Here is a 115343-nt window from a genome sequence, read left to right as displayed (position 1 = left end):
CTGGGACCGAAGATTCTTCCACCCCCGCGAAAAACCGGGGATTTGATACTTCCAGCCCTGGCTGTTCCTGTACCTTTTTGCTTTTTGATCTTGCGGGTACTACCTACAATTTCTGCGCGCTCCTTGGTTTTGTGCGTCCCCTGACGCTGATGCGCCAGATACTGCTTAACATCCAGGTATATGGCGTGCTCGTTTGGCTCTATTTTGAAGACTGCATCCGAAAGCTCTGCTTTTCGGCCGGTCTCTTTTCCCTTAATGTCTAAAACTGATACCTTCATTACTTCTCAATGGTTATGTATGCGTTCTTATGACCGGGAACACATCCTTTAACAACTAAAAGATTCTTTTCAGGAACGACTTTCAATACCCGGAGGTTCTGAACGGTAACCCGCTCATTACCCATTTGCCCGGCCATCTTCATTCCTTTGAAAACGCGTGCGGGATACGACGCTGCTCCGATTGATCCGGGAGCCCTCAGGCGGTTGTGCTGCCCGTGGGTTGCCTGTCCGACACCGGCGAAACCGTGCCGCTTTACAACGCCCTGGAAGCCTTTTCCTTTGCTGGTGCCTATCACATCCACAAATTCCCCTTCCTTAAAAAGATCCACCCCAAGGATGTCTCCTAATTTGTACTCACCTTCAAAATCACGGAATTCGACAACTTTTTTCTTTGGAGAAGTGCCTGCTTTCTTAAAATGACCGTTTTCGGCCTTGTTTGCACGCTTTTCTGCCTTGTCATCGAAACCGAGTTGAAGGGCTTTATACCCGTCTACCTCTTCGGTTCTGACTTGGGTAACTATGCATGGCCCTGCTTCAATCACGGTACAGGGGATATTCTTCCCGTTCTCGTCAAAGATGCTGGTCATGCCTACTTTTCTTCCGATTAACCCAGACATACTATTTATTTAAATTAAAATTATAAGACTTCAGGTCTTGGATTCATTTGAACCGGACCCTACATCCCGTTAAACACAATTTTTAATCACAACTTTCCGACAAAAAAACAGGGCCAAAAATAATTCGACCCCGAATGTATTTTTGTTTCCGTTTTTCCCTTGCTTCAACGCTCAGGACATGTCAGGAAGGGCTGTGCCCTTCACGGCCTTTATCAGACCTTAATTTCAACCTCTACACCACTGGGCAGCTCTAATTTCATTAGCGCATCAATGGTTTTGGAGGAGGAGCTGTAAATATCCAGCAGTCGCTTATATGAACTCAGCTCGAATTGCTCCCTGGATTTTTTATTCACGTGGGGCGAACGCAACACGGTGAATATTTTTTTGTGCGTTGGCAGGGGAATAGGTCCCGTTACCACCGCTCCGGTAGTCTTTACCGTTTTTACAATCTTCTCCGCAGACTTATCTACCAGGTTGTGATCGTAAGACTTTAATTTGATTCTGATTTTCTGACTCATCACTCCTTAATTAAGCGGTTACACCTTTCACTGATTTGATCACTTCCTCTGCGATATTCGAAGGAGTTTCAGCATAGTGAGAGAACTCCATGGTCGAAGTGGCCCTTCCCGATGAAAGGGTACGCAACGAGGTTACATATCCGAACATTTCAGACAGCGGCACATCCGCTTTGATTACTTTAGAACCTGCGCGGTCAGACATATTGTTGACCTGGCCTCGGCGGCGGTTCAAATCCCCTACGATGTCCCCCATGTTCTCTTCCGGTGTCAACACCTCGAGTTTCATGATAGGCTCCATCAGTACGGCTTTGGCAGCCTTGGCAGCGGTTTTATATCCCAGCTTTGCAGCCAGTTCGAAAGACAGGGAATCTGAATCCACAGGGTGGAAAGAACCGTCTTTCAGGGTGACCTTCATACTATCCATCTCGAATCCGGCCAGAGGTCCATTTTTCATGGCTTCCTTAAATCCTTTTTCTACAGATGGGATATATTCCCTGGGAATGTTACCTCCCTTAATTTCATTTACGAATTCCAGTCCGGTAGTCTCTTCTCCTGCAGGCTCCATTACAAATACGATGTCTGCAAATTTACCACGACCACCCGTCTGCTTCTTGTACACCTCGCGATGGTTCGCAACAGCTGTTAGGGCTTCCTTGTATTCCACCTGGGGTTGTCCCTGGTTTACCTCTACTTTAAATTCGCGTCTGAGACGGTCTACAATGATATCCAGGTGCAACTCTCCCATTCCTGAGATAATGGTTTGCCCGCTGGCCTCATCCGTTTTAACCTGGAAGGTTGGATCTTCCTCTGCCAGTTTGGAGAGTGCCATCCCAAGCTTATCCACATCCGCCTTGGTTTTAGGCTCTACCGCGATCCCGATTACAGGATCAGGGAAATTCATGCTTTCCAGTACTATTGGATGCTTCTCATCCGAAAGCGTGTCCCCGGTTTTGATATCCTTAAATCCAACGGCTGCTCCAATGTCTCCGGCTGCAATAGATTCCACTGCATTTTGTTTGTTGGAGTGCATTTGGTAGATCCTGGAAATACGCTCTTTGTTTCCGGAACGGTTGTTCAGTACGTAAGAACCCGCATCCAGTTTTCCGGAATAGCAGCGGAAAAAGGCAAGGCGTCCAACAAAAGGATCGGTTGCGATCTTAAATGCCAGGGCCGAGAACGGCTCTTTTGTATCCGGCTTACGGGAAATTACCGCTCCGGTGTCCGGATTGGTGCCGGTGATCGCCTCCTTGTCCAGGGGAGAAGGAAGGTATCGGCAAACCGCATCCAGCAGGAACTGAACTCCTTTATTTTTGAATGAGGATCCACAAATCATCGGAATGATACTCATATCCATTACCGCAGCTCTTAAGGCAGCGTGGACTTCATCCTCAGTGATGGAATTCTCATCTTCGAAAAATTTCTCCATCAGGTTTTCGTCGTACTCGGCTACAGCCTCAATCAGCGCTGCCCGATACTCCTTAACCTCATCCTGCATCTCTGCAGGGATATCGACAACATCAAAAGTTGCCCCTAAATTATCTTCATGCCAGATAATCGCCCGGTTTTTAACCAGGTCAACCACCCCTTTGAAATCCGCCTCATCTCCAATAGGCAATACTATCGGAACGGCATTGGATTTCAGCATGTCTTTTACCTGCTGGCAAACGGCCAGGAAATTTGATCCCTGACGGTCCATTTTATTTACAAATCCCATTCTGGGAACTTTGTAGTTGTCAGCAAGCCTCCAGTTGGTTTCGGACTGTGGCTCTACCCCATCAACAGCGCTGAAAAGGAAAACCAATCCGTCCAGTACCCTTAGCGAACGGTTTACCTCAACGGTAAAATCTACGTGCCCGGGGGTGTCGATGATGTTAAAGTGATATGGTTTGGTATCGTCTATGGCCTGCCCGTTTTTGGTAGGGAAATTCCAGGTACAGGTGGTTGCAGCAGAGGTAATGGTAATCCCTCGCTCCTGCTCCTGCTCCATCCAGTCCATAGTAGCTGCCCCGTCGTGAACTTCACCGATTTTGTGGCTTACCCCGGTGTAGAAAAGGATTCGTTCCGTGGTAGTTGTTTTTCCCGCATCGATGTGTGCAGCAATACCTATATTTCGTGTGTATTTTAAATCTCTCGCCATTATATCTTAAAATCTAAAGTGAGAAAATGCTTTATTCGCCTCTGCCATTTTGTGCGTATCTACGCGCTTTTTAACAGCTGCTCCTTCTTCCTTAGCCGCAGCCAGGACTTCAGCAGCCAGTTTCTGGGCCATCGATTTCTCATTTCGCTTGCGCGAGAAGGAGATCAACCACTTCATTGCAGTGGAAATCTTACGGTCCGGACGAATTTGCATAGGAATCTGGAAGGTTGCCCCTCCTACCCTTCTTGATCGAACCTCTACGTGAGGCATGATATTGGAAAGGGCATCTTTCCATAATTCGAGGGAGGTTTTCTCCTCATCAGTCTTTTTAGCTTCTACAATATCCATGGCATCGTAAAAAATCTTAAATGCTACTGATTTTTTACCATCCCACATCATCATGTTTACAAAGCGCGTTACCAGCTGATCATTGAATCTTGGATCTGGCAACAAAGGTCTTTTCTTAGCCTGTCTTTTTCTCATTGCTACTGCTTAATGTGTGTCTAATTTTTGGGGCGTTTGGCACCGTACTTAGATCTGCGCTGCGTCCTTCCGGCTACCCCAGCGGTATCCAGCGCTCCGCGCACGATATGGTATCTAACACCCGGCAAATCTTTCACCCGTCCGCCTCTAACCAATACTATCGAGTGCTCCTGGAGGTTATGTCCTTCACCTGGGATATAAGCGTTTACTTCTTTCCCATTGGTCAGACGCACCCTGGCCACCTTCCGCATGGCGGAATTAGGTTTCTTAGGGGTGGTTGTATATACACGCGTACATACACCTCGTCTTTGTGGACACGAATCCAAAGCAGCCGATTTACTCTTCTTGGTAATTGTGGCCCTTCCTTTTCGTACTAATTGTGAAATTGTTGGCATATAAATAATAAATAAAAATCTACCCTCCTTAAAGGGCTGGCAAATGTAGTAATTATTCACTACAATTCAAATCCTGCCCGATTAATTTTCAAGATTTTTCAATTAAGACTCAGGGATGGACAGAAAGCCTGTTGGATTTTCTATTCAGCAGCCTTTTTCAGTGACGGGTAATTTCAATCTTAGGAGTATGTATTATACCTTAATTTATATAAACTGAGCGCCGCTATCTAAAATATTTATTTCAGACTTACAGGGCTGTTGCCTAAAAAAGAGTAAAAGCAGTATTGCAACCGAAGGAATTCGGAATATCCGCAAGCTTGCTACAGTGTATAAATCTGTTTGTGGACTACAGTTAGACCTGTAGCTTTAAATGGTCTGAAATTAGAAGATTAGCAACCAAAGCCTGCTTAAATATTAATCCCTTAATAATGGGGGGTTAAAAATGCAGACTTCAATGATTCTGATTATAACTTAAAGTTTTATTAAAATAAGTTTGGATTATTAACATGAAATTAAGATTTTCGCAGTTAGCTAATTCAAATAATTAAAAAATGAGAACAAAATTGAATGGAATCTTGACGCTGTTACTGGCGTTTGTTGTGCAGATTTCGTTTGCACAAGAAAAAACGATTTCAGGTACGGTTACAGACCAGGACGGTCTGCCCTTGCCTGGAGTTAACATTGTAGTTGAGGGAACCACCACTGGTACTCAAACCGATTTCGACGGAAACTACGCCATCCAGGCCAGTCCTGGACAGGTACTCCTCTATACCTATATAGGTCAGAGGGCAGTCCGAAGAACTGTTGGTGCGAGTAACACCATCAATGTACAGATGGAGGAGGACGCCCAAGCGCTTGAAGAAGTAATAGTAACAGCACAGGGTATTAAGCGAGAGAAGAAAGCCCTGGGTTATGCTGTTTCTTCGGTTGGGGCTGAACAATTGGAGCAACGTGCCGAGGGGGATGTTGCCCGGGTACTTTCAGGAAAAGCTTCCGGGGTAAACATTACTTCTGCCGGGGGTATGTCCGGATCTGGTACCAACATCACCGTAAGGGGTCTGAGTTCCTTTAGTGGAAGTAACCAGGCACTCTTTATTGTAGATGGTGTTCCATTCAGTAATGATACAAACGCTACGGGTAGCTTTATCAGCGGTAACACCGGATCTTCCCGTTTCCTGGATCTGGATCCTAACAACATCGCAAGTGTTGAGGTATTGAAAGGTCTGGCTGCTGCCACACTTTACGGTACGCAGGGTAAGAACGGGGTTATCCTCATTACTACCAAAGCAGGAGCTGCTTCAGGAGGTGCCAAGAAAACGGAGATCACTGTAAACCAGTCGTTCTTCACCAACGAAATGGCTTCCATCCCTGATTATCAGCAAAAATATGGTAACGGATTTGACCAGTCTTTCGGATGGTTCTTCTCTAACTGGGGACCCAGCTTCGACAGAGACGGTGTATCCGGATGGGGAGCGCAGTCAGCCATTGACGACAATGGAACCCTGGAACACCCTTACTCTACCACTGCTGTAGCCTCTACAAGGAATGCTTTCCCTGAATTACAGGGAGCTCGTTACCCATGGAGGCCATACAACTCTGTTGAGGAGTTCTTCCGACCTGGTTTTGTTACCAACACAAACGTAAACATTGCCGGAAGCACTCAGGATGGAAATACCAACTTTAACGTAAACATCGGTTATCTGGATGATCAGGGGTTTACCCCGGGTAACTCCCTGAACCGACTTAACGTTTCTGTGGGTGGTCGTTCTCAACTGAGCAACAAATTCTCCATTCAGGCAACTATGAACTATGCCCGGACAGATTACCGCACGCCTCCGATTGCCTCCTCAAGGGGTAACGGTACAGACGGTCTGTCTGTTTATGGTAACGTATTGTTTACACCTATCTCGGTTGACCTGATGGGTCTTCCTTTCGAAAATCCAGTAGACGGATCTTCAGTATACTACCGAAACGGTAACGACATCATCAACCCACGCTGGACTGCTAAAAACGTTACGTACCGGCAGCTTACCAACAGGGTTTACTGGAATGCACAATTAAATTACGAACTGAACGATAATCTTTCCCTGGGCTGGAGAACCGGTCTGGACTTCTATAACGAAAGAAACATCAACGGTTCCAATAAAGGTGGGGTGGAATTTACCCAGGCTATTTTCGGGTTCTACCAAACCTATGACAACAACAACACCATCTGGGAACACTTTGTATCCCTGAACGGAAACTACGATATTTCCGAAAAGTTGGGAATGAGTTTTGTTGCTGGGGTTACTTCCCGCCAGGATTTCTTTGACCAGCAAGGGGTAAGCAGTACAGGACAGATTGTATTTGGGGTGAAGCGTCACTTCAACTTCCTGAACCAGTCTCCTATACAGTTCTCGAGAAAGCGAAATATCAATGGTATCCTCGGACAGGCTACCCTGGATTATGACAACTTCCTCTTCCTGAACCTTTCAGCACGTACAGACTGGGTTTCCAACCTGACGACTGAAAACAACAGCAAGACCTATCCTGGGGTCAGTGTTTCCTTCCTGCCGATTGCGGCCTTTGACGGAACCTGGAATGATGCCCTGCGAATGAACTACCTGAAGCTGCGTGCCAGTTACGGTACTTCAGCCACCTTCCCTACAGGTTATCCTACTGTGAACGTGGTAGAGCAAAGCACACAGATCTTTACTGATCCGGGATCAGGAGCCTTGTTGACTACCAATCAGGTAGACAACTTCAGGGCCAACCCTGATCTTAAGCCTGAGCTTCTTGAAGAATATGAAGCAGGTATTGAAGCGCGCTTCTGGAATAACAGAGTTAACATTGATGCAACCTACTTCCAAAGGGTTACCAACGACCTGATCGTTACTGAGCCCCTTTCGCCTTCCACCGGGTTTAGCTTTACGCAAAACAACATCGGGGAAATCAAGAACGAAGGGTTTGAAGCTGACTTAGGAGTAGATATCATCCAGAGCGAAAATTTCAACTGGAACTCAAGGGTTAACTTCTTTACAAACAATGAGACTGTAACGGAGCAGGATCAGGATTTCATCGCCTACGCTGGTAGTTTGGCAGTTGGTGGTGGTCTCTTCAGAGGTTCCAACGCAGCCATCAAAGGAGAGTCCCTGGGTACCATAGTAGGTACGGCTATCGGACGTGATGATAACGGTAACTTCCTCATTAACGATGCTGGTAACTATGTAGTAGTAGAGCAGGATAATGACGGGAATGTTCCAATTGTTGGAGATGCGATCCCTGACTACACTATGAACTTTATTAACACCCTTCGCTACAAGAACTGGAATCTTGGGTTCCAGGTTAACCATGTGAAAGGTGGAGATATGCTTTCCAGTACTGTTGGAGTGCTGTTAGGAAGGGGTCTGATTGTTGAAACTCAGGACAGGGAGAACACTTACATCCTTCCAGGAGTTAAAGCAGATGGATCTCCTAACAATACACAGATCAACAACTCTACCTATTTCTTTAGCAACCTGCTCTTCGGACCAACTGAAACTCGTATTTACGACGCTTCTGTAATCCGCCTTCAGGAAGTATCTCTAGGGTATAGTTTCCCATCCAAGTGGTTAGACAAAACCCCACTGGGATCACTAACCATCACCGCTCAGGGCTTCAACCTTTGGTATGATGCCTACAACATGCCTGATGGTGCTAACTTTGATCCTAACGTACAGGGGGTAGGTATCGGTAACGGACGAGGCTTTGACTTTATCAACGGTCCAAGTTCTCGCAGATACGGAATCAGTGTAAAAGCATCCTTCTAATAAAAATTGTTAATGATATAGTTATTATGAAAAGTTTTCTAAAATATATTACGATTGTCTTTATCGCGGGAGGCTTATTTACTGCCTGCGAGACGACAGAACTGGACTTGAGAATAAGTCCTAACGACCTGGCTTCAGACCAGGCGGATCCCAACCTGTTGCTAACCTCCATTCAGCTGGCTTATGCCACTAACATGCAGGTACTGAGCGACCGGTCAGGGGAATTGGTTCGAATAGATTATATGTTCGGTCGGGATTATTTCAACAACTATCCCGGTTCTACCCTGAATGGGGTTTGGAGCCGAACTTACAGTAGTGGTGGTAATGGAGTTGGTGACTTCACCGGTGTTGGTATATTGACCAACCTCCAGACCCTGGAGTCCATCGATGAGGCATCAGATACGGATTATTCCTTCCATATCGGAGTTGCCAAAACACTCTACGCACACCAGCTAATGTTGTTGGTTGATTTCCTTGGAGAAGCTGCTTTTTCTGAAGCTGGTAATCCTGGAGAATTTCCTGCACCAAGCCTGGATGAAGGATCAAGCGTTTACGCTGCAGCCCTTAGCCTTTTAGATGAAGCTGCTACCGCTCTTAACGGAGCGGACAATTTAGGAGCTGCTGACATCTTTTACGCTGGGGATACTGAGAAATGGATTAAGTTGGTAAATACTATCCGCCTGAAGGCGTATTACACCACGAATAATACAGCGGCCTTTAACCAAGTTATTGCCGGTGGTAATTTCATCAGCGATAATGATGATGATTTCCAGGTGCAGTACGGAACAAGTGAATTACAGCCTGATGACAGGCACCCAGACTACGCTGCAGATTACACCCCTTCCGGGGCCAACATCTACCAGTCTAACTGGATGATGGAAACTATGCTGAATAACGACGATCCAAGAATTCGCTACTACTTCTACCGTCAGGTAGACGCTACTCCTGGTGCAGATGCACCTGCGAATGAAGAGGATCTGGCCTGTTCACTGGTGGTACCACCACAGCATTATCAGGATGGCGGTTTCACATACTGCAGTGTTCCTAACGGATACTGGGGTCGTTCTCACGGAAATGATGAAGGTACCCCTCCGGATAACTTTAAGCGCGCCGCGGTTGGAGTCTATCCTGCTGGAGGACGTTTCGACGACAATAGCTTTGACGGTGTAGGCCTTGGACTTGGAGGCGCTGGAGCTGGTATAGAGCCTATCATGCTGGCCTCTTATGTAGATTTCTGGAGAGGCGCCATGGCAGCAAGTGATGCCGAACGCGCAAACTTCCTGAGAGCAGGACTTGAAAAATCCATTGAGAAGGTTCAATCCTTCGGATCACTGGACGCGAATGCGGACCTTTCTTTTGAGCCGGACGCAGCAGCAGTTACTTCTTACATTGACGGAATAGTGGCTGATTTTAACGCGGCTACCGGTGATGACAAGGAAAACATCTATGCTGAGCAGTATTTCACCACTTTGTATGGAGGCTCAGTAGAAGCTTGGACCTATTACAGGAAAACAGGATACCCGAATACCTTGTTACCCAACTGGGAACCCAATCCGGGACCATTCCCGCTTACATTCCTGTATCCGCAAAATGAGGTGATCACCAATCCGGGGTTGACCCAAAAGCAGAGCCTTACTGAAGAACCATTTTGGTTTAATGCATCAGATCTCGGATCACCGTTATACTAGTAAAATAAAAAGATCATGACTATGAAACATTTTAAAAATAGAATTATAATGGCCTTAGTGGCTGGGTCGGCCCTTGTCTTTACCGCTTGTCAAGACGGTGACAAAGTGTTCGATGAGGTACAGGCTAATGTAGAACGTGGAGCCGTTTTGCGGACCGTGTCAATTCTCAATAATGAGATTGCCTTCAATTTGGAAACCGGTGAAATTGCAGATGATACTTTCTTTGGAGTAATCCTGGAGGAACAAGACCAGGAAGGCGGAGACCTTCTGGATTTTGTTGAAGTATACATCGGATACCGAGACAATACTGGAGGAGAAAGCACAGTTGCCGAGTCTTTAAACCAGACTATTCCGGCATCTGAGTTTACAATTGGAGAATTTGGTCTTCCCAGAGTAGAATACACAATAACCGGAGCCGAATTACTTGCTGCTACTGGTCTGTCTGGTTCAGACCTCGATGGTGGTGATCAATTTTCAATTCGTTTTGAAGTTGTCTTAACCGATGGCAGACGTTATTCTTTCGCGGACAATTCGGGAACCTTAACCGGATCCTTCTTTAGTTCGCCATTCTTATACACACCTAACGTTGTATGCTCTGTTGACCCAACTTTCTTTACAGGTCAATATACCATGGTGCAGTTGAGTGGTTCTTCTCCCTTTGGTATTGGCGATGGGTTTACCCAGACAGAACCTGTAACAGTTGTTGCCAACGGAGATACCAACAGGACCTTTGCCTTTGTTTACGATCCGGGAGGGTTCGGTTCTTCATACGAAATGTCAATTGACCTTGTATGTGGTGAGTTCCAGAATGTTGCTGGTAGAATTGCTGCCGGAGGCCTTGGTTGCGGTGATGGAAGCATCGGGCAAACAGGCTCTACAGTAGACATAACCACTTACGATCAGACAGCAGGAGATGCGTCCTTTACGATCACATTCTTTGATTTTGATCCATCCGGTGGATGTTCACCTCCACCTAATGAAGTTGTTGTAAGATTGGATAAAATCTAACAAAACGTCAATGGGGTTCAGGCCAAAGGCTTACCCTTGTTAATAGTAACAATCCGGCCCAAATATTTTGGGCCGGATTTTTGTGTTTTATACCGTATTATCCGCGGTCGCTTGCCACAACAAATTCATATCTTTGCAAAGTCAAAGCTTCTTCTATATGAGTTATAATAAAGCAAGCCTTTATCAAAATCCCGCACCAGCTCTGTGGACTTCAATTATCCTATTCCTGTTAATGTTTTTAGGGATTGGTTGTGATGACACCCAAAAAAACCCTGCCCCATCCGTAGAATTGACGTCTGAAAAATCTTCTGCTGTATTTGTTAAGGTTCCATCCGAAGAGAGTGGAATTAAATTCAATAACCTCATACGGGAAGATCTCTCTTCCCTGGAAAACCTCTTTAACTTTGATTACTTCTACAATGGAGCAGGTACCGGGGTGGCAGACCTCAATAACGATGGCCTTCTGGATATCTTCTTCTGTGGCAATCAGGTACCCAATAAACTTTATCTCAACAAAGGAAACCTCCAATTTGAAGACGTATCCGAAACGGCGGGTATCAATGAAGGAAAACAATGGGCTAACGGAGTTACCTTTCTGGACGTCAACTCAGATGGCTGGCTGGACATTTATGTATCCCAGGGTGGTCCCAAACAAAGGCTGTTCCGAAAGAACCTTTTATATGTAAACCAGCAGGACGGAACTTTTAAGGAAGCCGCCGAAGCCTATGGCCTGGCGGACATGGGTATCAGTACACAGTCTGCATTTTTTGATTTCGACCGGGACGGCGACCTGGATTGTATCGTCATGAATGAAAACGAATACTACGGGGTAGATCCGGTAAGCCTTAAGGCACTTCTTGACAAAAATCCGGAAGCCCCCTATTTTAACAGCTCTCATTTATACAGAAATGATGGCGGCACTTTTACAGATATCAGTAAAGAGGCCGGGATAGAGCGACCCATTTTCGGATTGGGCCTGAGCATTAGCGATATCAATACAGACGGCTGGCCGGATATTTATATCGCCAGTGATTACTACCTCCCCGATGCCCTCTTTATCAATCAGGGCAACGGTACTTTCAGGGATGAAATCAAGAATTACACACAGCAGGTCTCTTATTACGGGATGGGTGTAGACGTGGCGGACATCAATAACGATGCCCTGCAGGATATTTTTGTTCTGGATATGGCTTCCAGCGACCACTACCGCTCCAAGACCCTTATGGCCTCCATGAATACAAGCCGTTTTGACTACCTGGTCAATACCGCCGGTTACCATTACCAGTATATGTACAATTCCCTGCAACTAAACAATGGCAGCAACCATTTCAGCAACATCGCCCAGCTTACAGGTGTGGCCAATACAGATTGGAGCTGGTCTGTGCTGATGTCGGACTTTGACCTGGATGCGGATAAAGACATTTATGTTACCAATGGCTACAGGCGTTACGCCCTGGACAATGACTTACAACAGCGGGTCTTCCAGGCCAAACAACAATATAAAGGCAATGTCCCCCTGGCGGTAAAGGAAGAACTCTACCGCAGTATGCCTTCCGAAAAATTGCCCAACCTGCTATTCGAAAACCGCGGTTCCCTGGAATTTGTGGAAAACGGGAAGCAGTGGGGTCTGGGAGACCTGTCCTTCAGCAATGGGGCTGCCATGGGAGATCTGGACAATGATGGGGACATAGACCTGGTTGTGAATAATATGGATGAAAATGCCTTCATCTACAAAAACCACAGCAGGGAAAACGAAAAAGGGAACTATTTGAAGATTATCCCTGAAGGTCCGGTATCCGAAGGGCTCCCTAAAGTAACTATCTTTCAGCAGGGAACCCCACAATTTATTGAAGTCAGGAGGGTACGCGGCTATATGTCTGCCCATGAGCCCGTGGCCCATTTTGGGCTGGGCAAGGCTGAAGCAGCAGACAGTGTGATCGTGGAATGGGCCGGAGGCAAAACGAACCTAATTCAAAACGTCAAGGCAAACCAAACGGTCCGAGTGGCTTTTGCCGATGCTCAAAAAACGCAGGCAGGCAAGAAATCCGAATCGAATTACTTATTCGCATCACAGCCATCATCGGTAATGGGCTTGAAAGATGCACACCAGGAAAACCCCTATGATGACTTCGCCAAAGAAATCTTGCTGCCTTACAAACAGTCTACCTTTGGCCCCTATTTCTCCCAGGCAGATGTAAACGCAGACGGGCTAACAGACCTTTTTATGGGAGGGGCTTCCGGGCAGGCAGCCAGCCTGTATCTGGGAACAGCCAATGGTTTCCGGAAAACAGTCGTGCCTGCATTTGATGCCGACAAGGCCTATGAAGATATGGAATCCGTATTTTTTGACCTGGATTCCGATGGCGATCTGGATCTGTATGTGGTAAGCGGGGGCAACGAATTTGAACAGGGTTCTTCCCTCTACCAGGACCGGATTTATCTGAATGACGGAACAGGAATTTTCAAAAAGGCAGTAGATGTATTGCCATCAGCAGCTTCATTTAGCGGAAAAGCAGTCGCTGCATTCGATTTTGACCAGGATGGGGATACGGACCTGTTGGTAGGAAACCGAATCCTCGCCCAGAGTTATCCGCGTTCCGCCCCTTCCTTCCTCCTGGAAAATGAGGATGGAAAATTAAGGGATGTCACAGCTGAGAAAGCCCCGGGATTAGAGGATTTTGGAATAATCAATGATCTGTTTGTAACTGATTTTGACGGGGACGGCAGGAAAGATATTCTGGCTGCCGGGGAATGGACGGCAGTTGGCTTTTTTAAGAATACTCCCGATGGTTTACAGTTGCAGGATGCTGAATCCCATGGCGTATCCCAGAAAGGATGGTGGTATTCCATTACCCAGACAGACGCAAATGCAGACGGCAGGCCCGATTATATCCTGGGCAACGCGGGGCAAAATATCAAGTTCAGTGCATCCGAAGAAAAACCTTTTAAAGTCTTTGCAAATGACTTTGATAAAAACGGGACCAACGATATAGTCCTGAGCAAAAAATACCAGGGAGAATACGTGCCGGTACGCGGAAGAGAGTGCTCTTCCCAGCAAATGCCCTTTATAGCTGAAAAATTCCCCAGCTACTCCGAATTTGCGAGCGCCAGCCTTAAAGATGTCTACGGAAATGAACTGGAGGCCAGCTATGAAAAGGAAGTCAACACCCTTAGCTCCGTTTTGCTGATCAACCTCGGAAGTGGTCAGTTTGAGGTACGCAGTCTTCCTGTGGAAGCACAGATGATCCCAATATTTGCAGGAATTTCGAAAGACCTTAACGGGGACGGCTTTGAGGATCTTATTTTAGCCGGTAATATCTATGAGACCGAAGTGGAAACCCCCCGTCTGGATGCGCTCTCCGGAGCAGTATTACTCTCCAGGGGCGATGGGACGTATTATGCAGTCCCCAGAACAAAATCCGGCCTTTACATGACAGGGAATGTCAAATCCCTGATCTCACTTGAGAAAAAGGGTGGATTCTGGCTACTGGCCGGAGTGAATAGCGACCTTCCGCTACTTTACAAAGGGATGTTAAATTATTGGGAAGATTCATTCGTTTCCTCCAAATAATATGTATTTTTGGGCAAATTTTATAAAATGAATTTCAGATTTTTAACACTTACATTAAGCCTTTTAGTGACCGGACTGATTTCGGCACAATATTCCGGGCAAATTGCAACAAATATGTCTGCGGGAGGTGCTGCACAGGGGGCAACTGCAGGTTCCATAGCTACCTTATTGGGGCCGGTAAACGAAGCCCTGGAAAAAAGGTCCAAAGAATGGGAAGATTTTCAGGGATCCCCTTATGTTTCCAATGACTTTCAAAAAACCGAAGTCTACTACAAGGAAGAAAAAGTCGGTTCCATTTATTATCGGTATAATGCCCTTAACGAAGAAGTAGAAATTAAAGAAACTCCTCTGCAACCGGGAATCAGGGCTCTGGGCAGGGATAAAAATATCAGCCTGATGATACAGGGGAAGCCAATGAGCTTTAAGACCTTTATCGATGTCAATGGAAATACAATGAATGGCTACCTGACCCACCTGGTAGATGGCAAGACTTATGACCTTTACAAGCGCATACATGTGAAATTTACCGAAGGGTCTCCCGCTCAGAATTCCTTCGTAAAAGCAATTCCCAGCCGCTTTTCACAGTTTATTGAGTACTACGTGCAGAAAAAAGGGGTAAACCGTGTTGATGAACTGACACTGAAGAACCGCCAGCTTTATAAAATTGCAGGTGCCGAGGAAAAGGATAAGATCAAGACTTTTCTGAAAGATTACGATATTGACCTGAACGAAGAAAAGGATCTTATCAAGACCTTTGAATTCCTAAATCTCTAGTTCGGTAAATACTTTAAGAAGATTCACAAAACCATCCGCAGTGATGGTTTTGTTTCCTTTATACCTTATATAGATGACCTCAAAATTCTTAAAGCTTACGTTTTTATTTTCGGCCCTTTTGATAGCGGGATGCTCCACTGACGACTCCGGCAATTTAGAGCAACCTGAGGACCCTCCTATTGAGGATCCTGACAACCCGGATGCAGAGGATAACGAGATATACAAATTATATAACTCATAGGTAGCAGGGGCTGTTTCTACAGAACCATTTACTGAACCAGGGGGCAAGGTATGATCTTGCAGCTGTCATAAGGGATGGCAGTAAGAGTTAGCTGCAATTGGCTGCTAGTTGCTTTTCCAGCGGGTTTATTTTCGCTCATATAGGCGCCTTTTAAACCTGTAAATAACTTATATTCAACTTAGTTTCCCTATAAGTATAGTTTAACCAACAGACATAATTCTGTTATTTAATTGTTATCGGATATTACCCCATGGATAAAGAAAACATTGTATATGGCCTAAGGGCTGTTTTGGAAGCCATCGAGGCAGGAAAATCCATTGAGCGGGTGTTTATTCAACAAGGCCTGAAAGGAGACTTATCCAAAGAGTTGGAAAACAGCCTGAGGAAACACAATATCCGTGCATCCTATGTGCCGCAGGAACGCCTTTACAGGCTTACCAAAGAAAACCACCAGGGTGTGGTTGCCCAGATCTCTCCTGTTGCCTTTCAGGATTTTGAAGAACTGGTAAATAAAATCCTGCAAAAGACAGACAAACCACTATTCCTGTTGCTGGATCGGGTTTCCGACGTAAGAAACCTCGGGGCCATCATTCGGACGGCCTCCTGTACAGGGGTAGATGCCATTATCCTGCCCTCCCAGGAAACAGCACCCATTAGTGCCGACACCGTAAAGACTTCTGCCGGGGCCGCCTACAGCGTACCCCTGTGCAAGGTAACCCACCTTAAAGACGCCATATATTATTTGCAGGCCTCAGGTGTGCATGTGGTAGCAGCCACTGAAAAAGCCTCAGACCCAATTTATGACCTGGATTTGAAACAGCGCCCTGTAGCGCTTGTTATGGGATCAGAGGGAAAAGGGATACATCCCGGTATTTTAAAATTATGTGATCAGCAGGCAAAACTCCCGATTCTGGGTCCTATTCAATCCTTAAATGTCTCTGTGGCTTGTGGGGTATTCCTCTATGAAATCCTGCGACAGCGCACTTACTGACTATCTTTTTTTCCAGGGTCCTGTTCCCTGTATTCGTAGCGGATCCGGATTTGCTCCGGGCCATTTTCACCAGCCGTATCCGAAGGAGTTTCTATAAAGTTGCCTTCCGCGTCAAAATGTTTCATAAACGGGTCCTGATCTTCGTTGTAATCTTCCGATTCCCATGCGTATTTAACTGGTTTCGGCAGTGGTGCCCTCAGCATAAGGGCAAACAAAAATCCACTGATAAAACCACTGAGATGGCCTTCCCAGGAAATCCCCTCCTTAACCGGGAAAATATACCAGAGCATGCTGCCATAGATAAAAACCACTATCAGGGAAAGGGCTACCAGCCTGTAGTGCCGGGAAAAGATCCCTTTGAAAAAGATAAAGGTGGCCAGTAGATAAATAATCCCACTGGCACCGATATGGTAAGAAGGCCGGCCAATGGCCCAGGTAAGAAGGCCGGTAAGCAGGGTTCCCCAGATAAGGGTTTTCCATGCGATATCCCGGTAAAAGTACATCAGTGCGGAACTCAGTATGGCAAGGGGGATGGTATTATTGTACAAATGACTGAGCGATCCGTGGATCCAGGGAGACAAAACGATGCCCCTTAAGCCTGATAATCTTCTCGGATAGATCCCCAGATCATTCAGGTTCACCCGAAATTTCAGCTCCAGAAAGTAAACCGTCCATATCGTCAATACGAGCAGGAGCGGGAGCAGGAGCACCCGGTTACTGAATTTAAAGTGAGAGACTTCAGACATAGCTGCAAATTACATTATAATACGTTTTTCCTCCAAGGATTATTGTATCCTCCAAATGATCCATCGGCTGAATTATAGTATTTTTAAGGCATGAATGAACCGCTGGCAGAACGGGTGCGGCCCAAAACCCTGAGGGAATACATCAGTCAGTCCCACCTGGTGGGGCCCAAAGGCGCTATTACCCGCCAATTGGAGGGCGGGAACCTCGCTTCCATGATCCTCTGGGGGCCTCCGGGGACCGGGAAGACCACCCTGGCCCAGATTATTGCTGCGGAGAGTGAAAGGCCCTTTTATACGCTGAGCGCCATCAACAGCGGGGTGAAGGACATACGCGAAGTACTTGAGAAAGCCCGGAAGGGAGGGGGACTGTTTACCTCCAGGAACCCCATCCTGTTCATTGACGAAATACACCGGTTCAGTAAGTCTCAGCAAGATTCTCTGCTGGGGGCTGTTGAAAAAGGCTGGATAACGCTCATAGGAGCGACAACGGAAAACCCCAGTTTTGAAGTGATTCCGGCCCTGCTATCTCGTTGCCAGGTGTACACCCTGGAATCCTTTGGCAAAGAAGATCTGCTGAATTTGCTCAAACGGGCTATGGACCAGGACTCCTGGTTGCAATCCAAAAAAATCGAGCTGCAACAAACCAATGCTCTGCTACGCCTTTCCGGGGGAGACGGCCGGAAACTGCTCAATATCTTTGAACTGGTTGTGAGTGCCTCCAAAGGGGATTCCATTCTCATTACAGATGAGCTGGTTTCAGAAATGGTAAACCGCCAACCGCTGCGTTATGACAAGACCGGGGAACAACACTACGATATTATTTCGGCCTTTATTAAATCTATTCGGGGAAGCGATCCGAATGCGGCTGTATACTGGCTGGCCCGAATGGTAGAGGCCGGCGAGGATGTTAAATTTATTGCCAGGCGGATGATTATTGCCGCTTCGGAAGATATAGGCCTGGCCAACCCGACTGCCCTGGTCATGGCGACCAACACCTTCCAGGCCGTTCAGTTTATTGGCCTCCCTGAGGCCCGCATTATCCTGAGCCAGTGTGCCATTTATCTGGCTGGTTCCCCCAAAAGCAACAGTGCCTACATGGCCATTAAGAATGCCCAGCAGGAAGTTCGCCAAAGCGGCGATCTGGAAGTACCCATTCCCCTTCGAAATGCACCTACCCAACTGATGAAAGAGCTGGGGTATGGGGCAGAATACGCTTATGCGCATGACTACCCGGGAAATTTCGCGGCCATGGAATTCCTGCCGGAAGTTTTAAGCGGTACCAATTTCTATCAAAGCAGTGACAACAGGCGGGAGGAGGAGATCAAAGCCTTCTTAAAAGCACGCTGGAAGGAGAAATACGACTTCTAAAACCGTATCCTGAGTTCCTTTTTCTTTAATTCCCCGGCTTCATAATATTCATGCCACCAGTTGCCGTCTTTTTTATAGACCATTCCCTTGGGCTGATCATCTATAAAGACCATAAAGGTATCCGGGTTGGAAGATTTTAGCAGTTTCATACTGGTCTGGGCATCTCCGGTATCCAGTTTATATCCATTAGGGATAGGGACAGCCAACCAGGCATTATCAGTGATATTTTCTACTGCAATGTTTTTCTCTGGGGCATCCATTGGAGTCGCTTCTTTAATGGAGGGCGCGCCTTCAGACACAGCAGCGGGTGCAGCTGCCTGCTTTTCGACTTCCTCAGGCTGCTTCTGCGTCGCTTTTGGGGTATACTGGTAAGTCATTCCCCTGAAGGAAATAAAAGCTTCGTTAATGGCTTCTTTGTAGGCTTCGTTGAATTCCTTTAGCTTACTGCTGCCTTCAATACTTTCAAAAACAATATTTCCCCTGCAGTCTGTCAGGGAGAGTACAACTTTTGTGGCAAAGAGAGAGGAGTTGTCTATAAATCGGGTCATCAGGCCCTTGCAGCGATCTGCATACAGGTCTGCCGGTAGATTATTCTCATAGATGGGGTTGAATCCCGCTTCTGTGAAATAGTATTTGATCAGGGTGGACGTATTAAACTGGTTGCTCTGTTTAAAGCCGTCAAATTTAGTCGGAACGATGATATACTTGTAGGCATCCAGTTGAGCCCCGGCCTGAGTGATTTGTAATAGAGCAAAGGCCAGAAATAAAAGGGATCGGCACATCTTCATTATCGGTTCAATTAGCGTTCCAAGATAGAATATTTAATCCGATCTGAAAAGAGGCATAGTTTGTAGCAGCAATATTGCGGTAGGCCAGCAGGTTATCTGCCATCACATAAAAGTTGACAGGGCCTGCCTGCAGGTTTACACCCAAACCAAAGTTGGTCCGGGTGAATTTATCGGCAGTGTAGGTGGCCTTCATCCCCAGGATCCTGCCGAAGTTACGTTGATAAAAGACAGTCCAGGCGGTCTGCGGACCCCTCGGACGATTTATCGCATAAAGCTGTATTCCAACTGCATTGCGATAGCCGGCAAGCGGGCTGCGGCTGTTTACCCGATAGCTGCAGTCACAGGAGACTCCCGAAATGCCATCGCCCTCCCCGAAATTATACCGAAGCGAGCTATAGAGTTTAGTAGGCCTGAAACTGATATAGGAACGATTGTCTTCGTCAAAAGGAATCAGCCCCTCCACCTCATCTACCAGGTCCTGCCAAAAATCCCGGTTGGGATCGGACAGGGCATTCGGAAGGATTACCTCTACGCCTTCTACGGTGGCCTGTCCAGACAGGCTGAAATTTCGAACATCCCCACTGTGCATCATAAAGCCCAGGTCCAGCAAGCTAGCTGTCAGCTCCAGTTGTCCGTTTAAGGCATAGGTAAAGCCCAGGTCTACCCCCAGCCCTAAATCACCGCCGAAAAATCCTCTTTTAAGCAGGTGCTGCCGGATGGCCTGCACTTCATTCCCCCCATTGTCGGAAAGAGCCTGCCGGATACCTTCCAGCCCGGAAGTTTGCAGCAGCATATCGGCCCTCAGGGTATTGGCCAGCAAATTGTTCTGACCCGGTTGTGTTACAAAAAAACCACTGTTTCGGGTACTTTTAAAGCTGATGATTCCGGAATAGATCTTTGCCCGGACCCCCGCGGTCAATCGGTTATTAACCCGTCGGTTGATCCCGAAATGGAATACATTGAGCATCTCCCCCCTGGTTTTCAGGTGGCCGAGGTCAAAGCGCTGCCCCAGCCGGTCTGCATTGCCTTCCCAGGCCAGAATGGCCAGATCGCGGAACCAGTACCCTATTCCATCCCCTTCGTTGTAAATACCAAAAGAATAAAAGTCATCCGGCCGGTTGCGCGAGCGGAAACCCCCGCTAAGCAATTCCACCTGGTAGGTGCCGCTTAATTCGTCTCGCGTGCTCATCCCAAAGATGGCCCGGTCCCGGATTTTATCGTTTATATCCAGGCCGTCATCTGCAAAAATATCATTTACTGAAATCCCGCTACTCCCTGCCTGAAAGGATATACCCGATAGCATGGGAATACCTGCATACCAGTTATAAGCCGTCCGGGTGCCGGGATTGACCATTAATGCCTGAGGGATTTCCCTGAAATCATAAAGTATTTGCTTGTTCTGGGCCGTACCCCATCCCAGGCCAGTTAGGAAAGCCAGTAAACAGAGTATCCGCCTCATCCCTTGAGTTCGATCCTGAATTGGGCGCTGGAGCGAAAGATAAAGCGCGGTTGCGGTTCTGAAGAAGTGCTGCTGCTATCCCCGAGGTTTGTGGCCGTAAGCCGGAAAGCAGAGGTATTACGGATAATATCGATACTCCTCCCCCCCATTCCATAAGCTACTTCACGATTCAAAATGGCAGTGGGTGCAGGATCCAGGCTGAATAATTCAGTGTCCAGGACATTACCCCCCTCATCCAGGAATTCCACCTGTAATTCCAGGGGTTTGCTGGTAGTATTCTCAAGCTGATAGGTAATGGAGCCGTCCAGGAGGTTATCCGAAACAAAGCCTTCGGTGAAGGCGTCAAAATTAAAAGTTTCAACAATAAAATTTCCCCCGCTGGCCTGGTTGATTTCACTTTCCGGTGTCTCAACGTATAGCAGGCTCCCTTCCAGGGTTGGGGTTACCGAAATATCATCGTACTGGTCAAAATTCTGCTGCTCTGCACAGCCCAGGGAGACCAGCAATACCAGTGCGGTAAGTATGCGAAAGTTCTTTTTCATAACAAGCCCGTTTTACACTTCCCATGGCTGGGAAATAAGGGTTCATCCAGTGTTCAATAAAATAACTCTATAAATAGGTTTTTATTTCCTGAAGGTGATGAATTATAGGGCAATATTCGTGAAGGGGTTCGTTATGCACGTTAAAATGCAGCGCCTGCAACCCGGCCTTGCGGGAACCAATAATGTCTGCTTCCAGGCTGTCTCCTATCATCAGGGCCCTTTGTGCCGGAACCTCGGCTACTTCCAGGGCCATTTCAAATATTTTCGGATCTGGTTTTTTAACCCCCGCCCTTTCGGAATCAATCACCTCAATAAAGTAAGGTGTTAACCGGCTGTTTTCCAGCTTTCGGTGCTGCACCTCGCGAAAACCGTTTGTTATGATATGCAATCTGTATTTTCCCTTCAGGTATTCCAGGATTTCAATACTGTGGGGGATCAGATGGGTTTTAGAAGATAAATGCCGGATATACTCATCTGCCAGCAGAAGTATCTGCGTATCCGATATAGTATAATTTAGGCGGTCAAATACGGTTTTCAGCCGTTCGTACCGGAGGCGTTCCTTGTGTATCCGGCCTTCCCGGAACATTTTCCAGTACTGCAGATTCAGCGGGATGTAGACTTCAAGGAAATCGGGCAGCGCTACGCTCACCTGCTGCTCCCTGAATATTTGCTCATAGGTTAGAGCTGAATTCCTTTCAAAATCCCAGAGTGTATGATCCAGGTCAAAGAAAATGTCGGTTATGGGATGTTCAAGCATGATACTTTTTCAGAAGGGATTCGTAGAGTTCCAGCCAGTTGATCTTTTGCCTGCCCCCCAGCAATTCGTTGGAGAATACCGCAATAAACCGACCGTTGACCTTTTTAATTTCCAGGTAGAGCTTGTCGAGGTCTTCCCATAATTCTTCGGTTGAATCATATCGAAGCAGGGCGTAATCGTGCATTGCAAATGGGAAGATACGGATGGGCTGGGCAGACTCCATGGCGATGTCGTAAAAGAAAAACGGGGTGCAGGTTCCTGCCCGAAATCCAATTTCATGGGTGTACCCCATGGTGTAATCTTCAGTGAACTCTGCCTCTATCAGATGTCTGTAACTGTGGGGGATATCTACCCGGTTGTATCTTAAACGGGCGTACTTAACGGGTCGGTTCAGCACATTCGACAATCGTTTTTTCTCCTCTTTCAACACCTCGAGTTTCTCCGAAGCGGTGTAGGACGCTGCCAGGGATACGATGCTATAATCGGCTACGGATTTTATAAGGTACCTGAAATGATTGTTGTTCGTTGATACATTCTTATCATAGGTAGAATATTCGGCAAACTGAAAAAAGAACATGGCCTTTACCGGATACTTCTTATGCAGGGATATCAGGAAATCATAATTATTGTAAGGGTCACGGGATGGGTTAAACCATACCCTGATCCGTTCCCAGACCCTTTTTAGACGGAATTTCGACAGGTCCAGCATCATCCCTCCAAAGCTGCGCAGCACTCCCCTCCGGGCGTAGCAGTGCGAGGTGGTTACATCAATAATGGGGGTAAAGGAATAGGCTCCCGGGGCAGCTTCCAGATCCGGGAAACGCTGCTGCAACAATCCGAGCATCTTATAAGCCCAAAGGTCTACAATGGGCATTTTGAGAAAGTTGTGCTGGAAGGCCAGGCTCTCCCGGGGCGAAAATCTCCCGTGAATATCCTTAACGTGTGGAAGGTACTCCTCATACCGGCTAATCAGGAAAAAAGCAGCTGCGAATATATCAAAGGGAAGGTTACTCCGCTCATTTGTCCTGAAGTAGCAGGGCAGCTCATCCCATGTCTCAACCTGAATGGCCAGCTCGTCTATTCCCTGCTTAAAAAGCAATTCGTGGCTTCTGATGAAAAACTCGTTTTGCAGCGGCTGCCGTGTGTATGTAATCTTGGGGCCCTTATGCCTTATAAAATCCTCCACCGTACTGCTGTAACTGATCTCAATCCCCAGTATATGCACGAAAAGATGCCGGGTCACATATGTAAACCTTGGGGTAATCTCGTGGGTGTAAATCAGTAGCACTTGCGTTACCTTAAATGAGTTGATGATCTGCAAAGCTATAATATTCCGCCTCGCTAATCACTAAATGATCCAAAACCTTGAGGTCCATCAGGGCTGCCGCTTTGATTATCTTCTTGGTAATCTGAATATCAGCCTTGCTGGGCGCGGTTTTCCCCGATGGATGGTTATGCGCTAAAATAATACCTACAGCCCCCACCTCCAATGCATTCTTTAAAATTAATCGAACATCCACCAGTGTTGCTGTAAGCCCCCCCTTGCTTAATTGAAAGCGATGCATTACCCTGTTGGCGTTATTCAGGTACAAGATCCAGAATTCTTCATGCGACAGATCTGATAGAACTGGCTTCAGTTCTTCATAGGCATCCCGGCTCCCGCAAATGGTATTGCGCTGTTGAGCAGGTTCACGTGAGAGCCGCCTTGCAAATTCAACCAGCGCCAGGATACAGGCAGCCCTCGCCTGCCCTACTCCCTTTATCTGCATCAAGCGGGGGGCCGTTAGTTTTTCAAGGCCTTTAAAACCGTTCCGACTGCTCAGGAGGATTTGCCGGGCCAGGTCTATGGCATTGGCTTCCCTGGTACCGCTCCCCATGATAACGGCCAGCAACTCCGCATCGGAAAGGGAATTCCTGCCTTCCCTTAGCAGTCTCTCGCGCGGTCGCTCTGCGGCATCCCAATGACATATTGGGTTATATTTCATTTCTTTTTTCATGGGGAAAATAGAAACGATTTTTAATGAAATTCAACAGCAGCCTCCACTATTTATTGTAATTTTATAGAAACAGGTTATCGTGAAATCATTGCTGGAAACGGACGGGTACGAAGACATTAAGAGTCGCCTGAAAAAACTTCAACCCGAAAAGAAACCCCTTTGGGGAAAGATGGATGCGGCCCAGATGGTATGGCACTGCCAGATCCCGCTGCAAGTGGGTATAAAGAATAAGCTGCCAAAAAAGAAAGGCAACCTCCTGATGCGGCTGTTTTTCAAAAAAAGCCTATACAACGATAAGCCCTGGAGGAAAAACCTTCCCACCATTCCCAGCGCAAGAGCGACAGAATCAAAAGATTTTAATCAGGAGTACGGGAAGTTACTGGAACTTGTAGATACTTTTCACCACCTAAAATCTAGGGAAAGCTGGAATCCGCATCCGATGTTTGGCAGCCTTACTTCCGAACAATGGGGAAAGCTGGAGTACAAACACCTGGACCACCATCTGCGGCAATTCGATCTTTAAGTGGCAGAGCCCTTTAAAGTAGCGGTAGATCAGGGCAATTTATCCGCCAGGGCTTTCATGTCCAGCCCCCCATAATTTCCGCTACTCATAAAAAGGAGCACCGAATCTGCAAAGTCTTTCCCAAAAAGAAAAGTTTCCAGTTCCGGGCCGGAAGTGAAAATTTTTAAGCCCCTGTTTGAAAAAGCGCTTTTTATATCATCCGGAAGTACAGCAGGCAAACCTTTGATCTCCAAAGATTCCGGGACATAAAAGACAAGTGCCTCGTCCGCCGCATCAAGGCTTCCCCTGTACTCCTTTAAAAATGTGTGGTTCAGGCTGCTGTAGGTATGCAGTTCCAGACATGCGATGAGCTTTTTATCCGGAAATTGTTCCCTCACGGCACGCGTCGTTGCAGCTACCTTTGAAGGGGAATGCGCGAAATCCTTAAATGCAATACTGCTGTTCCCCTGCCCCAGCACTTCCAGTCTTTTGGACGCCCCTTTAAAAGAGGCAATAGCTTCATAAAATTCCAGTTCGTCCACCCCCATTTGCTGACAGATCCATTTGGCCCCTGCCAGGTTACTGAGGTTGTGTTTTCCAAAAATTTGCAACGGGAGCGGGCCTTCAGGGGTTTCCAGATAGGTTTTCCCGTCTTTTAAGGAGTATTGCGGGGTCTTGTAGGGGAATTTTCGGACCGCTGCCTGCAAAGATTCTACCATATCCCGCACTTCTGCATCCTCTTCATTATAGGTAATACTGCCCCCGGGCACAATAGCCTGCAGGAATCCCTCAAACTGCTCCCTGTAATTTTCAAATGTCGGGAATACATTAATGTGGTCCCAGGCAATTCCGCTAAGCAATGCAATATTGGGTTTATAGAGGTGGAATTTAGGCCTTGGATCAATTGGGGAGGAGAGGTATTCATCCCCTTCCAGCAGTATAAAATCATTTTCAGCTGTAAGATGCACCATGCGGTCGAACCCCTGTAATTGGGCCCCTACCATATAATCTACTTCCTTGTCCCAGTACTTCAGGACGTGCAATATCATGGAGGTTATCGTGGTTTTCCCATGGCTTCCCCCTATTACCACCCTTGTTTTGTGCTCCGATTGTTGGTATAAAAACTCCGGGTAAGAGAATACGGGCAATTCCAGTTCCTTTGCTTTCAACAATTCCGGGTTATCCGGTTTGGCGTGCATCCCCAGGATAATTGCATCCAACTCAGGAACAATTTTTTCAGGATACCAGCCAAAGGCCTCAGGGAGTAATCCCGCTTTTTGCAAACGGCTTTTGGAGGGTTCAAAAATAACGTCATCGCTTCCGCTTACCTGGTAACCCTTATCGTGCAATGCCAGAGCGAGGTTGTGCATGGTGCTTCCGCCTATGGCTATAAAATGTATGCGCATCTGAAATAAAACTTGACCGCAAAGATAATCATTGCCTCCTGCTTTCAGGTACAGCATTTATGACAGATTCACGCACTGCATTATTTCCCTTTAATACCTTACTTTTATTTCGATTAAACAAAAACTATAGATGGACTATTCAATAGCGCAAATTCCTGAAAGGGAAATTATCCCCGGATTCAGGGGTAAATTGATTCACGGCAGCGAAATGAGCCTGGTTTTCTGGGAGGTTGAAAAAGGTGCTGAAGTACCCGAACACCAGCACAAAAACGAACAGATCATGCACGTAATGGAAGGGCGTTTTGAGTTTACCTTATCCGGAAAATCGAAGGTTTACCAAAGTGGCGACCTTGTCCTGATCCCGCCTTTTGAACCCCATAGTGGAAAGGCACTTACGGCTTGCCGGATAATGGATGTTTTCAGCCCGGTACGAGAAGAATACAAATAAAAATACCCTCTCTAATGCAGATTTCACTAGATAACAAACATGCCCTGATCGGGGGAAGCAGCAGGGGAATCGGAAGGGCCATCGCATGTCAGTTGGCAGAAAGCGGGGCAGAAGTAACCGTTGTTGCCAGGAGTAAGGAGCAATTGGCGGCTCTTACCAATGAACTGGAAAACAAAACAGGGCGGAAGCACCACTTTCTGGCGCTGGATTATGCGGACCACAGCGGCTATGCAAAAGCTATTTCTGCTTACATTGAAAAGCGGCCCGTGGATATTCTGGTGAACAACACCCAGGGACCCGCGCCTGGAACAGGACTCGAAAAAGGGGTAGGAGATTATCAGGAGGCTTTTGACATTCTTTTTAAATCAGTAGTACACACCACCCTGGCTGCCCTCCCCATGATGCAAAAAAAAGGCTGGGGCCGGATAATCAATGTTGCATCAGTATCTGTAAAAGAGCCCCTGGGATACCTGGCCCTTTCAAATACAATCCGCGCTGCGGTTGTAAGTTGGGCCAAAACCCTGGCTGCCGATGTGGGCCCCTACGGAATAACCGTAAACTCAATCCTGACCGGTTACTTCGATACGGAACGCCTGCAGCAACTCAATGAGAAAAAAGCACAACAGATGGGGGTTGCTCCGGAAGAAGTGGTCTCCCGCATGGAACAGTTGGTTCCTTTACGCAGGCTGGGCCGGGCCGAAGAATACGGTTACCTGGTGGCATTTCTGGCCTCTGAGGCAGCGTCCTACCTCAGCGGAACAGCCATCCCTCTGGACGGAGGACTACTCCGCTCCTACTAGTCCACTGCATTTTGGAAGAAAATGATTAATTTAGGTATTGTAAACTCCTAAAAACCTGACCGATGAATTCAAAAGTATTTTTGGTGGTCCGCATCCTGCTGGGCCTTTTTGTCCTTGTATTCGGGCTGAATAAATTTTTCAGCTTTATCCCAATGGAAGCCCCCACAGGGGATGCCGGGGCCTACTTTGGGGCACTGGCAAGCACCAACACCCTCACCCTGGTTGCCCTGGTGGAAATTGTGGCGGGTCTCTCCCTGATTGTTAACAAATTCGGGGCGCTGATGAGCCTCATTCTGATGAGTGTGTCTATCAATGCCGTCCTCTTTCATGCCAACCTGGATCCTGGAGGGATTGCAGGTGCTATTGTTTTGTTAGTCCTGAACCTTATTGTCCTGTACGGGTATAGGGAAAGTTATAAGCCCTTGCTAAAGGGGTAAAGAACAATCAAGATGCCGCTTCCGCGGCATTTTTTTTATAAACTGAGGCGATCCCTGAAGGCGGAAGACTGTCTTCTGGAAACGGCTACTTCCGTTTGGTCCTTCAAACGCAATTTCAGTGTGCCATTAAACCAGGGAATCACTTCTTCTATATAGTTTACGTTTACTATTTGCTGCCGGTTTACACGGAAAAACACCGATTCCGGCAGCTTCTCTTCCACCTGGTTGAGAGATTTGTAAAGCAGGGGCTTCTGATCATCAAACCACACACGGGTATAATTGCCCACTATTTCAAACAATCGGATCTGCCCGATCCGCACCAGCCAGCATTGCTCGCCATCTTTGATAAAGATCTGACTGCTTTCGGTAAGGCTCTTTTCTGTTTTCGCTTTCTCTTTCGGGGCCTGCAGTAGTTGTTTGACTTTTTCCAGGGCAGCACCGAAACGATCCGGGTTAATGGGTTTCAGGAGATAATCCAGGGCATTGTATTCGAAAGACTTGATGGCATATTCATCGTAAGCCGTTGTAAAGATGACGATGGGGACTTCGTCCAGCATCTCCAGTAATTCAAAACCATCCTTTTCGGGCATGTTGATATCCAGGAACAAAAGATCCGGCTGTAATTCACCAATCATTTCAAAGGCACTGTCTGCATTTTCGGCCTCCCCAAGGACACTGATTTCCGGATAGGCCCTGATCAACTCGAGCAGTTCCTTGCGCGCCAGGCGTGAATCCTCTACAATAAGTGCCCTTATCTCCATTATTTTGGAATGTTTATCACTGCAACAACTTCCCCTTCCCGCTCATCAATCTTAAAATCTGCAGTATTCCCGAAAAGCAGTTTAAGCCGCTGCCGGATATTTTTTAGTCCCAGCTGCGTTGAACCGTTTGAAATCTTCAGGCTGCCGGTATTGCGCACTTCAATCCGCAGTGAATCGCTTAATTCATCGATATTAAGGGTGATGGTCCCCCCGGCCTTTAAGGTGGAGATTCCATGTTTTACGGCATTTTCCACCAGCAACTGCACAATCATGGGAGGAATTTGCCTGTCCAAAGTAGTTTGCTCAACCAGTTTGTTAAATTTCAGGCGGTCCTCCAGCTGAATTTTAGAAAGTTCTATATAATTATCGACCATTTCCAATTCTTCCCTGAGCGAAATGGCGTTTACGTTATTCATGCTGAGGGAGTAGCGAAGCATCTCCGAAAGTTTAGTGAGCATCTCCCGGGCTTTGGCAACGTCTTCCAGCATGAGCCCGCGTATATTGTTCAGGCTATTGAACATAAAATGCGGATTGATCTGTCCTTTAAGGGTGTTGAGTTGGGCCTGTTTCAGGCTGGCATTCAGTTCCAGCCGTTCCATCCGGTCTCTGTTGATCTTTAAAAGCAGCTTGATGACCAGATAACAAATGACCCATCCAGAAATGAGAAAAAGGGAATTGATTACAAGGAGCCAGGGGCTTTCAAAGGTTTTCAGGATTTCCACGTCCAGTTCGTTTAGTGCAGGACCGAATTTCACATATATATAGCCCAGGGCCAGGTTTAGCATACCAAAGATAGCTGAGGTAATTAATGTAGCTAATCCTATGCGTAGGACTTCCTTTAATCCAAAGTCATCATAATGAATCCTGGCCCGCAGATAATAGCGCAAAAGGGAAGTCGTGCCCACCCCGATAAGCGTACCGGTAACAACAGAAAAGATGATAAAGGCATTGGAAAGTTTCCCCAGGAAAAGTACGGAAAGAAGATTAATGGACCCCCAGCCCAGTAGCTGCAAACCCCAGAAAATACGGTTTCGATTCTTTTCTGTTATTTCCATTGGCTGCAAAAGTAAGTCTTTGACACCTTTTATATGTATGCCAGCCATAAGAACATCCTTCCGTAGAGATAAACAAGAAGGAGTGTAACAGATACCAATAAAACTTTCCTCAGGCCCCAACCGGGTTCAAGGGATATCTGTAAGATATTTTGAATAAGCCTCATTGAATTGTATGTTTTTACTATTCTCATATAAAACGTTTTATTAATTGAAGATAGTATACAAGCCCTGACCAACCAGATAACCTAAAACCGCTGAGATAGCTAAAACCCCCAGGGTAATTAAAACAAATCTCAATTGTAATTTTTGCATGATTATCTATTTAATGCTAAGCAGTTAATTCTAAAACAGCACAGTTAAAACCAGTGCGACTACAAATTTTATGATTACTAACATAATTTTCTATTTTAATGGTTCTGTTGATTGTATACCCCAAAAATACTGAGACAATTAGTCGATAAAAAGGTTTTTATGACCAATGGTCATATAGGCTTACTGAACGGTAGCGTAAGCCGGCCGAAATAAAAAAGGGAGCCCTCCGGCTCCCTTTTAAAGACTGTTGTCAGTTGAATTAACCCTTAATCGGGGTCGGTATTTCCTGCTGGCCCAGGTGTTTGGAGAAAAAGCCCATCATTGCTTTATACAGCTCTATGCGGTTCTCTTCTTTCCCAAAACCGTGGCCTTCATCGTATTTCACCATATAGGGAACATCTACTCCTTTAGCCCTGAGTGCCTGTACAATCTGATCCGATTCGTCAATATTGACCCTGGGATCGTTTGCCCCCTGCACTACAAAAAGCGGCTTTTCAATTTTATCTATCTGATATACCGGGGAGACTTCCTCCATAATGGCTTTTTCCTCAGGGATATCTTCATCATACCAGATCTCTTTGATGATCTTCAAATATGGTTTCCAGTAGGGCGGGATGGTCTTCATAAAGGTAAAAAGGTTGGAAACCCCAACGTAATCCACTCCACAGGCATACAGGTCCGGAGTTTTGGTAAGCCCCCTGAGCACCGCATATCCGCCATGACTTCCGCCGTAAATAGCAGCCTTATCCTTGTTTACCCAGCCCTCTTCAATCACATATTGAAGGCCATCTTCAACGTCATCCATGGCTTTGCGACCAATTTGCTTGAACCCGGATTCCAGGAATTCCTTTCCATAACCTCCGGATATACGAAAGTTGACCTGCAGGGTTGCATAGCCCCTGCTGGCGAATAATTGCGCTTCAGGATTGAAGCCCCAGGAATCCCGGATTCCCTGCGGACCCCCATGGGGGTTTACAATTACGGGAACTTTTTGTCCCTGCAAAGCGGCTTTGGGAAGCGTAATATATCCATGCAAGGTAAGCCCATCCCTACTCTTAAAAGTGATCGGGCGCATTTCGGCCATATCTTCCTCTTTCAGCTGTGGCATCAGGTTATAGAGTTCACTGATCTGGTCTGTTGCCACATCGTAGGAATAATAAGCGCCATACAATCGATCGCTCTGAACGAAAACCAGCAATCGGTCTTCCTCGTCGGTGGCATCCGCGATACTGTATTGTTTTCCCTTAAAAGCAGCACTGAGGCGTTTGTGCAGCTTTTTATACGTATCGCTTACAGGTACAATTTCATTTTTTTCTCCTTCATAGGTAAAGTAATCCAGTTCCCAGTTCCGCTTACGGGATGTCCCCATCCCGGAAACATCGTATTTCTTATTTGAGAACAGGGAGCGTATCTGTTCATTTTTCTTCAGGTCATACAGGATAATTTCAGCCTTGTCAGAATCCAGATTGGAAATCACATAGGCATCGTGCGGATAGTCCGTGGCATAATTAAATTCCAGGATGGCAAATGCATCTTTCCAGTTCAGGCTCTTTAATAACTTAAAAGCGTCAGAATCGGAGGCATAATAGATATCCTGTTCTACCCCGTCCCGAATCTTGGTGTAGCTTCTAAGCACCCCGTCCTTGTCAAAATTATATCCGGCAATAGGGTTAGCAGGGTCTTCGTTTGCAAAGAGCTGCTCAATGGCACCAGTATTGACGTTAACCCTGTAAGGTTCAAACACCTGCGGGTTGTTTTTATTAAGCGATATAATAATATGGTCCTTATCTTCCTTAACCAGCTCAAGTATACTGGCCTGTACGCCGTCAAAGGGTGTGAGATCTTTCAGGCCGGAACCATCAATATCTACAGCGTAGATGTGATAATTCTCATCGCCCCCATTGTCCATGGCATAGACAAGACGACTGTTATTTACCCAGCCGTAGCCACGAACCAGTTCCTCTTTTTCCTCAATAGCCCGGGTAACCTGCCCGCTACTGACTTCTTTTACCATTACATGCCTTTTCCCCTCAGCATCCTTTTCCCGGTATGAGAGGTATTTCCCGTCAGGGGAAAAACGAAAGGTTGAGGCTTTTGGCCTGGCAAAGTAGTCTTCAACCGAGTAACGGTAATCTCCGGTATCTTCTGCCATTAGTTTTTGCAGATCTTCCTCGGAACTCACAAGTTCCGGATTGCCCGGGATGCTTATCTCCGTTTTTTTGAGTTCCAGGGGCAGTTCCATACCGGCCTGATAAAAGGTTCCATTAAGTGTGCCCTCAGACACCATGCCTACATACTTAATCCCTGCGGCCCGCATTTCCAGGGTAAGCTGACCCGCTTCAAAGGCTACATTATCCATGGGGATTCCGGTTGCTCCCTGTGATGGGCTGTCCATTGTTGCAGTATAGCTGTCTGCCTCCTTAGTCAGATGGAAGACCAGTGGCAATTCCGTTCCCTGTACGTTAAGATTGCCTTTCCAGGCCCCGCTAAGGTCCTGGGCTATAAGGCTGGCTCCGGTAAAGAAAGTTACCGCCGCACAAAGAAAGAAAACATAGATTCGATTTTTGATTTTCATGTCTTTGTTGATTTTAGATTTATTGATTGTATATATATCAGTGTTGGAAACAAACAAATTGTTACAACCTGATAAGAACTAAAATAAGGATACAGTCCAATGTGACAATCCGAATTATGATAAGCGGTAAATCTGCGGCCTGAACGGTATTATTAGCTTTTTAAGGTATCAATTCCCGGGTGGAAAAGCAGAAAAAACTTTTTGGGAAATGTCATTGAAACGGGCCACACGGGCCTCTGGCTCGAGCGTATCGTCAATTTTTACACTACAGAAAGCCTGCCATATTAAAGCATCGCGCTGGCGGTCCAGCAAATCAAAAGTGATTTGATATTGCAGTGCGGGTCCTGAGACGGGAACCCCGATGGAAATTCCTCCTCCAACATTGCGTCCGCCGCCCCCCATGCCTATTCCTATATTGCTGGAAGGCGGGGACTCAACCAGGACACTGCTGATATTGATCAAAAAATCGGGCTCTTCCGAAAACTTAAAACCCTTCGAATTCAAGGCCTGGTTTGTAGCCTCAAGAAGCCGGCGCTCATCCAGTTCGCCAAGCCCGGAGTTCAGTTCCGGGTAAAAGCCAAAAGTGTTGTACCCCTCAAAGGAGATTTGCGGGTCGTAGTCGTAATTCACCCGAATACCCGCACAACCCGTAATCAGTAATAAAATCGTAATGGCGCAGAGCCGCTTCACAATAATTCTTTTATTAAAAATACGGATAAAGGAGAGGTTTTAAAAAAGTAGGGGCACTTATTCGTTTAACAGCTTCCATAGCTGATCCTTGAGCCGTTCAATACCCAGCCCCGAAACGGAAGAAATGAACATAAACGGAATGTCTGTTAGTTCCTCTTTAAGCAAAGTGTCCATCTCGGAAATCAATTCCTCGTCAAGCATATCGCATTTTGAAATTGCCAGCAAACGACGTTTATCGAGCAATTCGGGGTTGTACTTACGCAGTTCTTCCAGCAGTATGTTATATTCAGCGGAAATATCTGCAGAATCGGCCGGGACAAGGAATAAAAGGGTGGCATTGCGCTCTATATGCCTCAGAAAATAATGGCCCAGTCCCTTGCCCTCAGATGCCCCTTCAATTATTCCCGGGATATCTGCGATTACGAAACTTTGAAAATCCCTGTATTGAACGATCCCAAGATTGGGCTTCAGGGTGGTGAATTCATAATCGGCTATCTTGGGCTTTGCTGCCGTTAAGACGGATAAAAGGGTAGATTTTCCAGCGTTGGGAAAGCCTACCAGGCCCACGTCTGCCAAAACCTTCAGTTCCAGGATAATGTCTTTTTCCGCTCCCGTTATCCCGGGCTGTGCGTAACGGGGGGTCTGGTTGGTGGCAGATTTAAAATGCCAGTTGCCCCTGCCGCCCATTCCTCCCTGAACCAGGATTTCTTCCTGCCCGTCCTCGGTAATTTCACAGATGGTCTCTCCTGTAACGGTGTCCTTGGCAACCGTCCCCAGTGGGACTTCCAGATATACGTCTTCTCCGTCGGCTCCGGTACTGCGCTGTTTGCCGCCATGCTCCCCATGGCCGGCTTTAAAATGCCTTTTAAATTTGAAGTTCAGCAAGGTCCACAGGTTTTTGTTGCCCTTAAGGATCACATGCCCGCCGCGACCGCCGTCTCCTCCGTCAGGCCCGCCCTTGGCAACATATTTTTCCCGGCGTAAATGCGCAGAGCCCTTGCCCCCGTTTCCCGAACTGAGATGGACCTTAACATAGTCGACAAAATTTCCTTCTGTCATGGGTTAAAATTTTGGGCTTTGGATAATTCCGGAATATGCCTCAGAGTTGATCGATTACCGCGGACAGCCTTCGGGTAATTTCCTGTATCTCCCCAATACCATTTACACTGTGAAATTTACCCTGCTGCTGGTAGTATGCTTTCAGCGGGGCTGTTTTGGCATTGTATTCCTCAAAGCGGTTCCTTATTTTACCGGCATCCTGATCGTCTGCCCTTCCTGACACTTTTCCCCTTTCCAGCAAACGCTCAATCAGGACTTCGTCATCAGCCTCAAGTGCAATGGTTGCATCTATAGACATTTCCTTACTCTCCAGAAAATTGTCGAGCGCTTCTGCCTGAGCCGTGGTTCTTGGAAAGCCGTCAAAAATAAAACCGGAAGCCTCAGTTGCCTTTTCAACCTCGTCCTGCAGCATCCGTATGGTTACCTCATCCGGTACCAGATCGCCTTTATCCATGTAGGATTGAGCCAGCTTGCCCAATTCAGTTCCATTTTTGATGTTGTAACGAAACACATCCCCTGTGGAAATGTGCTTTAAGCCATAACGCTCCTTCAGAAAGGCAGCCTGGGTTCCTTTTCCGGCCCCAGGTTTTCCGAATAAGACTAAATTTATCATGGGTTGTTTCTTAAGTTGATATACGTTACGCAGGTTTCTGCCCTGTTCCCTGTAATCCAGACCATATCCTACAATAAATTTATCCGGGATTTCGATTCCGAAATAATCAATGGGGTACTCTCCATTATAAATCTCCGATTTGTAAAAAAGGGAGGCAATCTTAAAGTCTTTTACGTTCTTGTTGGCGAACATATGTACCAGTTCCTGTAGCGTCCTTCCGGTATCTACAATGTCTTCCAGGATAATCACATGCCGGCCTTCAACCTGCTCAGGCAGGTCCAGCAGGGTTTCTACTATCCCCGTTGAGGTGAGCCCCCGGTAGGAACTGAGCTTTACAAAAGATACCTCACAAGGATAAGGATAGCACTTGAGAAAGTCTGAGGCAAACATAAAGGCACCGTTCAGTACGCCAACGAAAATGGGAACTTCATCTTTATAATCCCTGGCGATATCATCTGCGATTTTTTGCACGGCCAGTAATATCTCCTTTTCAGAAAGGAAAGCCGTGAATTTTTTGCCGTGAAGGGTTACTGAATCTTTCATCCTCGCTCAAAACGCGAATATAGTGTTTTGATTTCTCTTTTTGAGCCGGCTTCCTGAGCTTTCTAAGAATTAAGCGTATTTTTGTCTGACCTGAGAAATAACACCAAAAAAAGAAAAGGACAGACAGCCATATGAGTTTTTTTTCGTCAGATTTTACGCTTGGAATACTCGGAGGAGGACAGCTGGGTAAAATGTTGTTGTACGAAACCCGTAAATGGGATATACAGACAAAGGTTATTGATCCTTCCCCTGCTGCTCCGGCCAGGCTGGCGGCCAATCGTTTTGAAACCGGGGATCTGATGGATTACGAGACGGTAATGGAATTTGGAAGGGATGTGGACCTTTTAACTATAGAAATTGAGAATGTAAATGTCCAGGCCCTGGAAGATTTGGCAGAGCAGGGCAAAAAGGTTTACCCATCGGCCAGGAGCCTTCGCATTATTCAGAACAAAGCCAGCCAGAAATTGTTCTACATAGACCATGGCATCCCTACAGCAGATTTCAGTCGCTTTGCTTATACCAGTGAGATCAGGGACAGCCTGGCCAACGGCGGGTTGTCTATGCCATTGGTTTGGAAAAGCGCCCAGTTCGGATACGATGGGCAGGGTGTGAAAGTTGTACGGACCCTGGATGACCTAAAAGGCCTGCCCAATGTGGAATGTATTGCCGAAACCCTGATCCCTTTTAAAAGGGAACTAGCGGTAATTGTTGCCCGAAGCGCGAATGGGGAAGTAAAGTCCTATCCGGTGGTTGAAATGGAATTTCACCCGGAAGCCAATCAGGTGGAGTATGTGCTTTGTCCTGCACGTATCCCGGATACTATTGCCCAAAAAGCAAGGGCTGTTGCCCTGAAAGTTTCAGATGAGCTCAAACACGTTGGCTTGCTTGCTGTGGAGCTTTTTCAAACACAGGATGATCAGATACTGGTTAACGAAGTGGCCCCAAGGCCCCACAACAGCGGCCATTATTCCATTGAAGGAAGTTATACCAACCAGTTCGAACAGCATCTGCGGGCCGTACTTGGCCTGCCCCTTGGGGAAACGGATAGCAAAGTTGCTGCAGTGATGGTAAACCTTGTGGGAGAAGAAGGATATAAGGGCGATGTAGAGTATGAAAACATTGATAAAATATTGGGACTAAAGGGAGTCACTCCCCATATTTATGGAAAAAGGGAGACCCGTCCTTTTCGCAAAATGGGCCATGTAACCATTGTGGATCCCTCCATTGAGGAGGCGCGAAAAACAGCCGCCTTGGTTAAAGAGCAGATTAAAGTAATTTCTAACACCCTGATTAATGAGTAAAGTAGCAATAATCATGGGAAGCACCAGTGACCTTCCCGTTATGCAGGAAGCCATTGACATCCTCAATACATTGGAAATCCAGACAGAAGTGGATATTGTCTCTGCCCACCGCACCCCGGAAAAGCTGGCGGACTTTGGACAAAATGCCCATAAAAGGGGGATTTCTGTAATCATTGCAGGCGCTGGTGGCGCCGCCCACCTCCCCGGAATGGTTGCCTCTTATTCCCCATTACCCGTAATAGGTGTGCCGGTCAAAAGCAGTAACTCCATAGACGGCTGGGATTCTGTACTTTCCATTTTGCAGATGCCCGGAGGAGTGCCTGTAGCAACTGTGGCCCTTAATGGGGCCAAAAATGCCGGCATCCTTGCGGCGCAAATCCTCGGAAGCGCAGACGATGAAATTCTGAATCGTATCCTGAAATACAAAGAATCCCTGAAAGACAAGGTGGAAAAAGGAGCCACTGAAGTACGCAACAAGTACAACCGTTAATACAGGGAAATCCAAAACAATCGATAACTTAAAAATTTTTCTGATCCATGAAGAATCCTTTGCTGGATGCATTCGACCTGAGCCCATTTTCCGCAATAAAAACCAGTGATTTCAAACCAGCTTTTGAGGCTGCCATTGAAACGGCCCGGCTGGAAATTGACGCAATCACCCAAAATCCGGAAGCACCTGCCTTTGAAAATACCGTTGCAGCCCTGGATTATTCGGGGTACCAACTGGATAGGATCAGCAGTATTTTCTACAATTTGAATTCGGCTGAAACCAATCCGGAAATCCAGGCCCTGGCACAGGAAATCTCCCCTATGCTATCGGAATTCAGCAATGACATCACGCTGAACCAGGAACTTTTCCAGCGTGTAAAGGCTGTTTATGACCAGAGAGCCAGCCTGGAGCTAAATCCGGAAGAACAGATGCTCCTGGATAAAAAATACAGGCATTTCCAGCGGAACGGGGCCCTTCTGGGAGAAGATGACAAAGCGGAATTGCGAAAGATAGATGCAGAACTCTCCAAACTGAAATTGACATTTGGCGAACACGTCCTGGAGGAAACCAATCGATTTGAATTACTACTTGAGGATGCAAAGGAGCTGGAAGGATTGCCCGAAGCCATCAGGGAGCAAGCAGCCGCACTGGCCAAGGAGCGCAATAAAAAGGGATGGGTATTTACCCTGGACTATCCCAGCTATATTCCTTTTATGAAATATTCCGCCAGGCGGGAACTCCGCAAAAAAATGGCGCTGGCCTTTGGCAGCAAAGGGTTTCATGGAGACCAGCTCGATAACCGGGAAATTGTATTGAAAATAGCCGGCCTTCGCCACCGGCGGGCAAAGCTGCTCGGTTTTGAAAGTCATGCCCACTTTGTGTTGGCGGAGCGCATGGCCAAATCCCCGGAAACGGTCCAGGATTTCCTTAAAGAGTTGCTGGAAAAAGCGCTGCCTGCCGCCAAGCGCGATTTGGCGGAACTTAAGGAATTTGCAGAGGAAACCGATGGCATATCCGAATTACAAAAATGGGACAACGCCTATTATTCAGAAAAATTAAAGCAGCAAAAGCACGCCCTCGATGACGAAATCTTGAAACCCTACTTTCCTCTGGAAAGTGTTTTGGAAGGTGTTTTTACGGTTGCCGGGAAACTGTTCGGGCTTCGCTTTCAGGAGGCCCGGGAAGTAGACAAATACCATAAAGAGGTTCGTGTTTTCAGGGTATTTGACCAGGAGAACAACTTTATTTCCCTTTTTTATGCAGATTTTCACCCCCGTCCGGGTAAGCGGGGCGGTGCCTGGATGACCTCATACAAACCCCAATTTTGCAGGAATGGAGCGGAAGAGCGGCCACATATCTCCATTGTGTGCAATTTTAGCAGGCCTAATGGGAATACCCCTTCCCTGCTCACCTTTAATGAGGTAACCACCTTATTTCACGAGTTTGGCCATGCTTTGCACGGCATGCTGGCCAATACAACCTATCCCGGTCTTTCGGGGACTTCCGTATACTGGGATTTTGTGGAACTTCCCAGTCAGATAATGGAAAATTGGTGTTACGAACCCGATGCCCTGAAACTCTTTGCCAAGCACTACCAATCCGGGGAGCTCATTCCCGATGCCCTGGTGGAAAAAATAAAAGCCAGTGCCAATTTCCAGGAAGGAATGGCCACGGTCCGGCAAATCAGTTTTGGGCTGCTGGATATGGCCTGGCATGGGTCCGACCCATCGGAGATTAGAGATGTAAAGCAATACGAACAAGCGGCATTCGGAAAAACCCAGCTTTTTCCAGACCACCCGGCTACCTGCATGAGCACGTCTTTCTCCCATATTTTCCAGGGGGGCTATTCTTCAGGCTACTACAGCTATAAATGGGCAGAGGTCCTCGATGCAGACGCCTTTGCATTGTTTAAGGAAAAAGGAATATTCAACGCTAAAATTGCATCCCTCTTCAGGGAACACATCCTGAGCCGGGGCGGAACAGAAGACCCTATGGAGTTGTACAAGCGCTTCAGGGGCAGGGAACCCGATATACAGGCATTACTGGAGAGGGCCGGCCTGCTGGAAACCCACTGAAATTTCTGAAGCGATATTAATTATTTTTTCGCAGCAGCGAAAGCTTCATAGCCTCCCGTAAGGTCGACCACCTTAAAACCCAGGGAGTCCAGGGCAGCTGCCGCACGGGCACTGCGTCCCCCTTTCTGGCAATACAGGTAGACTTTTTTGGAGGGATCCATCTCGGCCCAATGGTCTTTAAAATCAGCTGCCAGCCAATCGATATTGATGGCCCCTGGGAGATGGCCCTGTTCGAATTCCTCAGGAGTCCGGACATCCACAAGGACAGCGTTTGCTTCCATCTTATCAGAAGAGAATTCTGTTATGGGCATTTGCTTTTCGGGGGTGCATCCTGTTAAAATAAAAAGTAAGAGGAGGCAAGGAACGCTGAATGCGGATTTGATTGCTGATTTTTCCATCGCACTAATTGGTATAGGTTATCCCCCAAATTTAGGGTATTTTTGATCAATCTATATGGATAGGGATAAACCACAATTGACACCGGAAAACTGGGTAGACCGCTATGCAGACTACCTTTTTAACTATGCGGCCACGCGGATCAGTGATTCGGAAACTGCCAGGGACCTGGTACAGGAAACCTTTATTGCCGGCTTAAAGGCGGCTTCAAATTTCAAGGGAAATGCCTCTGAAAGGACCTGGCTTATTGCTATTCTGAAACGAAAGGTGATAGACCATTATCGCAAATCAAATACTGCCAAAGGCAGGGCTGAGGTAAAGATGTCTTACAGTAGTCAGACCGATTTAGAAGGAGACTGGCTGGAACAGCAGGTAGCAGACCCTGACAGCATAAGAGAAAACGACAGCCTTGAAAATGAAGAATTGGGACTGGCAATCCAAAATTGTATCTCCCAGCTACCTGAAAAACAGGCCAAAGTATTTACCCTGAAAACTATTAAGGGACTAAGCACGGAAGACATTTGTAATGAAATGGGGATAAACCCGTCTAATCTCTGGGTGATGATCCACAGGGCGCGAACAGCCTTAATGGGTTGCCTCAACCAGGATTGGTTTAAAAAATAGGCAGATGATAACATGTGAGAAAGCTGCAAATATTTGCAACAAGAGCCAATACAGGGAAGCGGGCTTTCTGGAACGAATCCAGTTGGGTTTGCATTTACTGATTTGTAAAACCTGTGCCGGGTTCTCTTCAAAAAACAAACAACTTACCAACCTCTGCAAGCAGGCCCATCTCAGGGCACTTCCCGAAAGGGAAAAGGCTGAGATGAAGCGACGTCTTTTAAGGGATCTCAAAGGCTAAGGGTCACTTATCTTAGGTATTCTATGATGTACATTGAAAGGAAAACCAGAATGGGGATACTTTCAATCCCAAAGGAGGCGTAATACCTTCTCTGTGGCAAGGAACTACCCCATAAACCGACACTGAGCAATACCAGGGCAATGGTTTTTCCATAGCCATCCAGGCTCTCCGGGTTTTCTTTTAAGAAGCCCAAACCATAAAAACAAAGGGTAAGGAAGTAGCCCACTAGCAGCGTATTACGCTCTCCTATCCGCTGGGGAATGGTTCGAAGAGAAAGGGGATCCAGCTTCATATCGCGAATTTCAAAAGGCAACATAAGGATAATGATCCAAAGGAACCGCTGCAGGGTTTCCAGCCAGAAGTCCCGTTGTCCTAATACAGCTGTTTCCCAAAGGGGAATGCAGACGCTTAGGAGGGTCCAAACCAATGATACCCAGATAACCTTTAAAATACCGAAGCTTCGCAAGTTGCGAACCCCTGGCCGAACAGGGGTGCTGTAGAATAAAACAAGGACCACGCAGCAACCCAAAAGGATCACGGTATCCAAAGGCAAATAAAAGAGCTGAATAAATGCTACCCCCAAGCTACAGAGGCTAAAAATACCAAGCAAAGCATGCCCGCCGCGAAAATCCCAGCGATGTTTCCAGGGTTCCACCCCATATTTGATGGCGTTATAACCGGCAATCCCCCCGAAGAAAACAAGTGCGTAATAAGCGGGAGCTACTGGAACATGAAAGACCATCTCAGTGACTGCTATCAGGGCAGTGAGGGCCAGTGCCGCATGAATACTCGCTTTTATATACAGCCGAAAGATTACCAGAAACCACTGCATCTTCCCAAAGGTAGACAAACTGTTTATAAGCCATGGAATTCGTTAAAAACTTTAGCATTTTCGACCCCAATTAAGGGGTGTAATTCCAAGAATAAATACCTAATTTTGCAGTCTTTAGATTCTCTAAAATTCTGCTATGATAACAGATCAATTTGCTTCCCGGCATTTGGGTATCCGGCCGGATGATTTAAACAGGATGCTGGATGTAATAGGAGTTGACAACCTGGACCAGCTTATTGAGGAAACCGTTCCCAGGGATATCTTTTTAAAGGCCCCTATGGACCTGGATCCTCCCATGTCCGAATACCAATTTCTGCAACACATCCATAAGTTAGGCCGGGAAAATGAAATGTATAAGTCCTACATAGGCCTTGGATATCACGCCTGTATCACCCCTTCTGTTATCAAGCGGAATATACTAGAAAACCCGGGATGGTACACAGCCTATACTCCCTATCAGGCAGAGATTGCTCAGGGACGCCTTGAGGCCCTGCTCAACTATCAAACCATGGTCTGTGAACTGACCGGGATGGAGCTGGCCAATGCTTCCCTTTTAGATGAAAGTACAGCCGCAGCCGAGGCAATGACCATGCTCTTCGATTTGCGAAGCAGAGAGCAGAAAAAATCAGATTGTCTGAAATTTTTTGTTTCCAGGCAGGTGCTGCCTCAGACGCTGGCATTACTACAAACCCGATCCAAACCTCTGGGTATTGAATTAATTATTGGTGCTGCAAATGACACAGTCCTGGACAAATCCTACTTTGGGGCTTTGCTGCAATATCCCGGAAAGGATGGCAGTCTGGATAACCCGGAAGCTTTTATTTTGCAGGCACATGCGCTGGATATCAAAGTTGCAGTTGCCGCAGACCTGATGAGTTTATGTCTGCTGGTTCCCCCCGGGGAGTTTGGTGCCGATGTTGTTGTGGGTACCAGCCAGCGTTTCGGGATTCCTCTGGGATACGGAGGGCCGCACGCGGCTTACTTTGCAACCCGTGAGGCATACAAACGAAATATTCCGGGCAGAATTATCGGGATGAGTAAGGATGTAGATGGGAAACCGGCCATGAGAATGGCCCTGCAAACCCGGGAACAACATATTAAAAGAGACAAGGCTACTTCAAATATCTGTACTGCCCAGGTCCTGCTGGCGGTCATGGCCGGAGCCTACGGTGTATACCACGGACCCCGGGGCCTTAAAAATATTGCAAGCCGCATTCATGCTGCTGCCCTTAGCCTTGGAAAAGGCTTAAACCAACTTGGGATATCCGTGGATAAGCAGGGATATTTTGATACGGTTTCCATCGCATTCCCTGTGGAAAAGCTTAGGCCCCTTGCAGAGGCGGCGGAGCTTAATTTTTACTATGCAGACAAAGAGCAGGTTTGTATTTCACTTAATGAAACCACCAGCCTGGAGGATATCAATCAAATCCTGGAGGTATTTGCCAGCGCTATGAAGAAATCGGCTCCGGTTCTTACTGACTGGGCTGAGGGAACAAACATCCCGGAAGCGCTTCAGCGCCAGTCCGCTTACATGGAACAGGAGGTTTTTAACCGCTACCACTCGGAAACCGAGCTGATGCGTTACCTGAAAAAGCTGGAGCGTAAAGACCTGGCGCTTAACCACTCCATGATTTCCCTGGGTTCCTGCACCATGAAGTTAAATGCGGCAACCGAAATGCTGCCCCTGAGTATGCCCGAATGGGGTAATATCCACCCCTTTGTTCCCGTAGAGCAGGCAAAAGGGTATCAGAAAATGCTCTCAAAACTGGCGGCCGACCTTACCGAAATTACGGGCTTCGCCGCAACTTCCCTGCAACCCAATTCCGGAGCACAAGGGGAATATGCGGGCCTGATGCTGATCAGGGCCTATCATGAAGCCAGGGGTGAAGGCCACCGCAATATATGTCTGATCCCTTCTTCTGCCCATGGTACCAACCCGGCATCGGCTGTTATGGCCGGGATGAAAGTGGTGGTGACGGCCACAGACGAAAAAGGGAACATCGATATGGCGGATTTAGAACAAAAGGTGATCGCCAACAGCGCAGAACTGGCTGCCCTGATGGTGACTTATCCTTCCACCCATGGGGTATTCGAATCCACCATTAAAAAAGTGACCCAGCTGATCCATGACCACGGCGGACAGGTCTACATGGACGGGGCAAACATGAATGCACAGGTTGGCCTGACCAACCCGGCAACTATTGGTGCAGATGTATGCCACCTGAACCTGCATAAGACTTTTGCCATCCCGCACGGAGGAGGTGGCCCAGGAGTGGGCCCTATATGCGTAGCCCCGCAGTTGGCACCTTTCCTTCCGGGCAACCCGCTGATCAAAACCGGAGGTGAACAAGGGATCCCTGCCATTTCCGCAGCTCCCTGGGGAAGTGCCCTGGCCTGTCTTATTTCCTATGCCTATATCAGGATGCTGGGCTCAAAAGGCCTGACACAGGCAACCCGAATTGCGATCCTCAATGCGAACTATATCAAAGAACGGCTTAAGGATTCCTACCCCATTCTATACACCGGGGAACAGGGAAGGGCAGCACATGAGATGATTATTGATTGCCGTCCGTTTAAAAAACATGGCATTGAAGTAACCGACATCGCAAAAAGATTGATAGATTACGGTTTCCATGCACCTACGGTTTCCTTCCCGGTTGCAGGCACCATGATGATAGAACCTACAGAAAGTGAAAGCCTAGAAGAGCTGGACCGCTTCTGTGACGCGCTGCTGTCTATCCATAGGGAAATTATGGAATCGGATGAACCGAACCCCTTGCTCAAGAATGCTCCACATACCATGGAAATAGTAATGAGTGATAGCTGGGATCAGCCCTATAGTCGTGAAAAGGCAGCCTTTCCGCTCCCTTATGTCATGGAAAACAAATTCTGGCCATCCGTCAGAAGAGTAGACGACGCATACGGGGACAGGAATCTGATTTGTACCTGCGCGCCCATAGAGCAGTACGCTGCAGCGGAGGATTCGTAAAAAAATAGCAGTAAGACTGCCAGGCCCATGTATAAGCATTATCCGGAAAAACGCTACCGACTCACCCTTGAATTTTTACAGAAACACATAGGGAAGGAGGAGCAAATCCTGGACCTCGGGGTACCAAATCCTTTTTCGGAAATCATGCGCCAGGAAGGATTTGAGGTCCAAAATACCGGAGGAGAAGACCTGGATCTGGACCTGAGCAGCATCAGAAATTCAGATGCCCCTGTGGCTACGGCCTTCGAAATCCTTGAGCACCTGGTGGCCCCTTTTAACCTGCTGCGTGAGCTCCCGGCCAATAAACTATTGGCCAGTGTACCCCTAAAACTTTGGTTTGCTGCTGCGTACCGTTCCCAAACAGATCCCCGGGACCGTCATTTCCATGAATTCGAAGCCTGGCAGTTTGACTGGCTTCTGGAAAAAGCAGGCTGGGAAATAAAGGACCGCATGCAATGGGCCCATCCGGTAAAAAAAATCGGAGTCCGTCCAATCCTGCGCTATTTCACCCCCCGATATTACCTCATCTACGCTGAAAGGACTCCATGATGAATGGAAAGGCACCCGCAGATTTGCTTCTGATTATTCCCGCTCATAACGAAGCGGCATTGATTTCGCAATGCCTGGATTCCATCTTGTCTCAAAGCAGGCTTCCGGATCAGGTGCTGGTTGTGGATGATCACAGTACAGATAATACCGCAGCCATAGTGGATGCGTACAGCAAAAAATATCCGTGGATACAGTTACTGCAGAAAAAATCTACTCCTGCGCACCAACCCGGAGGCAAAATTGTCGATACGTTTAACTTCGGCCTGTCCCATATTTCAAAACCCTATCGATATATTGGAAAATTCGACGCCGATATTGTGCTTCCAACGGAATACCTTCAAAAAGTCCTGAACACTTTTGAAAAAAACCCGGCACTGGGAATGTGTTCCGGACTGCTTTATATCGAAAAGCAGGGGGGCTGGGTGTACGAACAAATTTCCGGTGCGGGACATGTAAGGGGGCCGCTTAAACTCTATAGCAAAGCCTGTTTTGAAGCGATTGGCGGCCTCAGGCCGCATATTGGCTGGGATACGGCAGATACGCTACTGGCCCGCTACCACGGCTTTGAGGTACAAACCCTGCCCGAACTCAGGGTCCGGCACTTGCGGCCAACAGGAAGCTCCTATACAGCCAGACAGGGTAGACTGCAGGGACGCAGTTTTTACAACTTGCGGTACGGCTTGCTTATCAGCGTAATCGCTTCGCTGAAATTGAGCTGGAAACTCGGCAAACCCTTTCTGAGCTGGCATCATTTCAGGGGTTATTTTAAAGCCTGGCAGAAATCTGAAAAGCGCTTGCTAAGCCCTGATGAAGGGCGGTTTGCCCGTAAGTACAGGTGGGCCGAAATTAGGAAAAAATTATTCTAGCACCTCCCAAATAGCCTGCCCGGTTGTACCATTCGGATATGCGATTCCCAATAATACAGCAAGTGTGGGTGCAATATCAGGGATGTAGGTTCTTCTGAGTAACTCTCCCTGTCGTATTCCCTTTCCGTAGAAGAGCAATGGGACATGTGTATCGTAAGGGTAGGGCGAGCCATGGCTGCTTCCCGTACGGGAATAATCGATTGTGGCGGGAGCCGGTAAAATTACAATATCTCCGGAACGTTTCTGGTTAAATCCATTCTGAAGAATCCCTGCAAAACCCTCACCTAAATCGGCCTCCATAAACTGCCCCGCCGTATAAACTTCCTGTATTCCTTCGAAACTCAGCAACTCTGCCCTTAGTATTTCTGCGACCCCTTCGGTGGTCAACCCCAGGTTATCGATAAGCTTATGATCTAAGAAAATCTGATTGTTTGAAGCTCCCCTGATGATATCGGTATTTCCAAAGCGATAATTCATAAATTCACGGATATCCTTCGCAAATGCCCCTGTATTGAGATATCCCCCAGGTATCTTCTGGTCCTCTAAATAAGCGGGCACCTGTACGGCCCCGTGATCTGCCGTCAGGAAGACAGTGTAGTTGTCCCGACCAATTTTTTTATCGAGATAGTCCAGCAAACGATGCAGATCCTTATCGAGTCGTATATAAGTATCCTGTACCTCTTTGGAATTCACTCCAAACCTATGCCCGATATAATCAGTGCTGGAATAACTGATGGTAAGGAAATCAGGGACCTGGTCAAAACCCAGTTTTTCGTTTTCAATGGCCTGCAGCGCAAAATCTGTTGTAAAACTGTTGCCATATGGTGTGGAGCGCAGGATGTCAAACCCCCCGTTCGCCCCCCATAGACTGGGAAGGTCGTGAGGGAAAACAGCAGCTACTTCCCCGCTGAACATCCCTTCATAAGGAGTATTATCCGCTCCGCTCTCCAGGTAGGTGTTGATGTCTCCTGCGGTATCCCATACTTTTTTGTAACGGTTGCCCGTATCAGAATTATTGAATTTTTCTACCCATTCGGGCAACTGCTCCATATAATAGGTACTGCTGATCCATTTTGCGTTGGTGCCCCCTTCAAACCAGTACGCGGCATTCGCCGTATGCCCGCCGGGGAGTACGGCCCCACGGTCTTTTAAGGAGATGGAAATAACCTTGGCGCGCATCTGATAATGCAACCGCAACTGGTCTGTAATGGTTGTTGCAAGCATGCGGTGGGGAGACATCTGCCCTGCCCCGCCGGAGGTCCCAACGGATTGCTGTTCCGGATCGCCGGCGCAGTAAACGTTTTGCCCGCTGTCTTTATCGAACCAATTGTTGCCAATTACCCCATGTACGGAAGGGGTTGCCCCCGTAAAGATGGAAGCATGCCCCGGCCCTGTAGTGGTAGGTGCATAATTGAAATGATGGTCCCTACATAGAAATCCTTTGCCAACAATTCTGCGGAAACCCCCTTTTCCATAATGCTGCCAGAAACGGCTCAGATAATCAAATCGCATCTGGTCTACCACTATGCCTACCACCAATTTCGGAGGATTGGAGAATCCGGTAGGGCTCCAATCTGCACCTTTTTCAACAATACGGACCTGAGCACCTGCAGAGGTTGCCAAAACAAACATCAGGAAAAACGGCAAAAGGGAAACACGGGCAAGTACGGGCATAAGATCAGATTTACATCCCTAAAAATAAGGAATCTCCATCTTTAGATTCCCCTCTGATACAAAATCAATATGAATATGCTTATTTTTACCCTGATGAAGCCTACCAAAACCCTATGAATTACCTTACCTCTATCGGCAGCTATGCCATTATGGTGCGCGAAGTTTTTAAAAAGCCCACGAAATGGCCTATCATGAAATCGCTGATCCTGAAGGAGATAGATGAGCTTATCTACGGCTCTATGGGGATCATAATCTTTATTTCCTTTTTTATTGGCGGGGTTGTAACCATACAGACCGCATTGAATATCAGCAATCCGCTAATTCCCAGAAACCTTATCGGTTTTGCCACCCGGCAATCCGTAATTCTGGAGTTTGCCCCTACTTTTACCTCCATTATCATGGCCGGGAAAGTTGGTTCTTATATCACCTCAAGCATTGGGACCATGCGCGTAACCGAACAGATAGATGCCCTGGAGGTCATGGGGGTCAATTCTTTGAATTACCTGGTTTTCCCGAAAATCATCGCCATGCTTTTTTATCCCTTTGTGGTGGCCATTTCGATGTATATCGGTATACTGGGAGGCTGGATAGCGGGTGTTTTTGGAGGTTTCAGCTCCAGCGCAGACTTTGTTGAGGGCCTGCAATTAGACTTCATCCCTTTTCATGTAACCTATTCTTTTATCAAGTCTGTGGTGTTTGCCATGGTAATTGCCACAGTCCCTTCCTATCACGGATATTATATGAAGGGGGGTGCCCTGGAAGTTGGGAAAGCCTCCACAGTTTCATTTGTCTGGACCAGTGTGGTCATTATTATCCTGAATTACATACTCACTCAATTACTCCTTGGCTAATGATAGAAGTACAGGATTTACAGAAATCATTTGGCGAAACGCAGGTCCTGAAAGGCATCAGCACCGTTTTCGACAAGGGTAAAACCAATCTGATCATCGGGCAGAGCGGTTCGGGGAAGACCGTTTTTATGAAATGCCTGCTAGGGCTCATCACTCCGGATCAGGGAACCATTTGCTACGATGGAAAGATTTATTCCAAGTTGAGCCCTGCAGAAAAAAGAGATTTGAGACAGGAAATGGGGATGGTTTTCCAGGGAAGTGCCCTGTTTGATTCTATGACCGTTGAAGGGAATGTGATGTTTCCGCTGGATATGTTTACCAAACAATCCCGGTCGGAAATGCAGGATCGGGTAGATTTTGTGCTCAAGAGGGTAAACCTTGTGGATGCGCATAAAAAATACCCTTCAGAAATTTCCGGGGGGATGCAGAAAAGGGTGGCTATTGCCCGCGCCATTGTAATGAACCCCAAGTACCTCTTCTGTGACGAGCCCAATTCCGGGCTGGATCCGAGAACGGCAATCCTTATTGATAACCTGATTCAGGAAATTACCCAGGAATACGACATCACCACAGTGATCAATACGCATGACATGAACTCTGTGATGGAAATTGGAGAAAAAATTGTATTCCTGCAGCACGGCCACAAGGCCTGGGAAGGGACCAATAATGAAATCTTTAAAACAGACAACGAAGCGATAACCAACTTTGTCTATTCTTCAGAGTTGTTTAAAAAGGTCCGGCAAATGTATCTGGAAGAAGAAGACTAACCTCCTGCCTGCCGAACCTGAATCTTAGGGTTTTTGAGGCGGACCTGCAACCAGTTGGACAACTTCTTCATGTCTTCCTCCCTTTGAGTAGTGTTTCCATTCTTCCAGCTAACTTCAAACATCGGAATGGTATCTGTCTTTTTAAAATCGGTCTGCAGGGTATATGCAAAACTCAAGCGGTCAATATTTTCATAATTAATCCGGGCTTCCTGTGAGATATCCTGGAAGGGAATCATCCCTTTTGCCAGACTGCTCATTTGGGATAATTCTTCCTCCAGGACACGGATGCGCTGGTCTTTGTTTATCAATTCAGCTTTTTTGGCTTCATAGAGCTCATTGACGTAGTTGAATTTAAGTTCACTGTCGTCCTGGGCGCCCTGTACCACCTTCAGTTCAGTTTTCTGTAATTCAGAATACTGGTTCTTCTGCGCATTCCAGGTTTGAATCACAGTCTGTGGAATCGGGTCGTCTCCCATACAAACCAATTCAATTATCGAATTTCCATCTTCATCGTAATTGATCTGGGTAAGGTTTTCCATATATCTCCCAGTGCCGCTAAACTGATAGACCCCTATGGTCTCGGTGATTAACTGCCTGGCCTGGGAACGGAAGCGGGATTCCCTGAATACCTTGTAAAAAGTATAGCCTGCAGGAATCATGACCATAACGGCCACCAGGGAAGCGATCCGGGCGATAAACCGCCTCTTTTTGGAATTGGCATAGCGCACCATCGGAAACCGCAGCAGTTTAAGTACCAGAAAGGTTGCCAGGGCTATAAAAATCGTATTGATGGTAAACAGGTAGAGGGCTCCCAGGGCATACTCCCAGTTGCTGATCGCCAGACCAAAACCAACCGTACACAGTGGTGGCATCAGTGCTGTTGCAATGGCAACCCCGAAGATCACGCTGGCAATGGTACCCCTTTTGGCCCTGGCAATAACCAGTGCCAGACCACCAAAGAAGGCGATCAGTACATCCCGGATATCCGGTTCCGTCCTGGCGAGCAGTTCAGAAGATTCGTCGCGAAGGGGAAAGAACTCAAAAAACAGGTAGGCCGTAAGGACACTCAAAACCACCATGATGGCAAAATTCTTCAAACTCCGCCTGAGGGTATCAATATCGTTTACCGCAATAGACAGACCAATCCCCAGTATGGGACCCATCAGGGGTGAAATTAACATGGCTCCGATCACCACTGCTGTGGAATTGGCATTAAGGCCCACGGAGGCGATGAAAATGGAGCAAATCAGGATCCATGCCGTATGCCCTTTAAAAGGGATGTCTGCAATGATGGCAGCCTTGGCGGCATCCTGGTCCGTATTCTTACGGATGTCCAGCAATTCGGACATAAACTTGCGGCTGCTGCCCAAAAGCCCCTGAAAATCCTTTTTGACCTCAGCGCTATTGTCCTGCCCGGAAGCGGCAGCATTCCTTTCCTCTTTATTGTTACTTGTTTGCATATTATTAGGTATAATGTTCCCCAAATTGATCTTTTACCTGGGCTACAAGTTGTTTTATTTCCTGCTCTTTAGATTTAGGCATTACAAGTAGTACGCCTTCGTGGTCTACTATTATATAATCCCTGAGGCCATCTACGACCCCAATTTTATTAGCGGGTAAGCGAATCAGGTTCCCGCTGCTTTCCCGGCAAAGGATATTGCCCTGTAGCTTCGCATTATTTTCGGAGTCTTTCTCCACTTTCTCATAAAGAGAACCCCAGGTTCCCAGATCATTCCAGTCAAAAGATGCGGGCAGCACAAAAACCTGATCGGAGCGCTCCAAAATGGCATAATCGATTGAAATGTTGGCGGCCTGGCTGTAATGTTCTGCGATAAAATCTGCTTCTTCCGGGCTGTTGTAAAACAGGATACCCTTTTCAAACAGGGCGTATTGATCGGCCTGGTATTTCTCAAAAGCACTGATAATCCCATTGACTGACCAGATAAAAATCCCGGCATTCCAGAGAAAATTTCCTTGCTTTAAAAATCCCCTGGCAGTCTGATAGTCGGGTTTTTCCCGAAACTGGACCACCTGCTGCAAACCTGCTTTCCCTATGGCTTCCTTTGCATACTCAATATATCCGAATCCAGTATTGGGGAAGGTGGGCTGAATTCCAAGGGTGCATAAAACGGGTTCCTTTGCACTCCTTTCAAAACACTGAATCACATCTGCCTTAAAAGCCTCCTCATCTTCTATCCAATGATCACTGGGAGCCACAACCATAACAGCTTCCGGATTGGATTTCCTGATTTTTAGTGCGGCATACAGAATACAGGGAGCCGTGTTTCGCATAGCCGGCTCTGGAACCACCTGCACCGGAGAGATCCCGGGAAGTTGTTGCAATACCAGTTCCGTATAGCGGGCATTAGTAAGGATATAAATATTTTCCGGCGGTATAAAATTGGAGAGACGGCCAAAAGTTTTCTGCAATAAAGATTCCCCGCTTCCAAGCATATCGTGGAATTGTTTGGGAAAATCGGCAGTACTCACCGGCCAGAAGCGGGATCCCACTCCCCCGGCCATTATAACGGCATAATAATTCTTATTCATCCGAATTGATTTAGTAATTCAACCTCTGCATGCGGCTGGAAAAGGTACATCCTTCCTGTCGCCAGCTCGAGGCACTGATATCTTTTTACTTTTTTTGGTCCCTTGCGAAAAACCTTCCCATTATATAGCCTGAAAGTACTCCCTTCCGGAATTTCAAAGACAAAATGGCCCTGTAATTCCTCAGCATCGTATTTCTTTAATGCCAGGGCTAGCGGCGTATCGGTACTGCTGCTCGCTTTGGGATTTTTAAAATGGCGCGCCAGCAAGGGTAAAAGTTCCATGGGAAAAATGGCCGGCCTTAAAAAAGGGAGCATCATCTGTTGAAATGTATATTTCCATTCCTTCCCATGCGGTTTAATATTGCGTCCGAAATGTTTAAAAGCCACCAAATGCGCAATTTCATGAATAAGGGTGATCAGGAAGCGATATTTGTTCCCCATTGCGTTGATCGTAATCAAATGGGTTCCGTCTGGCAACTTCCTGTAATCGCCATGCCTGGTTTGGCGGCTGTTTACAATCTTTAAATGAACTGCCTCCGCGCGTATCAGCTCCATACAGGGAGCAAACGCCTGTTCCGGCAAATAAGGCTCTAATGCATTGTTCATTAGCGCAAATTTATACAATTATGGATGCCGGGTTAAAAAAGTATCAGACTAATTTAAAGCCAGGGTCAATCAGCTACTTAAGATTCAGATTCGGGGAGAGCAAACCCATTAGTGAGCTGCGCTGCCTTATAGTGATATCAGGGCGTTGAGCTGCTTACCTGTAAAACCTTTCCATTGTAGAATCGCTGTCCATTAAGTGCAAAGTCCATTATATAGGCTGCCATCTCAGCGGCGCTGATAGGGGCCTTATATCCCGGGAAAGCTGCTTCCAGCATTTCGGTTTGAACGGCGCCAAGAGCCAGAACATTAAAGGCCGGCCCTTTATCTTTGTATTCTTCCGCAAGCAATTCCGACAGGGTAATCAGTGCTCCTTTACTAGAGCTGTAAGCTGCCAGACCCGGAAACTTGGCACTCCCCTGAACACCGCCCATTGAACTGATGCTTACCACATGGCCCTCTGAACTCATTAGCGGGATCAGTGCGCGGGTAAGGGCTGCAAGCCCAAATACATTTACGGCGTATACTTCTTCAAAATCCTCAAAACTCGTGTCCGCAAACGGTTTGTTCAATAAAGTGCCCGCATTATTGACCAGGACATCTACTGCTTTCCACTCTTTGGAAAGCCAGGAAGCCACAGCCTGGATATCCGCATCCCGGGTAATATCAAAACTTCGGAATGATAACTTCTTGTGCTGCAGTTTTTGCAGGGGATCTGTGTTTCGGCTTAAGGCCAAAACTTCATGTCCATCATTGAGCAATAGTCGAACAAGTTCATATCCGATACCCCTGCTGCATCCGGTAACTACAATCTTCGCCATTTAGTTAGCTGTTAGTTCATTTTCAGGTGCAGAGGCAATGCCGCTGATTACCGGAATCAATTTGTTCACCATTTCAGCCATATGGACAAAATCCATTTCTGAATTTTCATCCCCCGGTTGGTGGTAGTAATTGAAATTGGTAAAATCAAATGTTGAAAAGGTATGCGAAGGCACTTTAAAAACTTTGTAAAATGAATAATTATCCGATCGCTGGAACAGATTGTATTCCGAAGCGGTCGGGAGATAACCTACCAATTTCCCTCCTGCATATCTATTACTGACCTCCGCCAGGTTGGATTTGTCATACCCGGTAATGTACAGCTGGTAGTCCTTACCTCTCAGGGGTACCCCCGTCATTTCAAAATTAAGCATCGTATAAAGGGAAAGCCCGTTTTCCAACAGTTTTTCAGCAAGGTGTTTTGAGCCCAGCAATCCCCTCTCTTCTGCGCTGAACAGGGCGATGATGATACTCCTCTTTGGAGGTCCCTGCCCGCTGAGAAACCTTGCTAGTTCCAGAACGGTGGAGGTTCCGGAGGCATTATCATTGGCTCCGTTGGCAATCCCATCTCCATTTTTTAGGGGTACGATCCCGATATGGTCGTAGTGGGCCCCGAGGATCACATAGTCATTTTTCAATACAGGATCGATTCCCTCGATGAGTCCAACAATATTGTAGGCAATCTCCTTTGTATTCCTAAGGGTATCCCGGTAGGAGGAAAAATAGGGTTTTATTCCGAATTCCCGGAATTGGTCTTCTATAAATCCCGCTGCGGCTTCAATACCCTCAGAACCTGTATCCCTCCCTTTGAGTTCATCGGAAGCGAGGTAGCCCATAAGCGAACCGATACGGGTTGAGTCCGAGAATGCAAGCGGTTTTGCAGGTCCCGAAACTGCAGGATTGCTCAAAACAGCCGATCCGGATGAAGCGCTTGCCTGATTGGTGGTATTGGCCGGACTCCCACAGGATGCCTGCAACAAGAGTAAACCTGATGCAAGGGTACAGCTTAGCCAGAAATTATTAGTATTTCGTTTCACTTGGTTCTTTATGCCAGCATGGTGACCGGGTATTCCATGTAGGACCGTAGCGTTTGCAAAAACTGTGCTCCGGTAGCCCCGTCAACAGTGCGGTGATCACAGGCCAGGGTTACGGTCATCGTATGCCCAACCTGTATTTGTCCATCACGTACCACGGGCTTCTCAACAATGGCTCCTACAGAAAGGATTGCAGAATTCGGCTGATTGATAATGGAAGTAAACTCCAGGATGCCAAACATGCCCAAATTGGATACCGTGAAGGTACTGCCTTCCATTTCAGCCGGGGTAAGCTTTTTATTCCGCGCTCTTCCAGCCAGGTCTTTTACAGCTGCCCCAATTTGGGTAAGGCTCATCTGATCGGTAAATTTCAACACAGGCACCACAAGGCCATCCTCAACGGCAACGGCCACACCAATGTGCACGTGCTGGTTGAAACGGGTAGTATCCCCATTCCAGCTAGTGTTCACCTGAGGGTGTTTTTTCAGTGCCATTGCACAGGCTTTCACCACCATATCGTTAAAGGAAACCTTGGTATCCGGCAGGTTGTTGATCTGCGCACGGGAAGCCATAGCCTGGTCCATATCAACCTCTATGGTAAGATAGTAGTGAGGGGCTGTAAACTTTGATTCAGACAGGCGCTTGGCAATCACCTTGCGCATCTGAGAGTTTTTAACTTCTTCTACTGACTCCTCTCCTGCCGGCAGTGTTGGAAGCGAGGCAGTAGTTGCAGCCTCAGGAGCTGCTTCAGTTTTTGCGGGCTGCTGAGCAGGGGTGAAATTCTCAATATCCCGCTTCACAATCCGTCCCTGGTCTCCGGATCCGCTAACCTGCTTCAGGTCGATTCCCTTTTCCTCTGCCATTTTCCTGGCCAGTGGGGAAACAAATATCCGACTGCCCTGATTATCGGCAGCAGGAGCTGTTTCCTCTTTTTTCTGTTCTGTTTCCGGCTCCGGACGGGAAGCAGCCTCGGCAGCCTCCTCTTTCGGGGCTGAAGAACCACTTTCTGCATTAAGAACAGCATCCACATCAGTTCCTTTAGGCCCAATTACCGCCAAAACCTCATCTACGGGGGCAGATTCTCCTTCTCCTATTCCAATATACAAAAGCTCTCCCGAGTAGAAAGATTCAAATTCCATAGTGGCTTTATCTGTTTCGATCTCGGCCAGGATGTCTCCTTCTTCAACGGCATCGCCAACTTTTTTAAGCCAACTGGCCACCGTCCCTTCCTCCATGGTATCGCTCAGGCGTGGCATTCGGACGATTTCTACTCCCTCTGGTATTTCAGCGGCGGGTTTAGTTTCTTTTGAAGCCTCTCCCTGATCGGTCTTCTCAGCCTCTTCTGCTGCTGGTGCTTCAGGGGTGCTTTCAGCAGCATCGGCTCCATTGAGCAGGGAAGAAATATCTTCACCTTCCTCCCCAACTATAGCCAAAAGCGCGTCTACAGGAGCTCCGTCACCTTCTTCTATCCCGATGTGAAGCAGCGTACCCTCGTAAAAGGATTCGAATTCCATAGTCGCCTTATCGGTTTCTATTTCGGCCAGGATGTCTCCTTCTTCTATCTTATCCCCTACTTTCTTAAGCCACTTTGCCACAGTACCTTCTTCCATGGTATCGCTCAGCCGGGGCATTTTTATTACTTCTGCCATTTTCCTTTATGCTTATAATTTATGTTGGAGGAATGGATAATCTTCCTGTTCGTAGACCACGTCGTAGAGTTGTTCTACTGGAGGGAATTCTGAATTTTCCGCAAACTCCTCACATTCCTTCACCAGTTTTTTAACCCTATTGTCTATTTCTTTTATCTCTTCATCAGAAGCGTATTTCTTCTCGAGAATCACATCTTTTACCTGGGTAATCGGATCGATCTTCTTGTACTCTTCCACCTCTTCTTTGGTGCGATAATGCTGTGCGTCGGACATGGAGTGCCCTCTGTACCGATATGTTTTCATTTCCAGGAAAGTGGGGCCGCCACCCTTTCTGGCCCTGTCAATGGCCTTGTGCACCTCTTCAGCTACGGTAACCGGATCCATCCCGTCTACCGGACCACAGGGCATTTCATATCCAAGCCCAAGTTTCCAGATCTCCGTAGAATGAGCAGTACGGGCTACTGAAGTTCCCATGGCATAACCGTTGTTCTCACAGATAAAAACAACCGGCAATTGCCAGAGCATCGCCAGGTTGAAGGCCTCGTGTAAACTTCCCTGCCGAACCGCTCCATCCCCCATATAGCAAAGGGTAACCGCATCCCGTTTGAAATACTTATCTGCAAAGGCGAGCCCGGCCCCCAGGGGGATCTGACCGCCTACAATCCCATGCCCGCCATAAAAGCGGTGTTCCTTGGAAAAGATATGCATAGAACCTCCCATACCTTTGGAGGTCCCGGTAACCCGGCCGTATAATTCGGCCATAACTTTGCGGGGATCCACCCCCATCCCTATGGGCTGTACGTGGTTTCTATACGCGGTAATCATCCGGTCCTTATCAAGGTCCATGGCGTGTAGTGAACCTGCCAATACGGCTTCCTGCCCGTTATAAAGGTGCAGGAAACCCCGAACTTTTTGCTGAATGTATACGGCCGCAAGCTTATCCTCAAATTTCCTCCAGAACAGCATATCCTCATACCATTTCAGATATACCTCTTTGGTGAATTTTTTCATTGCAATTATTTTTGTGTCAGTTGGTCCTTCAATCGGGGATTCAGAACAGGATCTGCCGGCCCGAAGGTGGAAAAACAAAAATACACATTAAATCATTCCTGAAAAAAAATTGCTTGAGAAAGGAATCGGTCGGGTTTCAGGTCTGAAAAAACCATAGATCAGAGAAAGGAATTGTCAAAACCCATGGGAAGCAAATCCGAAAGGGAAGAGCATTCATATACTGCTCCCTCCGCAGCCTGAAGCAATAGCCTTATTGGGCTGCCCTGTTTTTTTTCATATTCATAAATAGATTGTCTGCAATTGCCGCAGGGCGCGGCCGGAGCGCTTAGTTGTTTCCCCGGAGCTTTGGCAACAATGGCAATACTGCGGATTATCTCCCCCGGAAAGCGGGCACCGGCCTGAAAAACGGCCACCCTTTCTGCGCAAAGGCCGGACGGATAAGAAGCATTTTCCTGGTTATTTCCTATGACAACCTCCCCGGAGTCCATTAAGACAGCAGCCCCTACCTTAAAGCCAGAGTATGGGGCATAAGCTGTTTCCAGGGCCTTACGCGCCCGCTGCAATAATTGCTTGTCTGCATCGGCAAGCCCGGAAGCATCCGGGTGCACAAGAATGTCAAACCCAATGTGGCGTTTCTCCATACCTAAATATACAACAATGAAACCTGCAGAAACAAAAGAACCTGCTCATGGCAGGTTCTTTTATTATGTCATCATAAAATCATTAATCATTATAAAACTCTTCCCCTATGTTGAAAGTCAGTGAAAACCTCAGGGTGTTTTCCAGCGGATTTCGAACCTGTGCTGTAGAAAAGAGGTAAGAGAGGTCTATCTGAACCGTATTGTACTTGAAACCGGCCCCCAATGAAAAGAATTTGCGAAATCCCTTAACCTCACTCTCATTGAAATACCCCGCACGGATCATAAATGATTCCTGGAAAAGGTATTCGGCGCCAAGGGCCCAGGTCATTTCCTGTAATTCTTCCGAAAACCCATCCGGGGCGTCTCCCAGTGATTTGAAGACACCACTGAAAAATCCGATGTTCTGATACTCCTGGTTATCATCGGCGTCCAGGTCTCCGTCCCCGTCAAAATCCTGTGGGGTAGGCACCAATAATTTATTGATCTCTGCGGTAAACGAAAGGACATTGTCCAGGTCAAAAATAAAGTCAAATCCCCCACCCAGAGCAAGGTTGGTTGGCAGGAAATTTTCCTGCCCGCCGTCATCATATTTAATTTTGCCACCCAGATTGGAGATGTTGAAACCAGCCCTCCAGCGACCATCGAACTTCTCAAAGGCTTTTTCGGGCCCGCGGTAATATCCGGCAATATCCACAGCAAAGGAACTCCCGGCCTGCACGGCATTGCCAAGTTGCGGGATTTCCAGGTTGGAGCTGATAAAACGCCCCGCAACGGCCATCGAAAAGAAATCACTGAGTTTAAGCGCATAAGACCCGTCAATTGCCAGTTCGTTAGGCTTCACCAGTGTCCCGTCTTCTTGAAAGGTATTTCGCAGCTCTATTTCCCCAAGGGTAAAGTAGCGGATAGATGCGGCAAAGGCACTCCTTTCATTGATCTTATTGTAAAAGCTTCCGTTTAATAGAGCGATATCGGTAATAATACTCTCCAGGTAGGGGGTATAACTGATACCAACTCCCATCTTTCGCTCTGCAAATGCAAATTTGGCCGGGTTCCACTGCTGGGAAAAGGCATCCACAGAAGTGGCAACCCCTACATCCCCCATTCCCGAGGAACGCGCATCGGAGGCAATGGTCAAAAAGGGAACTGCTGTGGTTATAACCCTTTCACTGTTTTGTGCCACTGCCTGTCCGGCAATCAGCAAAAGTACAAGCATCCAAATTTTTTTCATTATTCTTTTCAAAATGGTCAATGTTTACAAGGTATGCAAATAAGATTTAGTACGCTTTTCCGCACTAATATTTTATGCAAAACGGGATTTTCCAGATTATCTTATGTACAGCGGCTTGAATTTCATCGAAAAGTTGAAAGCTTCCCGTCTCTTTTACAGGGCTGACCACTGCTTTTGTTCCCTACAGGGACCGGGTGAGATCAGTTGCCCTGCCCTGTATTCAAAAAAGTGCAGCCCGGACCATACTAGAACCGTCAATTCCTCGTTATCAATGGAAACGCATCGCTTTAAATCAGGGGCATTTTATCGGTAGCAAATTTTTGATTACAGATAAAATATTATAGCAAATTACCCGTTGTATACCCCGGAAAGCAATTAAAAGAAAAAGTAACCATCAGATCGTCAAAACCCGGTCTGACTTGAACTTTAAGTCCTAAATACAGATGAAACAATCACGAATCAGCGCATTATTGTCAGCCGCTATTATTGCCGGAACCCTTGGCCTTCAGAGCTGTAAGAAATCTTCAGGCTCCAAGAATGTCTCCAGAGCGACCGGTTGGAAGATCAATGCCAAAGAAGGCGGTTTTCAATTCAATTCCGATTTTAAGGAACAGGAAACAGCCCCCGGCCTGGTTTTCGTTGAAGGAGGTACCTTTACCAAAGGAAAGGTTCAGGATGACGTAATGCACGATTGGAACAACACCCCAACTACGCAGCACGTACAGTCCTTTTACATGGACGAAACGGAGGTCACCAATGTGATGTATCTCGAATACCTCGATTATCTGAAAAAAGTATATCCTCCGGAAAACCCCAAATACACCAATATTTATGTAGGGGCACTTCCGGATACTCTGGTCTGGAGAAATCGTCTGGGCTTTAACGAAACCATGACGAATAACTACCTGCGCCATCCGGCCTATGCGGAATATCCTGTGGTAGGTGTCAATTGGGTACAGGCTGTACAATTCTCGGAATGGCGTACCGATCGCGTTAATGAGGCCATGCTGGAACGCGAAGGCTATCTTGCCGACGACGTTAAGTACAGGGCTATGAACGGAGAAATAGCAGGTACCTTCAGTACCGAAACATATCTTAACCGCCCCGAGGCCGTTTACGGAGGGGAAATAGATTCTCTTGGAGGTAAATCTCAAAAGGATTCCGTTCCCAATTTTGCAAAACGCAGCAGTGGGATCATCATGCCAGAGTACAGGCTCCCTACCGAAACCGAATGGGAATACGCCGCTCAGGCGCTGGTGGGAACCCGTGAATACAACAACTATCGCGGACGTAAGAAATATCCATGGGAAGGCGATTATACCCGAAACGGGCAAAGGGTTGGTCGCGGAGACCAGCTGGCCAATTTCAAGCAGGGAAAAGGAGATTACGGAGGAATTGCCGGGTGGTCTGACGACGGGGCCGATATTACTGCTGAGGTAAAATCATACAAGCCCAATGACCACGGACTCTATGACATGGCAGGAAATGTTGCCGAATGGGTGGCAGATGTATACCGTCCTATAGTGGATGATGAAATCAGTGATTTCAACTACTACAGGGGTAATATCTATACCAAAACGGCCATTGACTCGGATGGAAAAGTTAAAATATTGGAAGACACAGTTGTTTATGATACCCTTCCAAATGGGAAAATTGTAGCAACCAACCTTCCGGGGGAAATCAAAATGGTACCGGTTGACGAACAGGAAACCTACCTGAGAACCAATTTCTCCGAAAGTGACAATCGCGGTTATCGTGACGGAGATCCGGGCTCTTCCAGATTCTTTGATCAGTTTGCCGAAGAAGAAGATCAGCGCAGCATGTACAATTCTCCCAAGCACAAAGTACAGCGGGATTCTACCGGAAACCTTATCCGACAGTACGACAAAAGCAATAGCCGTACAACTCTTATCAACGATGAAGTACGGGTGTACAAAGGAGGTTCCTGGAGGGACAGAGCTTACTGGCTGGACCCGGCACAACGCCGCTACTTACCACAATATATGGCAACTGATTATATAGGTTTCAGATGTGCCATGTCCAGGGTAGGATCCAAATCCAAAACCAAAAATAAGACTGTTCGCGGCAAAAAGGTCCGCAAATAAAATTACCGGCAATAATGCTGTAAAAAAGCTCTGATCATTCGGTCAGAGCTTTTTATATTTATGGCCATGAAAACTGCGGAACTCCACCAGCTCTTTTTAGAGCACCCCAGAGTCAGTACGGATAGTCGGAAAATCTCCGATGGCTGTATTTACTTTGCACTTAAAGGTCCTAATTTCAACGGGAATCGTTTCGCTGCAGAAGCCCTTAAAAAAGGAGCAGCCTATGCCATAGTGGATGAGGAAGAATTTGCAACAGGGCAAAATATCGTCCTGGTAAAGGATGCCCTAAAGGCCTTACAGGATCTCGGAACCTTTCACCGCAACGCCATGAAGGCAAAGGTGGTTGCACTTACCGGAAGCAACGGAAAAACAACTACCAAGGAGCTTATTTATGCCGTACTGCAACAGAATTTCCGATGTATTGCAACTAAAGGAAATCTCAACAACCACATTGGAGTACCCCTGACTTTGCTGCAAATTGCCCCTGAAACAGAACTGGCGATAGTGGAGATGGGAGCCAATCACCAGGGCGAAATAGCATTTCTGAGCCAGTTGGCGCAACCGGATTACGGATATATCACCAATTTCGGAAAAGCACACCTGGAAGGTTTTGGAGGGGTACAGGGAGTAATCAAAGGGAAAAGCGAACTCTACAATTACCTCATATATCACGACAAGCACGTTTTTATTAACGCAGATGACCCCATTCAGCATGAGAAACTCAAAGGTTACCCCAAAATAATAGGGTTCAGCCAGTCTAATCCCGAATTTGAAAAAATACGATTTGTAAAAGCGGATCCTTTTGTAACCTTTGAAATGGAAGGGGAAACAATAAATACACAACTCAGCGGGTCTTACAACTTTTCAAATTGTGCTGCCGCGGCCCGGATGGGAACCTATTTTGGGGTATCTGTGGATGACATAAAAACAGCTATCGAAAATTATATCCCTGAGAATAACCGTTCGCAGCTCATTAAAAAAAATGGGGTTGAAATTATTTTAGACGCCTATAACGCCAACCCCAGCAGTATGACGGCCGCCCTGGAACACTTTGCAGGCCTGAAGGCTGCCCGAAAAGTAGCCATTCTGGGAGATATGTTTGAACTGGGAGAGGACGCGGCTCTGGAACACAACGCTATTGCCCGGCTGGCAGCCTCCAAGTCATTTGATGCTCTCTACCTGATAGGCGCCAATTTTTTCAATACCCGGGCAGATGCAGACCATTTTAAGACCTTTGAGGAATTCGCAGCTTTTTTAAAGAATAACCCCCTGAAAGGAGGTACTGCCGTCCTGATCAAAGGTTCACGCGGGATGGCACTGGAACGAAGCCTTGATTATTTGGGCCAATAAATGCCAGGCCTGGTATAATCTTTTTAATCAGATACTTTAGTGCTTCTGATTTTTTTCCGATCTTGCGCCACCCTTTCAAAGGGGATATTAGCTCAGTTGGTTTAGAGCGCTGCCTTGACAGGGCAGAGGTCACTGGTTCGAATCCAGTATATCCCACATCAAGCAGAAAACCACGTCCCACGGACGTGGTATTTTATTTCCGGACGGCATGAAACGAAGTTTCGATGGCGGGAGGAAATTAAATACCCTGATTCGCGATAGCGAAGCAGTGGTTTTCTATTTGCAGGAGCGGGATGCACTGGATCACGCTTTCAGCGTCATCCAGTCAAATTCCAAATAACAAATTCCATCCCGATAAATATCGGGACCAAAACCCAGCCCGATAACCATCGGGGCCAAATTCCAACCCCTTAGCTTTCGAAGCCAACTTCCAGTTCTAACTACAGAGGTAAGGTATTATTAAAAGAATCCAGCCTATCGTTGAAAACATGTGATCCGAACTGACCTGAATCATTCCACAGGGTGTATGATCTGCTTACCTTCGATTGAAAACCTAACTGAGTTGTTTAATATAAAATCTTAAGCTATGACCTTGATCAAATTTAAAAGAAGACCTTTTGGAAATCTCATGACAAGGGATTTATTTGACATGGATGATTTCTTTGACAACAGAATGTGGAACACCGGATTGATGCAAACAGACTTCTGGAATGGAAAAACAATGGAGCCTGCGTTGAACATCAAAGAAACAGATGACCATTTTGAAATAGAACTGGCCGCTCCCGGATTCACTAAAAAAGATTTCAATATTACCATTGAAGATGGCATGTTGAATATTACCGCAGAGAAAGAGGTATCCAAAGAAGAAAAAGAAGAGGATTACACTCGCAGAGAGTTTAATTACACTTCTTTTGAAAGATCTCTCCAATTACCTGAAACGGTAAAAGAAGAAGCAATTAAAGCGATGTATGCCAATGGTATTCTCAAGTTTAATTTGCTGAAAAAAGAGGAAGCCAAAAAACGGCCTCCAAAAGTAATTGAAGTCGGCTGATAAGTCGCCTTATTTTTCGAACTCCCGTACTATCATTACAGTTGTCCATATATGTTGTACGGGAGTTTACTTTTTCAGGAGATCAGTGAAACCCATGCTACCATTGCAATAACCGATTAGAAGTAATCTGTACTCCTCAGAGGGCTAACCTGCCTCTTTGTTATAAGCACCTCCTCAGAATTATGATAATCATCATGAATTTTAAGCAGGCTACTCACTATCTTTAAAGTTATGGCGAATGTGTTAATAACGATACAGACCGGAACCAGGGTTTTTAGTATTCAAATGGCTTTTATGCATGCCAATGGAAATGATCCCTGAGTTTATGGGGTCGGATCATCCGATTTCCGAGGGAATCCAGATAAGGCCGAAACCAGTAGCTACAACTAGATACGTGTATGGATACCGTTAAGAGAAAAAAGGGGCGCAAAAATGGTAAAAAAGGGCATTTCAAAGGCTCGGGCGAAGCCATGTTGTTCCTTTCCCCATCCTTTGAAATACGCTTCGCAAACAGGGCGGTTAAAAACCTAACCGGCTACAAGCCTTCAGAACTTACAGGTAAGTATTTGTCAGAACTGATTCCGGACCCTAATCTGCTTAGTGGGGGTTCAGTAAAAACCAGCGGCCCGGTGCAGGTAACTTGCAAAAACAACGAGACCCGCAACTGTCAAATGCAAATCGAGGAATTTAACTCCGGAAAAACAAGCTCGTACCTGCTCTTACTTTCCTCCCCAGAAGTCAATCAAAATATTCCAGAGAGTACAGATGGTCCTTCCAAGACAACCGCCGCCCTGCTAAATGCCATCCCAGATGCTGTACTGATTCAAAACTACACAGGAGATTTCATTGAGTATTACCCTCCTCTAACCGGCAGCTTCATAAATGATCCATCCGGCGTGGTCAATAAAAACATGTCCGACCTCTTTTCTCCGGCAATCACTACCCTGTTTAAACAGGCCTTTAAAAACATAAAAGAAACAGGCCACACACAGAATATTGAATTTTCCATTGAAAATGGGGAAACCAAGTACTACGAAGCCCGTTTAGCGCCCCTAAACAGACATCGGATCCTTACCATTGTCCGGGATATTACCGAGTCCGAATCCGTTCAAAGAGGATTGAATATACGGAACAGGGCGCTTGAAGCGGCTGGCAACGGAATCCTAATATCGGATGCTGAAGTTGCAGACAACCCTATTATCTTTTGCAATAAAGCTTTTACAACGATTACAGGATATTCCCGGGAGGAGGTAATTGGTAAAAACTGCAGGTTCTTACAAAGAGAAGATCGACAGCAACCTGCAATTGCCCGCATAAGACGAGCAATCAAGGACGGGAAGCCCGTTCAGGAAACCCTGCGAAACTATCGAAAAGACGGCAGTTTGTTCTGGAATGAGCTCACCATTACCCCGGTTACGGATCGCAAGGGAAAAGTAACGCATTTTATAGGCGTTCAGAATGAAGTTAGCCACGTGATCATCGAGGCTGAAAGAAAGGATCAGATCCGCAATATCCTGGAACAGATCATCAGGGATAAACCTCTGGAGGAAATCGGGATTTCCATTTCCGATTTTCTCTCCAGCTATATCGATCAGGCCGGCCTGATTCTTTCCCTTAAGGATCCGCATAGCGGAGACCTGAAGCCTTGGTATTCCTTTTCCATACCAAAAAAAATGCAAAAGCTGCTGAGTTGGCGACCATCAAATGACCTTGCAGAATGCGGCTGTGAAATTGCCGCAATGGAAGGGCGGACCTATATTTCTGAGGACATTTCCAAAGATGCCCTTTGGGGTGCGCTGGCCGAACCCATACTGAGTACCGGTTTTAGGGCCAGCTGGTCCTTCCCCATACATTCTTCAAAGGGAGAAATCCTGGGCTCATGTAGTATTTTTTCGAGGAATACCGGGGCACCGGACGAGCCTACCCGGGAACGAATCCGGGACGTTTTGCAGTTGGGCAGTATCGCCATTGAAAAATTCTATACCCAGGAGATGCTTCTGGATAACAAAGAACAATTGGAAGCATATGCCAAAAAACTGGAGAAACATGTAAAAGTTCAGACTCTGGAAGTTGAATCTGCAGTAAAAAAATTAGCGGAAACCAACCTGAGCCTGGAAGACCAGATAGAGACTGCCAGAGAAGCCGAAAAAAGAGCTCGAACACACCAGACTCTCTTTGCGGCTATCGCTCGTAATTTTCCCAAAGGGGTCATTATGGTTTTTGATCATAAGCTCCGCCTGCAACATCTGGAAGGAGAAGAACTGGACGGTATTGGGCTTTCCTCATGGAACTATAAAGGCAAAACGCCCGAAGACCTTAAGGGATTCACAGAGGTTCAGAAAGTATTTATCAAAAATGAAGTAATTAAAACCCTTCAAGGGGAACATCGCACTTTTGAACAAAGCAGAAATGGACATATTTACAGTGTGAATTCCACGCCTTTGGAGTTGGAGAAATCCTTCCACTGGGCCCTTTTGGTCTGGAGCAATATTACCGAGCAAAAAACCATAGAAAATGAACTTCTTAAATCCCTGAAAACCGAACAGGAACTCAATGACCTTAAATCCCGGTTTATCGGCATGGCATCCCATGAATTCCGAACGCCCTTAAGCGCAATCCTCTCCTCTGCTATTCTTATAGGGAAACAAGCGAAATCCGGCAAGGAAGATAAAACAACCCATTACCTGAATCAAATAAAAAATAATGTTCGAAACCTGAATGTAATACTGAATGACTTTATGTCAATCAGCCGTCTGGAAGAAGGGGAAATAAAGTGCGAGAAATACAACTTTGACCTTATACAACTTATCCGGTCAGTACTGGAAGAACTGGAAAGCAACCTGAAAGTAGGACAGTACTTTATTGAAGAGTGTGAAATGGGTACCCTAAACATTTACTCGGACCCAAATTTAATGCGGCACGTTTTGTTGAATCTTATTTCGAATGCCATTAAATATTCCCATGACAACAGTCCTATCCACCTGCACATTAAAAAACGGGGTTCCCAAATTATCATTGCCATTCAGGACAGGGGCATAGGAATTCCAAAAAAGGAGCAATCCAATCTGTTCAGAAGGTTTTTCAGGGCAAAAAATGCAGTAAACATCCCGGGAACTGGTTTAGGCCTGCACCTGGTTAAACATTATCTCGATTTAATGGGAGGATATGTTCACTTTAAGAGTAAATTAAATAAAGGCAGTACTTTTTACATACATCTGCCCACAGTCATAAATGCCCCAAACCATGAAAAAGATCCTTATCATTGAAGATAATCCCGATGTCCGCGAGAACACAGCCGACCTGTTGCGGCTTTCGGATTTTGAAGTATATACCTGTGGGGACGGCGAATCCGGGGTCAAAATGGCCCGGAAAATAATGCCGGACCTGATTGTTTGTGATATCATGATGCCCGGCACAGACGGGTATGAAGTACTGGCTCAATTGTCTGCTAAAGATGACACCGGCAGCATCCCCTTTATTTTTCTGACGGCAAAGACTGAAAAAGCCGATATCCGAAAGGGAATGAACCTGGGAGCCGATGATTATCTGACCAAACCTTTTGAAGAAGAGGAATTGCTGATGGCGATCGAGGCCAGGCTAAAAAGGCACGACTTTCTCCAGAAAGAGTTCAGCAAAGATCTAAACGGAATAAACAAATTTCTTGAACAGGCTTCAGCCTATCTCAACAGAGAACATATTGAGAAAAGCTACAGGGAAAAGTCTTATGAAAAGCGGGATCTGATCTTTATGGAAGGAGACGCAGCCCACTCCCTCTACTTTCTGGATAAAGGCCTGGTAAAAACCCATAAAACAACAGAAGGCGGGAAGGAATTCGTTACCGGGATGTTCCAATCGGGAGATTTCCTTGGCCAATTGTCCCTGCTGAATCCAAAAGGGACGTATCTGCATACGGCCACCGTGATGGAACCCACGGTTGTTTATCCTATTCCAAAGGCAGATTTTATAGAATTAATAGCTGAGAACAGGGAAGTATCCCGCAAATTCATGGAGCTGATTTCAAAGAACCTGATTGAGGTTCAGCAGCAGCTGGTCAATATGGCCTATTGTCCGGTTAGACAACGCCTGGCAAATATTTTGCTAAAACTGCAGGAATTAGGATTGATCGATGGCGATAAACAGCAGGGCATCGATATTGCACGGGAAGATCTCGCAGGAATGGTGGGAACAGCCACCGAAACAGCTATCCGGACACTATCTGAATTTAAGCAGGAAGGTATAATCAAAATGGGGAAATCGCGCCGGATAATCATCAAAAATCCCGAAAGGCTGGCACATGCGGCAACCTTTGGGCAGTAAACCAAATGCTGCCGGCCAGGCCTTTTAATCTTCGATGCGCTGGATTTTTTGTCTTATTTTTTTAAGCATCCAGGATAATGCCAGGGAGGTCAGGGCCGGACGAATACTGTAGACCAGACCCTTTTTCAAAAGGTTTGCACCTGCATCCCGTATAGCAAGGCGCATATGCTCGATACTGATCTGCCTTTGCAGGTCAATTATCTTCAAGCGATTATCTATTTCCTCAAAAGTTGAAAACCGACTATTCATGATCCTTGAAATATAGTTCTGAAAAAGCCCTGAGCAATGGTTTTTCCAAACGATCTCTGAGCAGATAGCCTATAAAGGTCAATACTGCAAAAATCCCGCCTATGAATAGAAAACCGTAAACCAGGCTACCGGACCAGGCTCCAAGGGCCCAGGCAGCAGAAAGAGAAAGGAAAAATAAGGTGAGTAATCCCAACAGGGCTACCATAGTGATTTTTCCAAGAATGGAGACGAATTGCAGGCTTAGTTTAAAGCCTTTTAATCGTATATATTCCGTACTCAATTGAATATAGGACTGAGCCTCTTCTGCTACCTTGAATACCTCATCTTTTACTGCCGGAGCCTCCATAGTGCTTATTTCTGAAGTTGTGCATTCTTTTTACGCAAGTCTTCCAGTTTCCTTTCCAGGCCTGCAATTATGTCATCGGCTTTATAGCTCATATGACTCAGAGTTTCTTCCAGTTTGTGCTCAAATTCCTCTTTTTTTTCTTTGGCAGACTTGGTAAGTTCATCTTTGGCATGAGAAAGCCTTTCGGTAATTTCATGTCCGGTTTTCTCAATGCTGTTTTTAATTTTTTTTCTGGTATTCTTGCCTTCATCAGGTGCATACAAAATACCCAGGCCAGCGCCTATTGCAGCTCCGCCTAATAATGCTAAGAAAATAGTTCCGCTATCGTTTTTCATGACTTCTGGATTTAAAGGATTACTAAATTATCTAGAAGTAAAGTTAGTTGAGAAGGTCCTTCTGTGAAATGACCTGGGTCATTCCCGACCGGGCTCTTATCAGATTTATCAGGAACTCCTTCCACAGTATTAAACTATTATGGAGAAATGTGAAATAGCCTTTCTTTAAGCGGCCTTAAAAAAGACCGTATGAGGGGAATTATAGTATTTACGAAGTAAGTACCCGGCTGATGAAGATCATTTTATTCTTGCCCTTATTTGACGAAATTAGGTTTTGGTCCAAAATACTACTGCCATGAAAGACACGCTTCTTTACGACAAACGCCAGGCCGCATTTCACCATCTGGTGGCGGATAGCCTGGAGGAACTGAAAGCACTTAAAGCCTCAGGGGCACAAAAGGCTTTCAATGAAAAACTACTGCGTGTATTACCCGAGGTCAAAAGATACATTACCCGAAGCCTCAGGCTTGCACTGGCCAAAGGAATGATATCGCACAACAAGTACCGTCCTGATGATTTTTTCGACCAGTTGTTCATAGAAGTATACGACCATCTGGACGAAGTAAGCCGGAAGGAGGAGTTCCACCCCTGGTTATTCAGACAGGCCGAAAAACTCCTGGACGAGATGGAGTTGGAGGAAATTTTCGAGGCAACCAATTATGACAATATAGATGATTACTACCGGGCAGAAATGGAATCCCTGGAAGAAGCTTTTAGTACCGATGGCGACGGAGATCTGGTGATGATGGAGGAATTAGATGATCTTTCCTATAAAAACCATCACTATCTGCTGAAGAATATCTTTCTGGATGATGCACATGAAGACTTAATGGCCCTTACGGAAACAGTTCCCGGAAAGGAAAAGATTCAGGAGTCTCTAAAGAGCATCTTGTATGCCATGCCTGCTGACACCCGCTCCGTTTTTGAATTGGCAACCGAACAGCTCTTTAATCTGGATGAAATATCAATGATAAAAAACCTGCCAAAAAAGCTTATCTCAGACATGATTGAAAATGCCCGCAGGCTAATGAGGGCCTCACTTGAGGACCAATTGTTTGATAATTAATAAATAATAGTACCATGGAAACAAAAAAATTAGTGTCTCGTTCCGATTACCTGCTGTCGGGCGGCCTCGAGGAATTACACCAGGAGAGCAAAGAATGGCTGGAGACCATCGCATTTCTGAAAGATGAAACCCGCTTCTTTGAAAAACTGCTGGCCGGAAGAGTTGTGGAAACCTATCCGGACAATGCCTATTCCCGAATACTAAAACAAATGGATCAGGTCCACAAAATGCTATTTGAGTACCTGTCTGAGGAGATCATACGGCATGAAAAACTACTGAGCCGAATAAATAAAAGAGAACCTGGCATTTCTGACTATAACTACAGGGAACAACACCGGAAACTAAAAGGAAAAATAGAATTATTCCTGAATGATTTCAGGGAGTTTAAAAAAATGGTCTTTGGCTATGCCAAGAAATGGTGAACCAGTCTACATATGAACACCCTGAAGCTGGATCTGCTTACAGCTTTTGGAAAACTTCCCTGGCAATTTGAAGTTCTTCATTGGTAGGCACCACCCATATGCTGACTTTTGAGTCTTTATGATGCAGGGCCTGTATCCCCTTGCCGGGGTTTTGATTTTTTTCAGCATCCAGGCGGATGCCAAGATATTCCATATCGGAACAGACCATGGCGCGCAACAGAGCAGAATGTTCGCCTATCCCAGCTGTAAAAACCAGGCCGTCCAGCCCATTCATCACTGCCGTATAAGCACCTATATACTTCTTGATCCGGTATGCATTCATTTCGAGGGCCAGTTTGCAATCCCTATCTCCGGATGCGGCAGCCTTTTGTATATCCCTCAGGTCACTATATCCTGTAAGGCCCAGCATACCGCTTTCGCTGCTGAGCATCTGTTTTACTTTCTCCAGGGGGTAACCCAAATGTGAAACCAGGTAGAAAATTACGCCCTGATCGATATCCCCGGCTCTCGATCCCATTATCAGCCCGTTGGATGGCGTAAACCCGAGGCTGTGGTCAACACTTTTGCCGTCTATAATGGCGGTTGCACTGCATCCGTTTCCCAGGTGCAGACTGATCAGGCGGTGATGCCCGGGCAATAGTGGTTTCAATTGACCGCTTACGTATTGATGGCTGGTACCGTGAAACCCGTATACCTGTATTCCGTGTTTCTCAAACAGGGCTGAAGGAATGGCATATTTTCTGGCCTTTAGCGGGATACTTTGATGAAAGGCCGTGTCGAAAACAGCAAATTGCCGGGCATTGGGAAAACGTGCTTCCGCCACTTCGATGCCTAAAAGGTTAGGCGGGTTATGCAGCGGTGCCAGATGGGCTAATTTCCCGATTTCCTCTTTAACAGCGGCATCAATTTGTGTAGTTTCTGAAAAACGGTCCCCTCCGTGGACTACCCTGTGCCCCACCGCTTTGATGGCATTTGGAGACTTTAGAATCCCCGGCTCAGGTGCCAGCAGGTTTTCAACAATATCTCCCAGGGCGTTCCGGTGATCGCTAACAGGCTTTTCAGACAGGTAGGTCTGCCCGCCATAGTCCAGGCTTAACCTGGAATTCTCCGTGCCGATTCGCTCTACCAGTCCTTTGCATACGGTTTCCTCTTGTGGCATTCGAATCAATTGAAATTTCAGGGATGAACTCCCGGAATTCAGTATCAGTATTTGTACTCCCATGGTATATGCTTATTCCAGTGTTTTTTATATCCCTTCCTGTGCCTGGATGGCGGTAATGACCACGGTATTAAAAATATCTTCCTCAGTACAGCCGCGGCTCAGATCATTAACCGGTTTATTAAGCCCCTGGAGGATGGGTCCTATGGCAAGGGCCCCGGTTTCCCTTTGCACAGCCTTATAGGTATTATTTCCCGTATTGAGATCCGGAAAAACAAAAACTGTAGCCCTCCCAGCAACTTCCGAATCGGGTAGTTTACTCTTGCCTACTTTCAGGTCAACCGCTGCATCGTACTGAATAGGGCCTTCTATCTTCAGGTCAGGTCTGGCCTCTTTTACCAGACGGGTGGCCTCGCGAACCTTGTCAACATCAATTCCCTGACCTGAGGCCCCGGAAGAATAGGATAGCATGGCCACCCTGGCCTCTATCCCGAATGCAATAGCCGTATCTGCTGAGGAAATTGCGATTTCGGCCAGTTGCGGAGCTGTTGGATTCGGATTGATTGCACAATCCCCAAATACGGTAACACGGTCCGGAAGACACATAAAAAAGACTGAAGATACCAGTGATACCCCGGGGCGGGTCTTAACAAACTGTAATGCAGGCCGAATAGTGTGTTGGGTAGTATGCATGGCTCCGGAAACCATCCCATCGGCATGCCCGAGAAAAACCATCATGGTTCCGAAGTAGGAAACATCGGCCATCAGGTCTCTGGCTGTAGCCAGATCCATATTTTTATGCTTGCGCAATTCGTATAGTTTTTCTGCATAGGCCTCAAAATGTTCTGAACTTCTGGGATTGACCAAATGCACCTGTTCCAGATCCAGGTCAAGGCTCATCGCATTGAGCCGTTGCATTATCAGTTGAGGGTCTCCCAGCAGGGTCAATTCTACTGCCCGGCTTACCGTCAGGTCACGGGCCGCCCGCAGAATACGTTCATCGATACCTTCCGGGAGAACGATATGTTTTTTTTCAGCCTGAGCTTTTTTAAGCAGGTTGTACTGGAACATCCTGGGGGTAATCCCGTTTGCTTTGAATGTGATCAGGCGTTCTGCCAGGGCATCTTCTGGTATATAATTGGAAAAATCCTTTAAGGAATGTTCTATTTTAAGCTGGTTTGCCGCGTATATCTGCGGTTGAATGGCCCCTACCTCGTTGGTCACCGAAAAGGTGCCGTCAGGAACCGAGATGATGGGTACCACATCGGAAAGACCTTCAATGAGTTTTATGATAGTATCCTCAGGAATTAAGCCGCCGGTAAGGACTATTCCTGAAACGTTGGGATAATTGGTGGAGATGTTCGCCTGAAGGGCCCCCAGTATGATGTCGGCCCTGTCACCCGGGGTAATAACCAGGGCATCCTGTTCCAGATGGGTCAGGTAATTCCGCAACTGCATGGCCCCTACTCCATAATGGCCAGCCTGGTTGTCCAGATGCTTTTCACCAAAAAGCACCTTCCCGCCAATGGCATCCGAAATTTCGCGAACACTCGGATTGCCCAGGACCGGGTTTACAGGAATCGCCCCGATAAGGACCGTATCGGAAAGCTCCCTGCCCAGGTTATCAAGTATTAATTCCCTGTTTTCAGGCTGTATCTTATTGGCAACCACCATCAGGACCTCAACCCCCTTGTCTTTAAAAGAATCACAGGCCAGCACCAGGGAATTTACAAATTCGGTAAGCGTTTTCCCCACCCCACTGGATATAATAATTGTTGGAATGCCGAGGTTCTTGGCCATCAGGACATTGATGTCCCACTCAATTATGGCCCCCTCTCCACTGAAATCTGTTCCCTCTACCAATACAAAATCAAACCGGCTCTCAATGGCCTTATATTTTTTTATGATGAGGTCGAGCACCTCATCTTCCTGATTCCTGCTGTTCTTCTGAACCACTTCGGAACGGGTACAGGCAAAGGCTTCCTCGTAATCCATAGAAATCTGAAAGTAGGATAATACCGTCTCTATGTGGTTATCCCGTTTTCCTTTGGGGTAGTCGTTAATGATGGGCCTGAAATAGCCCACCCGGGCCATTTTTCCCAATAGTAATCGCATCAGTCCCAGGGAAACTATAGATTTCCCGCTGTTGGCTTCTATGGTTGCGATATAGATGGCTTTATTCATAATATGTTCACTGCGCTTGTCAGACCAAAGGTAATCCATTCCACAGAGGAGCAAAAGGGCCTTCAGACATTTCGGTTCTTACAATTCGATAACTCCATTTCGGAGTTTCCGCCATATTGCATGATACAAATCATTTGTTATTGTACCACCGAAAAGTACCTTTAATCAACATAAATTTTATAATTATGAAATCAATTCTATATGCCACCGACTTTTCCAAAGCTTCAGAAAGTGCGCTTAAATACGCGGCGTCATTAAGTCGCCAGCTCAATATGAGGTTGGTAGTCACCCACGTCTATGATGTTCCAACCATATTGGGTACTCAGCTGGAACAAACTTTTCCGGAGCTTCGGAAAGATTCCCTGGTCACAGAACGAAAGCGGCTGACCGATTTTTGCGAAAAGCAGTTGTCCGACATCAAAAAACTACCGGAACTGATTATTGACCCGGTAGAGAATATGTCTGTTCATTCGGGCATTATTGCAAAAGCTACAGACTGGCACGTAAGGATGATTATTGTAGGGATGAAAGGTGAAAATGCGATTAAAGATACCTTTATAGGCAGTACTGCCAAAAAACTAATTGAAAAGGCCCCCTGCCCGGTTCTGACAGTGCCCAGTGGTTTTGAATTGCACGGGGTTAAAAGGCTGGTCTATGCCACGGATTTTGAACTAGAAGACCTCAAGGCACTTGAAAAGGTTATTGCCCTTGCGAAAACCTTTGACGCGGAAATCACGGTCATCCATATTTCTATGGACAAAAAATACTCCGGTGCCTCTCAAATGGAGTGGTTTAAAGAAATGCTCAAAAAACGCATCAATTACGATAAAATCAGATTTGAAGTCCTGGAGTCAGCCGATGTGGCGGGTAGTCTGAAACAGTATTCCGAACAAGTCCAGGCCGGACTGATCGCCATGCTTGAAAGGGCACAAAAAGGACTGCTGAAAAAATGGTTCCACCGGGACACTGTAAAACGCATGGCCTCCAGTAGCAGTATCCCTCTGTTGAGCTTTAATGAAAAAAACCTGCAAAGCCTTTTCTTCTAATCCCGTTTCAATTCGGGTAAGACCAGTAGCGGGATCCGGGTTTCAAAAGCAATTCTTTTTGAGACCGGGTTATGCGTTAACACCTCCAGAATACTGTGCTTATAATGAACGAGCGCGATGAGTTCTGCATCCTTGTTTTCGGCGTAGTCTCTGATCGTATCACTTACGCTCCCCTTTAGTTTTTGGTTCACAAAGCTATGGGGGATGCCTTTTAGTTTGGCTGAAAGCAATTTCTGATGAGACTCCTGATTAGAGGTCAATTTGAATTCTGAGCCCACATATACGATTTGTAACCTGGCATCCCACACTTTAACCAAATCCAGCAGGATACTTATTTCATACGGTTCGTAATACTTTATATAATCGGTCGGGAAGACCACTGTTCGCAATTGTTGAAAATCAAAGTCCTCCGGAACGACCAAAAGGGGTTTATTGCGAATGGCTTTCAGTACGCGCACCGTATTACTCCCCAGAAATACCTTTTTGGCCCCTGTGGCCCCCTGAGTTCCCATTACTATGAGGTCAACCGGATACTCATTTGTAAGGGCACGAAGGGCCTGCAACAAATCCCCTGATCGGTGAATCGCCTCAAACTGATGCCTGGGATTATGGTGATTTTGCTGCAGATACCCGAGCAAATCCTGCATCTGCTCCCGGGATTCTTTTCCCAATGACTCATAGATAGCCCCCAGTCGCAATTCGGAACGATCGCCGAGAAGATTGGCAAGTTGTGGCTCGTAAGTATTCAGTATCAGGATGCGGGCCTGCTGGTGCGTAAATAGCTTTAGTAGCGTGAAAAGGGCGTTCCAGGCATTTCTTGAAAAGTCTGTGGGGATCAGGATTGTTTTCATGGGAATTGTTTTATTCTTTATCAGTGGAATCCGGGACTACCAGTAAAGGAATGGATACATGAAACCCGATCCGATCCAGGTTGGGGCGGGTAAGCAGCCGATTAAAAAAGGAGTGGTGCTTGTTCATCATCACCAGTAAATCTATGGCGTGCTCGTCAATATATTTAAGGATGGCATCCGGCATATCCGCATCAGACACTTCACAGGTCTGGTATGGTATTTCTTCCATGCATCGCTCCAGATGGGCTTTGTTATCTTTCTGCGTATCGCTAAGCTCCGGTTCCTCCTTAACATGTAATAGTATGATATTTGAGTCATGCATGCGGGCCAGCTGCAGTACCGCTGCCAAATCTTCCCTTCGATATCTGTTTTGGTAATCGCTGGGGAATAAGATGTTCCTTATGGGGTGATAGCTAACCTTTTCAGGAATGGCCATTACCGGAATTATGGCTTTACGGATCACAAAGACTGTATTAGAGCCCAGAAACAATTCCTTTACTCCGCTGGCTCCTTTGGTTCCCATGGCGATAAGATCCAATTGCTTTTTATTCACCAATTCAGCTATTTCATCCGTGAGTGTATTGAAAGATGAAATGGTTTCATACCGATGCCTCGGGTTGTAGTGGTGTTTTTTCAGGTCTTCCAGAGTCTTCTCAAGCCCCATAACCGATATATCCACCCCAACGTCTGGAATGGCACTGAATTCAGGCCCGCCCATTACATAATCCAGACGGTAGAAAGCCGGGGAATAGGTATGCAGCAGGAAGAAGTTACAGGTCTCTTCTTTAAAGAGGTTAACCGTATAGGCTATGGCATGCCAGGCATTGTTAGAAAAGTCGGTAGGGATTAAAATATTTTTCATCGCATGGTATATTGAAGGTATCTAAAGTTAAATCTGATTAACATCACCTGCCATGATATCTGTCAGTCCTTGTAAGGAAACTGTAGCCGGTTATGGACGATATTCCTTATTTTAGGATAAAACAAAACCTTGTCCATGCCTGATTCCAGTCAAACCTCACTTGCGTCCTTTATCGATCATACCCTCCTTCGCCCGGATGCAACGGTTTCCGACATTGAAAAACTGTGCGCCGAAGCCATAAAACACAATTTTAAAGCGGTTTGTGTCCATGGGAGTTATCTGCCCCTGGCACAATCCCTCTTGCAGGGCACTCCGGTCCTATTGGCCGTGGTCTGTGGTTTTCCATTAGGGGCTACACCCGCCGCTGTAAAAGCCTTCGAGGCTGAAACCTACCTAAAACAAGGAGCAGCGGAATTAGACATTGTTGTAAACCTGGGGTGGATCAAGTCTGCCCACTGGGAAAAGATTGGGGAAGAACTCCTTTTACTTCGCGCCATAGCCCCTGAAGCCAGCTTAAAGCTTATTCTAGAAACGGCTTATCTCAAGCGGGATGAAATAATTCACTGCTGTGAACTGGCCGCTGAACACGGCTGGAATTTTGTAAAGACCTCTACCGGCTTCGGGCCCGGCGGGGCAACCCTCAGGGACGTGCGGCTCATGAAGGAAATCGTTGGAAATCACCTGCAGGTAAAAGCTTCAGGAGGTATTCGGGACCTGGAAACAGCCAGGGCCTTTATTGCTGCCGGAGCCAGCAGAATTGGCACCTCTTCCGGATTAAAAATCATTATGGCTGAGCAGCAAGAAGCCAAGAATTAAAAGTGCCCGGTATGTCCCGGCGATGATCCAAATCATTTCAGACCTTGATGCAAACACAGAACTTTGCTTTAGTTTCATTTAAAAGCAAAGATCATGTCTCTGAATTTTAACCAGTACGCAACAGAAGGAAACACCTTCATCAAAGCCTATACAGAACATCTGGGCCTTGGTAATGATTACGACAAAGCAGGGCGGATGCTTTCCGCAATCCTGCATTCACTGCGAGATATAATACCCTTCGCGGAATCCCTTCAATTTATGGCCCAGCTCCCCATGTTCCTGAAGGCCGTCTATGCAAATGGATGGTCCGGCAGGAGGCGCCCACAGAAAATCAGGAGGATGGAAGAATTTATTGAACTGCTCAGAACGCATCAGCGAGGCGCCGCGGCCAACGATTTTGGCGACGAGGACGAAGAAGTAGAAAAGTACCTGCAACTCACCTTTATGTTTTTAAGGAGATACGTATCCCTCGGGGAACTGGAGGATATCAGGGACTCGCTTCCCAAAGACCTGAAATTCATGATCTATTCCAATCTCATGTTCTAAACCTGAAAGGAACCGGCGATGGGATAACCCGGATCATTTTATACCCTTTTGCGGTAACCTGCCTCAATGATCTGCCGCGGCTGATACAGGTCATTGTCTTACTGCACATTGAATGGTAGTTTTAATAAGTGCCCATTATTGGGAATTATTAACTGTAAAATGCTATTACCATGAAAAAAATTGTTTTAGGTCTGTTATGTTTAGGGTTGACCGGCCCTGCTGTCGCACAAATTATCAAAACGGAAAAACTCTCCGAGGTAACCGTTTATGCTACCAATTACAAATACCTGAATAGCATGAATTCTGAGGAACCAGCTGCTATCCCCGTTGAAATGCTGCAAAAGAAAGTGGCTGCTTTCAATTTAAAGGATTCCGACTATTATCAGGATGACTATGATTACTATCAAATCAATTTCTATATCCCTGAGGGAAAAATTTTGGCCGCCTACAATAAGGATGGTAAAATAATCCGCACCGTTGAACGATTCAAAAACGTCAATCTTCCAACATCTGTTAAGGAAGCTGTGATGGATCGGTTCCCCGGATGGACGATTACTGAAGATGCCTACGTGGTTTATTACCACGAAGCCAAAGGAGTGGACAAAAAATACAAACTTACCCTCGAAAACGGGGATAAAAAATTGAGAGTGAAAATGGATGAAAATGGTAATTTCCTCTAATAAGAGGCGGATAGGTTACGGGGTATTTTGCATGTCAGTGTTTTTTTAACTTCCGATTACCATTTTTAAGCCACAGACAGGGCTGAATTTTTAGTCATTTTATCTGTCGGAAACCGCTCCGGGTTCATACCGGGGCGGTTTTTTATGTTGGTTATTTATTGCTTATTACTTTCCCTGGCTTCCTTACGGGCCATTTTTCGGAAATACCTTCGGGTCAGAAAATTGTGTTGCAGGGCCTCCATATTCTGATCAAACTTTACCATCCCGGAGTCCAGGTATTTCAGGGTGTGGCGAAACTGATCAGCCATTAAAGAATCTTTTAGTATCATCCCAAGGGTACCTTCCCCTTCATTTATGTTGGCCGTTAGGGTTTTTAACTCTCCGCTTAATTGCCGTATATCTCTGCTTGAACTATCCAGGCTGGCTGCGATGTCTTCTATTTGTTTTCTAAAGACCGTATCGCTGAGGATAAGAGAAGCGGCACTTTCTTCAAAATTCATATCTGCAATCATCCGGTTCATCTGGTTGAGGGTATGAACTGCCTGTCGTGAAGCTGCATTCAGATTGTGCAGGCCTTCCCGCAGATCCTTTGCCATCAGACTGTCGTTCATCAAATGGCCCAGTACCCCAGACCCATTTTTAAGGTTTCCGGTAATTTTGAGAAGGTCTGAAGTTAATAATGCAGCATTCTCATTTGTCACATTCAGGGTAGTGAGCATATCCTGGGTAGTAATCCTGCTGTAACTCTGAATGGTATCCCCTTCTGCTATTGCTGCTGCTGAACCTTTTCCCGGAACGATGTTTATAAGCATGCTCCCCACCAGGCCGTCTGAGCCCACCATGGCCACGGCGTTTTTACGAAGGTGCTGCCGGATGGTTTCTTCAATGATCATATGGACCCGTACACTGGTATCATTTTCCATGACTATCTTACTTACGGTTCCCACCTGAATTCCTGAAAACCGGACATTATTCCCTTCCTGCAGGCCGTTTACATTTTTGAAACGAGTGGTGATTTCAAAGGTTTTGCTGAACATATTCTGTTGGTTACCCAACATATAAGCGCCAACCATCAAGATGATACTTCCCGCAATTACAAACAGTCCCAGCTTAACATAAGTACCCGTTTCGTTTTTCATCTCTTTATTTTTTAAAGAATGCTTCTATTTTAGGATCCGGACTTGCCGATAATGCTTCATAGGATCCTTCCGCATAATTAATACCATCAACAAGGAGCACAATTCTTTCGGAAATGACCCGTGCACAATCCACATCATGCGTGATTATCAAGGATGAGGTACCATAAGTATGCTGAATCCTCCGCATCAGATTGATAATTTCCTTAGAGGTAATCGGATCCAGGCCGCTGGTAGGCTCGTCATAGAGGATCACCTTGGGCTTGAGGATAAGGGTACGGGCCAGGGCAACCCTGCGCTTCATCCCACCGGACAATTCGGCCGGCATCAGGTCAATTGCGTGTTTAAGACCAACATTCTCAAGTGCCTCCTCCACCAGTGGCAGGGTATCTTTAAATGTGCCCAACTTCTGCCGGTGGCGCCGCATGGGGAATTCCAGATTCTCCCTTACGGTCATGGAATCGTATAAAGCACTGCCCTGAAACAGGAATCCCACATCCGAACGCAAATGGTCCAGCTCGGTCCGGTTGAGTTTTAAAATATCCTGCCCCAGTACTTCAATCTGTCCCGCATCAGCCTGTATAAGGCCAATAAGGCATTTGATCATCACGGATTTCCCGGAACCGGATTTGCCCATCACTACCAGATTTTCCCCTTCGTACAGACTAAGGTTAAACCCCTTAAGTACCTGTGTGGAACCAAAACTCTTATGCAGGTTCCGAATAGCGATGACGGCCTTCTTTGAGGTGGTTTCGGCTGATTCGGTTCGATATTTCAATTCTTGATCCATACTTACAATTCATAAAAGATATCGGAAACAAAAACGGCCATAAAGTCAACAAAGAACAGCAACAGGGAAGCGGTTACCACCGCAGTATTGGCGGCCTTGCCAACACCTGCTGTCCCTTTTTTACAATTATACCCCTTATAGCAACCCACCAGCCCAATAACAAACCCAAAAAAGAAGGATTTGATGGTTGCCGGTATAAGGTCCCCGAATGACAGGGCTTCAAAAACCCGGTCAAAATAGAACTGATAACTCATGGCCCCCTTAAAATTTTCAACCATTGCGGAACCATAAAGGGCTATAAGGTCCCCAAAAAAGACCAGAAGGGGTAACATCAGGGTGGTGGCCAGGATACGGGTCACCACCAAATACTTAAAAGGGTTGGTGCCGGAAACTTCCATGGCGTCAATTTGTTCAGTAACCCGCATAGAGCCCAATTCCGCACCAATTCCGGAAGCTATTCGGCCCGCACATATCAGGGCGGTTAAAACAGGTCCTATTTCACGGACTATGGAAATACCCACCATATTCGGCATCCAGGACTCAGCCCCGAATTCCATGAGGGTGGGGCGGGATTGGAGGGTAAGCACCATTCCAATGATAAAACAGGTGACCAGTACCAGCATTAGCGAGCGGTTTCCCATTTGGTAGCACTGCCTGAAAAACTCGCGGATTTCAAAAGGCGGGCGACCTACTTCCCTGAAAAAACGACCGGCAAAATGGGAAAGTTCCCCAATCTCATTGAGAAAGAGGTATATCTGGTTTTTGATAAATGCCGCCTGTGCCATACCACTACTAAAAGTAGTGTATAAGCCCTGTGCCCGCTATGACAATTGTCAGGCCGGTAAAGCGGAAGTTGTTGAAAATAAGGGTATTTCTCAGTTTCAGGGCTGGGGATATCCCCGGAAACTGTTCAGGCCGTATACGGTTCCCCCTTTGAGAACCAAATCCCCCTGTTTTGACCATACTTTTAAACGGGAATAGGGACTGGAAGGAAAAAAGATATCCGTAAAATTAAGAGCTCCCTCCAGGGCAAACAGCTCCAGGGAGGTTACATCCGAAAGGAATTGAAGATCCAGTACCCCGCCCTGCATTTGCAGAGGAGCCGTGTGCGGGCCCTTAAAAAAAGCATCCGAAAAACCTTCAGGGCCAGACTGCTGCCTATCTACTTGCATCATGTTCTCGCCAGGGTAAAAAGCCACTTTCAATGCTTCCCCTTCTTCATTATAAAAGGTGATGCCAAATTCGTTTGAAGTGGTTTTATCCAGGTCTATGAGCAGCTCCATCTCAGATTGGGAAACCCGGAAATTTCCCTGCAGTTCTTTTTCATTGCTTATAACTTCGGGTGGGATATTCGTTTTCGTCGAACGCAATTTTCTTAATGCTTCAACCGGTAGTGACTTCAGGTAATAGCGGTCATCATCCCTGTGCAAGGTTAATTCCCTTGGTACTGTCATGGCGGAGCGCCATTTTTTAGTAGGGACTTCCTGTGCGTACTGCCAGTTGCTCATCCAACCAATCCCCAAACGCCGGCTTTGGTCTAAAGGGGCATTGTCCCAGGTTACAAAGGCGTAATTGTCTGCCCCCCAATCCAGCCACTGCTGATTGGTTTCTGCAGTGAAGGTAGTCCCGTCAAAATCCCCGATAAAATAGGAAGTTCCGGTGCCTCCATTGGGGCCCTGCTGTTGTATGGATACAATTAGAACCCATTTGGTTTCTTCGCCGTCTGCAATCTTAAGCGGAAACAGATCCGGGCATTCCCAGAGGCGGGTATCCCCCTCAATCCCGAATTCAGAAAGGTACTGCCACTGCTTCAGGTTTACCGAGCCGTAGAACTGTACCCGGTCGTAAACCGCCAGGGCCATGATCCATTGAGAGGTTTCGGAATGCCAAATGAGTTTCGGATCCCGAAAATCCCGTATTCCGGTATTGTTTTTCAATACGGGGTTCCCTTCGTATTTGGTCCAGCTATAGCCTTTATCGATACTATAGGCCAGGCTTTGGTATTGGAAATCCTGACTCCCTGCCTGTTCCCCCTCAGGGTCGTGGTGCGTAAAGGCGGCCACTACCGGTATGGAATCCTTTGAACCAAAACCAGAAGTGTTTTGGGTATCTACTACCGCAGATCCGGAAAATATATAACCGAGGGAATCTGGATACAGGATGACCGCTTGTTCTTCCCAGGAAACCAGGTCTTTGGAAGATGCATGCCCCCAGTGCATAGGCCCCCAAACGGTGCTGTCCGGATAGTACTGATAACTCAGGTGATAGGTTCCCTCCAGGTAGTACATTCCGTTGGGATCATTCATCCAGGCTGCCGCCGGGGTGAAATGGAATTTCGGACGGTGGGTCTCTGTAAAGTTATCTGATTTCAAAGCCTGCCCGTCATTTGGTATTTCCTTGCAGGAATAAAAAGACAAGAGCAGCAATACGATAAGAATAAATGCTTTGTTCATAACAAAAAAAAGGGAATCGGTCCTAAGAACACCGATTCCCTAAGATATAAATTTTGGAAGTGTTATTCCTTGATAATTCTGAACACTTCTTCTTTTGTTCCCTGCTGTGTCCTTACAAAAAGGATACCGGACTTCAGGGAGGCTATATCCACTGAAACTTCACTAAGGCCATACACCGGATATTCCCTATTAAATAGCAGGCGTCCTACCTCGTCATAAATAAAGACGTTAATGGGCGCTTCACTATCTCCTGTAAACAGGTACAGGTAGTCAGAGGCCGGGTTGGGGTAATGGTTGGCCACAGGCTCTGTATTGAGTGTGCTACTCTCCATCTGCGTCAGGTCTGCCGTAAAGCTGGTACTACAGGGGTCTGCATTGGAGCCGTTAGCGGACTTGGAGGCACTATTACAGCCCGGAGTGATTACCTGCCATTGAATGTCGTCCCCGTTTGTGATAAGGCAGATCTGACCCGTCGTATTGGCCGGGAACAACGATGGAGGCGTATCTCCACCCAAAATATTGCTTCGCCCCTTGAATTGGTTTTCCCGGGTGTCGTAAGGAATGTAAATGTCAAATGCAGTCGAATTCACGTATGTGAAGCATACTTCTACCATTCCTGGGCCTAAATCCGTTTTGCAGATATCCGAAAGTGTAATACGGTCATTACAGCCTACAAGAGGGTTAACCACCAGGGTACCAAACTCGGTAGTTTCACGCAGGTAATAATTCTCATAACCTGCCGGCAGGGAGACACTTCCCTCAATACCTACCTGATAGGTACCTGCGGGCAGTGGGTTTGCGATAACCGGAACCCCATTTTGATAGATTGTAAATGTAAAGTTACTAAGACCAGGATCCGGATCGGAAGGGCATAATATCGTATTGTTTGCCGCACTCACAACAAAATCGAAGCTGCCGGGGGTGGCATCTCCTTGGTTTATCCAGGCAATACCTTCCACCCTAAGATCGAGGGGGGCCTGATTCACGGTAAGCGTTCCTGGAACCGTTGTAGTACTATAGTTCGGGTTCGTTATCCCGGGAACAAGACTCAGAGCATAGTCATTGGTCCCCGGAATCAAAGGCTCCCCTAAATTACAGCCATCATCGGGGCTAAATGAATAGGTCCCGAAAATATCCGTCACGGTTTGTGAATAAGGCAAAATACCGTTCCATGCCGGGTCATTTTGCCGGCTAAGGGTGATTTCGAAGTCCAGAGGACCCGGATCTCCATAGGTTATGGTTCCGTCGCCTACAGTTGCTGTCACTTCAAAGGGCTCTACAGTTAGCAGCCCCGTATTATTGAACTGTAAATTATAGTTTGAAGGATTTTCGCCTGAGGTGGCAGTCACCACATAAGGGCTAGCCGAAACCCCACAATCCGTACAATCCACTCCAACAGTCAACCCATTGGGAAATACATCCCCGAAGGTATCCAAGTACCTGAATTGAGGATCCAAGTCCGCCTGATTAATAGTGTATTCTGAAGGAAGGGTACCATACTCTGCCGTTACATCTTCTGTAGTTATCTGCAGCATGGCCGCTTCCACTATAAATGGCGCAGGCTGGGAATAAACCACATAATTATCGTCTATTATGGTCCCTGGTATTACCCATTGGGGTCCTGCTCCCAATCCCGTAAGGACTGTAATAGGATAAACCAATATGATCTCGCCAGGCTCCGTGTCTGAAAGGTCATCCTCCACATTGAAGAGGACCAGGGAATTTTCAAATGCTGACAGGACGGTATTAAAGTCATCACTATTAACAAAACCAAGACCGCCATTGGCAAAGCCCAAACCATTTGCAAAACCAAGACCGCCATTGGCAAAGCCAAGACCGTTAACGTATACAGTGTTGTTAGCAAAACCAAGGCCGTTGGCAAATCCAAGGCCTCCGTTAGCAAAACCTAAGCCATTGGCAAAACCTAAGCCACTTACCATCCCCAGGCCGTTGGTAATGGTGGAGGTGGTAATGATTTCGTTTTCAATATCAACAGGGTTGAACAGATCCACCCCAAAGTCTATTAGCTTTTGCCCTGTGGCATCTTCCCCATTGGCAAAGCCCAGGCCGTTACTCAGAAAGTCAGTGGCACTGGCAATGGTAGATTCTGAGACCCAAAAACTGGTATTGGCAAAGCCAAGCCCATTTATCAGTAATTCCTCTCCATTGGCAAAGCCAAGGCCTCCGTTGGCAAAACCAAGGCCACCATTTACAAAACCAAGGCCATTGGCAAAACCGAGGCCGTTTACATGCTGGGTTTCAAAAGTACCTGTGGTAGCCCCGTCAACCGTAACTCCTGTGCCTCCGGGTATCCCATAGGCGTAATCATAGGTAATCACTGGCACTCCATCTCCGTATACAATACTAGTTGCACCTTCCGGAGGGCTGATTACAGGGGTGATAGTTACCGGCATAGGGTCTACCGTAAGGATACCAGGATCAATTATAAAAGTATAGATTTCCTGCAGGCCGGTATCCAGTGTCAGTTCATCGAGTGAGAGGCTTATTTCATAAATCCCTACATTGGAATTTGGAACCGCATCCGGGATGCTCAACGTTACAGATGGGGCCAATAAATCTATTTCGGCTTGTGTAAGGGAAACCGGGGACTGCGTAGCCGGGTCTATTTTGGTTGCCGTCCAGGTCAGGGAGCCGGGATCGGGGTTCGGAGTGGCATAAAAGCGGGAGGTATTGTCCGGTTTCAAAACCACTTCTACAGGCTGAATATCCAAAATATTCAGGGTGTCTGAACTCCCCCCGTCCGTACCATTTGTGATAACATTGCCAAATTCGTCAGTCTTGGATGGCGTTAACACATAAATGGGCGGATTGGCAAATTCAAAGGTTGGGACCGTTACTACCAGGGTTGTATCACTTTCAAAGGTAGTCGGCAGAATTGAGTCTCTGAATACTACATAGGAATCTTCGCTAAAGGAGTTCCCCTCAACGATCAGATCAAATTCAATTTCCCCGGGCTGGTAAATGTTGGTGTCCAGATTTTGCAGGTTAAACCGTATGAGGTTGGGAGATGCATTGGAGAAAGAAGCAACCGCGGCATCTATATAGGCAAAACCAAAGCCGGTTTTTGGATCCCATCCCGGAGTTTCCATATCGGCTGCAGTATTAATTAGCAGATCTCTGGTATTAAAGGCTGGGTCTGCCGGGTTATCCAAAAATTTACCTTTGGCCTCTTCAACCAGAGCTGCACCTGCAGCTAACAGAGGGGCCGAAGCAGAGGTTCCAAAAAAGTTTGGCAGACCGTCTCCTTCATAGTCAAACCCGAAAAAGGTATTATTAACTCCGGTAGGTGCCATCAGGGTCGGCTGTTGCCGGTTCACCTGATTGACCAACAAGCCCCCCGGTGAAGACGACTGCTGTGCTGCAAGTGGGTTCCCTGCATAAGGTGTGTTATCATATCTTACTGCACCTACTGCCGTTACGTTAGGCGTATTGGCATGCCCAAAAACGGTGGAATTCTGAGCAACCGGGGTGGCATCGAATAGATTACTGTCTCCAGCCCTGAAAACAATATATTTAAACCGTGGGTTTGCTGTACCTGCAGCTTTTTCAACCGTCAGGTAAGTGGTAGTGGAATCCTTAACAACAAATGGCATGATTTCTATAGGGTCGGCCCCCAGGTTATTCCGGTTAAAGCCGTATTGTTTGTTCCCATTGGCGTCCGTCAGGTAGAAATCGAGGTCTACTTCGGCACCTACTGCATCCAGGGAATAAATATTGTCTTCCCATTGCAGGCCAATAATGTATACACCTACTCCCAGATCGAGTCGCTGCAGATAGGTTCCCGGCCCCTGAAAATCGTGTTCATCGTTATTTGGTGACGCTGCCGGGGTAAAGGTTGCTTCATAAGAGCGGTCCGAGAAATTACCCGCTGAGGTAAAATACTGAACGCCATTGCCAATAGCATCTTCTACGGCCTGCGCCAAAACCCCATCTTTAAAATAGGTAGAATTAATATAGGTGATGTCATCCACTATAAAATCCACATCAGGCCCCAGTGGATCGGCCAGGGCAGTAATCCTGTTGGCCATATCCCCTTTGGATTCAAAGCCCGTTGCGAAATACAGTTCGGCTCCGGGGGCCACATCGTGAATAAGCTGCATCATCGCTCGGCCTTCATCACTACCCCCTAGGGTCAAATCTCCCCCTACAAGGGTTATGTTTGGTGGCAGATCCCCGGAATTTATATTGTCCTGGTACCCCAATAACTTATTAAAACTATCGGAAATAACCCCAATTTTAAGTCCGGTACCTGACAGGGACCAACCCAGACGGGCCAGGTCCGAATTCTGGGCAAAATCTCCCTGGTTATCTACCAGACCAATATTGTTAACTGCAGGAATACTGGCATAAACCTGGTTTATCTCCGGGTAATTACATAGGTTAGGAAGTTCCGCAATTTCAAAATCAACCGTTAGTACCCGCAGGTTTGTCTGCAGGTCTTCAGACTCAGATACTATAAAGCTATTTATACCGTAATCGGCCTGAAGGGTCGCTTTTAAGCTATTATATGTAGCAGCATCACCCTGCACCACAATTTCGATTCGTACGCGGTCGTCTGCAACGCGATAGAGAAATTCATTGAATTCCTTTAAAATAGGATCGTAAGTCTCATAAAGCGTTAGCAAGGCTGCCCCGATACAACTTTCGGTTTTCAGGGCGAAAAATTCGTATCCCGGATCTATGTCGCAGTTGTTTACAGTTACCTGGCTTTCTGCACTTGCCTCGGGTACCGTCCCGGTAGTGGTTGTAAAGCCGTCCCGAACCGTTACGCTATAGGTTGTATTGATTCCGGGAGCTACTGTAATACTCGATGTGGTTGCTCCATTACTCCATAAATACGTATAATTGCCATCCCCGCCTGTAGGAACCGCCACAAGGGTGGCGCTATCTCCCTGGCAAATCGATTCGCTGTTGACCGTGACTGTAATAGTAGGATTAACAGCTACCGTAGCAGTTTCAGTTCCACTGGAAACCGTTCCAGAGGTGGTTACAAAATCATCACTAACCGTTACAGTATATTCCGTAGTTGTTTCCGGGCTCACAGTTATGCTTGGGGTATCTGCTCCGTTGCTCCAAAGGTAACTGTAGTTCCCGTTGCCCCCTTCAGGGCTTGCCGTAAGGGTAACGCTTTCCCCCTGGTAGATCGAAGCACTGTTGACCGTTACTGTAATGGTAGGGTTTACCGTTACCGTACCACTTCCACTTCCACTGGAAACCGTACCTGTGGTCGTAACAAAGTCGTCGCTAACCGTTACCGAATAATCCGTACTCAATTCAGGGCTAACCGTAATGCTCTGAGTAGCTGCCCCGTTACTCCAGAGGTAACTGTAGTTTCCGTTGCCCCCGTCAGGGCTTGCTACAAGGGTAACACTTTCGCCCTGGTAGATGGAAGCACTGTTTACCGCTACCGTAATGGCAGGGTTTACTGCTATTGTACTGATGGCAGAACTGCTACATATGGTACCTGCCACTGTATTGAAATCATCATTGACTGTAACAGTATACTCTGTAGTGTTCTCCGGGCTCACTGTAATGCTCTCTGTGGTTTCTCCAGTACTCCACTGATAACTGTAGTTCCCGTTACCCCCGGCCGGGGTTGCCGTAAGAGTTACACTTTCCCCCTGATAAATAGACTCGCTATTTACCTCAACAGTGAGTTCAGTATTAACGGAAATACTTAATGTAGCCACAGGACTGGCGCAATTATTCAGTGCGTCAAAGAAAAATCCAAAATAGGTTCCGGGTCCCGGGGTTGCGGCTTCAGCCTGGGTAAGGCGTTCGTTTACTGCAAAGGGATCCCCGTTGGTACTCCAGAGTAGCTGGGTTGCTGCAGGAGTCGGACTGCTAATAAAGGTATCAAGGGCGGGAACCGTTTCGTCCGAACAAAAAGTTGTTCGGGCAGTGGCGTCCACAACCGGAGCTGTATCCCCCACGTTACTGAGGGCACAGTTGCAAATTACATCAACATCCTCTATGGTACTGGGTGTCCCTGGCAGGCCCGTACCGTTTCCGGAATAGTAGTACAGGACATCTGCACCCCAGCTTGCAAAATTATTGGTATTCCCGGCCAGTACTTTAATGCCGCCTACCCCAGACAGGGTGCCGTAGTTATTAAAGTTACCAGAAAGCAGGGTATAACAGGCATTATTTAAGCTTATTACATTGTTATTCACAACATTGCCATCTTTCTCAAAGATGGCGTTGGTAAGTTCAATTCGCCCATCTACATTCAGGACCCCGGGTCCAATGCTTACAAAAGCCCGGTTTGCCTGAACTAGTGACCCGGCAGCAACATTCAGGTTGCTACTGTTCATAAAATTGGCACCGTTTATTATCAATGTAGATCGGTTGCCCAGATTGATGGGCTGGTTGTCCGTATAATTGATATCGTGGTTGATGGTAATGGTGGAACCGGATACGTTTCGGTTCGGAAAGGGTCTGCTATTACATCCCCCTCCTGAGCAGATCCATGCTGCAGGGTCGTTCCAGTTGGTGGATGCCCCTGTAGTCTCATAATTCTGAGCCACGGCCTGAAAACCGGTCAGACAAATTAACAGCAAGAAAAGATTGGTAAATGAACGCTTCTTAAATAGGGGGAAAAGACAATTGGTTGGCCCGTTTGTTTTCATAATGACAGAATTAATTCTTTAAAAGATTAATTTTGCAGGTCAATGAAATAACGGGGAAACTTTTGGGGTAGCTTAAATATACGAAATAAACCGAGTTGATAGGGCTAATTGCAAAATATAAACCTGATTAATATTACTTTGTAGGCCGTGCCTTACACAATAGTGTGTTTCCACCCAAGTTAGCATGTTTATTCCCTTGAAGTTCCTTCCAATATTTTACTAACTTAGGGCCGTTATGCAGGAACAAAAACGAAAAAAGTTAAAGGAACCTCTAGAAAAGTTAACCCCGGAAGATAAACTGGAGGTATACTGGTCTTCCATTGAGTACATAGTTGGCCTGAACCGCTCTTCAGAAATTAAGGCCGGTTTGATAATCTCCTTCTACGGCTTGTTGCTGGGGGTTATTTTCGAGGTAGTAACCAATATGGAGACCGATTTTAAACTCAATTACTTCCTGATTGCAGTTTTGGCAATCTTTGTTTTTTTTGTGGCGAGGTCCATCTACTACAGTTTTAAGTGTTTCTTACCGCAGATTGAGACAAAATTTGATAAGAATATGTTCTTTTTTCACGATGTTATTACGAAGTATGGCAATATTGAGTCCTTTGCCAAAAAATTTCACGAGCTACTCCTGGATGAACAGGAACTTTACGCTCAGTTAGGGGAACAGATCTATGTAAATTCCCTGATTGCCTCAAAAAAATTCAGTGATGTGAATAATTCGGTCCGCAATCTGGTATTTAGCTTTATACCTATGTTTGTGGGTGCCCTGACGATAATTGCACAGGCCTTTATATTCTAGGAGTACTAATGACTGGAAGCTAATTTGCGGGCCTTTTCTTTTAATTCGCTCAATACCTGCTTTTTACCGGCTACTCGTTCCCGAATAGCCCAGTCTGTGTGGTAATGGTGCGCTTCCAGGAAATTGATCTGGACCTCCAGCCATTCCCTTTCATTGCTCACCACACCGAAATGCTCAAATTCAGTATATAAACCACTGCTTAATTTATAGTAATCGGGTCTTCCCAGATAATCCAGGTCTGCATCTGCCAGTATCTCCTCATAGATATTTTGGGGCCTCTGAGGGACTTTGGTGGCGCGGATCATTCCGTTGATCACCTCTATTTGCTTTTTTGAATACGTTCCCTGTAGTTTGGGCTGTAGTTCGATAATACTTTTCTCTTCGTGCTCCTGCGGGCCGTAGATATATCCAAAGTCATGCCCAATTGCCGCAATCCGAATGAGTTTTGCCACAGAATCGGCAACCATGTAATAATCTATGTAGTGGTTACATATGTTGGCAACATCAATGGTATGCCCTACAGTATGGTAAGTCAAATATTTGGGCAACCGTTCCTCTAACTCCTCCAGTATCTGCAAACATACGGCCGGGTATGCCTTTCTGTTAAGTAATTCCATATTCGCCTGAGGCTCTTATCCCTTGTGTAAAATTATATTTTGTAGGAATATTATTACAATATAAACTTACGAAACCATTTTTAAAAAGGATGATTTTTTTTGGTTTGGTTGGTCTACATTATTCAAATGTGGTAACAATCTATAAAAATTGTGGGGTTTTTACACATTTTTCTCGTCTTAAGAACAAAAAAATCTTCTGAGTAGCACAAAATCAGGCATCTGGAGTCGCATCAAAATTGGCGTAATACATTTTCAGAACCTGTTTATTCTTAACTTCTACCTCCCCCCTGTACGTAAAATCATAATGGTCTTTTAAAAGTCCAAAAGTGTTTTCCGAAACATTGATTTTACCCGGTTCCGAGTTGGACTCCATCCGGGCCGCAAAATTAACGGTGCTCCCCCAGATATCATAGGCGAATTTCTTGGTGCCGACTACCCCGGCCACTACCGGCCCAGTATTCATACCCAACCGTATTTTAAAAGGGTAAATCCCCTTGGGTGGGTTCAACTCTGTTTGTTTGGTGAATTTCAGTATTTCCATAGCAGCTTTAAAGGCATCCTCGGCATGGGTATCCTTTTCGGTAGGCAGGCCTCCTGCGCACATGTAGGCATCCCCAATGGTCTTGATCTTCTCCAGACCATAGTCTTCAATAATAGCATCGAAATTCTTAAAGTAATAATCCACGCTTTTAACGAGCATATCAGCCGATATTCGCTCGGCTATTACAGAAAAAGCCTTAAAATCTGTGAACATAACCGTTACCTTATCAAATTCCTTTGCCTTAATAAATCCGTACTGTTTCAGTTCATCTGCTGTTTCCTTTGGCAGGATATTTAAAAGGATCTGCTCGGAACGATTTCGCTCAAATGCCAGCCTCCTGTTCGTCCTGCGGATATAGAAGTATTGAAAAATGAACCCGGCAATAATGGCGAGGAATAGCGCCAGTATTACCAGCAGTAATTGCTTGGCCTTGGCGTCCTTTTCAATTTGTACGGTATTCAGCTCATTTTCCGTATTGAGCAGTTCAATCTGCCGGTCTTTCTGCTCGCTGTCGAATTGTACCTGCATTTTACCAATAACATCCTTGTATTCCTGACTTCTCAGGGAATCCGTTACTTCGGTATACCGCTGCTGGTAGGCAAAGGCCTTCCTGAAATTCCCCAGATTTGAATTAGCTTCAGCCAGGCCCTCCAGTGCTTTCTGTTTTTCGTAAAGCACCTTTATCTTTGTTGCCAGCTCAAGTCCCTGTAAAAAATACTCCACAGCAATCCGGGAAGCTTTTCGGGCCAGGTAGACATCTCCCAGACCAATATAGGCCCTGGTTTCCTGGAATTTATTTTCCTGGGCCCTGGCAGCATCTAAAGCCTGCAAGTGGAATTGCTCGGCCTTTTCAAACTCTTTTAAATCTCTGTAGGCACGCCCCATAAAATTTAAGGGCGCTGCTATATCTCCATTGATTTCGGTATAGGCTTCCAGGGATTTTTCGAGGTAGGGCAAAGCCTCCTCTGGCTTACCCCGGTTCAGCAATAATTCCCCGAGGTTTGCCGCAGCAATAGCCTGGCCTTCCATTTTAATGGCGAATTGCTCCTCGGAATTCAGCCCCTTAAACATTTCAATGGCCAGCAGGTAATTCTCTTCCGCCTTGTCAAAGGTTTCATCTTCATTCGAATAAATGGAACCCATATTGAGGAAGGCAGAACCCATCCGCAGGGTGTCTCTTACAACCTCCGCATTTTGGACTGCTTTGATCAGGTATTCCAGTGCCCTGGGCTCATCCCCTTTGGTGAGGTAAACCGCCCCTAGGTTACTTTGCAGGTTAGCTATTCCGGTAGTATCCGATATCCCGATAAAAATCTCAAGGGACTGCATAAAATAGGATTCGGCCTCCTCAAAGTTTCCCTGGGACCAGCGGATCAGGCCAAGTCCCTTTAAGGAATATGCCTTGCCACTGGCAAAATCGATCTCCTCCGCGTAGTCTATTGCCTGGTTATAAAGGGCAAAAGCAGAATCAGTCTGAGTACCCCTTAAAGAGTCCGCTTTTTTAACAATCTTATTGACAAGGGTTGAATCCAGTTGCCTTTTTCCCAACAGGGCATCCGAACTTATGTTTTCAATTTGCCCCTGGGAGATAGCCGAAACCGAATACAGTAACAGAATTACCAAAAAACTAAAGGTCCTGAAACAAGAAGAAAGTGAGAAACCCTTGAAACCCATGTTCATAAAAGTTGGAATTATTCTTTATTCGGTTGATTCCGTATGGCTTGGGAATTACGGGGGGCTTTCCAACATAAGGACTTCCTAAAAATAACAATATTTATCTATCTTTAGTTAGCTGTATACAATTAATCAGCGCTTGCTATAGGACAGGTTCCTGTTATAAAAACCAAAAATTTCATTGATTAACCCATCCATTTTCTTTGATGCCCTCCGGATTTCCAGACCAACCAGCGCCTTCAGGGACTCCCTTAGATCGTAAACTCGGGATAAAGGAAGGGATGGTCCTTTTGGTGCTGAACACTCCAAAGCCCTATCGGGAATTTTTCGAAATCCTGCCGGATATACACATTCTAGAGGCTACAGCAAATAATCTGAAGGCAGACCTGGTCCACCTCTTTGCGGTTACTCATAACCAACTGGAAACGCTACCGGAAATGGGCGTCCGGCACATGAAAACAGATGGGGCCCTCTGGGTTAGCTGGCCCAAGAAAGCCTCGCCCCTGCCTTCCGAAATAGGAAAATTCGATGTAATGCAGACAGGGCAGGCCTTTGGCCTGGTAGATGTAAAGGTTGCATCAATTGATGCAGACTGGAGCGGGCACAAATTTGTGATCCCGCTGGCCAAGCGAAAAACTCGGTAGGAATTGGGCCCAATATGTTTAAGAGGTTTGATCGGATTGCTTCTGCTCCCTCCTGTATTTCACGATTACTTTAATGACCACCCTTAATATCAGGGCAAAGGCTATCAGGTAAATAATTTGGTTTGTTTCCATTACACTGAATTTAAACGGGGCAATCTGTCATTTGGAATAACTTCCGGAAATCACCATTCCCCGAAACCAAATTAAATGTAACCATTAATTTTTGGCAAACGAAACAGCCAAACTATTTGTTGGCCGGCCTTTTGGGCAGCACTTCCTCCGGAAAGGGAAAGAGGATGGTGGAATTCTTCTCAGCGGCTATGTTTGAAAGTGTTTGATAGAGCCGCAATTTAATGGCAGAAGGAGATTTATCGATCTGAAGACCGGCTTCCAAAAGCTTTGCAGCAGCCTGTTCTTCAGCTTCAGCAAGGATAATACGCGCCCTTCGGGAGCGTTCGGCTTCGGCCTGGTTGGCCATCATCCGGCGCATGTTTTCGGGCAACTGAATATCCTTGATTTTTACATCCATTATTTCAATCCCCCATTGATGGGTTTCCTGTTCTACAATACTTTTAATATTCTTGCCCATTTCCTCCCTTTTGGATAAAATAGTATCCAGTTCCACCTTCCCGCAAACGTCCCTGAGGGCTGCCTGGGAGAGCTGTGTAATGGCAAAATGGTATTCCTCCACTTCCAGTACCGCCTTTTCGGGGTCTTTTATTTTAAAAAACACCACCCCGTCTATACTACAGGGCACGTTGTCTTCAGTCATCACCTCCTGGGAAACGATATTGATGGTAATAACGCGTATATCCACTTTTTGAATCGTTTCAACACCGGGGATGATCCAGCGCAATCCGGGCTGCAGGGTGCTGACGTATTTTCCAAAACGGAATTTAAGGGCGCGCTTGTATTCATATACAATACGTATTCCGGCCAACAAAAAGAGCAATAGTAAAATTCCTGAGAAAAAGAGCGGGTTCATAGGGAAGGTGTTTAAGGTTAACTGACTAGAGATGCTTTCCCCTACCCAAAGGGTATTGGGATACAACTTCACAGGAATCAAAGTACTCCCTTAAACGACCAATGCCTATGATATATATCAGGAACTGCAATCGCCCAAAATAGCCGGACATTAAACGGTTGAAACTTAGTGGAAGGTTAAAAGATGTTAATTCCGTTCAGGTTGATCCAGGTCATAGCCTTTTTACACCCTGCTTACTTCCTTTGCATTAAAGTTTACAGAAATGGGCTTCCTCATAATTTTGGCTGTATTACTGGCCCTGCTGGCCTATCTGTTGCTAATGCAATTGGATTTGGTTGTGAACACCTACCAGCAGCAATACTATCTCAGGGTTGGGGGTCTTTGCAGACTACTCCTTGAAAAAGACCCGGAGGAGCTGGTCCATTTGCGACTCAGAAGTGGGCTACTGAACATAATCTGGCGGCCTTCTGATTTTAAGGCCCGGGCCCAAAAACCAAAAAAGCTGCGGAAACCAAAACCTGAAAAGACGAGGAAATTCAGGTTCAGGACCCTTCTGGCCCTTTTAAAGGCTGTTAAGGTAAAGGAATTTCGCTGGCAGTTAGATACGGCCGATCCTATCCTGAACGCCCAGCTCTATCCGTTTTTTTTCTTTTTAAAAAACCAAAGGATGCGCTGCTCGGTAAACTTTGTAGGGGAGAATCAACTGGCCCTGCGGCTCAGCAGCAGGCCGGTAAAATTTTTAAAAGCAATTATTAACCCATAAAAAATTAATCATGGATTTACATTTTGAAGAATTACTGAACAGGGTCACAGACTTTATCAAGTCAGAGGCCAAAACGGAAACCATCATTGGAGAACCTTTTGAATTAGGTGCTTTTAAATGTGTACCCGTTATGAAGGTAGGTATGGGATTCGGCTCCGGAGGCGGGGAAGGATCAGAACCTAAAAAAGACAAAGGACAGGGAGGCGGCGCCGGTGCAGGTATAGGCCTGGAACCCATAGGCTTCCTGGTAAGCAAAGGCGAGGAGATTTCCTTCCTGGAGGCAGGGAGAACCCACGGCCTGGCAGCAGCTTTTGAAAAAGTTCCTGACCTGATCGAGAAACTGGCTAATCGCCGGAAAGAAGAAGCAATGGTATAAGCCTTTGAATGGGTTAGAAGCCACACCGGGGGCAGCTTTACAAAAGTTGCCCCTTTTGTTTACAGGGGTTTTATGTTAAACATATCTGCACCTTAAGATTCTTATAATCAACAGATATGTTTAAAATGCACATTTGGGATGATTGGGCTTTGTCCTGAATGTGTATCTTTCGATATAATTTTAAGTAAATCTGCAGATGGATTACAAGGTACTGGGACTGATGTCCGGCACTTCCCTTGACGGGCTGGATCTTGCCTATTGCCGTTTTCAAAGGACGGCCGGGGGCTGGCAATATGAGCTATCGCATTGCGAACAGCTGGATTATTCTATGGAGATGCAAAAAAAGCTACAAGACGCCATTGAGCTTCCTGCCCCGGAACTCCTGCAGTTGGATCACGAGTACGGGACCTGGCTGGGAAGGAAAGCAAAAGACTTTATAAAGGCCCACAACCTTCAGGTCGATTTTATCGCCAGCCATGGCCATACCGTACATCATCTGCCGGAGAAAGGCGTGACTTTCCAAATGGGATCCGGGCAACACCTGGCCGAGGCTTCCGGGGAGCGGGTTATTTGTGATTTCCGGAGTTCGGACCTGGTCCTTGGAGGTCAGGGAGCCCCGCTGGTGCCCATAGGGGACCTGCATTTGTTTTCGGATTACGACTTCTGCCTGAACCTGGGGGGTATTGCCAATATTTCTTTCCAGCGGGAAGGAAAACGGATTGCCTATGACATTGGCCTGGCCAACATGCCCTTGAATTACCTGAGCCGGAAAATGGGCCTTCCCTATGACAAAGGCGGGGAAATGGCCCGATCCGGAAACTGTGTTGAGGGGGTACTCGATGCGCTGAACAAGCTGGAATACTACCGGCTTCCCTTCCCAAAATCTACCGGATACGAATGGTTTGCGCAGGATGTGGTCCCCTTGCTGGACTTCGAAAAGCACGGCATCCCGGACCTGCTCAATACCTGTGTGGTACATATCTGTGAACAAATTGCGGCCCAGCTCCGTACGTATCAGGAAAAAAGTAAAGCCTCACTGCTGGTCACAGGAGGCGGGGCATTCAACACTTACCTGATGGATCGTTTAAAAGAAAAGCTGGGGAGTCGGGTTAAAATAGAGATTCCCGACCCCGGCCTGATTGCTTTTAAGGAAGCCCTGGTGTTCGCCTTTATGGGAGTACTCAGGATACGCGAAGAAACAAATGTACTGAGCTCGGTAACCGGAGCCAGCAGGGATCATAGCAGTGGTCAGCTATTTTACCCGCTTTAAACCTTAGATTATATGTTTTTCCGCAATACTGCCTGCCTGTTCAACAGCCAGCCGGAATCCGGCCTTCTTAACGTTTCTTTGACGTAAGTTCTCTCAAAAATTGCCTTTCTTAGAGTAAATTTTTAACGACAACAGCTATTTATGAAAAGACCGGGTACAAGAATATTCCTAACAGGCGCACTGATTCTGGTATTTATGGTCCTTTCCGGGTGCAGGGAAGCGAAAACCGATGCGGAAGGCAGCACGGCTGTTGTAAACAAGCCTGCGGATCGCAAAAGCAACCGGCCTGAAGCTCAGAACTATCTGGAAGATGTTGCCATTTATGAGTCCTTTAGTGATATAGAGCCCCTGTTCCGGTATAACAATGACACCACCTATGTTGTAAATTTCTGGGCCACCTGGTGCAAGCCCTGTATAAAGGAACTTCCCTATTTCGAAGAACTGAACAACAGCCGTTCCGGGGAAAAGGTGAAAGTGATACTGGTTAGCCTGGATTTTCCCAAACAGGTGGAAACCAATCTGCTCCCCTTCCTGGAAAAAAGGAAAATCTCCTCTGAGGTAGTGGTGCTGCTGGATGGCAAGTACAATGACTGGATAGACAAAGTAAGCCCGGAATGGTCTGGCGCCATCCCGGCCACCTATGTATACAGGGCCAACCGCCAACAATTGATCGGGCAGCCGTTTGAGAACTTTCAACAACTGGATTCCATCGTCAAACCGTTTTATACCTCTAAAAGTCTATAGCTATGAATAAATTATTTATTACCCTGGCCCTTGTGATGAGTTCTTTTATAACACTTCCCTTTTTCACCCATACCCCACAGGCGGAAAGTGAAACCGGCGCTTTTTTATCGGGAATTTCCGTTGGGGACAAAGCCCCGGCCTTTAACCTGAAAAACATAGACGGCAAAAAATACTCCTTTGACAATATTAAAGACGCCAACGGAAAAACCCCAAAAGGGTTTATAGTGGTCTTTACCTGCAATACCTGCCCCTATGCCATAGCAAACGAGCAAAGGCTCATTGAGCTGCACAAGGCCTATTCCCCAAAAGGCTACCCGGTGGTGGCCATACAGCCCAATGACCCGGCCATTCAACCCGGAGACAGTTTTGAGGCCATGAAGCAAAATGCAGCAGAAAAAGGCTTCCCTTTCCTGTATTTATTAGATGAAAAGCAGGAGGTATTCCCGGCTTACGGAGCCACCAAAACGCCTGAGGTCTACTTGGTTGATGCTAAACGTATTGTACGGTATCACGGGGCCATAGACGACAGCGTACGCAACCCGGATGGGGTGGAAGAAAAGTTTGTCGAAATGGCCATTGCAGCAATTGAAGCGGGTAAAGATCCTAATCCGGCCACTACCAAGGCGATTGGTTGTGGGATAAAGGCCAAATAGGGCCGAATGATTTTAAAAAGGTCTTGCGTTTATTTTCTTTAGGAAACCGAAATTACTGGATTACAGCTTCGCTGTGATCCAGACCGGGAAACCACTTCTGCAAATAGGGCCGAACGACCAAAACAGGTCCGGTGGACCTGTTTTAGTGAGGAGCCAGGCGGTGCGCAGGCTTTGTTGAATTTACGACTTGGAATTTGGGATTTTTTTACTTGGAATTTGGCTGGATTACAGCTTTGCTGTGATCCAGACTGGGAAACCACGACTGCAAATACTAAATCCTAAGCGCTGCAAGCGCTTTGCTTTTTTGTTCTCATCCGAAATCGGAGCGAGCTCCATTTCGTCTGAAAACAAAAAATCCGCACCATGAGGTGCGGATTTAGTGCTTGATGTGGGCCCTACTGGATTCGAACCAGTGACCCCCTGCTTGTAAGGCAGGTGCTCTGAACCAACTGAGCTAAGAGCCCTTAAAGAGGTGTGCAAATATAGAATAGTTTTTAAAGTCCCAAAAGAAAAATCTGCAAAAAATCAAAGCACTTCTGCCACCGTAAAATTACTGCCTCCCACAAAGATCAGGTCTTCCGGGGAGGCCGCATGCAGGGCTGCCTTCAAGGCATCTGGAATACTGCCAAAGGTCTTCCCCTTTACCCTGTAATGCAGGGCTGAAGCGGCCAGCTGATCCGCATCCAGACCCCTTGGGATGTCCGGTCGGGCAAAATAGTAGCGTGCTGTTTTTGGAAATAGCGGCCAAATCCCGTCCAGGGGTTTTTCCTTTACGAAGCCCAGTACAAAATGAAGCTCCCTGTAGGTTTGCTTAGCCAACTGCTCCAGCACCAGTTCCAGCCCTTCCCGGTTATGGGCGGTGTCGCATAAAACCCTGGGGTGCTCCCTCAGGATTTGCCAGCGCCCCAGCAGCCCGGTATTTTCAGCTACTTTCAGGAGCCCTTTTGCGGTATTCTCCTGGCTGACTGTAAACCCGCGCAGTTGCTCCAAAGCAGCAAGGACTCCCTTTATATTTCGCTGCTGGTAATCTCCCAAAAGGTCAGTTGGATAATCCGGGTATTCCTGCTGATCCGCAAACAGGATGGGGGCCTTCATGAGGGTAGCTTTATTCCGGAATACTTCAGTTGTTTCTGACTGTGTTTCACTGATCACCACCGGGGTTTTTTCTTTGATGATCCCGGCCTTTTCGGATGCGATCTTCGGCAGCTCATTTCCCAGGATTTCCGTATGGTCAAAACCGATATTGGTGATCAGGCTAACCTCCGGTCGAATGATATTGGTAGAGTCCAGGCGGCCCCCCAGGCCCACCTCAATTATGGCTATATCCACCTTTTTCCTCCTGAAATATTCGAAGGCCATCCCGACCGTCATTTCAAAGAAGGACAATTTATGTTGTTCCAGAAACCTCCGGTGCCTGCCAATAAAGCCGATCACAAACTGCTTGGATACTGGTAGGCCATTTATGCGAATCCGCTCCCGGAAATCCTTGAGGTGGGGGGAGGTATACAACCCTACCCTGTAACCTGCCTCCTGCAGGACAGAGGCCAGCATATGGCTGCTGGACCCCTTGCCATTGGTTCCGGTTACGTGTATACTCTTAAAATGGTGGTGGGGATGGTTCAGCCTTTCGTCCAGGGCTTTAATATTGTCCAGTTTGGCATTATAGGCCACGGCCCCCTTCTGCTGATACATCGGAAGTTGGGCAAACATCCAGTCCAGGGTCTGCCGGTAGGTCATCTATTCTCCGAGTTTGAAATTGACCACTACAAAACCAACCTGCTGGTCCGGGGCTTTGGAATCCGGATTCCATCTGTGAAGGAAAGCTGTCTTTTTAGCCGGTTCCAGTAAACAGGGGTCATTATTGGTAGTACCCCTCATCCCCGGGCTGGCACTAATTACTTTACCATTGCGGTCTACCACGATGCGGACCACTACCCTGCCCTCCTGATTGCATTCATGCTGTACCTTGCCTTTGCTTGCAAGGTTACGGCCGCTAAGGCCATATCCCCCGGTTCCGCTTCCGCTACCCGGGCTGCCGTAATACGTGGTTGCGTATGGGTCCCCTCCGGGATCGCCTTTGTCTCCAGCCCTGTTGTCATCTCCCTCGCTCCCTTCAGCTGAGCCATCTGAATTGTTCAATCCGCCCATCAGGGCATCCAGTTTTCGCTTTTTGGCCTCCTGCTCCTGTCTGGCCCGTTCCTCTGACTCCCTTTTTTCACGGGCAATGCGGGCGGCTTCCGCCTTTGCTTTGCGGGCGGCTTCCGCGGCCTTTCGCTCGGCCTCCTGTTGCTGTCTTATTTTAATGCTTTCTTCGGTTTCCTGGGTAAGTACCTTTTCGGCCGGGGCCTCCGTTTGGGCCTCCTCGGTTACTTCTTCAGGAATGGCCTCGGGGCTTGTTTCAGCTGCTTCCTCAATTTGTTCTTCTACCTGCTGGGGCTGGGAGCGCACAGGTTCCCGGGGCTGCTGTTGGCCCATCCCGAATTCCATGGTGCCGAAATTAACCGTGATCCCGTTTTCAATGGGCGGGTCCATATAGGTTAGCCCGATGTAAAAAAGCAAAAGGATGAGTACACTCAACAGCAAAGTGGTAAGTGTAAAGGATTTTTTCTTGTGTCTCGTATCTAAGAATGACATCAATTCGGGCGCACTGCAAGAATCACTTTGTAACTGTTACGGTTGGCGATGTCCATTACATTTACGGCTTCCTTGATCGCAACGCTTTCTTCAGCCCGTAAAATAATAGTAGGGTTCTCCTGACCCTCCAGTGCTTTTTTTAGTTCAATTTCAATATAGTCTCCGTTAATCTGCTGATTGTTCACAAAGTACTCCAGGTCCCGGTTAATGGTAACCGAAACATTCTGCGTATTTGTAGATTTCCCCCTGGCTTTGGGCAACAAGAGGTCCAAAGCGTTAGGCGAGTTTGCCGTAAGCATAAAAAAGATCAGCAAAAGAAATACTATGTCCGTCATGGAGGACATGCTGAATTCCGGACTGATCTTATTCCTTCCTTTTAATTTCATGATACAGATTTAGGCCGGTTCGCTCAATAAGTCGAGGAATTCCACAGCATTCGCTTCCATCTTGTGTACTACCTTGTCTGTGCGGTTTACCAGGTGGTTATAGCCCATATAGGCGATAATTCCCACCACCAGTCCGGCCACGGTAGTGGTCATGGCAGTGTAGATCCCTGAAGCCAGGGCACCCATTTCGGCCTGCCCCCCGCTGGTCGCCATTTGATGGAAGGCCAGTATCATCCCGATTACCGTTCCCAGAAAGCCAATCATTGGGGCCGCTCCAGCTACAGTAGCCAGGACATTTACATTCTTTTCCAGTTTATAAACCTCCAGGGTACCCGCGTTTTCAATGGCGGTATTGATGTCATCCAAAGGTTTCCCGATTCGGGAAATTCCCTTTTCGGTCAGGCGGGCTACCGGGCTGTCGGTCTGGGCGCAGAGAATCTTGGCCGATTCCAGTTTGCCGCTCATTACGTGGTCCCGGATCTGGTTCATAAAGTTCTTATCGATTTTTGAGGCTGCCTTAATGGCCAAAAGCCTTTCAAAATAAATGTAAAGCGCCACGGCCAGCATCACAAAGAGCACCGAAATAATCACAATACTCCCGGTTCCTCCGTTAAAAATCAGATCAATTACAGACAGGGTTTTCTCTTCTGAGGCGATTACCCCAAGTTGGGTCTGATCCGCCGCATCCTGCAACAATATCATCATGTGTTGTTCTTAAAGTTGCCCTAATAACGGGAATTTGTAATTTAAATTATGCGTGAAGCACAAAATCGCGTAATAAAACAAAAACCAGTGCTCCGGCAAGGAATCCGGCTGCTGCCAACCAGGCTATTTTACGCAGATACCAGAAGAAATCGATCTTCTCCATCCCCATGGCTACTACCCCGGCTGCGGAACCAATAATGAGCATACTGCCCCCTGTTCCTGCAGAGTAGGCAATAAAATGCCATAACGGACTGTCCATACCTTCGGAGAACATTCCCATAGAGGCTGCCACCAGGGGCACGTTATCGATTACGGCCGAACCCACTCCCAATAACAGGACCACTATATCCGTATTGGGTATAGCTGCGTTCATACTTTCGGCGTAATGGAAAAGATATCCCAGCGATTCCAGGGCAGCAACTGCGAGCAGTATCCCCAGGAAGAACAAAATACTGGGCAGCTCTATTTTGGATAAAGACGAATGTACCGGACTGTGCGAGGCATGCTCGTCACTTTCCTTTTTGTCCACAGAAGAAATACTGAATTTTGCATTACTATAGATTTCTGCAAAGGTCGCCACAATTGCCAGTGACAACATCATGCCTACATAAGGAGGCAAGTGTGTGATAGTCTTAAAAAAGGGCACAAATACGATGGATCCCAGACCAAGATATAACATGGTGGGACCAAATTTTGAGGTCTTTTCCGTGTCCTCCTCCAGGTCTGCGTCAATAAGACCCTGGAAAACGCGCTTTCTGCTCGCGATAAAGGTGGGTACCACCGTACACATAATAGAAGGCAGCAATACATGCAGGATCAGCTGGGAAGCAGAAACCTTATTGGCGATCCACAACATAGTTGTTGTTACATCCCCAATGGGTGACCAGGCTCCCCCCGCATTGGCGTTTATGATGATCAGGCCTGCAAACCACAAACGGGTCTCCCGGTCCTTGATAACCTTTTGAAGGATGGTAACCAATACAATGGTTGCCGTTAGGTTGTCAATAATTGCCGATAGTATAAAGGCCAGTATAGAAAATAGCCACAGGAGCTTTCTTTTGCTCCGGGTGCGGATATACCCCTTAATGGTTGCGAATCCATTGAAATAATCGATTATTTCTACAATCGTCATTGCCCCCAGCAGGAACACCAGAATTTCTGCGGTTTTCCCCAAATGGTGCAGTAGCATCTCATCCAGGTGGGAAGGCTCTAACTCCTTTAATTCCGCATTGACTTCAAAAACAGGCAAATGTGCCAGGGCGATGATTGCCCACAAAATAGCCATCATGGCCAGGGCCGGAATCAGTTTGTCAATTTTAAGGTTGTGTTCGAGGGTAATCGCGAGATACCCGACAAGAAAAACGATAATTACAATGGTTTCCATACAGGTCGGTTTATATTAAACGAGTTGTTTCAGTGCTATTTCAAAAGCCGTTCGACTCAGGTTCTTTTTTGATGGATTCGCCTTAAAGATATTCAAAATTGCCTTTCTAATGGTATTCGAAGTATCATTAAAAATGGCATCGTCGTCCATTGCCACCCTTCCTTCCATAAAATAAGCGAAGACCCTGGCCATTCCACAATTCGATACAAAGTCTGGAATCAGGCTCAGCCGCTGATCTGTAAATTCCATAATGGGCCCAAAAAAGATCTCCTTATCTGCAAAGGGAACATTAGCCCCGCAGGAGATTACCTCCAACCCTGTTTCGATAAGGGTCTGGATTTGCTTTTGGTCAATGAGACGGGAAGCCGCACAAGGGGCAAATATTTCTGCCTGCAGGCTCCAAATCCTGGAATTGATCTCTTCAAAAGAGAGCATATCATCCGCAATCAGGGCATTTCCCTTCTTTTTCCGGAAAAAAGTCTTGATTTCCTCAAAACTGAAGCCCTCTTCACGTATTACCCCACCATGCCGGTCTATGACCCCAACTATTTTAGCGCCCATTTTAGACAGGTAGAAGGCCGCCGCTGAGCCCACATTTCCAAATCCCTGTACTATGGCCCTTTTGCCCACTACACTGCTGCTGTGAATATCGTAGTAATGCCTTACTGCCTCAGCTACCCCAAAACCGGTAATCATATCGGCAACGGTGTATTTCCGACTGAGGTCCGGGGAATAGGCTTCGCTTTCCAGTACTTTGATAACCCCCATCCGCAATTGCCCGATCCGGTTGATCTTATCTGCCTCTGTGGGCCTGAAATGTCCGTTAAACACCCCTTCCTGAGGATGCCACACCCCGGCATCTTCAGTGATTGGGATTACCTCGTGAATTTCATCTACATTGAGGTCCCCACCTGTGCCGTAATAGGATTTCAGCAAAGGAGAAACCGCCCGGTACCATCGCTCGAGAACTCCCTTTTTGCGGGGGTCTTCCGGATTAAAATTAATACCGGATTTTGCCCCGCCTATTGGCGGGCCGGAAACGGTAAACTTAACTTCCATGGTTTTGGCCAGGGAAAGCACCTCATTCATATCCAGGCCTTCCCGCATTCGGGTACCACCACCGGCAGCCCCGCCCCTGAGAGAATTGATAACCGTCCAACCTTCTGCTTCGGTTTCCGGGTCGCGCCATTGAAAAACGATTTCGGGAGGTTTATTTTCATAGCGCTCCAACAACTCCTTCATTACCATAAAAGTCTGTTTTTAGGGGATTAAAATTTTATTGATCATAAAAAGTAGTCTCCCGCCTTGCCTGAGACAGACAAATATAAAAATAAAGGGATGGATTTAAAGAAATTCTGCAGCGTCCCTCATGAAATGGTTTCAATCTTCTATTTGCATATTCTCAATAATCCTTGAGGTCTATTGCCATCCTTGTAAACAGGTTGTATATTTGCATGCCTTTATTGAGATAATTGCAATACCTATGGATTTTAGTTTAACAGAAGAACAGCAAATGGTGCAGCAGGCTGCACGGGATTTTGCGCAAAATGAATTGTTGCCGGGTGTGATCGAAAGAGACGAGAAACAAGAATTCCCGGCAGAACAAATTCGCAAAATGGGGGAGCTCGGATTTATGGGGATGATGGTTGCCCCAAAGTACGGAGGCAGTGGGCTGGATACCCTGTCTTATGTACTGGTAATGGAAGAATTATCCAAAATTGACGCCTCTTCTTCTGTTGTGGTATCCGTGAATAATTCCCTGGTTTGCTGGGGCCTTGAAACTTTTGGTACCGAGGAGCAGAAAGAAAAATATCTCAAAAGGCTGGCCAGTGGTGAAGTAATTGGGGCATTTTGCCTTTCCGAACCCGAGGCCGGGAGTGATGCCACCTCTCAGAAAACTACTGCAGAAGACAAGGGCGATCACTATCTACTCAATGGAACAAAAAACTGGATTACCAACGGGAATTCTGCTGATATCTACCTGGTAATGGCACAGACCTATCCGGAAAAAGGTCATAAAGGGATCAATGCACTGATTGTTGAAAAAGGAATGCCGGGCTTTGAAATTGGTCCTAAAGAACAAAAAATGGGAATCCGCGGAAGCGACACACATTCCCTGATGTTTACAGATGTCAAGGTCCCCAAGGAAAACCGGATTGGAACGGATGGTTTTGGTTTTAAATTTGCCATGAAAACCCTGGCAGGCGGCAGGATAGGAATTGCCGCTCAGGCACTTGGGATCGCTGCCGGGGCCTATGAACTGTCCCTGAAATATTCAAGGGAGCGAAAGGCTTTCGGAACTGAAATAGCCAACCACCAGGCCATCGCCTTTAAACTTGCGGATATGTATACGCAGATTGAAGCTGCCCGTATGCTGGTCTATAAAGCCGCCCAGGATAAAGATAATGGGGACAATTACGATCTTTCAGGGGCCGTTGCCAAGCTCTATGCCTCTCAGGTAGCCATGGATACAGCGGTAGAAGCCGTACAGGTCCACGGTGGCAATGGATATGTAAAGGAATACCACGTAGAGCGAATGATGCGCGATGCCAAGATCACGCAGATTTACGAGGGTACTTCCGAGATACAGAAAATTGTAATATCCAGGAGCATTATACACAATTAGCTTCTCTGAACGAAGTTCCAACCCCCTGAATATTTTCATTTCAGGGGGTTTTTTTGTGCTTTTCCCAATCAATTACCCCTTTTCCAGGGGTTGACTGAACCTATTTTTGCTTTCCCTGCTGTACGCCCCCGGAAAAATGGGTTGTAAGTACAATCTCCACTGGCAGATTTTTAAATCATCAATATGAACCTTCGATATTTTTCAAATTCTTTTTTATTTAACGTTTTATTGGTTTTGTTGCATTATTTACTGCTTTTAATAATATATGCTGCATTTATGCTATCAATTATGCTATTTTTGAGAGATTATTTTAATGGCAGATGAGCCGACTGAATGGTCCGGATTACAGGCTATTCAATCATGGAAAAAGAAAGGCTATATGAAAAAGCAAGGATTATACTTACCTGAATTTGAACACGACAACTGCGGAGCTGGATTTATTTGCAGCCTGGAAGGCAAAAAGTCAAACGATATTATCCACAAGGCCCTGGAGATCCTTGAGAAACTCGAACACAGGGGTGCTGTTAGTTCGGATGGTAAGACCGGCGATGGAGCAGGCATCCTGATCGATATCCCACATGAATTTTTCACTGAGGTATGTTCCTTTTCCCTGCCGGAAGCAGGGCAGTATGCCGTAGGCAATGTCTTCCTGCCGAAAAGGGAAAATCAGCGGAAGTACTGTATGGAATTATTCGAAAAGAACCTGAAGGAACAGGAACTCAATATTCTGGGATGGCGGGATGCCCCTGTTAACCGGCAGGTGCCCGGGCGAATTGCTTCTGAAACCGAGCCTTTCGTAAAGCAGATTTTTGTGGGGAAGTCCATCCCTGAGCAGTCCGATTTTGATTTCCAACTGAAACTCTTTATTGCCCGGAAAACGACGGAACATACTATAATTAATTCCAGATTATCCGAGAGTGCCTTTTTCTACCTGCCCAGTCTTTCCACCAAAATTATTATTTACAAGGGCCTGTTGATGCCCCTGGATATAAAAAGATACTACAAGGACCTGATGGATCCCAGGGTAGTTACCCGCCTGGCTCTGGTACACCAGCGCTTCTCTACCAATACCTTTCCTACCTGGGACCTGGCCCAACCCTTCAGGTATATGTGCCATAACGGGGAGATCAACACCCTCAGGGGGAATGTTTCCCGGATGAAATCCAGGGAAGAGCTCCTTAAAAGTGACTGGTTTGGTGATGACATCAAAAAAATCCTGCCAGTGATATTACCTGGTAAATCGGATTCGGCCACAATGGACATGGTAGTGGAGCTACTCCTGATGAGCGGTCGCTCCCTTCCGGAAGTGATGATGATACTGGTTCCTGAAGCCTGGGAAAAAAATGAAGAGATGTCCGAAACCAAACGGGCTTTCTATGAGTTTCATTCCTGTATGATGGAACCCTGGGATGGCCCGGCTTCCATCCCATTTACCGATGGGAATTACATAGGCGCCATTCTGGACCGGAACGGGTTAAGGCCTTCCCGGTATTCTGTAACCAAAGATGGTTACGTTATTATGTCTTCTGAAACAGGGGTTTTAGACCTGAAGCCGGAAAATATTGCGCAACACGGAAGGTTGGAGCCCGGTAAAATGTTCCTTGTCAATATGGAAGAAGGCCGTATTGTAAACGATGAGGAGATCAAAGAGCGAATTGCCTCCAGGTATCCGTATAAAAAATGGCTGGACAAAAACCTGGTGCACCTAAGGGATATTCCTTATAACGACTGCCCGCTCTTTCTGGGAGAAGCCCCCCTGGAACAGCGCAAAGCTGCCTACGGATATACCCTTGAAGACATCAATACCATCATTTTACCTATGGGACAGGTTGCCAAAGAACCCATTGGTTCTATGGGGTCTGATACGCCCATAGCTGTTTTATCGGAGCGGCCGCAATTGATCTATAATTATTTCAAACAATTATTCGCCCAGGTTACAAACCCACCCCTGGACGGTATCCGGGAGGAATTAATAACGGACATCAGCCTAACTTTGGGCAGTGACCGCAACCTTTTTGAATTTACAGAAGAACATTGCCGCAAGCTGAAAATCCAGAATCCGGTTATCTCCAAAGAAGACCTGGATAAAATCAAAAATTACGATGCGAGTCCGGATTATAAAGTAGTTACCCTGCCCATTCTTTATGAAGTAGCCCTGGGGCACAATGGCCTGGAAAACGCTTTGGAGGATTTGTTGAAAAGAACATCCGATGCAGCGGATCAGGGGGCCAATATCATTATCCTGTCGGACCGAAACGTCAATGAGCAATGGGCCCCTATTCCGGCCCTTCTGGCTTGTTCGTTTGTAAACAGCGGCCTGCAGAAGCTCCGCAAGCGATCCCAGCTGAGTATTATAGTGGAGTCGGCCGAACCAAGGGAAGTCCACCACTTTGCCCTGCTCTTCGGATTCGGAGCCAGCGCCATCAACCCCTACCTGGTTAATGAAATTATCGCCGAGCAGATTGAGGCTAACGATATTGAAAATTTCACCCTGGAACAGGCCATACGAAATTATAACAAGGCAATCGGTAAGGGTATTTTAAAGGTGATGAACAAGATCGGGATCTCTACACTGAACTCCTATCGGGGCTCACAATTGTTTGAATGTATTGGCCTGAATACCCAACTGGTAGATAAATATTTCCCAAAGACCCCCACAAGGATACAGGGAATCGGTCTGTACGAACTTGAAAAAGAAATTGCCCAGCGCCACCGTAAAGCCTTTAATAAAGAGGATATTGCAGCCACTCTGGATTTGGAAATCGGGGGGGAATACCGCTGGAGGAGGGATGGCGAAAAACACATGTTTAACCCGCTTAGTATTGCTAAACTTCAAAAAGCCGTCCGCAACAACGAGGCAGGTACCTATAAGGAATATTCCGATCTGGTGAATAAACAGTCCAAAAGCCTGATGACGCTTCGGGGTCTTTTTGACTTCGCCAATTTTGATCCCATCCCTCTCGAAGATGTGGAACCCTGGACCGAAATTGTAAAGCGATTTAAAACCGGGGCCATGTCTTATGGCTCCATCAGTAAGGAGGCTCATGAAAACCTCGCCATCGCAATGAACAGAATAGGCGGGAAAAGCAACTCGGGAGAGGGGGGTGAAGATGCGGAACGCTTCTATAAAAACCTGAGCGGAGACTGGAAAAACAGCGCAATTAAACAGGTTGCCTCAGGCCGCTTCGGGGTTACTTCCAACTACCTGAGCAATGCACAGGAAATCCAGATTAAAATGGCTCAGGGAGCAAAGCCAGGTGAAGGCGGGCAGTTACCCGGTCCTAAAGTAAATCCGGCTATTGCCAAAACAAGGAATTCCACCCCTTATGTGGGGCTTATTTCGCCTCCTCCTCACCACGACATTTACTCCATTGAAGATCTGTCCCAATTGATTTACGATTTGAAATCGGCCAACCGCGAAGCCCGGATCAACGTGAAACTGGTATCCGAGGTTGGAGTAGGCACTGTTGCTGCGGGGGTGGCAAAAGCCAAGGCAGATGTCATCCTTATTTCCGGACATGATGGGGGTACGGGAGCCTCTCCCCTCACCTCCCTGAAACATGCGGGACTTCCATGGGAACTGGGTATTTCAGAAGCCCAGCAAACCCTGGTTATGAATGATTTGCGCAACCGGGTAGTCCTTGAATGCGACGGGCAGTTAAAAACGGGAAGGGATGTGGCGGTTGCCTGCTTGCTGGGCGCAGAAGAATTTGGCTTTGCAACGGCACCGCTAGTGGCCTCTGGCTGCATCATGATGCGGGTATGTCATCTGAATACCTGCCCGGTAGGTATTGCCACTCAGAATCCTGAATTACGCAAGAAATTTGAAGGCAAACCGGAGCATGTGGTGAATTACATGTATTTTATTGCGCAGGAGCTGCGCGAAATTATGGCAAGCCTTGGCTTCAGGACGGTTGATGAAATGGTCGGGCAGGTTCATAAGCTGGACCGCAATAAGGCCATAGACCATTACAAAACCAGGGGGCTTGACCTCTCACCTATCCTGCATCAGGTTCAGGTTCCCCCGGGAACCAAATTCTACAATACTGAAAAACAGGAGCACGCCATTTCTAAATCTATTGAGTTTGAGATTCTGGAAAAGGCCCATCCGGCCTTATTCAGAAAGGAGAAAATCAGCCTGGATTTTCCTATTCACAATACAGACCGCGCTGTTGGTGCGATTATCAGTAATGAGATCTCCAAGATCTATGGGGCAGAAGGACTGCCCGATAATACGCTTCGTCTGAATTTTACTGGCTCTGCCGGACAGAGCTTCGGGGCTTTTGCAACCAAAGGACTGTGTATGGTAGTTAATGGGAACACCAATGATTACCTGGGTAAAGGACTGTCCGGGGCAAGACTGGTCGTAAAGATACCGGATGGATCTACCCTGGTGCCGGAAGAGAATATTATAACCGGTAATGTCTCGCTTTATGGGGCAACCTCAGGGGAAGCTTACATCAATGGTAAAGCTGGCGAAAGGTTTTGTGTACGGAATTCCGGTGCCAAAGCAGTTGTTGAGGGGATAGGAGACCACGGTTGCGAATACATGACCGGAGGGGTTGCCGTTATCCTGGGTGAAGTAGGCAGAAACTTTGGAGCCGGTATGAGTGGTGGTATTGCCTATGTACTGGATACCCACAATACGTTCAAAAAGCGATGCAACCAAACCGCACTCAATTTGCTGCGGGTGGAAGAAGACGGTGATATTGCTGAACTGCGGTCGCTCATTGAAAATCATTACAATGCAACTTTTAGCCCGCTGGCACAAAAGCTGCTGGAAAATTGGGAAAAATTCCTTCCAAAATTTATCAAAGTATTCCCGGAAGAATACCGGCAGGCTTTGATCCGGCTTGAAAATGAACAGAAAGAAATCGTATAAAATGGGAAAGATTACAGGATTTTTAGAGTTTGAAAGAAAAGATGAGGCCTATCTCCCCGTAGAAGAGCGCATCCGGAATTATAAGGAATTTACGAAGCCTCTTCCCGAAAAAACCTTGAAGGAACAGGGGGCGCGTTGTATGGATTGCGGTATTCCTTTTTGCCATAGCGGATGTCCGCTGGGAAACCTGATCCCGGACTTTAACGACGCTGTGTACCGGGGGAAATGGGAAAAGGCTGCCAAAATCCTTCATGCAACCAACAACTTCCCGGAATTCACGGGCAGGCTTTGCCCTGCTCCCTGTGAAGAGGCCTGTGTACTGGGTATTAATGAAGATCCGGTTACCATAGAGAATATTGAAAAGCAAATTGCCGAGACCGCCTTTAAAGAGGGATGGATTAAGGCCCTCCCCCCGTCAAAGCGCACGGGTAAAAAAATTGCCATTGTCGGTTCCGGACCAGCAGGCCTGGCAGCGGCCCAGCAATTAAACCGAGCCGGGCACCTTATAACCGTCTTTGAACGGGATGAAAAGCCGGGCGGGCTTTTGCGCTACGGAATCCCGGATTTTAAGATGGAAAAACACATTATAGACAGGCGGCTGGCCATACTGGAAGAGGAGGGCATACAATTTAAGTGCGGAGTGAATATAGGACTCGACTTAAAAGCCGGAGAACTTAGGGAGCAATTTGATGCTGTTTTACTTTGCGGAGGGGCGACCCTACGCAGGTCCCTTCCCATCCCCGGTTCAGATTTAAATGGAGTAGTACAGGCAATGGACTTCCTGTCTCAAAACAACCGCAGGGTTGCGGGCATAAAGGATCTGGGCGAGGAAATTCTGGCCAGGGACAAGCAGGTTATAGTAATAGGAGGAGGAGATACCGGCTCGGATTGTATCGGGACGTCCTTCAGGCATGGGGCAAAATCGGTGGTCAATTTCGAAATCCTGGGCAAGCCGCCGGTTGGCAGACCGGAAGACCAGCCATGGCCCTTCTGGCCCATGCGCCTCAGGACGAGTTCTTCGCATAAAGAAGGTGCAGAACGCCACTTCAGTATTTCCACCAAATCTTTTAATGGTGATGGTAATGGCAACCTCATAAGCCTTACAACTGTTGAAGTAGAGTGGAAACAAAGCCCTGGAACGCGTCCCATACTTAAAGAAGTATCCGGAACTGAAAAGGAATGGCCCTGTGACCTGGCCTTGCTCGCACTGGGCTTTACCGGGTCTGAGAGCACAGTTGCGGATCAGCTGGGAGTGGAACGGGATCCCAGAACCAATATTAAGGCCTCCGCCATTGATTTTCAAACCAATGTACCCGGAGTATTTGCAGCCGGAGACCAGCGACGGGGGCAGTCCCTGATTGTCTGGGCTATCTCTGAGGGGCGACAGGCTGCCCACCATGTAGATAAATATCTGATGGGTCAAAGCAGTCTGCCTCTGAAAGGAGAAGGTGATCTGCCTCGTGTCTGAGTTAAGCATGGGGATGTTTTGGGACTGTCTTTTGATTTTTATATATTTTATAGTGGAATTAAAAATCAATTGACAAATGAACTACACAAGCTCTTCAAGATTATTCACATGTTTAATAAGTACCGTTTTCTTATTGTCTGCTTGCAAATCCGATCCCAAGGAAAAAAAAGAGGAAGAAACCTCCGCTGAAGCAGAAACTCCAAAAGTGGTGCAGGTAGTAACAAAATCTATGGAATTCAGTGCCCCGGATACTATCCCCTCCGGCTGGAACACCTTCGTGTATAAAAACATGTCAACAGAACCTCATTTTATATTACTGGACAAATATCCCGAAGGAGTTAATATTGAGAATACCAAAACGGAAGTAGTTCCTGCATTCGACAAAGGCATGCAGTTAATTATGAAAGGAAAAAACGATGAAGCCATGGAGGCCTTCGGAACCCTTCCGGCCTGGTTCTCCGAGATAGTCTTTTCCGGAGGAACGGGGTTGATTTCCCCTCGGCAAACAGCAGTATCCATGGTTAAGCTAGACCCCGGTTATTATGTGATGGAATGCTATGTGCGCATGCCTGACGGAAGTTTCCACAGTTCTATGGGTATGGTGAAAGAACTAATTGTTATTCCAGAGGATAGCGGAATGACTCCTCCGGAGGCAGATTTTGAAATTGATCTTGGCAGCGAAAATGGGATCAGATGGAACGGTAATCCAAAGGCCGGTAAAAACATTATTAGGGTAAATTACAAGGATCAGATAGTCCATGAAAATTTTGTGGGCCATGACCTCAATCTGGTTGCCATGACTCCGAATGCAGACCTGCAGACGCTGGAAGCGTGGATTAATTGGGCCACTCCAAAAGGGCTTATGAGTTCAACCTTACCTGAGGGGTTCACCTTTTTAGGAGGTACCAACGATTCCCCTGCCGGGAGTAGTCAATATTTTGAGGTGGAGTTGGAACCCGGGCAATATGTACTGATCTCTGAAGTACCTGACGCTGCTTCAAAAGGGTTGTTAAAAACCTTAGAAGTAAGAGCGGAACAGTAAAAGCGAATAAAAAGGAAGTAATTCTTATTGGACCAACCGGTCCATGATGTTCAGGTATCGGGGGGTTTTTTTAATGGGGTCGACAAGGGATGTATTTTTTATCCAGTTAATCCACTGATCATGTTTTAAATAAGCCTCTTCCACTTGTTCCAGGGCCTGTTCGTATTTGTTGAGGCTGCACAATACCACAGCCAGTTGAGACGGCGATACATAACCGGTTTTAGATGCTTCCAACATATTATTTAAGACCACAAGGGCCTTATCTTCGCGACCGGTTTTTGCATAGACATAGCCGGCGATAAAATTGGTTTCCAGTCCGAAATTCCGCTTCAACAGAGTTTGATAAGCTTCTTCATATAGCCCTTTTTCTGACAAAACTACAGCTTGTAACCAGAGCATTTGTTTATGATCAGGAATCAATTCCAGTTTGGTTTTGATTACCTCTTCAGCACTGTTCAGATCCCCCTGAAATATATAACTCAGGGTCAGATAAATATCATTAAATGCATTTAGCGGATCTAAAATTTTGGCTTTTCTCCGCAATTCGATCGCCTTCTCAAAATCTCCCAATATCTGAAGAGCAAAAGCATACCAATGGTAAGTCAGGTCAAAATTAGGGCTCTCCTCAAGGGATTTTTCAAAATAGGGAATAGCCTTCCTGAACTCGAAGTTCAGGCAGTGGACAATCCCGAGGATACCGCTTACTTTTCCGGATCCCGGATCCAGTTTTTCAGCTTCCAGAGCATATTGCTTAGCCTTCCAAGCCCCTTCTGCGGAAGAGAGATAGCCCCTGCTTACATCAAATATATAAGCCTCCGCCATCCCGATATAAGGCTCAACATAGTTTGAATCCAACTTAATCGCAGTCTTAAAATACCGCGTTATATCTTCCAGTTTCTGTCCTGTATGGTCATGCATAGCGCTCTTACCCATGGCATTATATTTATACGCCTCTACATTAAGATCCGCCGCTTCAGATCTTTTGACCTTTTTTAATTTCTTTTCAGTGATTTTCAGGCCCTTGTATATATTTTCGCCTATATCGGTGAGAAGATCCTTCACCCGGGATAAATCGCCCGTAAAAGTAGCGTAACTAAGAACTTCATTATCCGTTCCATCGATGACTTCAATCTTCACATCAAGGCTTTTACTGTAAATCGAATAGCTTCCCATAAGTAGAATATCGGCTTTGAGTTCCCTTGAGATTTGGGAGATGGGATTATCGGCAGTATTAAACTTAAAAGTTGATCTTGAAGAGATTACCGAAACAGAAGAAAACTGGCATAACTCACTGATCACATCTTCCGCTAAACCTTCTCTTAAATAACCAAATTCCGCGTTGTCTGAACGGTCTTCAAAAGGTAGAACGGCAATTCTATAATTCTTATGATAAAGAGTTTCTTCATTTTTATTCCAATTCGATCCCGCCCAGAAGCTACCCGCAAGTAAAATCAGAAAAGCGCTTAACCCTGCTCCTAAGATTACCGTGTTTAATCTCCTGCTATTTAACTCTCTGTTGACTGAAGTAACTGAAAACTCGGGGGTTTTCTGTATCCCTTTTGGGGTAAGGTCATATACCCAGGAAAATCCCATCCAGAATACAAACCCGATTGCCAACAGGTATATTAACCCTTGCAATAGATAAGTAGGGGCGTTAAAAACGGGAAAAAGGGTTGAGGCAATTTGAATCAGAACCCAGGAAACTGCGAGATACGCAATTAGAGCCCTGATTACATTTCTTCTTATGAGCTCCTTATAGAAATTTTTAGCATCCATTGTTATCTGATTCTGCTTCAAAATCAAGTGAATAGAATCGCATTCAAAAGATTTGGCGACTGACTATGTAAGTAATGAATTATATGGAAAAACGGCAATGATTTTTGTCAGTGACACCCCTTTAGCGAACCCTTTGTAAAGTTGTTTTTTTGCAGGGGCTTTGCAGAAAGAAGGTATAATTTGTCTGTGGGGGTAAGGGGCATTGCCCTGGGGCAGGGCGCTGCTTTGTTACTGCAGCCCTGATGGGTATTTTGTTCTGTGGGGGTAAGGGGCTTTGCCCCGGGGAGGTACGCAATGGCTTTGGGCTCATTGCCCTTTGTTTGCCCGATCATATAGGGCCATAAAAAAACCCTGCAGTAAAACAACGTTTACTACAGGGCTTAAAGAAGGCGGCGACCTACTCTCCCACCTAGTGGCAGTACCA

At 46.6% G+C, this 115343-nt stretch carries 98 protein-coding genes, 2 tRNA genes and 1 rRNA gene (2 of these 101 running past the window's edge); 45 read left to right on the top strand and 56 right to left on the bottom strand.

What is annotated here, in order from left to right; genetic code table 11:
* From rplD to rpsL, 6 genes are all read right to left on the bottom strand, one after another.
* Nucleotides 1-278, bottom strand: partial view of a 50S ribosomal protein L4 gene (gene rplD, locus ACT6NU_RS09525; protein ID WP_445381440.1) — the 5' end (the start) only. 352 nt of this gene lie to the left of the window's left edge; the window shows 278 of its 630 coding nt (coding positions 1-278); its start codon is at nucleotides 276-278; its stop codon lies off the left edge, out of view.
* Nucleotides 278-895, bottom strand: a complete 618-nt coding sequence (rplC, locus tag ACT6NU_RS09520; protein ID WP_445381439.1) for a 50S ribosomal protein L3 — start codon at nucleotides 893-895, stop codon at nucleotides 278-280. Before rplC ends, rplD begins: the two co-directional genes overlap by 1 nt.
* A 212-nt stretch (nucleotides 896-1107) precedes the next feature.
* Nucleotides 1108-1413, bottom strand: coding sequence for a 30S ribosomal protein S10 (rpsJ, locus tag ACT6NU_RS09515; RefSeq protein WP_013073266.1), 306 nt, complete (start codon nucleotides 1411-1413; stop codon nucleotides 1108-1110).
* Between the two features lie 10 nt (nucleotides 1414-1423).
* Nucleotides 1424-3550, bottom strand: a complete 2127-nt coding sequence (gene fusA / locus ACT6NU_RS09510; protein ID WP_445381438.1) for an elongation factor G — start codon at nucleotides 3548-3550, stop codon at nucleotides 1424-1426.
* Nucleotides 3551-3556: 6 nt separating this feature from the next.
* Nucleotides 3557-4033 carry a 30S ribosomal protein S7 gene (gene rpsG / locus ACT6NU_RS09505; protein ID WP_445381437.1) on the bottom strand — a complete coding sequence of 159 codons (477 nt, stop codon included), beginning with the start codon at nucleotides 4031-4033 and terminating at the stop codon, nucleotides 3557-3559.
* Nucleotides 4034-4053: 20 nt separating this feature from the next.
* Nucleotides 4054-4428, bottom strand: coding sequence for a 30S ribosomal protein S12 (rpsL, locus tag ACT6NU_RS09500; protein WP_014032016.1), 375 nt, complete (start codon nucleotides 4426-4428; stop codon nucleotides 4054-4056).
* A gap of 551 nt (nucleotides 4429-4979) precedes the next feature.
* Here rpsL and ACT6NU_RS09495 point away from each other — a divergent pair.
* The 6 genes from ACT6NU_RS09495 to rlmB all read left to right on the top strand — a co-directional run bounded on the left by ACT6NU_RS09495 (nucleotide 4980) and on the right by rlmB (nucleotide 16489).
* The gene (locus ACT6NU_RS09495; RefSeq protein WP_445381436.1) at nucleotides 4980-8216 is read left to right on the top strand and encodes a SusC/RagA family TonB-linked outer membrane protein; all 3237 of its coding nucleotides are present in this window, start codon (nucleotides 4980-4982) and stop codon (nucleotides 8214-8216) included.
* 26 nt (nucleotides 8217-8242) lie between these two features.
* Nucleotides 8243-9904 (top strand): SusD/RagB family nutrient-binding outer membrane lipoprotein, encoded by a 1662-nt coding sequence (locus ACT6NU_RS09490; RefSeq protein WP_445381435.1) that lies wholly within the window; start codon nucleotides 8243-8245, stop codon nucleotides 9902-9904.
* A 105-nt stretch (nucleotides 9905-10009) separates the two neighbouring features.
* The gene (locus ACT6NU_RS09485; protein WP_445381434.1) at nucleotides 10010-10912 is read left to right on the top strand and encodes a hypothetical protein; all 903 of its coding nucleotides are present in this window, start codon (nucleotides 10010-10012) and stop codon (nucleotides 10910-10912) included.
* A 232-nt stretch (nucleotides 10913-11144) separates the two neighbouring features.
* Entirely contained in the window at nucleotides 11145-14483 is a 3339-nt protein-coding gene (locus ACT6NU_RS09480; RefSeq protein ID WP_445381433.1) for a VCBS repeat-containing protein, read from the top strand.
* 27 nt (nucleotides 14484-14510) lie between these two features.
* Nucleotides 14511-15257: a hypothetical protein gene (locus ACT6NU_RS09475; protein ID WP_445381432.1), complete on the top strand. Its 747-nt coding sequence runs from the start codon at nucleotides 14511-14513 to the stop codon at nucleotides 15255-15257.
* Between the two features lie 491 nt (nucleotides 15258-15748).
* Nucleotides 15749-16489 (top strand): 23S rRNA (guanosine(2251)-2'-O)-methyltransferase RlmB, encoded by a 741-nt coding sequence (gene rlmB / locus ACT6NU_RS09470; RefSeq protein ID WP_445381431.1) that lies wholly within the window; start codon nucleotides 15749-15751, stop codon nucleotides 16487-16489.
* Here the strand turns inward: rlmB and ACT6NU_RS09465 are convergent.
* On the bottom strand, nucleotides 16483-17235 hold the full coding sequence (locus ACT6NU_RS09465) for a rhomboid family intramembrane serine protease (RefSeq protein ID WP_445381430.1): 753 nt from the start codon (nucleotides 17233-17235) through the stop codon (nucleotides 16483-16485). The two genes, rlmB and ACT6NU_RS09465, sit on opposite strands and share 7 nt — an antisense overlap.
* A 90-nt stretch (nucleotides 17236-17325) precedes the next feature.
* Between ACT6NU_RS09465 and ACT6NU_RS09460 the strand changes: the two genes are divergently transcribed.
* Nucleotides 17326-18603, top strand: coding sequence for a replication-associated recombination protein A (locus ACT6NU_RS09460; RefSeq protein ID WP_445381429.1), 1278 nt, complete (start codon nucleotides 17326-17328; stop codon nucleotides 18601-18603).
* On the opposite strand, the gene ACT6NU_RS09455 is transcribed toward ACT6NU_RS09460, so the two are convergent.
* The 6 genes from ACT6NU_RS09455 to radC form a co-directional block, all read right to left on the bottom strand.
* Entirely contained in the window at nucleotides 18600-19391 is a 792-nt protein-coding gene (locus ACT6NU_RS09455) for a hypothetical protein (RefSeq protein WP_445381428.1), read from the bottom strand. The two genes, ACT6NU_RS09460 and ACT6NU_RS09455, sit on opposite strands and share 4 nt — an antisense overlap.
* Nucleotides 19392-19398: 7 nt before the next feature.
* The gene (locus ACT6NU_RS09450; RefSeq protein WP_445381427.1) at nucleotides 19399-20850 is read right to left on the bottom strand and encodes a DUF5723 family protein; all 1452 of its coding nucleotides are present in this window, start codon (nucleotides 20848-20850) and stop codon (nucleotides 19399-19401) included.
* Nucleotides 20847-21392, bottom strand: coding sequence for a hypothetical protein (locus tag ACT6NU_RS09445; protein ID WP_445381426.1), 546 nt, complete (start codon nucleotides 21390-21392; stop codon nucleotides 20847-20849). Before ACT6NU_RS09445 ends, ACT6NU_RS09450 begins: the two co-directional genes overlap by 4 nt.
* Before the next feature lie 67 nt (nucleotides 21393-21459).
* Complete coding sequence (locus ACT6NU_RS09440; RefSeq protein ID WP_445381425.1) at nucleotides 21460-22149, bottom strand: YjjG family noncanonical pyrimidine nucleotidase; 690 nt, start codon at nucleotides 22147-22149, stop codon at nucleotides 21460-21462.
* The gene (locus ACT6NU_RS09435) at nucleotides 22142-23437 is read right to left on the bottom strand and encodes a polysaccharide deacetylase family protein (RefSeq protein WP_445381424.1); all 1296 of its coding nucleotides are present in this window, start codon (nucleotides 23435-23437) and stop codon (nucleotides 22142-22144) included. Before ACT6NU_RS09435 ends, ACT6NU_RS09440 begins: the two co-directional genes overlap by 8 nt.
* A gap of 10 nt (nucleotides 23438-23447) precedes the next feature.
* Nucleotides 23448-24146, bottom strand: coding sequence for a RadC family protein (gene radC, locus ACT6NU_RS09430; RefSeq protein WP_445381423.1), 699 nt, complete (start codon nucleotides 24144-24146; stop codon nucleotides 23448-23450).
* A 79-nt stretch (nucleotides 24147-24225) separates the two neighbouring features.
* Here radC and ACT6NU_RS09425 point away from each other — a divergent pair, with 79 nt between their 5' ends.
* A complete protein-coding gene (locus tag ACT6NU_RS09425) occupies nucleotides 24226-24669 on the top strand; it encodes a DUF1569 domain-containing protein (RefSeq protein WP_445381422.1) in 444 nt (147 codons plus the stop codon).
* Nucleotides 24670-24698: 29 nt separating this feature from the next.
* On the opposite strand, the gene ACT6NU_RS09420 is transcribed toward ACT6NU_RS09425, so the two are convergent.
* A complete protein-coding gene (locus ACT6NU_RS09420) occupies nucleotides 24699-26054 on the bottom strand; it encodes a UDP-N-acetylmuramate--L-alanine ligase (RefSeq protein ID WP_445381421.1) in 1356 nt (451 codons plus the stop codon).
* A gap of 130 nt (nucleotides 26055-26184) precedes the next feature.
* Between ACT6NU_RS09420 and ACT6NU_RS09415 the strand changes: the two genes are divergently transcribed.
* From ACT6NU_RS09415 to ACT6NU_RS09405, 3 genes are all read left to right on the top strand, one after another.
* Nucleotides 26185-26502 carry a cupin domain-containing protein gene (locus ACT6NU_RS09415; protein ID WP_445381420.1) on the top strand — a complete coding sequence of 106 codons (318 nt, stop codon included), beginning with the start codon at nucleotides 26185-26187 and terminating at the stop codon, nucleotides 26500-26502.
* A 14-nt stretch (nucleotides 26503-26516) separates the two neighbouring features.
* Nucleotides 26517-27302 carry an SDR family oxidoreductase gene (locus tag ACT6NU_RS09410; RefSeq protein ID WP_445381419.1) on the top strand — a complete coding sequence of 262 codons (786 nt, stop codon included), beginning with the start codon at nucleotides 26517-26519 and terminating at the stop codon, nucleotides 27300-27302.
* A 62-nt stretch (nucleotides 27303-27364) separates the two neighbouring features.
* Nucleotides 27365-27739: a DoxX family membrane protein gene (locus tag ACT6NU_RS09405; protein WP_445381418.1), complete on the top strand. Its 375-nt coding sequence runs from the start codon at nucleotides 27365-27367 to the stop codon at nucleotides 27737-27739.
* A 35-nt stretch (nucleotides 27740-27774) separates the two neighbouring features.
* Here ACT6NU_RS09405 and ACT6NU_RS09400 read toward each other — a convergent pair whose 3' ends face one another.
* From ACT6NU_RS09400 to ACT6NU_RS09375, 6 genes are all read right to left on the bottom strand, one after another.
* Complete coding sequence (locus ACT6NU_RS09400; RefSeq protein ID WP_445383849.1) at nucleotides 27775-28503, bottom strand: LytR/AlgR family response regulator transcription factor; 729 nt, start codon at nucleotides 28501-28503, stop codon at nucleotides 27775-27777.
* Nucleotides 28500-29555: a sensor histidine kinase gene (locus tag ACT6NU_RS09395; RefSeq protein WP_445381417.1), complete on the bottom strand. Its 1056-nt coding sequence runs from the start codon at nucleotides 29553-29555 to the stop codon at nucleotides 28500-28502. The genes ACT6NU_RS09400 and ACT6NU_RS09395 overlap by 4 nt, the downstream gene beginning before the upstream one ends.
* Nucleotides 29556-30126: 571 nt before the next feature.
* Nucleotides 30127-32442 carry a S9 family peptidase gene (locus ACT6NU_RS09390; protein WP_445381416.1) on the bottom strand — a complete coding sequence of 772 codons (2316 nt, stop codon included), beginning with the start codon at nucleotides 32440-32442 and terminating at the stop codon, nucleotides 30127-30129.
* 168 nt (nucleotides 32443-32610) lie between these two features.
* On the bottom strand, nucleotides 32611-33132 hold the full coding sequence (locus tag ACT6NU_RS09385) for a DUF4136 domain-containing protein (protein WP_445381415.1): 522 nt from the start codon (nucleotides 33130-33132) through the stop codon (nucleotides 32611-32613).
* A gap of 57 nt (nucleotides 33133-33189) precedes the next feature.
* Complete coding sequence (gene obgE, locus ACT6NU_RS09380; RefSeq protein ID WP_445381414.1) at nucleotides 33190-34191, bottom strand: GTPase ObgE; 1002 nt, start codon at nucleotides 34189-34191, stop codon at nucleotides 33190-33192.
* Nucleotides 34192-34231: 40 nt separating this feature from the next.
* Nucleotides 34232-35347 carry an adenylate kinase gene (locus tag ACT6NU_RS09375; protein ID WP_445381413.1) on the bottom strand — a complete coding sequence of 372 codons (1116 nt, stop codon included), beginning with the start codon at nucleotides 35345-35347 and terminating at the stop codon, nucleotides 34232-34234.
* Nucleotides 35348-35478: 131 nt separating this feature from the next.
* On the opposite strand from ACT6NU_RS09375, the gene ACT6NU_RS09370 reads away from it, so the two are divergent.
* Genes ACT6NU_RS09370 through ACT6NU_RS09360 form a run of 3 tightly spaced genes read left to right on the top strand, consistent with a single transcriptional unit; the run spans nucleotide 35479 to nucleotide 39213 of the window.
* Nucleotides 35479-36648, top strand: a complete 1170-nt coding sequence (locus ACT6NU_RS09370; protein WP_445381412.1) for a 5-(carboxyamino)imidazole ribonucleotide synthase — start codon at nucleotides 35479-35481, stop codon at nucleotides 36646-36648.
* Nucleotides 36641-37138 carry a 5-(carboxyamino)imidazole ribonucleotide mutase gene (gene purE / locus ACT6NU_RS09365; protein ID WP_445381411.1) on the top strand — a complete coding sequence of 166 codons (498 nt, stop codon included), beginning with the start codon at nucleotides 36641-36643 and terminating at the stop codon, nucleotides 37136-37138. Before ACT6NU_RS09370 ends, purE begins: the two co-directional genes overlap by 8 nt.
* A gap of 47 nt (nucleotides 37139-37185) precedes the next feature.
* Complete coding sequence (locus ACT6NU_RS09360; RefSeq protein WP_445381410.1) at nucleotides 37186-39213, top strand: M3 family metallopeptidase; 2028 nt, start codon at nucleotides 37186-37188, stop codon at nucleotides 39211-39213.
* A 20-nt stretch (nucleotides 39214-39233) separates the two neighbouring features.
* Here ACT6NU_RS09360 and ACT6NU_RS09355 read toward each other — a convergent pair whose 3' ends face one another.
* A complete protein-coding gene (locus tag ACT6NU_RS09355; RefSeq protein ID WP_445381409.1) occupies nucleotides 39234-39524 on the bottom strand; it encodes a rhodanese-like domain-containing protein in 291 nt (96 codons plus the stop codon).
* Between the two features lie 142 nt (nucleotides 39525-39666).
* Between ACT6NU_RS09355 and ACT6NU_RS09350 the strand changes: the two genes are divergently transcribed.
* Nucleotides 39667-40233 carry a sigma-70 family RNA polymerase sigma factor gene (locus tag ACT6NU_RS09350; protein ID WP_445381408.1) on the top strand — a complete coding sequence of 189 codons (567 nt, stop codon included), beginning with the start codon at nucleotides 39667-39669 and terminating at the stop codon, nucleotides 40231-40233.
* Between the two features lie 4 nt (nucleotides 40234-40237).
* Nucleotides 40238-40471 carry a hypothetical protein gene (locus tag ACT6NU_RS09345; protein WP_445381407.1) on the top strand — a complete coding sequence of 78 codons (234 nt, stop codon included), beginning with the start codon at nucleotides 40238-40240 and terminating at the stop codon, nucleotides 40469-40471.
* A 7-nt stretch (nucleotides 40472-40478) separates the two neighbouring features.
* Here the strand turns inward: ACT6NU_RS09345 and ACT6NU_RS09340 are convergent, their stop codons facing one another.
* Complete coding sequence (locus ACT6NU_RS09340; RefSeq protein ID WP_445381406.1) at nucleotides 40479-41321, bottom strand: hypothetical protein; 843 nt, start codon at nucleotides 41319-41321, stop codon at nucleotides 40479-40481.
* Nucleotides 41322-41439: 118 nt separating this feature from the next.
* Here ACT6NU_RS09340 and gcvP point away from each other — a divergent pair, with 118 nt between their 5' ends.
* From gcvP to ACT6NU_RS09325, 3 genes are read left to right on the top strand one after another with little or no spacing between them, the layout of a single operon-like run.
* Nucleotides 41440-44292, top strand: coding sequence for an aminomethyl-transferring glycine dehydrogenase (gcvP, locus tag ACT6NU_RS09335; RefSeq protein ID WP_445381405.1), 2853 nt, complete (start codon nucleotides 41440-41442; stop codon nucleotides 44290-44292).
* Between the two features lie 27 nt (nucleotides 44293-44319).
* Nucleotides 44320-44841, top strand: coding sequence for a methyltransferase (locus ACT6NU_RS09330; protein ID WP_445381404.1), 522 nt, complete (start codon nucleotides 44320-44322; stop codon nucleotides 44839-44841).
* The gene (locus tag ACT6NU_RS09325) at nucleotides 44838-45707 is read left to right on the top strand and encodes a glycosyltransferase family 2 protein (RefSeq protein WP_445381403.1); all 870 of its coding nucleotides are present in this window, start codon (nucleotides 44838-44840) and stop codon (nucleotides 45705-45707) included. The genes ACT6NU_RS09330 and ACT6NU_RS09325 overlap by 4 nt, the downstream gene beginning before the upstream one ends.
* Here ACT6NU_RS09325 and pafA read toward each other — a convergent pair.
* A complete protein-coding gene (gene pafA / locus ACT6NU_RS09320; RefSeq protein ID WP_445381402.1) occupies nucleotides 45699-47381 on the bottom strand; it encodes an alkaline phosphatase PafA in 1683 nt (560 codons plus the stop codon). The two genes, ACT6NU_RS09325 and pafA, sit on opposite strands and share 9 nt — an antisense overlap.
* A 113-nt stretch (nucleotides 47382-47494) precedes the next feature.
* On the opposite strand from pafA, the gene ACT6NU_RS09315 reads away from it, so the two are divergent.
* Together ACT6NU_RS09315 and ACT6NU_RS09310 are read left to right on the top strand one after the other, a co-directional pair.
* Nucleotides 47495-48232 (top strand): MlaE family ABC transporter permease, encoded by a 738-nt coding sequence (locus ACT6NU_RS09315; RefSeq protein WP_445381401.1) that lies wholly within the window; start codon nucleotides 47495-47497, stop codon nucleotides 48230-48232.
* Nucleotides 48232-48999: an ABC transporter ATP-binding protein gene (locus ACT6NU_RS09310; protein ID WP_445381400.1), complete on the top strand. Its 768-nt coding sequence runs from the start codon at nucleotides 48232-48234 to the stop codon at nucleotides 48997-48999. The genes ACT6NU_RS09315 and ACT6NU_RS09310 overlap by 1 nt, the downstream gene beginning before the upstream one ends.
* Here ACT6NU_RS09310 and ACT6NU_RS09305 read toward each other — a convergent pair.
* From ACT6NU_RS09305 to porV, 9 genes are all read right to left on the bottom strand, one after another.
* Nucleotides 48996-50459, bottom strand: a complete 1464-nt coding sequence (locus ACT6NU_RS09305; protein WP_445381399.1) for a DUF389 domain-containing protein — start codon at nucleotides 50457-50459, stop codon at nucleotides 48996-48998. The two genes, ACT6NU_RS09310 and ACT6NU_RS09305, sit on opposite strands and share 4 nt — an antisense overlap.
* A 4-nt stretch (nucleotides 50460-50463) precedes the next feature.
* Complete coding sequence (locus ACT6NU_RS09300) at nucleotides 50464-51549, bottom strand: mannose-1-phosphate guanylyltransferase (protein WP_445381398.1); 1086 nt, start codon at nucleotides 51547-51549, stop codon at nucleotides 50464-50466.
* On the bottom strand, nucleotides 51546-52154 hold the full coding sequence (locus tag ACT6NU_RS09295; protein WP_445381397.1) for a SprT-like domain-containing protein: 609 nt from the start codon (nucleotides 52152-52154) through the stop codon (nucleotides 51546-51548). The genes ACT6NU_RS09300 and ACT6NU_RS09295 overlap by 4 nt, the downstream gene beginning before the upstream one ends.
* Nucleotides 52155-52291: 137 nt before the next feature.
* Nucleotides 52292-52972, bottom strand: coding sequence for an SDR family NAD(P)-dependent oxidoreductase (locus ACT6NU_RS09290; protein WP_445381396.1), 681 nt, complete (start codon nucleotides 52970-52972; stop codon nucleotides 52292-52294).
* Nucleotides 52973-54007, bottom strand: a complete 1035-nt coding sequence (locus tag ACT6NU_RS09285; protein ID WP_445381395.1) for a M28 family metallopeptidase — start codon at nucleotides 54005-54007, stop codon at nucleotides 52973-52975.
* Nucleotides 54008-54015: 8 nt separating this feature from the next.
* Complete coding sequence (locus ACT6NU_RS09280) at nucleotides 54016-55653, bottom strand: pyruvate dehydrogenase complex dihydrolipoamide acetyltransferase (RefSeq protein ID WP_445381394.1); 1638 nt, start codon at nucleotides 55651-55653, stop codon at nucleotides 54016-54018.
* 12 nt (nucleotides 55654-55665) lie between these two features.
* Entirely contained in the window at nucleotides 55666-56664 is a 999-nt protein-coding gene (gene pdhA / locus ACT6NU_RS09275; protein WP_445381393.1) for a pyruvate dehydrogenase (acetyl-transferring) E1 component subunit alpha, read from the bottom strand.
* Nucleotides 56665-56822: 158 nt separating this feature from the next.
* Complete coding sequence (gene cdd / locus ACT6NU_RS09270; protein WP_445381392.1) at nucleotides 56823-57305, bottom strand: cytidine deaminase; 483 nt, start codon at nucleotides 57303-57305, stop codon at nucleotides 56823-56825.
* 82 nt (nucleotides 57306-57387) lie between these two features.
* A complete protein-coding gene (gene porV / locus ACT6NU_RS09265; protein WP_445381391.1) occupies nucleotides 57388-58533 on the bottom strand; it encodes a type IX secretion system outer membrane channel protein PorV in 1146 nt (381 codons plus the stop codon).
* Nucleotides 58534-58976: 443 nt separating this feature from the next.
* On the opposite strand from porV, the gene gldJ reads away from it, so the two are divergent.
* The 7 genes from gldJ to ACT6NU_RS09230 all read left to right on the top strand — a co-directional run bounded on the left by gldJ (nucleotide 58977) and on the right by ACT6NU_RS09230 (nucleotide 67356).
* A complete protein-coding gene (gene gldJ, locus ACT6NU_RS09260) occupies nucleotides 58977-60638 on the top strand; it encodes a gliding motility lipoprotein GldJ (protein ID WP_445381390.1) in 1662 nt (553 codons plus the stop codon).
* A 66-nt stretch (nucleotides 60639-60704) separates the two neighbouring features.
* Nucleotides 60705-61988, top strand: a complete 1284-nt coding sequence (locus ACT6NU_RS09255) for a UDP-N-acetylmuramoyl-tripeptide--D-alanyl-D-alanine ligase (protein ID WP_445381389.1) — start codon at nucleotides 60705-60707, stop codon at nucleotides 61986-61988.
* Nucleotides 61989-62069: 81 nt separating this feature from the next.
* A tRNA-Val gene (locus tag ACT6NU_RS09250) sits at nucleotides 62070-62144 on the top strand.
* A 52-nt stretch (nucleotides 62145-62196) separates the two neighbouring features.
* The gene (locus ACT6NU_RS09245; RefSeq protein ID WP_445381388.1) at nucleotides 62197-62328 is read left to right on the top strand and encodes a hypothetical protein; all 132 of its coding nucleotides are present in this window, start codon (nucleotides 62197-62199) and stop codon (nucleotides 62326-62328) included.
* A 246-nt stretch (nucleotides 62329-62574) separates the two neighbouring features.
* Nucleotides 62575-63039: an Hsp20/alpha crystallin family protein gene (locus ACT6NU_RS09240; RefSeq protein ID WP_445381387.1), complete on the top strand. Its 465-nt coding sequence runs from the start codon at nucleotides 62575-62577 to the stop codon at nucleotides 63037-63039.
* Between the two features lie 398 nt (nucleotides 63040-63437).
* Entirely contained in the window at nucleotides 63438-66305 is a 2868-nt protein-coding gene (locus ACT6NU_RS09235; protein ID WP_445381386.1) for a PAS domain-containing protein, read from the top strand.
* Nucleotides 66283-67356, top strand: coding sequence for a response regulator (locus tag ACT6NU_RS09230; protein ID WP_445381385.1), 1074 nt, complete (start codon nucleotides 66283-66285; stop codon nucleotides 67354-67356). Before ACT6NU_RS09235 ends, ACT6NU_RS09230 begins: the two co-directional genes overlap by 23 nt.
* Nucleotides 67357-67380: 24 nt before the next feature.
* On the opposite strand, the gene ACT6NU_RS09225 is transcribed toward ACT6NU_RS09230, so the two are convergent.
* Genes ACT6NU_RS09225 through ACT6NU_RS09215 form a run of 3 tightly spaced genes read right to left on the bottom strand, consistent with a single transcriptional unit; the run spans nucleotide 67381 to nucleotide 68286 of the window.
* Nucleotides 67381-67605, bottom strand: coding sequence for a hypothetical protein (locus ACT6NU_RS09225; protein WP_445381384.1), 225 nt, complete (start codon nucleotides 67603-67605; stop codon nucleotides 67381-67383).
* Nucleotides 67598-67951 (bottom strand): hypothetical protein, encoded by a 354-nt coding sequence (locus ACT6NU_RS09220; protein ID WP_445381383.1) that lies wholly within the window; start codon nucleotides 67949-67951, stop codon nucleotides 67598-67600. Before ACT6NU_RS09220 ends, ACT6NU_RS09225 begins: the two co-directional genes overlap by 8 nt.
* A gap of 5 nt (nucleotides 67952-67956) precedes the next feature.
* The gene (locus ACT6NU_RS09215) at nucleotides 67957-68286 is read right to left on the bottom strand and encodes a YtxH domain-containing protein (protein ID WP_445381382.1); all 330 of its coding nucleotides are present in this window, start codon (nucleotides 68284-68286) and stop codon (nucleotides 67957-67959) included.
* Between the two features lie 295 nt (nucleotides 68287-68581).
* On the opposite strand from ACT6NU_RS09215, the gene ACT6NU_RS09210 reads away from it, so the two are divergent.
* Both ACT6NU_RS09210 and ACT6NU_RS09205 read left to right on the top strand, forming a co-directional pair.
* Entirely contained in the window at nucleotides 68582-69352 is a 771-nt protein-coding gene (locus ACT6NU_RS09210) for a sigma-70 family RNA polymerase sigma factor (protein ID WP_445381381.1), read from the top strand.
* 14 nt (nucleotides 69353-69366) lie between these two features.
* Nucleotides 69367-69774: a hypothetical protein gene (locus ACT6NU_RS09205; RefSeq protein ID WP_445381380.1), complete on the top strand. Its 408-nt coding sequence runs from the start codon at nucleotides 69367-69369 to the stop codon at nucleotides 69772-69774.
* Nucleotides 69775-69811: 37 nt separating this feature from the next.
* Here ACT6NU_RS09205 and ACT6NU_RS09200 read toward each other — a convergent pair whose 3' ends face one another.
* Together ACT6NU_RS09200 and pta are read right to left on the bottom strand one after the other, a co-directional pair.
* Nucleotides 69812-70996 (bottom strand): acetate/propionate family kinase, encoded by a 1185-nt coding sequence (locus ACT6NU_RS09200; RefSeq protein WP_445381379.1) that lies wholly within the window; start codon nucleotides 70994-70996, stop codon nucleotides 69812-69814.
* Nucleotides 70997-71020: 24 nt separating this feature from the next.
* Nucleotides 71021-73117 (bottom strand): phosphate acetyltransferase, encoded by a 2097-nt coding sequence (pta, locus tag ACT6NU_RS09195; protein WP_445381378.1) that lies wholly within the window; start codon nucleotides 73115-73117, stop codon nucleotides 71021-71023.
* 185 nt (nucleotides 73118-73302) lie between these two features.
* On the opposite strand from pta, the gene ACT6NU_RS09190 reads away from it, so the two are divergent.
* Entirely contained in the window at nucleotides 73303-74163 is an 861-nt protein-coding gene (locus ACT6NU_RS09190) for a universal stress protein (protein ID WP_445381377.1), read from the top strand.
* Here the strand turns inward: ACT6NU_RS09190 and ACT6NU_RS09185 are convergent.
* Both ACT6NU_RS09185 and ACT6NU_RS09180 read right to left on the bottom strand, forming a co-directional pair.
* A complete protein-coding gene (locus ACT6NU_RS09185; protein WP_445381376.1) occupies nucleotides 74160-75014 on the bottom strand; it encodes a universal stress protein in 855 nt (284 codons plus the stop codon). The genes ACT6NU_RS09190 and ACT6NU_RS09185 overlap by 4 nt on opposite strands.
* Before the next feature lie 10 nt (nucleotides 75015-75024).
* Nucleotides 75025-75876, bottom strand: a complete 852-nt coding sequence (locus tag ACT6NU_RS09180; RefSeq protein ID WP_445381375.1) for a universal stress protein — start codon at nucleotides 75874-75876, stop codon at nucleotides 75025-75027.
* A 135-nt stretch (nucleotides 75877-76011) separates the two neighbouring features.
* Here ACT6NU_RS09180 and deoC point away from each other — a divergent pair, with 135 nt between their 5' ends.
* The 3 genes from deoC to ACT6NU_RS09165 all read left to right on the top strand — a co-directional run bounded on the left by deoC (nucleotide 76012) and on the right by ACT6NU_RS09165 (nucleotide 77918).
* Complete coding sequence (deoC, locus tag ACT6NU_RS09175) at nucleotides 76012-76692, top strand: deoxyribose-phosphate aldolase (RefSeq protein WP_445381374.1); 681 nt, start codon at nucleotides 76012-76014, stop codon at nucleotides 76690-76692.
* Between the two features lie 93 nt (nucleotides 76693-76785).
* Nucleotides 76786-77238, top strand: a complete 453-nt coding sequence (locus ACT6NU_RS09170; protein ID WP_445381373.1) for a DUF2267 domain-containing protein — start codon at nucleotides 76786-76788, stop codon at nucleotides 77236-77238.
* Nucleotides 77239-77408: 170 nt separating this feature from the next.
* Nucleotides 77409-77918 (top strand): nicotinate-nucleotide adenylyltransferase, encoded by a 510-nt coding sequence (locus ACT6NU_RS09165; protein WP_445381372.1) that lies wholly within the window; start codon nucleotides 77409-77411, stop codon nucleotides 77916-77918.
* A 155-nt stretch (nucleotides 77919-78073) separates the two neighbouring features.
* On the opposite strand, the gene ACT6NU_RS09160 is transcribed toward ACT6NU_RS09165, so the two are convergent.
* The 5 genes from ACT6NU_RS09160 to ACT6NU_RS09140 form a co-directional block, all read right to left on the bottom strand.
* Entirely contained in the window at nucleotides 78074-79057 is a 984-nt protein-coding gene (locus ACT6NU_RS09160) for an MlaD family protein (protein ID WP_445381371.1), read from the bottom strand.
* Nucleotides 79058-79061: 4 nt separating this feature from the next.
* Complete coding sequence (locus ACT6NU_RS09155; protein ID WP_445381370.1) at nucleotides 79062-79844, bottom strand: ABC transporter ATP-binding protein; 783 nt, start codon at nucleotides 79842-79844, stop codon at nucleotides 79062-79064.
* A gap of 2 nt (nucleotides 79845-79846) precedes the next feature.
* Nucleotides 79847-80629 (bottom strand): MlaE family ABC transporter permease, encoded by a 783-nt coding sequence (locus tag ACT6NU_RS09150; RefSeq protein WP_445381369.1) that lies wholly within the window; start codon nucleotides 80627-80629, stop codon nucleotides 79847-79849.
* Between the two features lie 96 nt (nucleotides 80630-80725).
* The gene (locus ACT6NU_RS09145) at nucleotides 80726-82297 is read right to left on the bottom strand and encodes a glycoside hydrolase family 32 protein (RefSeq protein WP_445381368.1); all 1572 of its coding nucleotides are present in this window, start codon (nucleotides 82295-82297) and stop codon (nucleotides 80726-80728) included.
* Between the two features lie 62 nt (nucleotides 82298-82359).
* Nucleotides 82360-88947 carry a T9SS type A sorting domain-containing protein gene (locus ACT6NU_RS09140; protein WP_445381367.1) on the bottom strand — a complete coding sequence of 2196 codons (6588 nt, stop codon included), beginning with the start codon at nucleotides 88945-88947 and terminating at the stop codon, nucleotides 82360-82362.
* A 235-nt stretch (nucleotides 88948-89182) separates the two neighbouring features.
* Here ACT6NU_RS09140 and ACT6NU_RS09135 point away from each other — a divergent pair, with 235 nt between their 5' ends.
* Nucleotides 89183-89749, top strand: coding sequence for a Pycsar system effector family protein (locus ACT6NU_RS09135; RefSeq protein ID WP_445381366.1), 567 nt, complete (start codon nucleotides 89183-89185; stop codon nucleotides 89747-89749).
* A gap of 5 nt (nucleotides 89750-89754) precedes the next feature.
* On the opposite strand, the gene ACT6NU_RS09130 is transcribed toward ACT6NU_RS09135, so the two are convergent.
* Both ACT6NU_RS09130 and ACT6NU_RS09125 read right to left on the bottom strand, forming a co-directional pair.
* Nucleotides 89755-90366, bottom strand: a complete 612-nt coding sequence (locus ACT6NU_RS09130; RefSeq protein WP_445381365.1) for an HD domain-containing protein — start codon at nucleotides 90364-90366, stop codon at nucleotides 89755-89757.
* Nucleotides 90367-90577: 211 nt separating this feature from the next.
* Nucleotides 90578-92587 carry an adenylate/guanylate cyclase domain-containing protein gene (locus ACT6NU_RS09125; protein ID WP_445381364.1) on the bottom strand — a complete coding sequence of 670 codons (2010 nt, stop codon included), beginning with the start codon at nucleotides 92585-92587 and terminating at the stop codon, nucleotides 90578-90580.
* 200 nt (nucleotides 92588-92787) lie between these two features.
* On the opposite strand from ACT6NU_RS09125, the gene ACT6NU_RS09120 reads away from it, so the two are divergent.
* The gene (locus ACT6NU_RS09120) at nucleotides 92788-93225 is read left to right on the top strand and encodes a hypothetical protein (protein WP_445381363.1); all 438 of its coding nucleotides are present in this window, start codon (nucleotides 92788-92790) and stop codon (nucleotides 93223-93225) included.
* A gap of 244 nt (nucleotides 93226-93469) precedes the next feature.
* Here ACT6NU_RS09120 and ACT6NU_RS09115 read toward each other — a convergent pair whose 3' ends face one another.
* A complete protein-coding gene (locus ACT6NU_RS09115) occupies nucleotides 93470-94210 on the bottom strand; it encodes a slipin family protein (RefSeq protein WP_445381362.1) in 741 nt (246 codons plus the stop codon).
* 262 nt (nucleotides 94211-94472) lie between these two features.
* On the opposite strand from ACT6NU_RS09115, the gene ACT6NU_RS09110 reads away from it, so the two are divergent.
* The 5 genes from ACT6NU_RS09110 to ACT6NU_RS09090 all read left to right on the top strand — a co-directional run bounded on the left by ACT6NU_RS09110 (nucleotide 94473) and on the right by ACT6NU_RS09090 (nucleotide 98016).
* Nucleotides 94473-94973: a hypothetical protein gene (locus ACT6NU_RS09110; protein WP_445381361.1), complete on the top strand. Its 501-nt coding sequence runs from the start codon at nucleotides 94473-94475 to the stop codon at nucleotides 94971-94973.
* 10 nt (nucleotides 94974-94983) lie between these two features.
* Nucleotides 94984-95349, top strand: a complete 366-nt coding sequence (locus ACT6NU_RS09105; protein ID WP_445381360.1) for a GerW family sporulation protein — start codon at nucleotides 94984-94986, stop codon at nucleotides 95347-95349.
* Nucleotides 95350-95545: 196 nt separating this feature from the next.
* On the top strand, nucleotides 95546-96619 hold the full coding sequence (locus tag ACT6NU_RS09100) for an anhydro-N-acetylmuramic acid kinase (protein ID WP_445381359.1): 1074 nt from the start codon (nucleotides 95546-95548) through the stop codon (nucleotides 96617-96619).
* A 141-nt stretch (nucleotides 96620-96760) separates the two neighbouring features.
* The gene (locus tag ACT6NU_RS09095; RefSeq protein ID WP_445381358.1) at nucleotides 96761-97363 is read left to right on the top strand and encodes a TlpA disulfide reductase family protein; all 603 of its coding nucleotides are present in this window, start codon (nucleotides 96761-96763) and stop codon (nucleotides 97361-97363) included.
* 2 nt (nucleotides 97364-97365) lie between these two features.
* Nucleotides 97366-98016, top strand: a complete 651-nt coding sequence (locus ACT6NU_RS09090; protein ID WP_445381357.1) for a thioredoxin family protein — start codon at nucleotides 97366-97368, stop codon at nucleotides 98014-98016.
* A 389-nt stretch (nucleotides 98017-98405) separates the two neighbouring features.
* On the opposite strand, the gene ACT6NU_RS09085 is transcribed toward ACT6NU_RS09090, so the two are convergent.
* From ACT6NU_RS09085 to ACT6NU_RS09055, 7 genes are all read right to left on the bottom strand, one after another.
* A tRNA-Val gene (locus ACT6NU_RS09085) sits at nucleotides 98406-98480 on the bottom strand.
* Nucleotides 98481-98541: 61 nt separating this feature from the next.
* Nucleotides 98542-99753, bottom strand: coding sequence for a bifunctional folylpolyglutamate synthase/dihydrofolate synthase (locus ACT6NU_RS09080; RefSeq protein WP_445381356.1), 1212 nt, complete (start codon nucleotides 99751-99753; stop codon nucleotides 98542-98544).
* Nucleotides 99754-100650: an energy transducer TonB gene (locus tag ACT6NU_RS09075; RefSeq protein ID WP_445381355.1), complete on the bottom strand. Its 897-nt coding sequence runs from the start codon at nucleotides 100648-100650 to the stop codon at nucleotides 99754-99756.
* Nucleotides 100650-101036, bottom strand: coding sequence for an ExbD/TolR family protein (locus ACT6NU_RS09070; protein ID WP_445381354.1), 387 nt, complete (start codon nucleotides 101034-101036; stop codon nucleotides 100650-100652). The genes ACT6NU_RS09075 and ACT6NU_RS09070 overlap by 1 nt, the downstream gene beginning before the upstream one ends.
* A 9-nt stretch (nucleotides 101037-101045) precedes the next feature.
* The gene (locus tag ACT6NU_RS09065) at nucleotides 101046-101738 is read right to left on the bottom strand and encodes a MotA/TolQ/ExbB proton channel family protein (protein ID WP_445383848.1); all 693 of its coding nucleotides are present in this window, start codon (nucleotides 101736-101738) and stop codon (nucleotides 101046-101048) included.
* A gap of 49 nt (nucleotides 101739-101787) precedes the next feature.
* Nucleotides 101788-103125 (bottom strand): sodium:proton antiporter NhaD, encoded by a 1338-nt coding sequence (gene nhaD, locus ACT6NU_RS09060; RefSeq protein ID WP_445381353.1) that lies wholly within the window; start codon nucleotides 103123-103125, stop codon nucleotides 101788-101790.
* Between the two features lie 15 nt (nucleotides 103126-103140).
* The gene (locus ACT6NU_RS09055; RefSeq protein ID WP_445383847.1) at nucleotides 103141-104367 is read right to left on the bottom strand and encodes a Glu/Leu/Phe/Val dehydrogenase dimerization domain-containing protein; all 1227 of its coding nucleotides are present in this window, start codon (nucleotides 104365-104367) and stop codon (nucleotides 103141-103143) included.
* Between the two features lie 241 nt (nucleotides 104368-104608).
* On the opposite strand from ACT6NU_RS09055, the gene ACT6NU_RS09050 reads away from it, so the two are divergent.
* From ACT6NU_RS09050 to ACT6NU_RS09035, 4 genes are all read left to right on the top strand, one after another.
* Nucleotides 104609-105751, top strand: coding sequence for an acyl-CoA dehydrogenase family protein (locus ACT6NU_RS09050; protein ID WP_445381352.1), 1143 nt, complete (start codon nucleotides 104609-104611; stop codon nucleotides 105749-105751).
* 379 nt (nucleotides 105752-106130) lie between these two features.
* Nucleotides 106131-110633: a glutamate synthase large subunit gene (gene gltB, locus ACT6NU_RS09045; protein WP_445381351.1), complete on the top strand. Its 4503-nt coding sequence runs from the start codon at nucleotides 106131-106133 to the stop codon at nucleotides 110631-110633.
* 1 nt (nucleotide 110634) lies between these two features.
* Complete coding sequence (locus ACT6NU_RS09040) at nucleotides 110635-112101, top strand: glutamate synthase subunit beta (RefSeq protein WP_445381350.1); 1467 nt, start codon at nucleotides 110635-110637, stop codon at nucleotides 112099-112101.
* Between the two features lie 133 nt (nucleotides 112102-112234).
* The gene (locus tag ACT6NU_RS09035) at nucleotides 112235-113143 is read left to right on the top strand and encodes a hypothetical protein (RefSeq protein WP_445381349.1); all 909 of its coding nucleotides are present in this window, start codon (nucleotides 112235-112237) and stop codon (nucleotides 113141-113143) included.
* A gap of 24 nt (nucleotides 113144-113167) precedes the next feature.
* Here the strand turns inward: ACT6NU_RS09035 and ACT6NU_RS09030 are convergent, their stop codons facing one another.
* Nucleotides 113168-114919, bottom strand: a complete 1752-nt coding sequence (locus ACT6NU_RS09030; protein WP_445381348.1) for a tetratricopeptide repeat protein — start codon at nucleotides 114917-114919, stop codon at nucleotides 113168-113170.
* Nucleotides 114920-115303: 384 nt separating this feature from the next.
* Nucleotides 115304-115343, bottom strand: a 5S ribosomal RNA gene (rrf, locus tag ACT6NU_RS09025); it runs 70 nt beyond the window's last position.

The sequence above is a fragment of the Robiginitalea rubriflava genome, from assembly GCF_052540725.1.
The sequence above is the reverse complement of the archived record's forward strand: the minus strand, read 5'-3'. Positions and strand labels throughout refer to the sequence as shown.

Bases quoted from the DNA above. Each gene is read 5' to 3' on its own strand.
- rplC (WP_445381439.1), bottom strand. From the start codon at position 895: ATGTCTGGGTTAATCGGAAGAAAAGTAGGCATGACCAGCATCTTTGAC.
- rpsJ (WP_013073266.1), bottom strand. From the start codon at position 1,413: ATGAGTCAGAAAATCAGAATCAAATTAAAGTCTTACGATCACAACCTG.
- fusA (WP_445381438.1), bottom strand. From the start codon at position 3,550: ATGGCGAGAGATTTAAAATACACACGAAATATAGGTATTGCTGCACAC.
- rpsG (WP_445381437.1), bottom strand. From the start codon at position 4,033: ATGAGAAAAAGACAGGCTAAGAAAAGACCTTTGTTGCCAGATCCAAGA.
- rpsL (WP_014032016.1), bottom strand. From the start codon at position 4,428: ATGCCAACAATTTCACAATTAGTACGAAAAGGAAGGGCCACAATTACC.
- ACT6NU_RS09495 (WP_445381436.1), top strand. From the start codon at position 4,980: ATGAGAACAAAATTGAATGGAATCTTGACGCTGTTACTGGCGTTTGTT.
- ACT6NU_RS09490 (WP_445381435.1), top strand. From the start codon at position 8,243: ATGAAAAGTTTTCTAAAATATATTACGATTGTCTTTATCGCGGGAGGC.
- ACT6NU_RS09480 (WP_445381433.1), top strand. From the start codon at position 11,145: ATGTTTTTAGGGATTGGTTGTGATGACACCCAAAAAAACCCTGCCCCA.
- ACT6NU_RS09475 (WP_445381432.1), top strand. From the start codon at position 14,511: ATGAATTTCAGATTTTTAACACTTACATTAAGCCTTTTAGTGACCGGA.
- rlmB (WP_445381431.1), top strand. From the start codon at position 15,749: ATGGATAAAGAAAACATTGTATATGGCCTAAGGGCTGTTTTGGAAGCC.
- ACT6NU_RS09465 (WP_445381430.1), bottom strand. From the start codon at position 17,235: ATGTCTGAAGTCTCTCACTTTAAATTCAGTAACCGGGTGCTCCTGCTC.
- ACT6NU_RS09460 (WP_445381429.1), top strand. From the start codon at position 17,326: ATGAATGAACCGCTGGCAGAACGGGTGCGGCCCAAAACCCTGAGGGAA.
- ACT6NU_RS09455 (WP_445381428.1), bottom strand. From the start codon at position 19,391: ATGAAGATGTGCCGATCCCTTTTATTTCTGGCCTTTGCTCTATTACAA.
- ACT6NU_RS09450 (WP_445381427.1), bottom strand. From the start codon at position 20,850: ATGAGGCGGATACTCTGTTTACTGGCTTTCCTAACTGGCCTGGGATGG.
- ACT6NU_RS09445 (WP_445381426.1), bottom strand. From the start codon at position 21,392: ATGAAAAAGAACTTTCGCATACTTACCGCACTGGTATTGCTGGTCTCC.
- ACT6NU_RS09440 (WP_445381425.1), bottom strand. From the start codon at position 22,149: ATGCTTGAACATCCCATAACCGACATTTTCTTTGACCTGGATCATACA.
- radC (WP_445381423.1), bottom strand. From the start codon at position 24,146: ATGAAAAAAGAAATGAAATATAACCCAATATGTCATTGGGATGCCGCA.
- ACT6NU_RS09420 (WP_445381421.1), bottom strand. From the start codon at position 26,054: ATGCGCATACATTTTATAGCCATAGGCGGAAGCACCATGCACAACCTC.
- ACT6NU_RS09415 (WP_445381420.1), top strand. From the start codon at position 26,185: ATGGACTATTCAATAGCGCAAATTCCTGAAAGGGAAATTATCCCCGGA.
- ACT6NU_RS09410 (WP_445381419.1), top strand. From the start codon at position 26,517: ATGCAGATTTCACTAGATAACAAACATGCCCTGATCGGGGGAAGCAGC.
- ACT6NU_RS09405 (WP_445381418.1), top strand. From the start codon at position 27,365: ATGAATTCAAAAGTATTTTTGGTGGTCCGCATCCTGCTGGGCCTTTTT.
- ACT6NU_RS09395 (WP_445381417.1), bottom strand. From the start codon at position 29,555: ATGGAAATAACAGAAAAGAATCGAAACCGTATTTTCTGGGGTTTGCAG.
- ACT6NU_RS09390 (WP_445381416.1), bottom strand. From the start codon at position 32,442: ATGAAAATCAAAAATCGAATCTATGTTTTCTTTCTTTGTGCGGCGGTA.
- obgE (WP_445381414.1), bottom strand. From the start codon at position 34,191: ATGACAGAAGGAAATTTTGTCGACTATGTTAAGGTCCATCTCAGTTCG.
- ACT6NU_RS09375 (WP_445381413.1), bottom strand. From the start codon at position 35,347: ATGAAAGATTCAGTAACCCTTCACGGCAAAAAATTCACGGCTTTCCTT.
- ACT6NU_RS09370 (WP_445381412.1), top strand. From the start codon at position 35,479: ATGAGTTTTTTTTCGTCAGATTTTACGCTTGGAATACTCGGAGGAGGA.
- purE (WP_445381411.1), top strand. From the start codon at position 36,641: ATGAGTAAAGTAGCAATAATCATGGGAAGCACCAGTGACCTTCCCGTT.
- ACT6NU_RS09360 (WP_445381410.1), top strand. From the start codon at position 37,186: ATGAAGAATCCTTTGCTGGATGCATTCGACCTGAGCCCATTTTCCGCA.
- ACT6NU_RS09355 (WP_445381409.1), bottom strand. From the start codon at position 39,524: ATGCCCATAACAGAATTCTCTTCTGATAAGATGGAAGCAAACGCTGTC.
- ACT6NU_RS09350 (WP_445381408.1), top strand. From the start codon at position 39,667: ATGGATAGGGATAAACCACAATTGACACCGGAAAACTGGGTAGACCGC.
- ACT6NU_RS09345 (WP_445381407.1), top strand. From the start codon at position 40,238: ATGATAACATGTGAGAAAGCTGCAAATATTTGCAACAAGAGCCAATAC.
- gcvP (WP_445381405.1), top strand. From the start codon at position 41,440: ATGATAACAGATCAATTTGCTTCCCGGCATTTGGGTATCCGGCCGGAT.
- ACT6NU_RS09330 (WP_445381404.1), top strand. From the start codon at position 44,320: ATGTATAAGCATTATCCGGAAAAACGCTACCGACTCACCCTTGAATTT.
- ACT6NU_RS09325 (WP_445381403.1), top strand. From the start codon at position 44,838: ATGATGAATGGAAAGGCACCCGCAGATTTGCTTCTGATTATTCCCGCT.
- pafA (WP_445381402.1), bottom strand. From the start codon at position 47,381: ATGCCCGTACTTGCCCGTGTTTCCCTTTTGCCGTTTTTCCTGATGTTT.
- ACT6NU_RS09315 (WP_445381401.1), top strand. From the start codon at position 47,495: ATGAATTACCTTACCTCTATCGGCAGCTATGCCATTATGGTGCGCGAA.
- ACT6NU_RS09310 (WP_445381400.1), top strand. From the start codon at position 48,232: ATGATAGAAGTACAGGATTTACAGAAATCATTTGGCGAAACGCAGGTC.
- ACT6NU_RS09305 (WP_445381399.1), bottom strand. From the start codon at position 50,459: ATGCAAACAAGTAACAATAAAGAGGAAAGGAATGCTGCCGCTTCCGGG.
- ACT6NU_RS09300 (WP_445381398.1), bottom strand. From the start codon at position 51,549: ATGAATAAGAATTATTATGCCGTTATAATGGCCGGGGGAGTGGGATCC.
- ACT6NU_RS09295 (WP_445381397.1), bottom strand. From the start codon at position 52,154: ATGAACAATGCATTAGAGCCTTATTTGCCGGAACAGGCGTTTGCTCCC.
- ACT6NU_RS09290 (WP_445381396.1), bottom strand. From the start codon at position 52,972: ATGGCGAAGATTGTAGTTACCGGATGCAGCAGGGGTATCGGATATGAA.
- ACT6NU_RS09280 (WP_445381394.1), bottom strand. From the start codon at position 55,653: ATGGCAGAAGTAATAAAAATGCCCCGGCTGAGCGATACCATGGAAGAA.
- pdhA (WP_445381393.1), bottom strand. From the start codon at position 56,664: ATGAAAAAATTCACCAAAGAGGTATATCTGAAATGGTATGAGGATATG.
- cdd (WP_445381392.1), bottom strand. From the start codon at position 57,305: ATGGAGAAACGCCACATTGGGTTTGACATTCTTGTGCACCCGGATGCT.
- porV (WP_445381391.1), bottom strand. From the start codon at position 58,533: ATGAAAAAAATTTGGATGCTTGTACTTTTGCTGATTGCCGGACAGGCA.
- gldJ (WP_445381390.1), top strand. From the start codon at position 58,977: ATGAAACAATCACGAATCAGCGCATTATTGTCAGCCGCTATTATTGCC.
- ACT6NU_RS09255 (WP_445381389.1), top strand. From the start codon at position 60,705: ATGAAAACTGCGGAACTCCACCAGCTCTTTTTAGAGCACCCCAGAGTC.
- ACT6NU_RS09245 (WP_445381388.1), top strand. From the start codon at position 62,197: ATGAAACGAAGTTTCGATGGCGGGAGGAAATTAAATACCCTGATTCGC.
- ACT6NU_RS09240 (WP_445381387.1), top strand. From the start codon at position 62,575: ATGACCTTGATCAAATTTAAAAGAAGACCTTTTGGAAATCTCATGACA.
- ACT6NU_RS09235 (WP_445381386.1), top strand. From the start codon at position 63,438: ATGGATACCGTTAAGAGAAAAAAGGGGCGCAAAAATGGTAAAAAAGGG.
- ACT6NU_RS09230 (WP_445381385.1), top strand. From the start codon at position 66,283: ATGAAAAAGATCCTTATCATTGAAGATAATCCCGATGTCCGCGAGAAC.
- ACT6NU_RS09225 (WP_445381384.1), bottom strand. From the start codon at position 67,605: ATGAATAGTCGGTTTTCAACTTTTGAGGAAATAGATAATCGCTTGAAG.
- ACT6NU_RS09220 (WP_445381383.1), bottom strand. From the start codon at position 67,951: ATGGAGGCTCCGGCAGTAAAAGATGAGGTATTCAAGGTAGCAGAAGAG.
- ACT6NU_RS09215 (WP_445381382.1), bottom strand. From the start codon at position 68,286: ATGAAAAACGATAGCGGAACTATTTTCTTAGCATTATTAGGCGGAGCT.
- ACT6NU_RS09210 (WP_445381381.1), top strand. From the start codon at position 68,582: ATGAAAGACACGCTTCTTTACGACAAACGCCAGGCCGCATTTCACCAT.
- ACT6NU_RS09205 (WP_445381380.1), top strand. From the start codon at position 69,367: ATGGAAACAAAAAAATTAGTGTCTCGTTCCGATTACCTGCTGTCGGGC.
- ACT6NU_RS09200 (WP_445381379.1), bottom strand. From the start codon at position 70,996: ATGGGAGTACAAATACTGATACTGAATTCCGGGAGTTCATCCCTGAAA.
- pta (WP_445381378.1), bottom strand. From the start codon at position 73,117: ATGAATAAAGCCATCTATATCGCAACCATAGAAGCCAACAGCGGGAAA.
- ACT6NU_RS09190 (WP_445381377.1), top strand. From the start codon at position 73,303: ATGAAATCAATTCTATATGCCACCGACTTTTCCAAAGCTTCAGAAAGT.
- ACT6NU_RS09185 (WP_445381376.1), bottom strand. From the start codon at position 75,014: ATGAAAACAATCCTGATCCCCACAGACTTTTCAAGAAATGCCTGGAAC.
- ACT6NU_RS09180 (WP_445381375.1), bottom strand. From the start codon at position 75,876: ATGAAAAATATTTTAATCCCTACCGACTTTTCTAACAATGCCTGGCAT.
- deoC (WP_445381374.1), top strand. From the start codon at position 76,012: ATGCCTGATTCCAGTCAAACCTCACTTGCGTCCTTTATCGATCATACC.
- ACT6NU_RS09170 (WP_445381373.1), top strand. From the start codon at position 76,786: ATGTCTCTGAATTTTAACCAGTACGCAACAGAAGGAAACACCTTCATC.
- ACT6NU_RS09165 (WP_445381372.1), top strand. From the start codon at position 77,409: ATGAAAAAAATTGTTTTAGGTCTGTTATGTTTAGGGTTGACCGGCCCT.
- ACT6NU_RS09160 (WP_445381371.1), bottom strand. From the start codon at position 79,057: ATGAAAAACGAAACGGGTACTTATGTTAAGCTGGGACTGTTTGTAATT.
- ACT6NU_RS09155 (WP_445381370.1), bottom strand. From the start codon at position 79,844: ATGGATCAAGAATTGAAATATCGAACCGAATCAGCCGAAACCACCTCA.
- ACT6NU_RS09150 (WP_445381369.1), bottom strand. From the start codon at position 80,629: ATGGCACAGGCGGCATTTATCAAAAACCAGATATACCTCTTTCTCAAT.
- ACT6NU_RS09145 (WP_445381368.1), bottom strand. From the start codon at position 82,297: ATGAACAAAGCATTTATTCTTATCGTATTGCTGCTCTTGTCTTTTTAT.
- ACT6NU_RS09140 (WP_445381367.1), bottom strand. From the start codon at position 88,947: ATGAAAACAAACGGGCCAACCAATTGTCTTTTCCCCCTATTTAAGAAG.
- ACT6NU_RS09135 (WP_445381366.1), top strand. From the start codon at position 89,183: ATGCAGGAACAAAAACGAAAAAAGTTAAAGGAACCTCTAGAAAAGTTA.
- ACT6NU_RS09130 (WP_445381365.1), bottom strand. From the start codon at position 90,366: ATGGAATTACTTAACAGAAAGGCATACCCGGCCGTATGTTTGCAGATA.
- ACT6NU_RS09125 (WP_445381364.1), bottom strand. From the start codon at position 92,587: ATGAACATGGGTTTCAAGGGTTTCTCACTTTCTTCTTGTTTCAGGACC.
- ACT6NU_RS09120 (WP_445381363.1), top strand. From the start codon at position 92,788: ATGCCCTCCGGATTTCCAGACCAACCAGCGCCTTCAGGGACTCCCTTA.
- ACT6NU_RS09115 (WP_445381362.1), bottom strand. From the start codon at position 94,210: ATGAACCCGCTCTTTTTCTCAGGAATTTTACTATTGCTCTTTTTGTTG.
- ACT6NU_RS09110 (WP_445381361.1), top strand. From the start codon at position 94,473: ATGGGCTTCCTCATAATTTTGGCTGTATTACTGGCCCTGCTGGCCTAT.
- ACT6NU_RS09105 (WP_445381360.1), top strand. From the start codon at position 94,984: ATGGATTTACATTTTGAAGAATTACTGAACAGGGTCACAGACTTTATC.
- ACT6NU_RS09100 (WP_445381359.1), top strand. From the start codon at position 95,546: ATGGATTACAAGGTACTGGGACTGATGTCCGGCACTTCCCTTGACGGG.
- ACT6NU_RS09095 (WP_445381358.1), top strand. From the start codon at position 96,761: ATGAAAAGACCGGGTACAAGAATATTCCTAACAGGCGCACTGATTCTG.
- ACT6NU_RS09090 (WP_445381357.1), top strand. From the start codon at position 97,366: ATGAATAAATTATTTATTACCCTGGCCCTTGTGATGAGTTCTTTTATA.
- ACT6NU_RS09080 (WP_445381356.1), bottom strand. From the start codon at position 99,753: ATGACCTACCGGCAGACCCTGGACTGGATGTTTGCCCAACTTCCGATG.
- ACT6NU_RS09075 (WP_445381355.1), bottom strand. From the start codon at position 100,650: ATGTCATTCTTAGATACGAGACACAAGAAAAAATCCTTTACACTTACC.
- ACT6NU_RS09070 (WP_445381354.1), bottom strand. From the start codon at position 101,036: ATGAAATTAAAAGGAAGGAATAAGATCAGTCCGGAATTCAGCATGTCC.
- ACT6NU_RS09065 (WP_445383848.1), bottom strand. From the start codon at position 101,738: ATGATATTGTTGCAGGATGCGGCGGATCAGACCCAACTTGGGGTAATC.
- nhaD (WP_445381353.1), bottom strand. From the start codon at position 103,125: ATGGAAACCATTGTAATTATCGTTTTTCTTGTCGGGTATCTCGCGATT.
- ACT6NU_RS09055 (WP_445383847.1), bottom strand. From the start codon at position 104,367: ATGAAGGAGTTGTTGGAGCGCTATGAAAATAAACCTCCCGAAATCGTT.
- ACT6NU_RS09050 (WP_445381352.1), top strand. From the start codon at position 104,609: ATGGATTTTAGTTTAACAGAAGAACAGCAAATGGTGCAGCAGGCTGCA.
- gltB (WP_445381351.1), top strand. From the start codon at position 106,131: ATGAAAAAGCAAGGATTATACTTACCTGAATTTGAACACGACAACTGC.
- ACT6NU_RS09040 (WP_445381350.1), top strand. From the start codon at position 110,635: ATGGGAAAGATTACAGGATTTTTAGAGTTTGAAAGAAAAGATGAGGCC.
- ACT6NU_RS09030 (WP_445381348.1), bottom strand. From the start codon at position 114,919: ATGGATGCTAAAAATTTCTATAAGGAGCTCATAAGAAGAAATGTAATC.